The organism is Chryseolinea serpens (genome assembly GCF_900129725.1).
Lineage (GTDB): Bacteria > Bacteroidota > Bacteroidia > Cytophagales > Cyclobacteriaceae > Chryseolinea > Chryseolinea serpens.
In genome coordinates this window covers 1,268,772-1,384,114 of sequence record NZ_FQWQ01000001.1, presented here as the reverse complement: position 1 = coordinate 1,384,114, position 115,343 = coordinate 1,268,772, and the positions used below count along the sequence as shown (strand labels likewise).

General features: G+C 52.8%; 89 protein-coding genes and 1 pseudogene (2 of these 90 cut by a window edge). 44 read left to right on the top strand and 46 right to left on the bottom strand.

The window, feature by feature from the left end:
- Positions 1-2,739, bottom strand: partial view of a chromosome segregation protein SMC gene (gene smc / locus BUB30_RS05425; protein WP_073131769.1) — the 5' portion only. Its footprint begins 798 nt before the window's first position; the window shows 2,739 of its 3,537 coding nt (coding positions 1-2,739); its start codon is at positions 2,737-2,739; the stop codon falls past the left edge of the window.
- Positions 2,740-3,110: 371 nt separating this feature from the next.
- Here smc and BUB30_RS05415 point away from each other — a divergent pair, with 371 nt between their 5' ends.
- The 3 genes from BUB30_RS05415 to BUB30_RS05405 all read left to right on the top strand — a co-directional run bounded on the left by BUB30_RS05415 (position 3,111) and on the right by BUB30_RS05405 (position 15,315).
- Entirely contained in the window at positions 3,111-3,659 is a 549-nt protein-coding gene (locus tag BUB30_RS05415) for a hypothetical protein (RefSeq protein ID WP_073131766.1), read from the top strand.
- Between the two features lie 140 nt (positions 3,660-3,799).
- A complete protein-coding gene (locus tag BUB30_RS05410; RefSeq protein WP_073131765.1) occupies positions 3,800-4,126 on the top strand; it encodes a hypothetical protein in 327 nt (108 codons plus the stop codon).
- Positions 4,126-15,315, top strand: coding sequence for a T9SS type B sorting domain-containing protein (locus BUB30_RS05405; RefSeq protein WP_143164772.1), 11,190 nt, complete (start codon positions 4,126-4,128; stop codon positions 15,313-15,315). Before BUB30_RS05410 ends, BUB30_RS05405 begins: the two co-directional genes overlap by 1 nt.
- On the opposite strand, the gene BUB30_RS05400 is transcribed toward BUB30_RS05405, so the two are convergent.
- Positions 15,312-16,319: an acyl-CoA reductase gene (locus tag BUB30_RS05400; protein WP_073131761.1), complete on the bottom strand. Its 1,008-nt coding sequence runs from the start codon at positions 16,317-16,319 to the stop codon at positions 15,312-15,314. The two genes, BUB30_RS05405 and BUB30_RS05400, sit on opposite strands and share 4 nt — an antisense overlap.
- 87 nt (positions 16,320-16,406) lie before the next feature.
- On the opposite strand from BUB30_RS05400, the gene BUB30_RS05395 reads away from it, so the two are divergent.
- The gene (locus tag BUB30_RS05395; RefSeq protein WP_073134815.1) at positions 16,407-16,766 is read left to right on the top strand and encodes a 4Fe-4S binding protein; all 360 of its coding nucleotides are present in this window, start codon (positions 16,407-16,409) and stop codon (positions 16,764-16,766) included.
- Positions 16,767-16,883: 117 nt separating this feature from the next.
- Here the strand turns inward: BUB30_RS05395 and BUB30_RS05390 are convergent, their stop codons facing one another.
- Positions 16,884-17,792: a DUF58 domain-containing protein gene (locus BUB30_RS05390; protein WP_073131760.1), complete on the bottom strand. Its 909-nt coding sequence runs from the start codon at positions 17,790-17,792 to the stop codon at positions 16,884-16,886.
- 174 nt (positions 17,793-17,966) lie between these two features.
- Between BUB30_RS05390 and BUB30_RS05385 the strand changes: the two genes are divergently transcribed.
- The 3 genes from BUB30_RS05385 to cas6 all read left to right on the top strand — a co-directional run bounded on the left by BUB30_RS05385 (position 17,967) and on the right by cas6 (position 20,582).
- Positions 17,967-18,332: a DUF3276 family protein gene (locus BUB30_RS05385; protein WP_073131758.1), complete on the top strand. Its 366-nt coding sequence runs from the start codon at positions 17,967-17,969 to the stop codon at positions 18,330-18,332.
- A gap of 227 nt (positions 18,333-18,559) precedes the next feature.
- Entirely contained in the window at positions 18,560-19,657 is a 1,098-nt protein-coding gene (gene ychF, locus BUB30_RS05380; protein ID WP_073131754.1) for a redox-regulated ATPase YchF, read from the top strand.
- A 124-nt stretch (positions 19,658-19,781) separates the two neighbouring features.
- A complete protein-coding gene (gene cas6 / locus BUB30_RS05375; RefSeq protein WP_084138091.1) occupies positions 19,782-20,582 on the top strand; it encodes a CRISPR-associated endoribonuclease Cas6 in 801 nt (266 codons plus the stop codon).
- Here the strand turns inward: cas6 and BUB30_RS05370 are convergent.
- Positions 20,579-21,856: a type IX secretion system plug protein gene (locus BUB30_RS05370; protein ID WP_073131751.1), complete on the bottom strand. Its 1,278-nt coding sequence runs from the start codon at positions 21,854-21,856 to the stop codon at positions 20,579-20,581. The genes cas6 and BUB30_RS05370 overlap by 4 nt on opposite strands.
- 79 nt (positions 21,857-21,935) lie before the next feature.
- On the opposite strand from BUB30_RS05370, the gene BUB30_RS05365 reads away from it, so the two are divergent.
- From BUB30_RS05365 to BUB30_RS35880, 5 genes and pseudogenes are all read left to right on the top strand, one after another.
- Positions 21,936-22,493 carry an RNA polymerase sigma factor gene (locus BUB30_RS05365; RefSeq protein WP_073131749.1) on the top strand — a complete coding sequence of 186 codons (558 nt, stop codon included), beginning with the start codon at positions 21,936-21,938 and terminating at the stop codon, positions 22,491-22,493.
- Positions 22,465-24,258 (top strand): outer membrane beta-barrel protein, encoded by a 1,794-nt coding sequence (locus tag BUB30_RS05360; protein ID WP_073131748.1) that lies wholly within the window; start codon positions 22,465-22,467, stop codon positions 24,256-24,258. The genes BUB30_RS05365 and BUB30_RS05360 overlap by 29 nt, the downstream gene beginning before the upstream one ends.
- A gap of 61 nt (positions 24,259-24,319) precedes the next feature.
- Positions 24,320-25,663 carry an LVIVD repeat-containing protein gene (locus BUB30_RS05355; protein WP_073131746.1) on the top strand — a complete coding sequence of 448 codons (1,344 nt, stop codon included), beginning with the start codon at positions 24,320-24,322 and terminating at the stop codon, positions 25,661-25,663.
- Entirely contained in the window at positions 25,653-26,261 is a 609-nt protein-coding gene (locus BUB30_RS05350; RefSeq protein ID WP_073131744.1) for a hypothetical protein, read from the top strand. Before BUB30_RS05355 ends, BUB30_RS05350 begins: the two co-directional genes overlap by 11 nt.
- Before the next feature lie 17 nt (positions 26,262-26,278).
- A pseudogene (locus BUB30_RS35880) lies at positions 26,279-26,362 on the top strand (hypothetical protein); the annotation flags it as partial.
- 158 nt (positions 26,363-26,520) lie between these two features.
- On the opposite strand, the gene BUB30_RS05340 reads toward BUB30_RS35880, so the two are convergent.
- Entirely contained in the window at positions 26,521-28,440 is a 1,920-nt protein-coding gene (locus tag BUB30_RS05340) for an ABC-F family ATP-binding cassette domain-containing protein (protein WP_073131743.1), read from the bottom strand.
- Positions 28,441-28,589: 149 nt separating this feature from the next.
- Between BUB30_RS05340 and BUB30_RS05335 the strand changes: the two genes are divergently transcribed.
- The gene (locus BUB30_RS05335) at positions 28,590-29,762 is read left to right on the top strand and encodes a PQQ-dependent sugar dehydrogenase (protein WP_073134813.1); all 1,173 of its coding nucleotides are present in this window, start codon (positions 28,590-28,592) and stop codon (positions 29,760-29,762) included.
- 116 nt (positions 29,763-29,878) lie between these two features.
- Here BUB30_RS05335 and BUB30_RS05330 read toward each other — a convergent pair whose 3' ends face one another.
- The 4 genes from BUB30_RS05330 to BUB30_RS05315 all read right to left on the bottom strand — a co-directional run bounded on the left by BUB30_RS05330 (position 29,879) and on the right by BUB30_RS05315 (position 32,191).
- Positions 29,879-30,289, bottom strand: a complete 411-nt coding sequence (locus tag BUB30_RS05330) for an META domain-containing protein (RefSeq protein ID WP_073131741.1) — start codon at positions 30,287-30,289, stop codon at positions 29,879-29,881.
- A gap of 102 nt (positions 30,290-30,391) precedes the next feature.
- The gene (locus tag BUB30_RS05325) at positions 30,392-31,150 is read right to left on the bottom strand and encodes a 3-keto-disaccharide hydrolase (RefSeq protein ID WP_073131739.1); all 759 of its coding nucleotides are present in this window, start codon (positions 31,148-31,150) and stop codon (positions 30,392-30,394) included.
- 13 nt (positions 31,151-31,163) lie between these two features.
- On the bottom strand, positions 31,164-31,679 hold the full coding sequence (locus BUB30_RS05320; RefSeq protein ID WP_073131738.1) for a hypothetical protein: 516 nt from the start codon (positions 31,677-31,679) through the stop codon (positions 31,164-31,166).
- On the bottom strand, positions 31,679-32,191 hold the full coding sequence (locus BUB30_RS05315) for a DUF2911 domain-containing protein (RefSeq protein WP_143164771.1): 513 nt from the start codon (positions 32,189-32,191) through the stop codon (positions 31,679-31,681). Before BUB30_RS05315 ends, BUB30_RS05320 begins: the two co-directional genes overlap by 1 nt.
- Positions 32,192-32,313: 122 nt before the next feature.
- Here BUB30_RS05315 and BUB30_RS05310 point away from each other — a divergent pair, with 122 nt between their 5' ends.
- A complete protein-coding gene (locus BUB30_RS05310) occupies positions 32,314-32,796 on the top strand; it encodes a deoxycytidylate deaminase (protein WP_073131735.1) in 483 nt (160 codons plus the stop codon).
- A gap of 230 nt (positions 32,797-33,026) precedes the next feature.
- Here BUB30_RS05310 and BUB30_RS05305 read toward each other — a convergent pair whose 3' ends face one another.
- The 6 genes from BUB30_RS05305 to BUB30_RS05280 all read right to left on the bottom strand — a co-directional run bounded on the left by BUB30_RS05305 (position 33,027) and on the right by BUB30_RS05280 (position 40,642).
- Complete coding sequence (locus BUB30_RS05305; protein WP_084137913.1) at positions 33,027-33,362, bottom strand: hypothetical protein; 336 nt, start codon at positions 33,360-33,362, stop codon at positions 33,027-33,029.
- A gap of 547 nt (positions 33,363-33,909) precedes the next feature.
- The gene (gene murB / locus BUB30_RS05300) at positions 33,910-34,929 is read right to left on the bottom strand and encodes a UDP-N-acetylmuramate dehydrogenase (protein WP_073131733.1); all 1,020 of its coding nucleotides are present in this window, start codon (positions 34,927-34,929) and stop codon (positions 33,910-33,912) included.
- Between the two features lie 99 nt (positions 34,930-35,028).
- Entirely contained in the window at positions 35,029-36,252 is a 1,224-nt protein-coding gene (locus tag BUB30_RS05295) for a hypothetical protein (protein ID WP_143164770.1), read from the bottom strand.
- Between the two features lie 8 nt (positions 36,253-36,260).
- Complete coding sequence (locus tag BUB30_RS05290) at positions 36,261-37,163, bottom strand: porin family protein (protein WP_073131730.1); 903 nt, start codon at positions 37,161-37,163, stop codon at positions 36,261-36,263.
- 21 nt (positions 37,164-37,184) lie between these two features.
- Positions 37,185-38,891, bottom strand: a complete 1,707-nt coding sequence (locus BUB30_RS05285; RefSeq protein WP_073131728.1) for a DUF1501 domain-containing protein — start codon at positions 38,889-38,891, stop codon at positions 37,185-37,187.
- 11 nt (positions 38,892-38,902) lie between these two features.
- Positions 38,903-40,642 (bottom strand): DUF1800 domain-containing protein, encoded by a 1,740-nt coding sequence (locus BUB30_RS05280; protein ID WP_073131726.1) that lies wholly within the window; start codon positions 40,640-40,642, stop codon positions 38,903-38,905.
- A 194-nt stretch (positions 40,643-40,836) separates the two neighbouring features.
- Between BUB30_RS05280 and BUB30_RS05275 the strand changes: the two genes are divergently transcribed.
- The gene (locus tag BUB30_RS05275) at positions 40,837-41,688 is read left to right on the top strand and encodes a hydroxymethylglutaryl-CoA lyase (protein ID WP_073131724.1); all 852 of its coding nucleotides are present in this window, start codon (positions 40,837-40,839) and stop codon (positions 41,686-41,688) included.
- 61 nt (positions 41,689-41,749) lie between these two features.
- Positions 41,750-42,376 (top strand): tetratricopeptide repeat protein, encoded by a 627-nt coding sequence (locus BUB30_RS05270; RefSeq protein WP_073131723.1) that lies wholly within the window; start codon positions 41,750-41,752, stop codon positions 42,374-42,376.
- A 1-nt stretch (position 42,377) separates the two neighbouring features.
- On the opposite strand, the gene dprA is transcribed toward BUB30_RS05270, so the two are convergent.
- The 5 genes from dprA to BUB30_RS05245 form a co-directional block, all read right to left on the bottom strand.
- Positions 42,378-43,487 (bottom strand): DNA-processing protein DprA, encoded by a 1,110-nt coding sequence (dprA, locus tag BUB30_RS05265; protein ID WP_073131721.1) that lies wholly within the window; start codon positions 43,485-43,487, stop codon positions 42,378-42,380.
- 95 nt (positions 43,488-43,582) lie between these two features.
- Complete coding sequence (locus tag BUB30_RS05260; protein WP_073131720.1) at positions 43,583-43,921, bottom strand: MerR family transcriptional regulator; 339 nt, start codon at positions 43,919-43,921, stop codon at positions 43,583-43,585.
- A gap of 1 nt (position 43,922) precedes the next feature.
- Positions 43,923-45,017, bottom strand: a complete 1,095-nt coding sequence (locus tag BUB30_RS05255; RefSeq protein ID WP_073131718.1) for a CapA family protein — start codon at positions 45,015-45,017, stop codon at positions 43,923-43,925.
- Positions 45,018-45,143: 126 nt separating this feature from the next.
- Complete coding sequence (locus tag BUB30_RS05250) at positions 45,144-46,109, bottom strand: M23 family metallopeptidase (RefSeq protein ID WP_073131716.1); 966 nt, start codon at positions 46,107-46,109, stop codon at positions 45,144-45,146.
- Complete coding sequence (locus BUB30_RS05245) at positions 46,109-47,083, bottom strand: M23 family metallopeptidase (protein ID WP_073131714.1); 975 nt, start codon at positions 47,081-47,083, stop codon at positions 46,109-46,111. The genes BUB30_RS05250 and BUB30_RS05245 overlap by 1 nt, the downstream gene beginning before the upstream one ends.
- A gap of 170 nt (positions 47,084-47,253) precedes the next feature.
- On the opposite strand from BUB30_RS05245, the gene alaS reads away from it, so the two are divergent.
- From alaS to BUB30_RS05215, 6 genes are read left to right on the top strand one after another with little or no spacing between them, the layout of a single operon-like run.
- Complete coding sequence (gene alaS, locus BUB30_RS05240) at positions 47,254-50,001, top strand: alanine--tRNA ligase (protein WP_073131712.1); 2,748 nt, start codon at positions 47,254-47,256, stop codon at positions 49,999-50,001.
- Between the two features lie 56 nt (positions 50,002-50,057).
- A complete protein-coding gene (locus BUB30_RS05235) occupies positions 50,058-50,288 on the top strand; it encodes a hypothetical protein (protein WP_073131710.1) in 231 nt (76 codons plus the stop codon).
- 59 nt (positions 50,289-50,347) lie between these two features.
- Positions 50,348-50,737: a hypothetical protein gene (locus tag BUB30_RS05230; protein ID WP_143164769.1), complete on the top strand. Its 390-nt coding sequence runs from the start codon at positions 50,348-50,350 to the stop codon at positions 50,735-50,737.
- Between the two features lie 39 nt (positions 50,738-50,776).
- On the top strand, positions 50,777-52,234 hold the full coding sequence (gene gatB, locus BUB30_RS05225) for an Asp-tRNA(Asn)/Glu-tRNA(Gln) amidotransferase subunit GatB (RefSeq protein WP_073134809.1): 1,458 nt from the start codon (positions 50,777-50,779) through the stop codon (positions 52,232-52,234).
- On the top strand, positions 52,231-53,472 hold the full coding sequence (locus tag BUB30_RS05220; protein WP_084137912.1) for a TlpA disulfide reductase family protein: 1,242 nt from the start codon (positions 52,231-52,233) through the stop codon (positions 53,470-53,472). Before gatB ends, BUB30_RS05220 begins: the two co-directional genes overlap by 4 nt.
- Before the next feature lie 7 nt (positions 53,473-53,479).
- Positions 53,480-54,244: a DUF3298 and DUF4163 domain-containing protein gene (locus BUB30_RS05215; protein WP_073131707.1), complete on the top strand. Its 765-nt coding sequence runs from the start codon at positions 53,480-53,482 to the stop codon at positions 54,242-54,244.
- Positions 54,245-54,269: 25 nt separating this feature from the next.
- On the opposite strand, the gene BUB30_RS05210 is transcribed toward BUB30_RS05215, so the two are convergent.
- Positions 54,270-56,054 carry a M56 family metallopeptidase gene (locus BUB30_RS05210; protein ID WP_073131705.1) on the bottom strand — a complete coding sequence of 595 codons (1,785 nt, stop codon included), beginning with the start codon at positions 56,052-56,054 and terminating at the stop codon, positions 54,270-54,272.
- A gap of 7 nt (positions 56,055-56,061) precedes the next feature.
- Entirely contained in the window at positions 56,062-56,418 is a 357-nt protein-coding gene (locus BUB30_RS05205) for a BlaI/MecI/CopY family transcriptional regulator (RefSeq protein ID WP_073134805.1), read from the bottom strand.
- 189 nt (positions 56,419-56,607) lie between these two features.
- On the opposite strand from BUB30_RS05205, the gene BUB30_RS05200 reads away from it, so the two are divergent.
- Positions 56,608-58,749 (top strand): FUSC family protein, encoded by a 2,142-nt coding sequence (locus tag BUB30_RS05200; RefSeq protein ID WP_073131703.1) that lies wholly within the window; start codon positions 56,608-56,610, stop codon positions 58,747-58,749.
- 24 nt (positions 58,750-58,773) lie between these two features.
- Here the strand turns inward: BUB30_RS05200 and BUB30_RS05195 are convergent, their stop codons facing one another.
- The gene (locus BUB30_RS05195; protein WP_073131701.1) at positions 58,774-60,267 is read right to left on the bottom strand and encodes an FG-GAP-like repeat-containing protein; all 1,494 of its coding nucleotides are present in this window, start codon (positions 60,265-60,267) and stop codon (positions 58,774-58,776) included.
- 13 nt (positions 60,268-60,280) lie between these two features.
- Positions 60,281-60,952 carry a DUF4159 domain-containing protein gene (locus tag BUB30_RS05190; protein ID WP_073131699.1) on the bottom strand — a complete coding sequence of 224 codons (672 nt, stop codon included), beginning with the start codon at positions 60,950-60,952 and terminating at the stop codon, positions 60,281-60,283.
- A gap of 111 nt (positions 60,953-61,063) precedes the next feature.
- Here BUB30_RS05190 and BUB30_RS05185 point away from each other — a divergent pair, with 111 nt between their 5' ends.
- From BUB30_RS05185 to BUB30_RS05155, 7 genes are all read left to right on the top strand, one after another.
- A complete protein-coding gene (locus tag BUB30_RS05185) occupies positions 61,064-61,951 on the top strand; it encodes a hypothetical protein (protein ID WP_073131697.1) in 888 nt (295 codons plus the stop codon).
- 252 nt (positions 61,952-62,203) lie between these two features.
- Complete coding sequence (gene thyA / locus BUB30_RS05180; protein ID WP_073134803.1) at positions 62,204-62,998, top strand: thymidylate synthase; 795 nt, start codon at positions 62,204-62,206, stop codon at positions 62,996-62,998.
- Between the two features lie 89 nt (positions 62,999-63,087).
- Positions 63,088-63,765 carry an L-serine ammonia-lyase, iron-sulfur-dependent subunit beta gene (gene sdaAB, locus BUB30_RS05175; protein ID WP_073131695.1) on the top strand — a complete coding sequence of 226 codons (678 nt, stop codon included), beginning with the start codon at positions 63,088-63,090 and terminating at the stop codon, positions 63,763-63,765.
- 7 nt (positions 63,766-63,772) lie between these two features.
- Positions 63,773-65,245 carry a TolC family protein gene (locus tag BUB30_RS05170; protein WP_073131693.1) on the top strand — a complete coding sequence of 491 codons (1,473 nt, stop codon included), beginning with the start codon at positions 63,773-63,775 and terminating at the stop codon, positions 65,243-65,245.
- A gap of 12 nt (positions 65,246-65,257) precedes the next feature.
- Complete coding sequence (locus BUB30_RS05165) at positions 65,258-66,643, top strand: efflux RND transporter periplasmic adaptor subunit (RefSeq protein WP_073131691.1); 1,386 nt, start codon at positions 65,258-65,260, stop codon at positions 66,641-66,643.
- 73 nt (positions 66,644-66,716) lie between these two features.
- Positions 66,717-67,253, top strand: a complete 537-nt coding sequence (locus BUB30_RS05160) for an inorganic diphosphatase (RefSeq protein ID WP_073131689.1) — start codon at positions 66,717-66,719, stop codon at positions 67,251-67,253.
- Positions 67,250-68,377: a glycosyltransferase family 4 protein gene (locus tag BUB30_RS05155; protein ID WP_073131687.1), complete on the top strand. Its 1,128-nt coding sequence runs from the start codon at positions 67,250-67,252 to the stop codon at positions 68,375-68,377. Before BUB30_RS05160 ends, BUB30_RS05155 begins: the two co-directional genes overlap by 4 nt.
- 52 nt (positions 68,378-68,429) lie before the next feature.
- Here the strand turns inward: BUB30_RS05155 and BUB30_RS05150 are convergent, their stop codons facing one another.
- The 10 genes from BUB30_RS05150 to BUB30_RS05105 form a co-directional block, all read right to left on the bottom strand.
- On the bottom strand, positions 68,430-69,359 hold the full coding sequence (locus BUB30_RS05150; protein ID WP_073131686.1) for a CPBP family intramembrane glutamic endopeptidase: 930 nt from the start codon (positions 69,357-69,359) through the stop codon (positions 68,430-68,432).
- Positions 69,360-69,400: 41 nt separating this feature from the next.
- Entirely contained in the window at positions 69,401-69,970 is a 570-nt protein-coding gene (locus BUB30_RS05145; RefSeq protein ID WP_073131684.1) for a Maf family protein, read from the bottom strand.
- 27 nt (positions 69,971-69,997) lie between these two features.
- A complete protein-coding gene (locus BUB30_RS05140; RefSeq protein WP_073131682.1) occupies positions 69,998-71,299 on the bottom strand; it encodes a DUF1015 domain-containing protein in 1,302 nt (433 codons plus the stop codon).
- Between the two features lie 111 nt (positions 71,300-71,410).
- The gene (locus BUB30_RS05135; RefSeq protein ID WP_084137911.1) at positions 71,411-73,462 is read right to left on the bottom strand and encodes a T9SS type A sorting domain-containing protein; all 2,052 of its coding nucleotides are present in this window, start codon (positions 73,460-73,462) and stop codon (positions 71,411-71,413) included.
- Positions 73,443-74,237 carry a PASTA domain-containing protein gene (locus tag BUB30_RS05130; protein ID WP_073131678.1) on the bottom strand — a complete coding sequence of 265 codons (795 nt, stop codon included), beginning with the start codon at positions 74,235-74,237 and terminating at the stop codon, positions 73,443-73,445. The genes BUB30_RS05135 and BUB30_RS05130 overlap by 20 nt, the downstream gene beginning before the upstream one ends.
- A gap of 56 nt (positions 74,238-74,293) precedes the next feature.
- The gene (locus BUB30_RS05125) at positions 74,294-74,905 is read right to left on the bottom strand and encodes a PASTA domain-containing protein (RefSeq protein ID WP_073131676.1); all 612 of its coding nucleotides are present in this window, start codon (positions 74,903-74,905) and stop codon (positions 74,294-74,296) included.
- A gap of 88 nt (positions 74,906-74,993) precedes the next feature.
- The gene (locus BUB30_RS05120) at positions 74,994-76,079 is read right to left on the bottom strand and encodes a D-alanine--D-alanine ligase family protein (RefSeq protein WP_073131674.1); all 1,086 of its coding nucleotides are present in this window, start codon (positions 76,077-76,079) and stop codon (positions 74,994-74,996) included.
- A gap of 93 nt (positions 76,080-76,172) precedes the next feature.
- Positions 76,173-79,175, bottom strand: coding sequence for a T9SS-dependent choice-of-anchor J family protein (locus BUB30_RS05115; RefSeq protein WP_084137910.1), 3,003 nt, complete (start codon positions 79,173-79,175; stop codon positions 76,173-76,175).
- Between the two features lie 157 nt (positions 79,176-79,332).
- On the bottom strand, positions 79,333-79,593 hold the full coding sequence (locus BUB30_RS05110; RefSeq protein ID WP_073131670.1) for a NifU family protein: 261 nt from the start codon (positions 79,591-79,593) through the stop codon (positions 79,333-79,335).
- A complete protein-coding gene (locus BUB30_RS05105) occupies positions 79,593-80,687 on the bottom strand; it encodes an Mrp/NBP35 family ATP-binding protein (RefSeq protein WP_073131668.1) in 1,095 nt (364 codons plus the stop codon). Before BUB30_RS05105 ends, BUB30_RS05110 begins: the two co-directional genes overlap by 1 nt.
- Positions 80,688-80,835: 148 nt before the next feature.
- Between BUB30_RS05105 and dnaG the strand changes: the two genes are divergently transcribed.
- The 4 genes from dnaG (at position 80,836) to surE (ending at position 85,577) form a co-directional block, all read left to right on the top strand.
- Positions 80,836-82,755 (top strand): DNA primase, encoded by a 1,920-nt coding sequence (gene dnaG / locus BUB30_RS05100; RefSeq protein WP_073131666.1) that lies wholly within the window; start codon positions 80,836-80,838, stop codon positions 82,753-82,755.
- Between the two features lie 77 nt (positions 82,756-82,832).
- Positions 82,833-84,050 carry a bifunctional 3,4-dihydroxy-2-butanone-4-phosphate synthase/GTP cyclohydrolase II gene (locus BUB30_RS05095; protein ID WP_073131664.1) on the top strand — a complete coding sequence of 406 codons (1,218 nt, stop codon included), beginning with the start codon at positions 82,833-82,835 and terminating at the stop codon, positions 84,048-84,050.
- A complete protein-coding gene (locus tag BUB30_RS05090; protein ID WP_143164767.1) occupies positions 84,047-84,763 on the top strand; it encodes a hypothetical protein in 717 nt (238 codons plus the stop codon). The genes BUB30_RS05095 and BUB30_RS05090 overlap by 4 nt, the downstream gene beginning before the upstream one ends.
- A 40-nt stretch (positions 84,764-84,803) precedes the next feature.
- Positions 84,804-85,577 (top strand): 5'/3'-nucleotidase SurE, encoded by a 774-nt coding sequence (gene surE / locus BUB30_RS05085; protein WP_073131660.1) that lies wholly within the window; start codon positions 84,804-84,806, stop codon positions 85,575-85,577.
- Between the two features lie 34 nt (positions 85,578-85,611).
- Here surE and bla read toward each other — a convergent pair whose 3' ends face one another.
- The 3 genes from bla to BUB30_RS05070 all read right to left on the bottom strand — a co-directional run bounded on the left by bla (position 85,612) and on the right by BUB30_RS05070 (position 87,556).
- Positions 85,612-86,466 carry a subclass B3 metallo-beta-lactamase gene (gene bla, locus BUB30_RS05080; RefSeq protein ID WP_073131658.1) on the bottom strand — a complete coding sequence of 285 codons (855 nt, stop codon included), beginning with the start codon at positions 86,464-86,466 and terminating at the stop codon, positions 85,612-85,614.
- A gap of 92 nt (positions 86,467-86,558) precedes the next feature.
- On the bottom strand, positions 86,559-87,014 hold the full coding sequence (locus BUB30_RS05075; protein WP_073131656.1) for an SRPBCC family protein: 456 nt from the start codon (positions 87,012-87,014) through the stop codon (positions 86,559-86,561).
- Positions 87,015-87,082: 68 nt separating this feature from the next.
- Positions 87,083-87,556 (bottom strand): macro domain-containing protein, encoded by a 474-nt coding sequence (locus tag BUB30_RS05070; RefSeq protein WP_073131654.1) that lies wholly within the window; start codon positions 87,554-87,556, stop codon positions 87,083-87,085.
- A gap of 363 nt (positions 87,557-87,919) precedes the next feature.
- On the opposite strand from BUB30_RS05070, the gene BUB30_RS05060 reads away from it, so the two are divergent.
- The 3 genes from BUB30_RS05060 (at position 87,920) to BUB30_RS05050 (ending at position 90,552) form a co-directional block, all read left to right on the top strand.
- A complete protein-coding gene (locus BUB30_RS05060; protein ID WP_073131649.1) occupies positions 87,920-89,572 on the top strand; it encodes a sensor histidine kinase in 1,653 nt (550 codons plus the stop codon).
- 106 nt (positions 89,573-89,678) lie between these two features.
- Positions 89,679-90,353: a cytochrome c biogenesis protein gene (gene ccsA / locus BUB30_RS05055; RefSeq protein WP_073131648.1), complete on the top strand. Its 675-nt coding sequence runs from the start codon at positions 89,679-89,681 to the stop codon at positions 90,351-90,353.
- Positions 90,340-90,552 (top strand): CcmD family protein, encoded by a 213-nt coding sequence (locus BUB30_RS05050; protein WP_073131647.1) that lies wholly within the window; start codon positions 90,340-90,342, stop codon positions 90,550-90,552. The genes ccsA and BUB30_RS05050 overlap by 14 nt, the downstream gene beginning before the upstream one ends.
- Before the next feature lie 161 nt (positions 90,553-90,713).
- On the opposite strand, the gene BUB30_RS05045 is transcribed toward BUB30_RS05050, so the two are convergent.
- The 7 genes from BUB30_RS05045 to BUB30_RS05015 all read right to left on the bottom strand — a co-directional run bounded on the left by BUB30_RS05045 (position 90,714) and on the right by BUB30_RS05015 (position 100,341).
- Complete coding sequence (locus BUB30_RS05045) at positions 90,714-91,895, bottom strand: adenylate/guanylate cyclase domain-containing protein (protein ID WP_073131646.1); 1,182 nt, start codon at positions 91,893-91,895, stop codon at positions 90,714-90,716.
- Positions 91,896-91,930: 35 nt separating this feature from the next.
- On the bottom strand, positions 91,931-92,632 hold the full coding sequence (locus tag BUB30_RS05040) for a hypothetical protein (RefSeq protein WP_073131644.1): 702 nt from the start codon (positions 92,630-92,632) through the stop codon (positions 91,931-91,933).
- Between the two features lie 110 nt (positions 92,633-92,742).
- Positions 92,743-95,874: an efflux RND transporter permease subunit gene (locus BUB30_RS05035; protein ID WP_073131642.1), complete on the bottom strand. Its 3,132-nt coding sequence runs from the start codon at positions 95,872-95,874 to the stop codon at positions 92,743-92,745.
- Positions 95,875-95,910: 36 nt separating this feature from the next.
- On the bottom strand, positions 95,911-96,966 hold the full coding sequence (locus BUB30_RS05030) for an efflux RND transporter periplasmic adaptor subunit (RefSeq protein WP_073131640.1): 1,056 nt from the start codon (positions 96,964-96,966) through the stop codon (positions 95,911-95,913).
- A gap of 44 nt (positions 96,967-97,010) precedes the next feature.
- A complete protein-coding gene (locus BUB30_RS05025) occupies positions 97,011-98,399 on the bottom strand; it encodes a TolC family protein (protein ID WP_084137909.1) in 1,389 nt (462 codons plus the stop codon).
- Between the two features lie 308 nt (positions 98,400-98,707).
- A complete protein-coding gene (locus tag BUB30_RS05020; RefSeq protein ID WP_073131636.1) occupies positions 98,708-99,877 on the bottom strand; it encodes a helix-turn-helix domain-containing protein in 1,170 nt (389 codons plus the stop codon).
- Between the two features lie 125 nt (positions 99,878-100,002).
- A complete protein-coding gene (locus BUB30_RS05015) occupies positions 100,003-100,341 on the bottom strand; it encodes a hypothetical protein (protein ID WP_073131634.1) in 339 nt (112 codons plus the stop codon).
- Between the two features lie 474 nt (positions 100,342-100,815).
- Here BUB30_RS05015 and BUB30_RS05010 point away from each other — a divergent pair, with 474 nt between their 5' ends.
- The 6 genes from BUB30_RS05010 to treY all read left to right on the top strand — a co-directional run bounded on the left by BUB30_RS05010 (position 100,816) and on the right by treY (position 112,989).
- A complete protein-coding gene (locus BUB30_RS05010) occupies positions 100,816-101,694 on the top strand; it encodes an alpha/beta fold hydrolase (RefSeq protein WP_073131632.1) in 879 nt (292 codons plus the stop codon).
- Between the two features lie 271 nt (positions 101,695-101,965).
- The gene (locus tag BUB30_RS05005; protein ID WP_073131630.1) at positions 101,966-103,525 is read left to right on the top strand and encodes a glycosyltransferase family 4 protein; all 1,560 of its coding nucleotides are present in this window, start codon (positions 101,966-101,968) and stop codon (positions 103,523-103,525) included.
- A complete protein-coding gene (locus BUB30_RS05000; RefSeq protein WP_073131628.1) occupies positions 103,509-104,816 on the top strand; it encodes a glycoside hydrolase family 57 protein in 1,308 nt (435 codons plus the stop codon). The genes BUB30_RS05005 and BUB30_RS05000 overlap by 17 nt, the downstream gene beginning before the upstream one ends.
- On the top strand, positions 104,806-106,962 hold the full coding sequence (glgX, locus tag BUB30_RS04995) for a glycogen debranching protein GlgX (RefSeq protein WP_073131626.1): 2,157 nt from the start codon (positions 104,806-104,808) through the stop codon (positions 106,960-106,962). Before BUB30_RS05000 ends, glgX begins: the two co-directional genes overlap by 11 nt.
- The gene (gene treZ / locus BUB30_RS04990) at positions 106,959-108,797 is read left to right on the top strand and encodes a malto-oligosyltrehalose trehalohydrolase (RefSeq protein ID WP_317044192.1); all 1,839 of its coding nucleotides are present in this window, start codon (positions 106,959-106,961) and stop codon (positions 108,795-108,797) included. Before glgX ends, treZ begins: the two co-directional genes overlap by 4 nt.
- Entirely contained in the window at positions 108,790-112,989 is a 4,200-nt protein-coding gene (gene treY, locus BUB30_RS04985) for a malto-oligosyltrehalose synthase (protein WP_073131624.1), read from the top strand. The genes treZ and treY overlap by 8 nt, the downstream gene beginning before the upstream one ends.
- A gap of 42 nt (positions 112,990-113,031) precedes the next feature.
- Here the strand turns inward: treY and BUB30_RS04980 are convergent, their stop codons facing one another.
- Positions 113,032-113,310 (bottom strand): DUF6496 domain-containing protein, encoded by a 279-nt coding sequence (locus tag BUB30_RS04980; protein ID WP_073131622.1) that lies wholly within the window; start codon positions 113,308-113,310, stop codon positions 113,032-113,034.
- A gap of 290 nt (positions 113,311-113,600) precedes the next feature.
- Here BUB30_RS04980 and BUB30_RS04975 point away from each other — a divergent pair, with 290 nt between their 5' ends.
- Positions 113,601-113,819 carry a hypothetical protein gene (locus BUB30_RS04975; protein ID WP_073131620.1) on the top strand — a complete coding sequence of 73 codons (219 nt, stop codon included), beginning with the start codon at positions 113,601-113,603 and terminating at the stop codon, positions 113,817-113,819.
- Positions 113,820-113,841: 22 nt separating this feature from the next.
- On the opposite strand, the gene BUB30_RS04970 is transcribed toward BUB30_RS04975, so the two are convergent.
- A protein-coding gene (locus BUB30_RS04970) for a tetratricopeptide repeat-containing sensor histidine kinase (RefSeq protein WP_073131618.1) crosses the window boundary here: on the bottom strand, positions 113,842-115,343 show its 3' portion. It continues 655 nt past the right edge of the window; 1,502 of the gene's 2,157 nt are visible here — the last part of the coding sequence; its start codon lies off the right edge, out of view; the stop codon is at positions 113,842-113,844.

The following is a 115,343-nucleotide window of genomic DNA, read 5'->3' as shown; positions in this document are numbered from 1 at the left end:
CATCAACGTGGTGTCGATGCTCTGGCGCTGGTGCTGCACTTCGCGAAGTTGTTTGTCAACCTGGTCGATGTAGCCGCGCGATTCGTAATATTCTTTCTCCGCTTCGCTCAAGCCCTTCTCCATGCCTTCTTTCTCTTCGTACATGCCGAGGAGTTCGTCGTCGTTGGATTGGGTGGTCTCGATGATGCGTTTCACCTCGTCTTCATTCTTCTTCAGCTCCTCCGCATTCACATCGATGCGCTGGCTGCTTTGGTCCATCGACTCCTGCTTGAAGCGCGTTTCCTGCTCGATGCTTTTCACGCGGTTCTCCTGCTGGTGATAGAAGATGTTCTGCTCATTGTAGGCAGCCGATTTCTGACTCAGCACCTCGCTGTTCGAGGCCAGGTTGTTGGTGATGGACACCAATTTGTTTTCCTGCTCCTCAAGGTCGTGGAGGGCGCGTTGTGCGCGAGGTTTCAGGTCGTCCAGTTCGCGCAACAGCGTGTCGATCTTTTCCAGGATGTCTTCGCGGCGCAGGTCGGCGCTGTTCAGCATTTGTGCGAACTGCTCGCGCTTGGTGCGCAGGGAAACAAACTCGTCGTTCACCTGGCGGATGCTGCGTTGCACCTCGTCGATCTGCTGGCGGATCTTGTTGTTGCGCAGCTTCTCGAGGTCGGCTTGTTTTTCCAACAGACTGGAGCGGATGTCGTCGAGCTTGGTGGTCAATTCCTTGATCTCCTTCTCGAGCTTCTCCATGTTCTTGGCACGACCGATCTTCTTGCCTTCGAACAAGCCTACGGAACCACCCGAGATACTGAACTTGCGCTTGGTGAGCTTGCCGTTCTTGGTAATGAACGTGTTCTCGTCGGTGGACGGAATATTTTTGGTATCGCCTTCGTAGATGTACACCTTGTCCAGGATGTACGCCATCAGCTTCTTGTACTTCTGATCGTATTCGATGATCTCCGTGGCCGGGAACGCGTTGTCGTAAATGCGCCCGGTAGTGGATTCAAATTTGTCGAACGCATCCAGGATGAAAAAGTGCGCCTTGCCCTTGGCCGCATCGCTCAGGATGTTGATGGCCTCATAGGCTTCCGACTCGTGTTCAACGATGTAGTAGTTCAGGTAAGGCTCCAGGTAATTCTCGATGGCCACACGGTACTCTTCCGAGGTGGTGAGGATGTCGGAGAGGAGGGGAGCGTTCTTGCCTACTTTCTTTTTCAGGAACTTGATGGCCTCGGGGAAACCTTCGAGGTTTTCCACCAGCGATTTGGTGAGGTTGTATTCGTTCTGACGCGCGTCGAGTTTGCGGCCGGTCACGTTCATTTCCTCGCGGATCATGTCGATCGTTTTTTCGATCAGCACCATGCGCTCCTGAACTTCTTCTTCTTCTTTCTTCAGGTTCTCCTGCTCGTTGTTCTTCACGTTCAGTTCTTCCTGCAGGATCTTCAATTTGTTCTCGAACTCCACCAGGCTGGCACTTTGCTGGCTGGTGTCGGTCGCGGTTTTTTCAAGCTCCTGTTTGAGGGAAGAGACCTGTATTTCGCGGATCTCGACATCTTTGTTGATCTGGAAGCTTTCTTCCTGGCGCTCGCGTTGCACGCGGCGGATCGAGTCGGATTGCTGTTGCAATTCCGTGGTGATGTTCTTTTGATTTTCGTAGTCGGCCTTCAGCGATTCCAGTTTGTGGCTGATCTCTTCGAATATGTCTTCGGCCGACTTCTTCTCTGTTTCCAGGCTTTGGATACTGAAGCGGGCGCGCTCGTTGCTCTTGCGATCCTGGTCGATCTGTTCGCGCAAACCGGCGGCACGGTCGTTCAGGTATTTCAGCCGCTCGTTCTTGATCTGTTTCTCGCTCTCGTACTGGCGAATTTTGGCCACGAACTCATTGATGGCCTTTTGACGCGACGAAAGGGTCTTCTCTTTCAGGATCAGTTCTGCCTTTGCCTTTTCGATGACGGCTTCTTTTTCCGAGATTTCGGCGGCCAGGCCGATCTTGCGGTCATTCTCCAGCTCGATCTGTTTGGTGATGTGGTTGAACTTGTCCTTTTGTTTGTTCACCACCACCTTGGCCAGGTGAATGCTTTTTTCCTTGTATTCTTCCTTGATCTTGTAATAGTTCTCGGTCTGTTTGGCCTGTTTTTCAAGGCTTTTCATGTTCTTTTCGATCTCAAACAGGAGGTCTTCCACCCGCTCCAGGTCGGCGTCGGTGTCTTCCAGCTTTTTGAGGGTTTCCTTTTTCCGCTTTTTGAACTTGGAGATCCCGGCGGCTTCTTCGAAAAGCATGCGGCGGCTGTTGTCCTTGTCGTTCAGCAGGTCGTCTACCATGCCCAACTCGATGATGGCGTAGCTGTTGGAAGCCACCCCGGTATCGAGGAAGAGGTTGGTGATGTCCTTGAGGCGGCAAACCACACCGTTGAGCAGATACTCGCTTTCACCCGAGCGGTAGAGGCGGCGGGTGATGGTGATCTGCGCATATTCGGTAGGCAGGATGTTCTTTGTATTGTTGATGGTCAGCGAAACCTCCGCCATCTGCTGGGCTCCGCGCGCGCTGGTGCCATTGAAGATGATGTTTTCCATCTTCTCCGAGCGCAGGGCGCTGGTCTTTTGCTCGCCCAACACCCAACGGATCGAATCCACTACGTTTGACTTGCCACATCCGTTTGGTCCAACAATCCCCGTAATCCCTTCATCAAAATTGATAACGATTTTGTCGGCAAAACTCTTGAAGCCTTTGATCTCCAGTTTCGCTAATTGCATGCTGTTAGTGGTTGTTTTGGTATATCCCGCAGTTGCCTGGAAAACAGTACACGAAGAAAGGATGCTGTGCGAGGTTGAGCGACGCAGAACCGCTGTGTGGCTGCCTTTCCGTTCAAAAGGGGAGGGCAAAGATAAACCGATCCCGCTGGCAATTCAAAATAAAAATTTAGGTGCCGAAAAAGGCTCAAAAAGGCCACTTTTCGATGAAAGAACCTCATTTTTAGCGTTTTTTGAGCCTCCCTGCCCCAACGCTATCCCTAGACTATTCCGGCGATTTTCTTACGCGTCGACGAAGCGACACCACAACGCATAAAACATCAAAAAAGTACCTCTAAATGGGTTTTTCATTTTTTTTCATAAATTTGTTTTCAATGGATAATTTTAAGTTATGGCTTTATGTGATCATAGGGATCGTGTACCTGCTCAGCAGGTTACTGAAGAAACGTCCCGACGAGTCTAAAAGCCAGCCTATGCCGCCTCCCAAACCAGCCCCGCGCGCCACACCACAGGCCCCGGCCAGCACGCCCCAGAAGTCGCTGACCTTCGAGGAGTTGTTGCAGGAAATTGCCACCCAGAAACAACAGAAACCAGTCCCCAGCCAACCGCGTCCGGTGGCTAAATATACTCCCCAGCAACGGGTAGACGACGAGGCCGAAGACCTCGAAGATGTGAACTATGATTACCGCCAGCACGACAAGGTGTATGAGACGTACGAAGAGGCGAAGCGGCAGGCGTTCAACCGGCCTTCACTGGAGGAGACCATGCGGGTAGAAGATACCGTTGTGAAATTCGGTAAGTTTAAAGCATTCGAACAAGCGACAGAACGCGATCTGATGGCAGAGTATCTGAAAGAATTTCAGGATCCGGAAGGGTTTAGAAAGGCCTTTGTGATGAGTGAGATACTCCAGCGCAAATTCTAGTTTGTTTGACTAAATGTTACATGCATTAGAGAACATAAATTTTTTTGACTGATTTGTAGCACGCGGATATATTTTTTTACACGGGTTACAATATTTTTTTAAAGGTTATTCATTATGTACCATGCCGTAAGTAAGCCTGTATGAATGTAACAATTCTATTCTTCCTCACCCTTTTTACCGGTGTGAACGCAAATCCTCCTGTCAATCCCTCAGCAGATTGCTCACGGCTGGAGGTATCCTACACTACCCAAACGGTCGGCGACCAAGTGAACATCGACGTGCGGGCGTCCGGCGGCGAGGAGCCGTACTTCTATTTCTTTCTGGACAAGAAAAACAATCCGCTGACCTGGGATTTCAAAAAAAGCAATCACTCGGCCGACAAAAGTAATTTACCGAAGCTGATCCGGGTGGTCGATTCCAAGGGCTGCACCAAAACAATTGACTTCAACGAAAGCGCCAACAGATAATGGATAGAATTCTACTACCTAAATTAGGTCGCTCCCTCATCGCTTCCGTTGCGCTCGTCTTCGGCTTGGCCACGGCGAGTTGGGCCCAAGCGGTTTCGTATACCTTTGGAACGCTGTCGGTCGACATCACCATCTCCAATTCATGCTCAACACCCCCTACGGGAAACGGATTTATCACCTTTAAGATAAACTCTACCGAAGGCGGTGTGAATGCTTCGTTGGCCATCCTCGGCCCGGTGAACCTCTTCCCTGCACAAAACATTCCGGCTGGCGGAACCTTCGTGTTCAATCCACCGAAGAACCTGCCACCAGGAACCTACCGGTGGATTCTCGGCGATGGTACCAATACGATCGGTTCACTGGCCGACCCCGGAACCTATCCCGACCTCGTGGTCAGGGATTTCTCCACGGCACCCCTCGGCATCACCAAAGACATTGAAGCGAACAATACATCGTGCGTGGCCCAAAACGGTCAGGTCCAAGCAACCATTACCGGTGGTTCGAAGAACTTTGGCTTCGGCTCCTATACGTATTCGTGGAGTAGCTCGAACGGAACGCCCACCGCGAGCGGAACCACCGCAGGCGCAGCGCCTTTGAACCTGGCGACATTGCTCGGCCTCGGGGGCTTACGCGGCGGTACCTATACCTTAATGGTCCAGGATAAATTTTCAGCTTGTTCGACGACGCAAGTCTTCACGATCACCGATCCATCGCCAACCGTATTCACCGTCACGACCGCTTCGCCGCTAAATGTGTGCGCAGGCGACAACATCACCATTACCCTGAACAACTCGGAAGCCGGGGTAACCTATGAGATCTTAAAGAACGTGGCCTCGCTGCCAACACCCATCACCTTCCCGGGCACCGGCTCAGGACCGTTTGTGATGACCTTCCCGGCGACGCAATTCACCAGCGGCAATAACATTTCCGTGCTGGCCTCCAATGGCTTTTGTACCCCGGTGTTGATGACCAACACGGTGACCTTGAACATCAACCCGTTGCCCACGGCAACCGTTAGTGGGGGAGGGACCGTTTGTGCAGGAACTCCGGCACCCAATGTGGTCTTTACCTTTACAGGAACTGCACCCTTTACATTTACCTACACGGATGGAACAACACCGGTCACGGTGACCAACCACCCGACGACGACCTACACGATCACCAACCCTACGGCCGGAACCTATTCGGTGACAGCCCTTACGGATGCAAAATCGTGCGGAGCCACCAGTCTCGGAGGTTCAGCAGCGGTGGTTATAAACCCTTTGCCGACGGCTACCATTTCGGGCGGCGGTACGGTTTGTACCGGCGATCCGCTTCCGAATGTGACGTTTACTTTTACCGGCACGGCGCCGTTCACCTTCACGTATAACAATGGTGGCGCACCCATCACGGTAACGAATCACCCGACGAACACTTTCACGATCACCAACGCCGCGGCAGGAACGTATACCATCACGGCATTGACCGACAGCAAGACTTGCGTGGCCACCAGTCTGGGCACACCGGTTGCTGTTGTGGTAAGGACACGCCCCACCGCTACCGTATCGGGCGGCGGCACGGTCTGCGCCGGAAATCCGGTGCCCAACATCGTATTCACGTTCACCGGCACAGCGCCGTTTACCTTTACGTATACAGACGGAACAACACCCGTCACCGTAAACAATCACCCGACCACAACCTTCACCATCAACAATCCTCCCGCAGGTACATACAGCATCACATCATTGACGGATGCCAGCACATGTAATGCTACCAGCTTAGGCGGATCGGTTGCATCGGTGATAAATCCTTTGCCGACCGCGACGATCTCGGGCGGCGGAACGATCTGCTCCGGAAGCCCGCTCCCGAACGTGACGTTCACGTTCACCGGCACGGCACCGTTCACCTTCACGTATAATAATGGAGGCGCGCCGATCACGGTAACGAATCATCCTACGAACACTTTCACAATCACCAACGCTGCTGCTGGAACCTATACCATCACGGCGTTGACCGACAGCAAGACCTGCGTGGCCACTAGCTTGGGCACACCGGTAAGTGTTATTGTCAGAACGAGACCTACGGCAACGGTATCGGGTGGCGGCACGGTCTGCGCCGGAAATCCAGTACCCAACATTGTATTCACGTTCACGGGCACCGCTCCGTTTACCTTTACGTATACCGACGGAACAACACCGGTCACGGTAAACAACCACCCGACCACAACCTTCACCATCAACAATCCTCCCGCAGGCACATACAGCGTCACATCATTGACGGATGCCAGCACATGTAATGCGACCAGCTTAGGCGGATCGGCTGTATCGGTTATAAATCCCTTGCCTACTGCAACGATCTCGGGCGGCGGAACGATCTGCTCCGGAAGCCCGCTGCCGAACGTAGTCTTTACATTCACCGGCACGGCACCGTTCACCTTCACGTATAATAATGGAGGTGCACCGATCACGGTAACGAATCACCCGACCAATACCTTTACGATCAACAACGCGGCAGCAGGTACCTATACCATCACCGCATTGACCGATAGCAAAACCTGCGTGGCCACTAGTTTGGGCACACCGGTAAGCGTCATTGTCAATACAAGACCGACGGCCGTTGTTTCCGGAGGCGGCACGATTTGCGCGGGGGGAACATTGCCGAACGTGACCTTCACGTTCACGGGCACTGCGCCGTTTACCTTTACGTACACCGATGGCACCACTCCTGTGACGGTGAACAATCACCCGAGCACGACCTTCACCATCACCAATGCACCGGCAGGTACCTACAGCGTCACGTCATTGACGGATGCCAGCACATGTAACGCGACCAGTTTGGGCGGCTCAGTGGCCGTTGTGGTGAATCCCTTGCCGACAGCGACCATCTCTGGTGGTGGCACCGTTTGTACAGGAAGCCCGCTGCCGAACGTAGTCTTTACGTTCACCGGCACGGCACCGTTCACCTTCACGTATAATAATGGAGGTGCACCGATCACGGTAACGAATCACCCGACCAATACCTTTACGATCAACAACGCGGCAGCAGGTACCTATACCATCACCGCATTGACCGATAGCAAAACCTGCGTGGCCACCAGTTTGGGCACACCGGTAAGCGTCATTGTCAATACAAGACCGACGGCCGTTGTTTCCGGAGGCGGCACGATTTGCGCGGGGGGAACATTGCCGAACGTGACCTTCACGTTCACGGGCACTGCGCCGTTTACCTTTACGTACACCGATGGTACCACACCTGTGACGGTGAACAATCACCCGAGCACGACCTTCACCATCACCAATGCACCGGCAGGTACCTACAGCGTCACGTCATTGACGGACGCCAGTACATGTAACGCGACCAGCCTTGGCGGATCCGTGGCGGTAGTAGTGAACCCGCTGCCGACAGCGACCATTTCTGGTGGTGGCACCGTTTGTACAGGAAGCCCGCTGCCGAATGTAGTCTTTACGTTCACCGGCACAGCGCCATACACCTTCACGTATAATAATGGAGGCGCGCCGATCACGGTGACCAATCACCCTTCGAACACATTCACCATCACCAATGCGGCAGCAGGTACGTATACCATTACCGCATTAACCGATAGCAAAACTTGTGTGGCCACCAGCTTGGGCACACCGGTAAGCGTTATTGTCAATACGAGACCGACCGCTGTGGTTTCCGGTGGCGGCACGATTTGCGCCGGGGGAACATTGCCGAACGTGACCTTCACGTTCACGGGCACTGCGCCGTTTACCTTTACGTATACCGATGGTACCACACCTGTGACGGTGAACAATCACCCGAGCACAACCTTCACCATCACCAACGCGCCTGCAGGCACTTATAGCGTGACCGCACTGACAGACGCAGGCACCTGTAGCGCGACCAGCTTAGGCGGCTCAGTAGCCGTTGTGGTGAATCCCTTGCCGACTGCAACCATCACCGGTGGCGGCACGGTTTGTACGGGAAACCCGCTGCCGAATGTAGTCTTTACATTCACCGGCACTGCGCCGTATACCTTCACGTATAATAATGGAGGCGCGCCGATCACGGTGACCAATCACCCTTCGAATACATTCACCATCACCAACGCGGCCGTAGGCACTTACACCATCACCGCGTTGACGGATAGCAAAACCTGCGTGGCCACCAGTCTTGGCACACCGGTAAGCGTTATTGTCAACACGCGGCCGACTGCTGCCGTCTCCGGCGGTGGAACGATTTGCGCCGGGGGAACATTGCCGAACGTGACCTTCACGTTCACGGGCACCGCGCCGTTTACGTTCACCTACACCGATGGCACAACTCCTGTGACGGTGACCAATCACCCGAGCACGACCTTCACCATCACCAATGCTCCGGCCGGCACCTATAGCGTCACGGCATTGACCGATGCAGGTACTTGCAGCGCGACCAGCTTGGGCGGATCCGTAGCCGTAGTAGTGAAACCCGTACCGACCGCAGCCATTTCAGGAGGCGGTGCAATCTGTACGGGCAGTCCACTGCCCAATGTGATCTTTACCTTTACAGGCACTGCGCCCTTTACGTTCACGTATACCGATGGCGTTACACCGATCACGGTGACCAACCATCCTTCAACGACCTTCACCATCAACAATGCCCCGGCCGGTACGTATAGCGTCACTGCGCTGACCGACGCCGGAGGTTGCCCTGCGACAAGCCTTGGCACACCGGTAAACGTGATTGTCAATCCAAGACCTACGGCAGTTGTTTCCGGTGGTGGCACGATCTGCGCAGGATCACCATTGCCGAATGTGGTCTTTACCTTCACGGGTACGGCTCCCTTTACCTTCACCTACACCGACGGCACAACCCCGGTGACGGTGACCAACCACCCGAGCACAACCTTCACCATCACCAATGCCGCTGCGGGAACCTATAGCGTTACCGCGCTGACAGACAACACGACGTGTACAGCCACGAGCTTTGGCGGTTCGGTAGCGGTGGTTGTGAACCCGCTGCCCACGGCTTCCATTTCAGGAGGCGGTGCGGTCTGCTCTGGCTCGCCAGTGACCCTGACCTTTACATTACCTACGCCAGGTACGTTTAACATTGTATACACCGACGGTACAACCAACTTCCCGCTGAACGGCATCAGCAACGGCGCGACAGTAGTTGTCAACCCCGCGGTCAGCACGACCTACACCCTGGTGAGCGCAACCAACCCGGCCACCACCTGTTCTGTAACGGCACCGAGCGCAAACCTGACCGGCAGCGCCGTAGTGAACGTTGGCACATTGCCGACGGCCGACATCAGCGGCACAGCCACCATTTGCGCAGGCACCAGCACAGCCCTTACGTTCACCCTCCCGGCAGCCGGAACCTTTAATGTGGTGTATACCGACGGCGTAACAAACTTCAACGCCAACGGCATCAGCAACGGGGCAACCGTGAACGTAAGTCCGGCGACCACGACTACCTATACGATTGTCAGCGTAACCAATACGGTCACATCGTGTAGTGTAACGGCGCCGAATGCAGCCATCACTGGCTCTGCTGTGATCACTGTAAATCCGCGACCCACAGCAACCATCACCGGCGGTGGCACGGTTTGCTCCGGATCAACTTTGCCGGACGTGACGTTCACGTTCACCGGCACGGCACCATTCACCTTTACTTACAACGACGGTACAACACCCATAACCGTAACGAACCATCCGAGCACAACCTTCACGTTAACCGGGGCAGCAGCCGGCACCTATACGATCACGGCATTATTCGACGCGACAACCTGTACGGCCACGAGCCTGGGAACACCCGTCACGGTCGTGACCAAGCCGGCACCTACGGTGGCGGTATCGGGCGGTGGAAGCATCTGCTCAGGAGGTACACTTCCAGATGTTACGTTCACATTCGGCGGCACGGCGCCGTTCAATTTTACGTATACCGATGGCACCACGCCGATCAGCGTGTCTAACCATCCTTCGACAACGTTCACCATCACCGGTGCAGCTGCCGGAACATACCAGGTGACGGCACTCACGGACGCCACGGGATGCGCGGCCACCAATCTGGCCTCAAGCGTTTCGGTGATCGTCAACTCGGCGCCGAGTGTAGTGATTAGCGGAGGCGGCACGGTTTGCGCGGGCGCTACATTGCCCGATGTTACATTCACCTTCACGGGCACGGCACCGTTCACCTTTACGTACACCGATGGCACTACACCGGTCACGATAAACAATCATCCGAGCACTACCTTCACGATCACCACCGCACCACAAGGAAACTATTCCGTTACGGCCCTGACCGACGCTGGGGCTTGTCCGGGCGCAAGCCTGGGCACACCGGTAGCCGTAGTAGTGAATGCTTTGCCCACGGCAGTGGTTGGCGGCGGCGGAACAGTCTGTGCCGGAAGCACAATGCCTGACGTCACCTTTACTTTCACGGGAACAGCTCCGTTCAACTTCACCTATACGGATGGAACAACCCCCGTCTCGGTCAGCAATCACCCCGGCACAACCTTTACCATCACGGCGGCTGCAGTAGGCACGTATCAGGTAACGGCATTGACGGATGCCAATAGCTGTGCGGCCACATCGCTCGGAGGTTCAGTCTCCGTCGTTGTAAATCCCGCAGCGACGGCAGATGCCGGCGTTCCACAGATCATTTGTGCCGGTAGCACCGTAACACTGGCCGGAACGTTCGGCGGCGCAGCCACCACAGCAACGTGGAGTGGCGGCAGCGGATCGTTTAATCCGAATGCCAACGACCTCAATGCGATTTATACACCTTCTTTGCCGGAGGCTACGGCAGGGTCAGTAACCCTGACCCTCACCACGGACGACCCGGATGGGGCCGGCCCTTGTTTGGCGGCTACCGACAATGTAGTCATCACCATCAGCTCGGGTGCCACGGTAGATGCCGGTCCGGTCCAAACCATTTGCGCCGGCAATAGCGCCACACTGGCAGGAACATTCTCGGGTGCCTCTGGCATCACGTGGACAACCGCAGGGGATGGAACGTTCAACAACGCAAACCTCACGAATGCAGTCTACACTCCCGGCGCCAACGATATCGCGGCAGGCACCGTATCGCTCACCATCACAACAGGTGGACCTTGCGCAGCGGCTGCTGACAATGTGATCATCACCATCAACCCCGCCGCCACAGTAGATGCAGGCACACCTCAAATCACTTGCGCTGCGACTGCGATAACCCTGGCTGGAAGCTTTACCGGATCGGCTACTGGTTTGAAATGGACCACGGCCGGCGACGGTACCTTTAGCGATGACACCGATCCAAGCTCAACCTATACGCCCGGCGTCAACGACGTTGCCGCTGGTTCTGTGGTGTTGACGGCTACGGCTACCGGAACGTGTACCGGTGTGACCGACAACGTGACCATCACCATTAACCCGCTTGCTACAGTAGACGCTGGCTCACCGCAAAATATTTGCGGTGCACAGTCAGTGACCTTGGGCGGCGTAATAGGAGGCTCAGCAACGTCGGCTACCTGGACGGGTGGTACGGGTACCTTTAACCCGAACGCAAATGCCCTGAACGCGATCTATACTCCGAGTGCTGCGGAGAGAACAGCTGGAACCGTGACACTCACACTGACCACCAACAATCCTGCAGGACCTTGTCCCGCTGCGTCAGACAACGTGACCATCACGATCGGTCCTATTCCGGGTGACCAGGTTACGTTTGGCAATGACACCTGGATCGGCTATGTGTATGACGATTCGTCAAACCCCGTGCCTCCGGTCACCAATGTAGATTTTGCTTCTGCGAAGTACAGAGGCTTTATTGGCCCCAATGAAATAATTGCTCTGAGTTTTGCATCACCGGCCTACAACCTGGCCACCGATGCATTCAATATGGACCTGTCAAGCATCAATGACCTTACGGGCCCGAACCTCTGCGGAAACTTCCTGGATGAGTTCAGTATCCGTTTCAAGATGCAGAAAGTCTTCACCGCCGGAACCTATACCTTCACGGTAGGGGGCGACGACGGTGTGAGACTGTTGATCGACAACGTCGTTGTAGCAGGGGCATTCAGTACACACTCCTATACTCAATACACCGGAACAGTTTGTCTCACGGCAGGCTCACACGACCTCGTGATCGAGTACTTTGAACACCAAGTCATTTCCCACGTCTCGTTCGACTATGGCCCGGCAGCGCCTCCCAGTGTGACCAGCGCCTCCGTATCGGTGTGTTTGAACACGCCTACAGCCCCTACGTTATCGGCCTCTTCCACCGATCCGACGGTAACAGGCTTTAACTGGTATAGCGACGCTGCCCTGACAAACCTGGTAGGAACCGGCGCCAACTTCACCCCGACACTGGGCACAAACCCTGGCGAGTTGAATGTAACGGTGGTGGGAACGACGTCTTATTATGTAGCCGCTCAGTATGCTTGTGGCCAGGGCGCACCCGCCACAGTGGCCGTGAACGTTGTGAACGGCGCCACATTGGCCTACAACAACACTTCGATTTGTGAGGCAAACGGTGCGGTAGATTTAACAACATTTGTTACGCCTACGCCGACAGGAGGCACGTTCACTTTCTCCGGTCAGCCCGGCATTACGGGAAATATGTTTGATCCCACTGGATTGAGTGGTCCCGTTGCCATCACAGTAAACTATGCGATCGGAGCCTGCTCGGCCCCGCAAGGCACATTGACATTGAACGTGACCAACACGTCGAACATTACCGTGCCCGCAGCCGCCATGGCGATTTGTCAAGGCAACGGGGTGATCGATCTGAACACGTTGGTAAGCGGACTGCCCGCAGGTGGTGACTTTGTCTTTGCTGGTTCCACCGGCATCACCGGCGACAACTTCGATCCTACAGGTCTCACCGGTAACCAGGTGATCACCGTCAACTATTCACTCTCAGGTTCGTGCGTAGCCGCTCAAAAACAATTCACCATCAACGTATCGCCGAATGCGACGCTCACGACAAACAACCTCGTGGTATGTCCCGGCGGTGGAACGGTGGATCTGTTGACCTTGGTGAATGGAACACCGGCAGGAGGAACCTTCACGTTCACCGGAACGGGTGTTTCGGGAAGCACCTTCGATCCTTCCGGCTCGGCCGGAACAACGGTGACCATCACGGTACAATACACCTCAACGGGCTGCGGTCCGGTTTCCGGAGCGATCTCCATCCAGGTGAAAGCCGCTAACGACGTCACCTGCGGAGGAACCGGATCCGATTGTGCCAACTTCAGCGCGATCATCCCGACCATCACCACACAACCTACGTGTAGCGACCGCGATGCCGGTGAGGTGTCGTTCAATATCCAGCGGGCAAACGGCACGCCGACCACGTTCCGCGTGATCTGGGTCTACAAAGGTGTGACACCGCCGACCACGCAAACCAAGTTCACAAACGGAACCGTGCTCTTCAGCGATCTCAAGTCAGGTCTGTATACCTATACCGTTATTGACGAAGGCAATGGCAAATCGTGCGGTCCTGTTGATTTCTTCCTGGATCTGAAAACACAGGTACACATCCTCGACAAAGAAGTGCTCAGCAACGTCAGCTGCTTCGGCGGAACCGACGGGAACGTGAGACTCACCGTGGATGGATCACTGACCGGACAGTACTGGTATAAATATGTGTATAAGGGACAAGAGTCCAGTGCGCAGACGTTCACACCAGGCGCCCCGCTGCCCGACGGACTTCCTGCAGATGACACCGATTATATTATCCTGAAAGTAGATGACAACATCAACTTCACCTGCCCCGATACGGCCATGGTGAGGATCAAAAATCTCTTCCCGAAGGTCAACATGACCGTCAGCACAACCGATGTAACAACGTGTAACGGCAGCGACGGTGTGATAAACGTAACCGGCATCAGCGGTGGAAATACAACCTCCGGCGCTCTGAAGATTCGGTTGAGAAGATTGACCAGCGCGTTTGGAGATACGGAAGTTTTGTTTGACTACGAAGACGTCGCGTCCGGCACAAAATCCTATTCGGATCTTGGCAAAGGCGACTACTTTGTCGACATCATAGACAACGGCGACTGCGTGACCACGTACCCGAGCGCGATCCAGATCAAAGCTCCTGGATTGAGCCTGACCATCCCGGCCCTTGCCGTGACCAACGCCGATTGTTCAAACGGCGGCAAGAGTGGATCGATCTTATTTAAGATCTCGGCACCGGATGGTATTTACAAAGTGGCCATCAGTGCAGACCCGCTCAACGTGCCTGCCGATGATCAGTTTGTGGACTACAACACCCTGGTGTTGCCCAACGTGAAATTCGATCAACTGCCCCGGGGCGGCTACTACTTCTACGTGAAGTCCAGCACAAGCCCTTGCCCTACGCGCACGGATAATCCCGTCGCGGTGGATGGCCCGTATCAGATTGGTGATTTCGAGATCATACCGAGTTGCTCAACGCCGGACATCACCATCGCCAACATCAGCGGCGAGCCAGGCAAGCCTATGGTGATCCAGGTTTATGACAATGCCGATCCGTTCTTCCAGATCGACGAACTCGCCGTAAGCGCCAACGCCACGACAGCAACGTTCCACTATACCCCGACGGAGCACTCGTTCCTGACCGGATATGGAAATACATACCGCTTCGTCATCGTTCAGGAGCAAACCAGTTGCACGATCACCTCGGCCGACAAGCTGCAGGTTATCAATCAACGACTGGATCTCACGGTAACGTCGAAACCTTCGTTCCCTAATCCGAAACGGACCGGTAGCATAGTAATTGACAACATCTTTGGAGGAACGCCTTTCCATTCTGCCGACAATCAACTGTACTATAGCGTCACGATAACCGACGAAAATGGAGCCACGGTCATCGACGCGCAGCCGGTGACATTGAACCCGCAGAAGAAGTTTTCACAATCGTTCGACTACTTGTCGCCGGGCATCTACACGATCACCGTAGAGGATGATTCACAGTGTAATCCTAAGATTGTGCAGATCCAGATCGACCTCGATCCCAGTGTCTATGTTCCCAACATCTTCACCCCGAACGATGACGCCGTCAACGATCAGTTTGAAGTGTTGAACTTGCCGGCCGGTGGCAAACACACGCTGATCATCAGCAACCGCTGGGGCAACGAAGTGTTCAAGTCGACCGACTATCACGAAGGAAATTTCTGGGATGCGAAAGAAGCATCCGATGGTATCTACTTCTACCGCCTGCAATTGGATGGCGGCGCAACCTACACCGGATGGGTGGAAGTGTTGAGAGGCGCGAAGCCTTAAGGAAGCGCGATCAGAAACTGTAACGTATCAATTTGGTCAGCATAGTCTCCGACTTCCGGAAACTGTGACTGACCAAATTTTATTTTAGCCTCTTTCGAATCGCCCACGACACACTGGATCTTGTCTTTTGATTGTTCCAGCATCAACCGAAGCGCGGCAACGCTTTCGTAGTATTCATAGTAAACAACGGAGATAGGGGAGACCAGCTTTTGATTTTCCTGAAGGATAACCGAACCGTTGTCGAGGAACGATGTCTGCGAAACCAGCAACACGGACTTCTGGTAGTCGTAGTTGTTGGCGTATTTATGGTGATTGACGATCTCGCGAAAAGATTCCCACGGTCGCAGTACGTTCGCGAGCGGATAGCCGGCAGGCACGAACAGTTTCGAGACGTTGCGACATCCCAAACCAAAATAACTGAACACATCGATGCCTAGTCGATTGACATCCTCGTCCGACTCCGTGCCGTCCAGCACCGCCACCGAGGTCCGGTTCTTGCGGATGATGTGCGGGTATTTGCTAAAGTAATATTCAAAATAGCGCGAAGCATTGTCGCTGCCCGTGGCGATGATCGCATCAAACCCCTTCAACTGCTCGCCGAATGCGATCCGCTCAGCAAACCGCGGCTCGATCTCAACAAGTCTGTCCACGACAAATTGGATGAGCGCGCTGTCTTTCGAGCTGCGTTTGATGAGGATGGAATGACCGGCGATGAGTACACACAAAAAATCGTGAAAGCCTACTAAAGGGATGTTGCCCGCCATCACCACGGCGATCTTTTTGGAAACCACTGGTTCCAGGTCGTAGACGGATGTCCACTGGCGAAGGCTTTCCGGGGTCAGAAATTTAGCCACTCCACTAACGGCCATTCGTACCGAATCCTCGGTAAACCACGAATTCTCATTCCGGGTTTTCCACGCTAACGATTGAAGCGCATCGTCACCCATTTCCCGCAGCATTCGGCCCAATTCGCCAAAGGCATTTAATCTTTCCTCAACTTTCATATGTAGTAAACTTTTGCGGCGACGAGTCCGTTTTAAGAAATGTTTGGTGTACTTTTGTATGATAAACGGGTCAAAAATAGAAAAAGCATGGCAATAATGATTACGGACGAATGCATCAACTGCGGTGCATGTGAGCCGGAATGCCCCAACACAGCTATCTATGAAGGCGGCCGGGAATGGAACTGGGCCGGGGGCACAAAGTTGGAAACAGTAGAATTGGAAGACGGTACGGCGATCGATGCAAAAACTGCACAAGCCCCGGTTTCCGATGAATTTTATTATATCGTTTCGGGAAAGTGTACCGAATGTTCGGGCTTTCACGAAGAACCTCAATGCGCAGCCGTTTGCCCGGTAGATTGCTGCGTGCCCGATCCGGACATGGTGGAGGCCAAGGAAGAGTTGCTCGCCAAAAAGGCCTGGTTACACCAGGAAGTAGAACAAGAATAATTTCTGAGATCTGAATAATCTTCGAAGGCGCTTGTCAAGACGGCAAGGCTATAGAAGAAGGCGCAAGAGCTGAGCGAAAGCTTCGATCTTGCGCCTTTTATTTTTTTGTCGGATGGCTCAACGCATTTTTTCCCGCTTGATCAGATAGGTCTGCAAAATGGTGTTGTAGTCGCTCTGCACGTCCGCTTCGATGAAGTCGATCTTGTATTGATTGCAACGCATTTTCAGCGCGTTGTAAAATCGCGTAGCCTCTGTTTTATAATTCAGCTTTACCTCACCCGGGTTCAGCTTCAGCTTATCGCCGCTTTCGAGGTCGATAAATTCCATCGGACGGTCTTCGAAATTGAAGTGTAGTTCCGTCTGGTTGTCCATCACGTGAAAGACGATCACTTCGTGCTTGTTGTGCTTGAGGTGCTGCAGGGCTTTGAAGAGGTCGTCGGTGTCTTCGGCGCTGTCGAACATATCGCTGAAGATTACCACCAGGGAGCGCTTGTGGATCTTCTCCGCCAGCTCGTGTAGTACGCCGGCCACGTTGCTTTTTTGCAGCTGCTTTACCGGCGTTTCATCGATGTCGTTGAGCAAGCCCAGCATCTTGGTGAGGTGGGTAGCCGACGACTTCACGGGCGTCAGGGTCTTGATGGTGTCGGAAAACAGGCACAATCCCACAGCATCCCTTTGCCGGTGCAGCAGGTAGCTCAGGGCCGCCGCCGCGTACTTGGCAAACCGGATCTTGGCCTTGGTAGCCACCGGGTAAAGCATGGAAGAAGAGGTGTCGATGGCTATAAGACACCGCAAATTGGTCTCTTCCTCATATCTTTTCGTAAAAAGTTTGTCCGTCCGGGCATAAACTTTCCAGTCCAGATGGCGAGTGCTCTCCCCCTCGTTGTAGAGCCTGTGCTCGGCAAATTCCACGGAAAAGCCGTGGTAGGGGGACTTGTGGAGCCCGGTAATGAATCCCTCAACTAGTTGACGGGCAAGCAATTCCAGGCTTGCATGCTGCTTTACGTCTTGCTGATCTATCTTCACAATCGTTTTAAAAAGCTGTTTTTACATTCCTGCCCTATTGTACGTTAACGGTCAAATGGATGGTTAAACGCACAAAACCGATTTAAAATATTAAATCGGTTGTTTGCAATGATTTTTCAAAATACTACCTTAGACTAAACCAAACATAAATCTAACCCTAAAAACTGAAGGATTGTGGAAGAAAATAAGACAAACGGCAGGGATGAAATTTACTCAACGAAAGTAAAAGCCGGTAAGAGAACTTACTTTTTCGATGTTAAGGCCACCCGTTCGAACGATTACTACCTGACCATCACAGAAAGTAAGAAGCGTTTCAAGGAAGATGGATTTACGTATGAGAAGCACAAGATTTTCTTGTATAAAGAAGACTTCAATAAATTCGTAGAGGCATTGAACAACACGGTAAACCATGTGAAGCACGAACTGATGCCCAATGTGGACTTCACCCAGTTCGATCACGTGCACGAACGCGAAGAGGCCGAAGCCGAGACCACCACGGCAAAAACACCCGGCCTGGACACAGAACTCAAGTGGGACTAAAACCTTTCTGAATGACACATACCTACCTAATCTAAATCCATAGGAGCCCCTGAGCAATCGGGGGCTTCTTTGTTTTTGGGCCTTTCTGCAACATTCCTGGCCGGGATCCCTCTTTTCCGCATTTTGAGCCCACTGGCAGGCCGTTAGGATTTAATCGGGCCCGGGGTGTCCCGGTATGCGTCAGGCGGTTATATTTGCGGCCTGAAATTTATCGAAACAGACTTTTTATGGGACTTCAGTGCGGAATAGTAGGATTGCCAAACGTTGGAAAATCGACCCTGTTCAATTCCATTTCCAACAATAAGGCGGAAGCCGCCAACTTTCCGTTCTGCACGATAGAGCCCAACGTAGGCATTATCAGCGTGCCGGACCCCCGGCTCAAGATCCTGGAAGGGCTGGTGAACCCCCAGCGCGTGCTACCCACTACCATCGAGTTTGTGGACATTGCCGGCCTGGTGAAGGGTGCCAGCAAAGGGGAGGGGCTGGGCAACCAGTTCCTGGCCAACATCCGCGAGGTGAATGCCATCGTGCACGTGATCCGCTGTTTCGAAAACGACAATATCGTCCACGTTGACGGCCGCGTCGATCCCGTTTCCGACAAGGAGATCATCGACACCGAGCTGCAACTGAAAGACCTGGAGTCGATCGACAAGAAAATCAACCGCGTTGAACGCGCTGCCAAAAGCGGCGATGTGAAAATGAAGAAAGAGCTGACCGTTCTCCAGCAATACAGGGAAACCTTGCTTGCCGGCAAGAACGCCCGGGCCCTCCAGGTGAGCGAGGAAGATAAAGTTGCCGTCGCCGACCTGCAATTATTGACCGCCAAGCCCGTTATCTATGTGGCCAACGTGGAGGAGGACTCCATTCATACCGGCAACAAACATGTCGATGCGCTGAAAGCCCACGTCCAACACGAAAATGCCGAGGTGGTCGTAATCAGTGCTGCAATCGAAGCACAGATAGCCGAGTTGGAGAGCCAGGAAGACCGCGAAGTATTCCTCCAGGAGTATGGCCTGACCGAATCCGGCCTCAATAAGCTCATCCGCGCCTCGTACCATTTATTGGATCTTATCACTTATTTCACCGCCGGCGAAAAAGAAGTGCGGGCCTGGACCATCCAAAAGGGCTGGAAGGCCCCCCAGGCAGCGGGAGTGATCCACACCGACTTTGAAAAGGGCTTTATCCGCGCGGAAGTCATTAAATTGGCTGATTATCAGAAATATAAGACCGAACAGGCCTGTAAGGAGGCCGGTAAAATGTCCGTTGAAGGCAAGGAATACGTGGTAGAGGATGGTGACATAATGCACTTCCGGTTCAACGTGTAAAGTTTTCCCTCAAAATTCATTAGAACCTTTCTGTTTTTTTCTTAGTTTTATAAACTGCTCATATTCAGTATTAAGCAGGCTTTTTGCTACGGTAATTTTTTAACCCCATTTAACTTTTTTGGGTTTGAGAACCAGAATTATTTTTTCGCTGAAAAACAGGGGTGCTTACGTTCCATTTCACCATCAATACTTGCTGGCGCAAGTGATCAAAGGGCTGCTCATATTCGGGCCCGAGAAAAGCTATGTGGAATTCAACCAGTATAACTTTTCCGGACTGAAAGGTCAGACCAAAGTAAGCCGCAAAGGTCTTCATTATTTTTCCGCCAAGGTCACGCTCGTGTTCGCCTGTTCCGACAAGGCGTTTATGGACTATTTCCTGGCCCGCCTTTTTGAACAAAAGGAAGTCATCGTCGGCAACATGCACCTGGTGCCCGAATCGGTAGAAGAGGAGGAGCCCGTAACGATCACCGACGAATCGCGCTTTCTCTGTATTTCACCCATCGTAGTGATCCCGGCCACCTTCAACGACGAGAGCGGCAAGAAATTCGTATCGCCCGAAAGCGACGAGTTCTCCGATCTGCTCTACGACGCCACGCTTTCGCGGATGGAAGCCACCGGCAAGTACACGGCCGAACAACTGGCCTCATTCTATAAATTCCAGATCGTAGCCGACCACGACTACATCCAGCGTATCCAGGCCTCACATAAGAAATTTGCGCGTATTTATCCGTTATACGACAACGACGTCAAGTTCGAGGTGCGTGGCTACACGTTCCCGTTCACGCTATACGCCGCCAAGGAAGTGCAGCAGTTCATCTATGAAAATGGATTGGGCTACTTCACGCACAAAGGCTTCGGCATGCTGGACGTGGCCAACAACGACTCCATCCACCGTGCGCCCCAGCACGACATGAACTACGCCTAGCGCGGGTTCTTATCCAACCGTATATAACCGATCAACAGGTCCGCACGGGGCTGGAAGGGTCTGTAATACACCAGGATCTCGTAATAATTCTCCGTTTCAAAATGACTGCCCTCAAAATAGTAGGGGGGCAGGGTAGATGATTTCACGAGGTATTGATAGTCGTACCAGCCTTGCTTTAACAAAACGCGGGCTGAATATTGGCTCTTGGCCGAGTCGTAATGCATCTTGTTCTCCTGGTTCAGGTTCCAGTAGTTGAAGGCACCCGTCACGTACACGTCGCCGCTCACGGGCGGGCTGGACAACGAGAAATTCACATTCACATAGTTGGAATAGGCCAGCTCCTTGTTGTAGTCCAGATTGTCGATGTTGTAGCCACCGTCGAGATCGTTGTATTGCGCGTAGGATTCGCCGTTGCGGCTTTTGTCTTTGGCGACGAAGGCGTCGAAAGGCTTTTGCTTTTTGTCCACATAGGCGACGTTCCGGCCCGGATAGTTGAGCGAGCGCAGGTCAAAAAAACGGAACTCGTTGCCGCCCCGGAACATTTTAGACTCGTCGAAGAAGCGGTATTCCAGTTCTTTTTCAATGTCATGAACGAAACTGGGCTTGATGTCGCTGGCCATATTGTCCCACCGCTGGTTCTGGCGGATGTTCACATGCACGTCGATCAGCGGGTTGTTGATGTCGAGATTTTGATAGCTGATGCTGAAATTGAGCTGCTGGTTCAGGTTGGCCACGGTGCCCGGACCCAGCAGGTTGCCGTTGCTGGTGAAGCTCACCTGCGAATCAAACACCATGAAACGCTTGCTCAACACGATGTCGCCCTTATCACTCCCGCGGTAGACGACAGCCACATAGTTGCCGGGGATCTTCACCCCGGGCAGGCCTACCCAGTAGTGTACAAAGGGAATGTGGGTATCGACCGAGAACTCGGAGTTATTGATGGGAAACTCGTTGTAGGTTTCTAGAAAATCCAGGTCCTGCAGGTCGGATTTGGTCCAGTCGTGGTTGCAGTGGACAAATTTTACATAGTAGGTGTCGCGCTCGGGGCGCAGGTCGTCGAATTGAAGCAGCAGGTTCCATTGTCCGAGGGCCGTCACCGCGGGTGCGGCGGGGGCGCCGGTAGGGCCCAACTGGATGGTTTTGATCTGGGGTTCGTAGGCAAAGTCCAACAGCCTCAGTACTTTAGTATTACCGGTGGAATTCGACGAACTTTGTGAGATGGGTGTGCAGGCCGTCAGGCTGGCACACAGCAGGAAAAGATAGCTATACTTCATTGGCGTTAAAGATAACCATTTCCAACTTTTCCGTTAATGCGGGTGTCTAATGTGTAAAATGGCGGAATTATAAGGGTACATGCTCAGCGAACAAGAACTCATTGAGGGATGTCGCAAAGGCAACAGGGCTTTCCAAAAAGCTTTGTATGACCGCTATTGCCGAAAAATGCTGGTAGTATGCCTCCGTTATTCGAAAACAACCGCCGAAGCGGAAGACATCTTGCAGGAGGGGTTTGTAAAAGTATTTCAGGGCATAAAGGACTTCCGCCAGGAAGCAAAACTGGAGACCTGGATCACGCGCATTATGGTGAACACAGCCCTAAATGTTCAGCGCAAAAAACTATACCTCTATCCGATGGTGGACGTGGCGGAGATCAACCTGCCCGAAGAAGAAATGAGCATTTCCGGGATCCACTTTACCCAGTTGCTGGAGATGATCCAAGCCCTGCCGCAGGGATGCCAGATCGTGTTCAACCTCTTTGCCATCGAGGGCTACAGCCATAAAGAAATAGCAGAGTCATTGGGGATATCGGAGGGAACATCGAAGTCGCAGTTTGCGCGGGCGAAGAGCCTGTTGCAGGCTAAGTTATTAAAGGAATCAACGTACTATGAACGATATGGAGAGGCGAAAATTTGAGGATGCCGTGAAAGACGCATTTTCGGGAGCCGAGGCGAGTCCGACCGAAACGGTATGGACGAACATCGAGCTGGACCTGGAACGCGCTGAGGGCGACAAGATGCGCCGCAGGATCGTCTTCTATAAACTGGTGGCAGCCGCCTCGGTTGCTTTTGCTATGTGTATGGCAGGTCTTGGCTATTACACCGTAACGAAGAATGAATCCGGAGCAGGGGACAATGCTTTGTCCGTCAACAGCACACAAGGGCCTTTGGGCACAGAAGAAACGCTTTCCTCAAATGAAACTATAAGTAAATCGGTTGAAATACCTGATAATCAAAATAATATATCTGAATTAGACGATAAAAACGGAAATGGTTCGCTGACTTCGACCGAAGAGAGTAACGCTTCATTTACACCGGAAACGTCGCGCGATGGCGATGTATTGATCGCTCAAGCAAAAAGGAATACTTCCACAAAAAACGGAACAGGGACGCATCAGGCGTCGGTTAAGTCACAGATAATCAACGATAAAGAGCAGATAACATCCGAATCGGTTCAACCTGTACAGCCCACGTTGGCAAGTGCAGAAGCATCTCAAAAGGCAAATCATGGGGTGGCAGATTCCAAAACCGGGTTGACGGATACTAAGGCGAATGCCTCCAAAATCACAGGAGAAAGTACTGTCTCTTCGGATAAATCTTCATCTTTGGCTTTAGTTAAATCAACTCAAACATCTGATTATAAGGATTTAACGAACGATAAACCGACCTCCGAAAAAAACGCAAACAGCGACGCTTTTGCCCAGCAGAGCCAGCCGTTGGTTGCCTCGGAGGAGGAATGGGATGGTTACAAGCCGTTTGTGTTTACGGCGCGGAACCTGCCGCCATTCTATAAAATGAATTCTCCCAAGCTCAAACTCCCGGGTGATCAAATTGATCCAGGTGAACGGCTCTTGGCTGAGCTGGCGCTTAAAGAGAAGGCCTACGCGGATGAGGACAAGAAGGAAAAGCAACAGACGTCGGAGAAGTTGTGGACATCGGTGGGCTTTGCTGCTGGCGGGTTTAACTCGCTCAATAGCAGTGTTTCACCTACTACCTCTGCAAGCTTAGCTGCATTCAATAGCCCGGCCTCCAATGGCAACAATGTGGCCGATAAGCAGGCCAAGGCATCGGGTGTTTCCTATTCCGTCGGTGTGAGCATGGGAGCAAAACTTTCGAAACGGTGGCTGATCCAAGGTGGTGTGAACTACCTGACACAGTCCTCTAACTACACCGCTAACAGCGTGGTGGCTTCCGACAATTTTCAGTCGCTCAAGGCAGAGTCCATCAATGCTTCGTATGGCGACATCACCCAACAATCGCAGTCGGCAGATGCAAACGCCAGAAATAAGAGTGCACCGACCTTCCCGTATTCGGTGAACAACAACGTCCAGTTTATGAGTGTGCCGGTGCAGGCGGGCTACCTGGTGATCAACCGGAAATTCGGACTGCAGCTGAACGCAGGATTGTCGACGGATTTGTTCCTCCAGAATACAATAACTCCCGAGGGTGGCAGTTTAGATAAGACAACCCAGGGAAGAGGGGACGATTCGCCGTATCGGTCGGTGAATTTTAGCGGTCTAATGGGAACAGAATTGAGTTACAAATTCGGACATCGTTATAGGCTTGCTTTGAACCCGGGATTGCGTTATCCCATCAACTCCGTATACAAGTCCGACATCGGTATTCAATCCACTCCGCTCACCTTTGATGTGGGCCTTCGGTTCCGCTACATTTTTCGCTAGCCTGTCCAACCTTTTAACGGATGGTTGTGTCTAACACGTAAACCCAAAAACCCACCGTTATATGGATACACTAGAGAACAGACTGCAGCGACGGATACATGTATCTCTGTATGCCTTGCTTTTTTTGACGGTACTCTTAGGGATCAGCGTTCTGCTGGAAGGCTGCTCCGACAAATGTCAACTGACCAGCGAGTATGCCTATTACGAGCCGGTCTACACTCCGATAGCCGAGCTGCGCAACAGCGTCCAGGTAGAGGCCCCGAAGGCGCTGGAAGCCGTAGGAAAGATCTACTACAAAGGAGAGACCCTGTTTGTGAATGAACCCGGCAACGGCATCCACATCATCAACAACGCCGACCCGGCCCACCCCGTGGCGCAGAAGTTTTTGAGCGTGCCCGGCAGCTACGAACTGGCGGTAAAGGGCAACACGCTCTATACGGACAGTTATGTGGACCTGGTGGCCTTCGACATCCGCGACCTGAACAACATTCATGAGATCGCCCGACTGGAAAATGTCTTCACAAACGTGGGCTCCCTCGGTTTCACCGTTAATGAGAACGGCGTGGTGACCGACTGGGAGAAAAAGAAAATGGTGAATTTATCCGAACCCGACTGTGAAACGGTTTTGCAGCCCTGGGGTGGAGTATATTTTGATCGCGGTATCGCGTTGTCGAGCGCTGCCGCGTCGAACTTTAATGCAAAGGCCGCCATCACTCCGGGGACCGGCTCTGGCCCTGGAGTGGGCGGTTCTTTGAACCGGTTCGCCCTCAACGCAGGCCACCTCTATCTGTTGGACGGCCCTGATATGCAAGTGGTTGACGTGACCACGGAAACCAGTCCCATGGCCAAATCGCGGGTGAACGTAGCCTGGGGAATAGAAACCATTTTTCCATACGACAAGAATATTTTTGTGGGGTCCACAGCGGGCATGCATATCTTCGACATCTCTTCGCCCGAGGCCCCGGTGAAGGTGAGCACCTATGAGCACATCCGGAGCTGCGACCCGGTGGTAGTGGACGGCCAGTATGCTTACGTCACCCTCCGTTCGGGAACGACCTGTCAAGGCTTCACCAACCAGTTGGAGGTGATCGACATTAAAAACCTTGCCTCGCCCCAGATCCTGAAGGTCTATCCCTTTACGAATCCCCATGGCCTCGGCATTGACAACACCACCTTGTTTATCTGCGACGGAGACGACGGCCTCAAAGCCTTCGACGCTTCGGACATAAACGCCATCGACAAGCACCTCCTGGCCCATTACAAAGACATCAATGCCATCGATGTTATTCCTTTCGACGATGTGCTGATGATGATCGGCACGGACGGCATCTATCAATATGACTATTCTGATGCTTCCAAGATCACGTTGCTCAGTCATATAGATATCGTCCCGCATGTCGACTAAACCTCGTCTTTTCTTTTTCCTGTTTTTACTTCTGACCTGCCAGGCGTTTGCGCAGACCGACAGCGTCGGGCATGCCGGCGGAAAGATCCGGTACTGGAACAATTTCCTTTTGGGAGGTCTTCGGGGAGACCACAAAGAAGTGTTTTTTTCATTTGCTACCACCCATGGCATTCGCCTGGGACGCCTGGCGGTGGGGTTGGGGGCGGGCTTGGATGCCTATGGCGATTGGAAAGTGATCCCGATGTTTGCCAGCGCGTCGTTTGATTTTGCCCGGATAAAGAACGATGCCCTTTTTATCCAAATGAACGGCGGCTATGGCCGTGCCGTCTATACGGGTGAGGATAGAATGGGTGTACCGGCCGGGATCGAAAATGGTGGTGGGAAGATGTTCAATCCCATGTTGGGCTACCGGATCAAAGCCGACCGGTTCCGGATCTATGTTGCCTTGGGCTATAAATTCCAGCGGAATAAATACACCTACGACTATAACTTTCCGGAAGTCTTTGCGCCCGATGGCACTCCATACGAATATCCAAAGTATTCCGTTTTGGAGGACATGCAACGTTTTGTTGTGCAAATGGGCTTTGGCTGGCACTAGCGCCTGCCGGGATTTTTGTGACGGGTAGGCTAACCGGTTGTCTTCTTTTTTCCGTGGACTCCATCCCGGCCATTCTCTCTATTTCCAACGACCCATTTATTGTCTTCACGTCTAACGTGTTCGCTATACTCGGGCTGGTCTCCCTGAATTTCGTGGCGGCCGGTGGTAAAATATTTTGTTTACCTCAAGTATGGGCTGTTGGCCATTCTGGCGTCGGTTGTGGTGCGGAAAAAGGAGGGAGGGCCGAAATCGGATCTGCCTACGGCGCACTGATCTGGTCGATCTCTTCGGCCAGGGCTTCCCACTTTTTATTGGCTTGTGCCAGGTCTTCCTGCACCTTTTTGAAATCGGCCTGGGTGCTCTTCAATTTCTCCACGTTGCTGAACACCTCAGGGGTGGCCAGGGCTTGCTCGATGGATGCCTTGCGGCCTTCCAGTTGGGTGACGAGGTCTTCGGCTTTTTTCAAATCCTTCTCCAACATTTTCAGCTTGGCGTCCACAGAAGGCGTGTGGGTTTGCTTGGGTTTGGGTTCGTCGGCTTTCTTTTGGGCTTTGGGAGGCTCGACCTTCTTCAAACCACTGGCTTCATTTTTCTTGCGCCAATATTCGTATTCGTCGTAGGTTCCGGGATATTCCTTGATCTGTTTGTCTTCGATATACCAGATCTTGTTGGCGATCTGCGAAACAAAGTGACGGTTGTGCGACACGACCACAAAGCTGCCCAGGTATTGTTGCAGCGCCTGGATCAGGATGTTTTCGGAGATAAAATCCAAGTGGTTGGTGGGTTCGTCCAGCAACAGGAAGTTGGCTTCGGAAATAAGTGTCTTGGCCAGGGCTACACGCGATTTCTCTCCCCCCGACAATACCTTGATTTTTTTGAAGACATCTTCATCCGAAAAAAGAAAACATCCCAACACACCGCGCAGTTCTTGCTCGGATTTGCCGGAGCCCGCCTGCTTCAGCTCTTCCAGGATCTCGTTTTCCAGGTGGAGCGATTCCAATTGGTGCTGGGCAAAGAACGCCTGGATGACATTGAAGCCCATGATGCGTTCGCCATCGACAGGCTCGGTATTCGAGAGGATGCGCAGCAGGGTTGACTTTCCTTTTCCATTGGCGCCGATCAATGCGATCTTGTCGCCCCGTTCGATGGAGATGGAGGTATGTTTCAATATTTCCAGCGGGCCGTAGGCCTTGGACACATCTTTCAGGGTGACGATGAAGCGGCCGGGCTGCTGGTTGAATTTGAATTTAAAGTTTACGGCGGCCGTGTCGTCCACCACTTCCTCGACCAGGTCCATTCGTTCCAGCGCTTTTACGCGCGACTGCACCTGGCGTGCTTTGGTGGCCTTGGAGCGGAAGCGTTCGATGAAGCGTTCGGTTTGTTTTATTTTTTGTTGTTGATTCTCGTAGGCGCCTTGCTGGATCTCCTGGCGAAGCTCTTTTTCTTCCAGGTAGAAGCTGTAGTTGCCTTCGTAGGTGATGAGCTGTTGTTGCGTGACGTCCACGATCTTGCTCACCACGTTGTCGATGAAGGTTCTGTCGTGCGAAACGATCATGACGGCGCCTTCATAGCTTCGCAGATAGTTTTCCACCCATTCGATGGAGGGAAGATCCAAGTGGTTGGTGGGCTCATCGAGCATGAGCAGCGACGGCTTTTCCAGGAGCAGTTTGGAGAGCATGACGCGCATCCGCCAGCCGCCGGAAAATTGTTTCAGGGGGCGGTGGAGGTCGGCGGTGGCAAAGCCGATCCCTTCCAGCACTTCTTCTGCTTTGGATTGGATGGTATAGCCGTCGAGGTGGTCGTATTTTTCCTGGAGCTTGGAGAGCTTTTCTACCAGGGCGTCGGAGTATTCGGTTTCGAGGGTTTTGATGACATGTTCCATTTCCCGTTCGATGTCCACCACCTCTTTGAAGGCGCCCATGGCCACCGTGAGGATAGAGTCTTCAGTTTGATAGGAGAGCAGGTCCTGGTTGAGGAACCCGATGGTGCAGTCGCCACTTTTGCTCACGGAGCCCGCATCCAGCTTGAGTTCGCCGTTGATGATCTTCAGCAGCGTGGATTTCCCCCGGCCGTTGAGTCCGATGAGGCCGATCTTGTCCTTGGGTTTGATGAACATGCTGGCGTTCTCATACAGGGCACGGCCGCCGATAAAATACGAAATGTTGGAAACTGAGATCATGGCGCAAAAATAATCAAGGATTGCCAGGATTCTGGCTCCTTCGATTTTTAAAACTTACAACACAGGTCCAGCCTAAACCATTCATAAAAGGAGGGTGTTTAATGACACCGGAAAGCTCTAAATTTCAACTTTCACCCGAAAAAAAACCTATGATAACCCTGAAAACCATTCCTGCCGCCCTGTTGGTCGTTATGCTGGCCTGTGGCAACTCCACGGAAGTGAGACCACCCGAATCCAAGGCCGACGCCAGCGCACCGGCCCTGACCGGCTACGCGGCCACCTTGCCCCTGGACAAAGTAAAGCTCCCTGCCGGTTTCAAGATCGACGTGTATGCCGAAGTGGAGGATGCCCGTTCGCTGGCCATAAGCCCCTCGGGGGTGGTCTACGTGGGCAATAGAAATAAAGACAAGGTATACGCCCTTAAGGACACCGACGGCGACTTCAAGGCCGACAAGAAGTGGGTGCTGGCCAGCGGTCTGAACATGCCCAACGGTGTGGCCTTCCGCGACGGCGACCTCTATATTGCTGAAGTGAGCCGCATCACCAAGCTCCCAGCCATCGAATCCAAGCTCGACAATCCGCCCGCACCGGTCGTGATCAAAGACGACTATCCCAAAGAGACCCATCACGGTTGGAAATACATCGCGTTTGGCCCCGATGGCAAGCTGTATGTGCCCGTGGGCGCCCCCTGCAACATCTGTGAATCGAAGGACGAGATCTTTGCCAGCATTACGCGTCTCAACAAGGATGGCTCGGGTCGCGAGATCTTTGCGCAAGGGGTGCGCAATAGCGTGGGCTTCACCTGGCACCCGGTCACCAAAGAGCTGTGGTTCACCGACAACGGCCGCGATATGCTGGGCGATGATGTGCCCTCGTGCGAGCTCAACCTGGCGGCAAAACCGGGGATGCATTTCGGGTATCCGTATTGTCATGAAGGCGGTATAAAGGATCCGGAGTTTGGCGACAAGCGACCTTGTTCGGAATTTACGGCGCCTGCCGATAAGCTCGGGCCGCACGTGGCTCCGCTGGGGTTGAAGTTCTATACCGGTACTATGTTTCCGGCATCCTATAAAAATCAGTTGATCGTTGCCGAGCATGGCTCGTGGAATCGCAGCAAGAAGAGCGGGTACAACCTGAGCTTGGTGAAGTTGAATGGCAATAAGGTTACCGGCCACGAAGTTTTTGCCAGCGGTTGGATGGATGACGCCACGCAAAAAGTGTGGGGGCGGCCGGTGGATGTTCTTTTGCTGCCGGATGGATCGATGCTGGTTTCGGATGACCAGGCGAACGTGATCTATCGGATATCGTATAAGAAAGGTTAACGTCTCACCTTCGCTAAAGCTTCGGCGAACAAAGAAGAAACAAAGAGCGCAACGTCATCGCAAAAAAAATCTCAGCGATGACGTTGCGCTCTTTGCGTCTCGGCGGTTCAATATAATTACTTCATTGCCTGAAACTCTGCCAGTGACGTTTCACCTTCGTACAATTCCAATGTATTACCATCGATCTTATAGGAGGCGGCGTGTGTCAATGCGTAGGTATAAAAATCTTCTATCTCCATCTGCTCCTTCCCGCACATCATGCGCGTGGATGCCGTGTTGAAAGTGATCTTTTCACCTGAAAGGGTGTAGCTGCCGGTAATGGTATTGCATCCGGCAAAGCCTTGTACTTTTTTATCGCTCAACAGGAAGTAGACATCCTTGCCATTGTCGGGTGTGATGACCGGGACACCGTTCATCTCCGCCAATTTCCAGCGGGTATTTTCCAATGTCGTCGCGGTAGTGGTCTTAGAGGATTTGCATTGGAAGAGGGCGAGGGATGCCAGCGCGAGAATGAGGAGTTTTTTCATGGCAGAAAAATGTCGGTCTATGTAAAGTTAAAACTTTACACGAGATAACAACCCGGGCTGGCCGAATGTTGCAAAGCACCGGCCAACCCAGGTCAAAGGAGATTATAGTTCGCGGATCCAGATGTTCCGGTAGGCCACCGGGTTGCCGTGGTCTTGCAGACGGATGGAGCCGGTTTCATAAGGTTTGTATACAGGCCAGCCGATGTATTCTGTCGGTCCCCAGATGGCTACGTGATTGAGCGACAGCACGCCGTTGTGTACGACGGTAACATAAGCGGGAAGCAATACACGGCCGTCTTTGTCGAAACGGGGTGCCGTAAAATATATATCATAGTATTGCCACTCGCCCGGTTTTTTGCAGGCGTTGGCCATCGGGATGTGCTGCTTGTAGATGGCGCTGGCCTGGCCGTTTGCATAGGTCTTGTTGTTGTAGTTGTCGAGCACCTGTACTTCATAACGTTCCTGCAGGAAGATGCCGCTGTTGCCGCGGCCCTGGCTGGTTTGTTCCGGCTTTACTTCGGCGGGGGAATGCCATTCGACATGCAATTGAAAGTCGCCGAATTCTTTTTTCGTTTTGATGTCTTTGCCGCCGGGCAGCACGGTGAAGGCGCCATCCTTTACAGGCCACTTGGCCGCGCCACCGTCGATGCTCACCCAGTTGTCGAGATTCTTTCCGTCGAAGAGCACGAGGGCATCGGAGGGAGCGTCATTGGGCTTGTCGCCGGGGGTAACGATCTTGGGTTGAGGTTCCCATACTTCGGACGATTCCGGCGTGGCCTTTGGATTGGGTTGGGCAAATGCGGCTCCAACCCCCAAGGTTAAAGCGGCGATGATCAATGCGGGTTTATGGATCCTGGTCATAGGGTTTATAGAGTTAAAAATCATTTGCAATGTCGTCTACCTTTTTGTCCTTGTCGGCTTTCATCATTTTGTGGAGACCATAGGAAATGTAGAGCATCTCCAGTTTGTGTTTGCCGGCGGCGTGAAACTTGAGGATCATCTTGTCGGATTTCCAGAAGTAGGTTTCATTCTTTATGTCGTAGTCGGCTTTGCCATAGAGCGACTCCAAGGCTTTCATGAGGCGGGGATCTTTGTCGGCGAGTACGCGGATTTCGTAGACCATATCCTTGTAGGTCTTCAATTCTATTTTTTCCACGTTCACTTCGCCGATCTTCTCATACAAAGGATTGATCACTTCATAGAGCCTGGCGGGGAATTCGTCTTTCTCTTTGAATTCTTTGATGAGTTTAGAACCCGTCACCGAATCGATGGGGGCGTTTAGATGGATGTCTTTGAATCCGTTTCGTTTGTCAAGCTCCAGTGTATCCTGGCCCAGGCAGGGGGCAGCGACAACGAAAAATAGAAAGGCAGTAACTACGCGTATGTTCATCAATTTATAAACTTAACAGGAATGGAAAGTTTAATCCTATCCCAGAGTATCAAAAGGTCGGCCACGTCGTTTCGCTGGTCAAATTGCAGGGTGAATGGTTCGTAAATGGCGCCGGTAGTGGTTTGAACGGGGATGTCGAAACGGAGCACATCGAGCCGGTAATTATAGTTATAGGCGCCCCACAAACCCAGCTCGCTGTTGATGATGATGGTCCATTTATCTTTTTGAGGGATGGCGAACATGGAGTAGGTACCGGCTTTGAGCAGGAAGCCGTTGAGCGAAATATTTTTTGTCGCGGTGATCTCCGTTGCTTCATTGGCCCCCAGGCGCCACACCTGACCATAGGGCACGAGGCTTCCAAAGATCTCACGTCCCCGTTTCAGGGGCTGCGAATAGGTGATCTTGATGTAGGCGTCCTTATATTTTACCGTGGTCACGGCCATGGGACTGGGCCGGGGCTTGGCGGCTTCCTGCGCCCGGGTGGTGACCAGGGCCAGGAGGGATAGGAACATGGCGGAAATTAGAAGTCGTTTACCCCACATAGCGTTTTAAAGATAGTAATTTAGACTACAACCTTGTGTTCCTTTGCATAAACCATGCTGAATTCTGATTTTGTAAAAACTTATTTTCAACTATGACGCGCCCCGCATTCGACGATATATATATGGAGTTGGCCGTGAACCTGGCCAAGCGTTCCCACTGCATCAAGCGGCACGTAGGGGCCGTGCTCACCAAAGATACGCGCATCATCTCCATCGGCTACAATGGCCCGCCCTCCGGCACCCACAACTGCGACGAACAATGGCCCGAGACCGGCTGCCCCCGCGATTCGAAGGGGGGATGCTCATTGGCCATACACGCCGAACAAAATGCCATTCTCTATGCCGTCAAAAACAAAACGTCGGTGGAAGGGGCCACGCTCTATATCACGTTGTCGCCATGCCTGGCTTGCTCCCGTATCATTTTTTCGATGGGCATCCGGCGGGTGATCTACCTGCGGTCGTATGCTGAATATAAAGGAATACCCACGGATGAGGGAGTAGACTTTTTAAAGCGGTTCGGTGTGCAAGTCGATCGGTATCAGGGACAACTGTCGAACGTTACGCATATGATTTAGGGTGAGGCGATTGGGGTGACGGTGATCGTTCAGTGGACAAACTAAAAAAGGGATTACAAAGGGAGAGATTTTGTTGGTGGGACACCAACATACGTGATGTGGCATTCTTTTGAATCGCTTGGTAAGTTTTAAGATTGGGGCGAGTGATTTAGGTTGTTGGGGAGTGCCAACAAAAAAGGAGGGTGATCGGGTGAGGTTTGTTGGTGATGAACGCCAACAAAGGGTGCGGCTTACCGGCTCTTCAATGCTTTTTCGAGATCGCCTGTAAGTTTGGCGGTAACGCCTTTGGTCTTCTTGGCTTTCTCGGTGTTGAAGACGGCCAGGGCGCGGTCGGCCATTTCGTAGAGACCTGCAGGATTTTTATCGGCCTTATAACTTCCCAGACACCATTCGAGATCGGCCTGAAGTTGTGTGTCGATGCCGAGTTCCTTCAACTTGCTCAAGGCTTCTTCACAAACTTTGTCGATGGCGACGCCGGCTTTGGGTGCGGCGGCCTTCGGTTTGGCAGGAGTGGAAGCTTTCTTTGCGGGCGTCTTCGCCGGAGTTTTAGCGGGTGTTTTTGCCATGACCAGTTGGGTTAAAGTGTTTTGATGTGAGTAAGTTACGTGCGTTCGCCGGGGAAGACAAGCAGTTGATTTATAAATTTTACGCAACCGAATGAATACGCGGCGAGTTCAAGCAAAAGTTTAACACCCGGCCTGCATCGCGACAGATTTCAAGCAACCATGGAATTAAAAAGACGACGATCGGGGAAGATGTGCGGGCGGATGACAGCGGGCGTGACCAGATGTTGATGGCCCGTTGATGGCGACAAGACTGTTATAAAAAACGAAAGGGAAGTAAATCTAATTTACTTCCCTTCGCAAAGTTTCCTTAGGCCTTGCCTAATTACTTCTTCTTCTTAGCAGCTTTCTTAGCAGTTTTCTTGGCTGCTTTTTTAGCTGTTTTCTTCGCTGTTTTTGCCATAGCGTTTTAATTTTTTTGTTAAACGATACGAAAAGTTATAACAAAATATTTACACACAAAAATTTTTTGCGAAAAATTTTTTCTGAGCGAGATTTTTTTTCATGTGCAAGTGATGCATGATCGATCGGATTTTGATCCCTTCATCGCTCATAAAACATTCACTTCGGGTTGAAGAATGATGTCGAATTTTTCTTTCACACTGCCTTGAATGTCCATGGCGAGTTGCCATATTTTTTCGCCTTCACCACCTCCATAGTTCACCAACACCAGGGGTTGAAGCGGATGAACACCGATGGCTCCGAATGTTTTTCCTTTCCATCCACATTGCTCGATCAACCATGCTGCAGGAATTTTTACAAGGCTATCGGTCGATGGAAAAGATGGGAGCGAAGGATAACGCTTCTTCAGAAAATCGTGTAAATCAGCGTGTATTGAAGGATTTTTAAAAAAACTTCCGGCATTTCCAACGCGCGCGGGGTCCGGTAATTTGCTTTGACGAATGTGGATAACTGCATCGCTAATGTTTTTTACCGACAACTTTTCGCGTCCCATTTGCTTCAACGTTTCTTCGATCGCGCCATAGCTGATGTTGAACGCGTGATTTTTTTTGGTGAGGGTTAAAGTAATACTTGAGATTAAAAACTTGTCCTTTGCTTCATGCTTGAAGATGCTTTCGCGATACCCGAAACGGCATGCTTCGTTGCTCATCGAAGTCACCGTTCCACTGCCGATTTCCACCCCTTCGACGGTCAAAATATTTTTTTTTATTTCTACCCCGTAAGCCCCGATATTTTGCATCGGAGCGGCTCCGACGGTGCCCGGAATGAGGGAAAGGTTCTCCACGCCACCCCAATCCTGCGCCACACAATGCATGACGAAAGCATGCCAGTTTTCGCCCGCGCCGACTTTCAACGTCACCGTATCGTCGTCTTCCTGAACGACCTCCTTGCCTTGAAGTTCTACCTTCACGACCAGTCCATCGTAATCTTTAGTGAGTAAAATATTGCTGCCGCCACCTAAAAAGATGTGCTTCTCTTTCCGGAAGAGATCGGAAGCGATCAACGCCTGTGCGTCGGCGATGGACCGGATCGCCGTAAAATATTTTGCCCTGGCCTTGATCCCAAAGGTGTTATAGGGGAGTAACTCTATGTTTTCCTGGACATTCATACGCAAAAAATTCACCGGCAAGGTATAAAAAAGTAATTACCCCGGGATATAGGTTGGTCCTTTACCCCGGGGTAATGCCCGTGATGGCGAAGAGGGATGCTACTTGCTGAGCTGTCCGTTCAACTCGTCTTTGGAAATTTTAAAGATGCAGATCCGGGGGAATCGTCCCGCCAGATAGGTGGTGCCACACACTGCCAGACCGCCGTCGGATGTTTGGATGAGGCTGGAGATCTCATAAGGATTGGAAAATCCCAGGTAGCGGCTGCTGATAAACGTTCCGGTTTCCTGTTCATAGAAGTACAGACCGATCTGCTTCGACTTTGTGTTGCTGGCATAGACCAACGCATTCTTCGTGTCGGTCTTGGCTTGCAGGATCTTCACCGGAGCGTCGGGCACCAGTTCGGGAAGCGTGAATCCACCGAAGTCAGAACTCGCCGGGTCGCCACCGGGAATGTCTTTGCCGGGTAAGAAATAATTATTGCCATAGCTGAACCGCGACAAGGCAAACTTGTTGGCCCCCAGGTAGGAGACACCGCTCAGGCCGCCTTTATCGCTCTGTCCCTGAGCTACATTTGACGGATCGTCTGATGCAGCGTCGGTGAACACGAGGGAAAACGTGTAGTTATAGAATCCATTAAAATAGTACACGCCATTGGCCATGACGCCCGCCTCAAACGGCCATTGTCTTCCGGTACGGAGGTAATGTTCGATGACATATTTTTCAGTGATGATCTCGTCGTCGGAGCCTACGCCAATGTCGTAGCCTTTCGACTTCAGGATGCCGCCGTCTGTATTCAGGACAGAGATGACCGACAGCTTATCGTTGTTATTGTAACTGAGCAATATAAAGTTGTTGTTGGCAAACGATGCTGCCGCCGGATACGTAAGGTCCCCTTGCACAGGCGTGACGCTCACGGCTTCCAGCAACGCATCCACATTGGCGATCTGAGCCTGGAGGGTCTGAGCATCCATGCAAAAGAAATAATACTTCGTTTGGTATTCCATGAGCTTGCCGACGGGATAAACGCCGGTGGAGGCAGGAACTTCGATCTCTTTTACAAATTTTCCGTACTGATCGGCTTTCAACAGATAGATGCCGGCAAAATCGGAGTTCTCACTCAGACGTCGGCCGCCGAGCACGATGTACCCGCCATCAGGAGTCTCGCGCATGTCAATGGGGAAGTAGGACGCGTCGAACTTGCTGTTGTCAAAGATCGAGGCGAAATTTTGCTGATCGAATGAGGGGTTTGATTTTTCCGAACATCCGGACAAGAGCGATACGCCCAATACAAACAGCAGCAGCGAATAGTATTTTTTTAGCATGACAGAAATCATTTTTTATCTAATGTTTTAAAACCACTGGAGAGGAAACGCAACGGGAACAGACATCCCAGGGTAACGGCCACGTTGTCCAGGGTCAGGTCGTCCATTGCATCGCCCACGCCCGATAGCCGGTCGCTGCTGTACCGGTTCTTGGTGGAAGAGATGTTGCTCATGCCATATTTATAGGATACATCGAAGTTCAGACGCACGTTATTGCCCAGGTTATAGTTCAATCCGACGCCCCCCAGAAGACCCCAATGCGATTTGGCAAACAGATCTTTCGAGCCTACGATGATCGGTTCATTTTTGAATTCGTTGGCCCCCCCGCTGGCCTGATCCACACCACTCACGGTGACAATGGTGGTGGCATCCAACAACAGTGCGGAGTAGATACCCAGTTGCACGTAGGGGCGCAGACGGCCGTGGAGGAAATCGTATTTTACCAGCAAGGGCAGAACGGCATAACTTAGTTTCTGTTCTTGGTGATAGTTTAACGTCACGTTGTGTTCGGGGATGGTATCCATCCAGTTGAATTGATTGCTGTACTCAAACCGGCTACGCTGATAGGTAGGCTGGAAGCTGATCAGGAATCCTTTAAAGTAGAACGATACCTCGAGGGTGGCTTGTGAGCCCATCAGGCTGAAATTTTTGTAGGTCTTGCCGATGCTGGACGCATCATAATTGGTGGGAGAGACCACGGCATAGGTTTTGTCTACCGACACCTTCGACAAGTTGGGACCGGCCTTGAAGCCGAGCCACCATTGCTTCTCTAAAAATTTGTCGTCTTCTTTTGCCTTCTTGTTGTAGGCGGCCGATTTTCGTTTTTTATCGGAACCGGATCGTTTTTTTTCCTGGGCGTTGACGGTAGCGGCTATAAGAAAACATAGCAGCACCAGGTAGCGTCGTTTCATCACGGGTAAGGGTCTTAGGTTTTATTTTATGATCACTAGTTTCTTGGACTCTTTATAAGATCCGGTCTTGAACTGATAAATATAGTGGCCGGTCGGCAAACCGGTGAGCTCCACATCAATTTTATGCTCACCCGGTTCATATACGCCATTCACCATGGCCTTCACCACTTTTCCCTGGTTGTCCATCAGGTCCACATTCACCTGGTTGGTGTTGTTCAATGTAAACGACAGGGACGTTTTGTCCTTGGCGGGATTCGGGTAGCATTCGCCCAGTGAGAAACGGCTGCTGATAAATCCTTCCGTGCCGGTGATGATCTGCTGTGCCAGCGGTAATGCCTGGAAGGTCACACCATCTGTCGTTCCGGTGGAGGTCATCAGGCCGGGGAAGATCTCGTTGAGACGGGTGTCGTCCACCAGCATCCAGTCTTTCATGATGTTCCCATAGACGAGCCGGTAGTCGTATTGCATGTCGACGTTGCCTTTCGACAGGTCCGGCACCTTGCCGACCACCCCAGGCTGGACGCCGCGACCAAAAATAAACAGCGGCCCACCGGTGCCGTGGTCGGTGCCATAGCTGCCGTTGGACTGGATGCGTCGTCCGAATTCTGATGTGGTGACGCTTAGCACCCGCTCTTCCATGCCGCGCGAGCGCAGGTCTTGCTGGAACGCGCTCATGGCCGTTGAGATGTGATACATCAATGCGGCGTGACCGCCCATGGTGGTATCGTATTTTTCAACCTGGTCGGCGTGCGTATCGAAACCGCCTACTTTCACCAGGAATACTTTAGTTTGGCATCCGCCTGCGAGCAATTGGGCAACCAACCTTAATTGTTCCGACAGCGGGTTTTTCAAACTTCCTTTTGGCGCATTGAAAGGGTAGTTTTCCGGATAGGTCACGGAAGTTTTGCCCCCCGCCTCATACACTTCGGCCAAACGCTGTGCATAGTCCTTGGATTTATCTTCCAGGCTCAGGATCCAGTCCAATTCTTTATAATAGGGAGAGCCTTGCAAATATTCGGGAGGCAAACCGCGGGGATCCACTTCTTCGTCGATGAAGCCCTCCAGTTCGCCTACCAGTTTCGCGAATGCTTCAGGGCTGCTGATCGAGATGGAGGTGGGGATGTTTCCCTGCTGGTGGAAAATGAGCGACACGTCGTTACCCATTTCGATGGCCAATGGGTCTTTCATTTCGGCATTGGGAAAATCTTGCGGATATTTCTTGGGAGCAAATTCTCCCTCCAAATAACGTCCAACCCAACCGGATTGGTAGTAGTCATCGGCAGAACCGCCCATGAACCAGATGTCGCGGCCCCGGAAGTGGGAGCCGTTGTTGTTCTTGTAGGATACGCCTTGCACGAAGGTAACGCGTCCTTGGTCATACAAGCCTTTCATCGCCAACATGTCGGGGTGAAGCCCTACTTGAGCGTCTGACGGCAACGTGCTGTCCAGGGGAATGTATTTGCGTAAACTGTTTTTTGCAGGGATGGCGATGTTGGCGCGGCGGGTGTGGTACTCGTCGTATTTTTCAACGGGGATAAGGCAATTCAATCCGTCATTGCCGCCGGCTAATTGAAGAATGATCAGCACGCGGTCGTTGCCGCTGGCCGCTGCCATGCGCGCCAAAGAGCTGCCTTCGCCCAACACACGCAGGGGAACGCCTCCGATCGCGAAGGGTATGCTCATCGCCAACGGAAGCTTCTTTAAAAAGTCTCTTCTCGATTTGTTCATGTCTTTTGTCTTTAGGCAAGTTGATATTCGGGCGACTGCAGCATGCTGTTGAACAGGTATTCCAACTGGTCGCGCAAATCGGGCTCGTTGGCGTTCCAGCGTGTGGTCCAATAGGCTTCGTCAAAAGTTTGCAGGAAGCGTTCCTTGAAATAGTTGAGACGCTTGGCGGTCAGGCCGGAAGTATCATCGGCTGCATCGTCGAAAGTTAAATTGTCTGTCACCGGGAGCAGGTACTTGGCCAGTTCCATGGTGAGCAGTCGTGCATCGGCGGCGATGGCGTCCGGGATGTTGTTCTTTACAAAATCATAGACGTTCACCTTGAACATGCCTTGTTCCATGGTGGTGATCAGCGTGCGGATGAAGTTGTAACGGTTGGCCAACGTGTTCGGCGTGATCCACCAGCGGTGATAGATGGGAAATTGGAAATAGGATTCGTATCCGGCAATATCCGAAGGCTCATAGAATTTCATGGCCTGCGTCGTCACCTGCGTTTCGATCTCGCCGGTGGCCGCATAAAAGTCAGTCGTGGAAACGGTGATGCCGGGTACGGTAATGTCGAAGAAACGCAAGGTAGGGATGATCAGGTCGATGGGCGACTTGATGATGCCTCCGAAGTTGTCGTCGGTTACCGTGCCTGCCGTGGCTTCATAAAAGTGTTGGCTGCGCAACAAGTTCTCGATGACGGGTTGCAGTTTAAAGCCGCCGGCGGCAAACGTATTGGCCATTTCGGCAATGATCGCGCCGTCGATGACGATGCTTTCTTCGGGCGTATGCGGTGCATACACAAAGAAGCGGTAGATCTTCCAGCAAATGTTCTTCGCCGTTTGGGGGCTGGAATAGATCAGATCGATCCACTGACTGATTTCGTCCAGGGCGCTTGCTTCCGTGGGATTGCCGCCGTTCAGCAACGCAGGGTTGGGTTGGACGGTGGCATTTCCAAAATGCACGCTGAATTGTTTTGTGGTGTTGTCGTGCGACGAGGCATTGGTGGGCGAGCCTTTCACTTTGCCCCGGGGCAGGTTGGTGTCCGGATCGAGGTTGGCAAAGTCTTCGTCCACATCCCAGCCTGACAACACTCTGGCTGCGGCCTTCACATCGTCTTCCTTATAAACACCGTAGTCGCCTTGCTCGGTCGTTGGCGGCAGGGTGCCTTCGAGACCGCGGCCGATGGAGTAAAGCTCCAGCAATTCGCGGGCGTAGTTTTCGTTTTCGCTTCCCTTCACGTTCAGGTTGCCGTCCAACACGCGCAACATGGCGTTGTCGACGCTGATCTTCACGGTAAGGTTTTTGAAATTGATAGCGGGGTTACTATTCAAGGCGTCCAGGGCAAACGTTCGGAACAACTGGTTCTGGTAATAGATCGAACGGCTGTTGCTCACCTTCGACATGATGGTGGTGAAATGCGTGTGCAGAAAGTGCACCATCTTTTCACGGGCGCTATAGGCGAGTGAGATCCCCGAGGGCACGCCGGCACTGATCATCTGGCCGATGATCCATTTCCGGAGGAAACTGTCGAGGTCCATGCTGTTGGCATCGGTCACCGGCGTCAGCACCCATACCTGACCCGTTTTGGGGTCGATGGGTAGGGCAGGGTCGGGTAGTGATTGCCGGAAGAGGGAAGTGATGGCTTGTGCAGGGGTCAATGCGGCAAAGACATCGATCTGCTGTTTGGTCGCCCCGAACGTTGCCCGTCGTAACAGATGGGCGGCTCGTTTAATACCCAGGGCGCCGCTAAATTCCGGTAGAGGCATAGTGTTAGTGGTAGAGTGGTTTCAATAGACGGTTAATCTTTCTTTTCTTGTAAAACTATAAAAATCGGGGACGAAGCGCATTAGCCTCCGTTGGTTGTAAATATTCGCCTTTCATTGCGAGTTACCGGCTTTCGGTTGTATGTTTAATCCGGCTTTTTTCCTTCCCCGCTTCCCTAAAAAAATCATAATCGCCTATGAAACTGATCGAATGTCCGCGCGATGCCATGCAAGGCCTGTCCACATTCATACCCACAATGTTGAAAGTTAATTATATTAACCAGTTGCTGAAAGTAGGCTTCGACACAATCGATGCGGGAAGCTTTGTATCGCCAAAAGCGATCCCTCAACTGCACGATACGGCCGACGTATTGAACCGGCTGGATTGGGATGGAGGGGCCTCCAAACTGTTGGTCATCGTCGCCAATACCCGGGGAGCGGAAGACGCGGCAACCTTTGAACGCATTACTTACCTGGGCTTCCCGTTGTCTATGTCCGAAACGTTTCAGCAACGCAACACTAACAAGTCCATTGCCGAAGCCTTACAAACTTTGGAGGCGATCAAGAACATATGCCTGCGGTCGGGGAAAAAATTGGTGACCTACATCAGCATGGGTTTTGGAAATCCTTATGGCGATCCGTATGACGCCGACGGCGTCGCGCAATTTGTGGACCGGTTGATGGTCCTCGGCTCCGATGTCACGTCCCTGGCCGATACGATTGGCGTGTCTACGCCGGCCGCGATCCGGTCCTTGTTCACCACGCTATCGGCGCGCCATCCGCAAGCCGAAATCGGTGTTCATCTTCACTCCACGCCGCAAGCGGCCCGCGAAAAGATCGCAGCCGCCTATGAGGCGGGTTGCCGCCGTTTCGATGGCGCCATCAAAGGCTTTGGCGGATGCCCCATGGCCAACGACGACCTGGTGGGCAACCTGGCCACCGAAACCATCCTGGCCTTTTTGGAAGAAAAGGGCGTGGCCACCGGCATTGATCCAACCCAATTCAACGCCGCATGGAAAATGGCGGACGAAATATTCCCAAAGCATTGAAAATATTACTTCTCGCCGGAGGCCTGACCTTTATCTGTTAACTTTGTTTAAATTCGATATTATGAAGCGTCCCGGTTTTATTCTTTTTGGCTTGTTGCTTTTTTCGATCTTGTCCCATGCACAAAATGCCAAGGACCTCACCCAAAGAGGCCGTGAACTTTATGAAAAACACGAGTTCATGGAATCGCTGCTGAACCTGAACAAGGCCCTCGATATCGACCCCAACTATGCACCGGCATACTTCATCCGCGGCAATATCAAAGACAACTTCGATGATCGCCACGGTGCCATGAAGGACTACAACACCGCCATCGAAAAGAATCCGAAATTTGCCGACGCTTTCTTTGCCCGTGGCAATGTGAAGATGAAGCTCCAGGATTACTACGGCGCCATTGCCGATTTCACATCGGCCATCACCATCAACGAAAACTACATCGAGGCCTACTTCAACCGCGGCAAAGCCAAACAGTTTTTGCAAGCCTATGAAGATGCGATCAACGACTGTTCCAAGATCATCCAGATCAATCCCAAGAACGTGGATGCTTACTATATGCGGGGTATCCTGCGCATCGAGTTCGGCGACATGAAAAACGGCTGTCTCGACCTGAGCAAAGCCGGCGAACTGGGCGATTTGAAAGCCTACGAGGTGATCAAAGAAAAATGCAACCAGAAGGACCAGGGACAATAAGCTATCCCACCAACAACTTGTAGACTTTCCCGGGAAGGGCCGCTACAATGTTCTTCAATTCCAACCCCAATAAAATAGACGCCAGTTTGCCGATTGGCAAGGCTGTCCGCCAACTGATCTCGTCGATGGTGAGTTGGTGGTTGTTTTCCAGGAGCCGCTTCAATACTTCCTGCTCGTCGGCGTCATAGTCCCCGAGGTCGAATTGTATTCTCTTTTTCAGGGGCTTCACACCGGCGCTCCAGTTCATATGATACTCCAGGTCTTTCACGTGGGTGATCAGGTTTGCCTTGTTGGATTTGATCAGGACGTTGCATCCCTCCGAAAAACTTTGGCCCACATTCCCCGGAAAAGCAAATACATCTTTGTTATAACTATTAGCGATTTCGGCCGTGATGAGCGCCCCGCCTTTTTCGGCCGCTTCCACGACAATGAGCGCGTCTGAAAGTCCGGCGATGATGCGGTTGCGGGCAGGAAAATTATGCGCGTCGGGCCGGGTGCCAAAAGGATTTTCGGTGATGAGACCGCCCTTGACTTCCATGCGCCGGGCCGTTTCAATATGAAGCGAAGGGTAGATCACATCAATGCCACTGCCCATGACCCCCACGGTGGGTAGATTGTTTTTCAACGCCTGCCGGTGTGCGTGAATGTCGATGCCATAGGCCAGCCCGCTCACGATGAGGGGTGTGTGAGGCACCAGGGCTGTCACCAGGTCATCCACGCATTGTTTGCCATAGGGTGTGGCCCTTCGGGTGCCGATGATGCCCACCGTTTTGGGGATCTCAAAATCGATGTTGCCACGGGCATAGAGCAACGAGGGTGCATCGTTGATCTGCTTTAGCCTTGATGGATAATTTTTGTCGGTGAAAAAAATGAGTTGCACGTTTTCTTTTTCAGCGCGAACCATCTCGGCTTCCGCGAGCTTGAAGGGATGACCATAGAGGATGCTCTCGGCCGTGACCATGCCCACGCCGGGGATTTTCAAGAGTTTACCACGGGGTGTGCGGAACACTTTTTCAGCGGAGCCACAATAGCTGATCAACTGGCGGACCAGGTGATTTCCGATGCCGGGAATAAAGTGAAGGGCGAGCAATGACAGCCTGTTCTGATCCATGCGGGTAAAAAAATAAGGGAGGATCGAACAAAAGACGGGCGAAGGGTTTTCTTCGCTTGTTTACGACATCGTGATGAAAGAATGAAAGGAAACGATCAATGCAATTTCTCGCGGAGCTCCACCAGGAAGCTGCGAACTTTTTTCAGTGAGTCCATAAACTCCATTTTGTCGCGCACGGCCTGGGTGTCGTTGCGCAGCATCTCTTTGGCACCTTGCAGGGTAAAGCCTTTTTCTTTTACGAGGTGGTAGATCGTCCGGACATGATCAATGTCCTCCTTGGTGAACTGACGATTTCCTTTGCGGTTCTTCTTCGGCTTAATGAGGTCAAACTCCGATTCCCAAAAACGAATGAGTGAGGGAGCCACGCTAAACATTTCTGCAACTTCTCCAATGGAGTAGTAAAGTTTCTCGATTTCCTTTTCCTTATACGCCATGTTATTGAGCAAGGTAAGTAATTAAACCATTCTCGGCAATCTGAATTTTTGATTCCGGGAAATCTTTTTTTGTAAGCTCCTGTATCCTCTTAATTACCTGATTTTGAGGATCAACTTTCACGCCGCCGCCATAAGTTTGATAGGTGGGTGTGATTTTACCCTTGTAAAACTTGCCATGTGCATCGGTATAAAGCTTGATAATGGGGGCGAGGCCATTCACCCCCGATACGCTAATGCCCCGGTAGGTACAAAAGTTACCCATGCTATAGGCAATGAACCGCTCATTATACACCTCAACGGCACGCGTAACATGCGGTCCGTGTCCAAACACCACATCGGCGCCAGCGTCGATCAGGATATGCGAGAACTTATAGACGTCGCCGCGGTCCTCGCCGTGGAAGAGCTCGTGGGTACGGGGCACATTTTGATATTGCGCACCCTCAGCGCCCCCGTGAAATGATACAATCACGATGTCGCAGATCGAATCCAGGTGGGCCACCAATTGTTTGGCGCCTTCCAGGTCGTTCAGGTTCACACAGCCGCTGTTGGGAGCGAAAGCCACGAGGCCGTAGGTGAGGCTGTCTTTGGTGAGCAACACGTATTTCTGAACCACTTGCCCGGCATGTTTGATGTCTTCTGCGTTCAGGGTTTTCATGGTGCTTTGACGGCCTGTTTCGCCAAAATCACCGGCGTGGTTGTTGGCCAGGCTCATCATATCGAACCCGGCGCTCTTCAAATTCTTTACAAACCGGACGGGCGTCCGGAAGACATAACACACTTTGGGATCGCGACAGGTTTTTGGGGTTCCGCCGGTGTCGAGCAGCGTGCCTTCCAGGTTGCCGAAGGTGACATCGGCATCGTTCAGGTATGGCTCCACGTCTTTCATGAGGAACGCACCGTCATCTGGCGGAAGCATGCTTTCCGGGTAGTTTGTGCCCATCATGATGTCGCCCACGCCGACCAGCGTCACGGTGTCTTTCACCACACGGGGTGCGGGTGGTTTGGCCGCAGTGCTATCCACCACCGTGCTGTCAACCACCTGGGCGGTTAGTGCAGTGGAGATCGAAATGAAAATGAACAGGAATAAGGGGCGCATGCGAAAGGGATTTGTAGAACGGAATACAAAGAAACGGAGATTTCATAAAGCTACAAGCAAAAAACGAAAGGAAGCCTCCTGGTTCGTTCAAGAGGCTCATGGACTGTGCATTATTTTATTCGGAAATCAATCCAGCACTTTGGCGTCGGTGCTGCCGGCTTCAATGAGGCGTTCGTACTCTTTGTTGTTCAGATCGCGCTGGAAGAAATTGATGGGATTCACGTGCTGGCCTTTGAACAGCACTTCATAATGCAAATGATCCGAAACCGACGTTCCGGTGTTGCCCACATAGCCGATCACATGGCCGCGCTTCACCACGTCGCCCTCCTTCACAGCGAAGCGGGAGAGATGGGCATAGCGGGTTTCATAGTCGTGCTCGTGGTTGAGGTAGATCACATTGCCATAGGAACTGGAGTAGTGGGCCATGATCACTTTTCCATCGCCCGTGGCGTATACAGGCGTGCCGTTGGCAGCCGAAAAGTCAAGCCCCTTGTGTTCCATGTAGCGATGGTAGATGGGGTGAAAACGCGCCCCATAACTCATGTGTAGCCGTTCCAGTTGTTTGTTGTTGATCGGCTGGATGGCAGGGCGCGATGCCCACATTTCTATGCGTTCGGTGAGAATGGAGTTGAGTTCTTTATAGGATTGCACCTCCACGTCGACTTTACTTCTCAGTTTTTCCAGGATGGCGTAGTCGGAGATCACCGTGGGATAATCCTTCAATCCTTCGGTGCTGAATTTTTCACTACCCCCTACACCGCCTTCGCGGATCTCGGGTGCCAGCGGGCTGGAGTCGAGGATGACGCGATAGTTCTTGTCGTCGCGTTCTACCAGCGTATTCAAGTCGGCGGTGGCCGCCTGAATGCGGTCTTCCAGGATTTGCCACTCTACTTTTAAAGTGATGTTCTTCTTTTTCAGCAACTGTTCTTCCAGTGAATCGAAGTTGCGCGTGTAGCCAAAATAAAAGAGTCCACCCAGGAGGAACGACAATCCGATGAAGATAGCGGCTTGATCTTGCAGCGCTTTTCCTCTCAGATACCAGGGCTCGTATTTACAGGTCTTCGGATTGTATCGGTATTTAACTTTTCCCATTAGTCCAGTGACTGGTTTTGTTTGGAACTTAGTTTCAGCAACTTCATGTGTTGCTCGCTCGACAATCCTTCCATCAGGTAACGTGCAGGGTCAACGGGTTCGCCCTCACGGATCACTTCGTAGTGAAGGTGTGGCGCGGTGGAACCGCCGCTGCTGCCTACGGTGCCGATCACGGTGCCCTTCGAAACGTTTTGTCCGCGCTGCACCTTGATCTCTTCCAAGTGTGCATAACGGGTCACGAAGCCGTGGCCGTGGTCTACGTCAATGTAGTTGCCATAGCCCGCTTGCAGCGTAGTCCGGCTGACCGTGATCACTTTGCCATTCGCGGTGACCGACACTTCCGTGCCGCGCGCAGCTGCAAAGTCAACACCGGGATGTTTATAGTTGCCTTTGTGAAAAGGATTGATGCGTTCGCCAAAGCCCGACACCAACAGATCCAATTGTGTGTTTGCCACGGGTTGCGTGGAGGGTATGGAACCCATGATGTCGAACTGGTCTTTGGTGATGTGGGTGGTGTTGCCAAAAAAGGCATTGCTTTTAGCAGAGGTTTTTTGCAGCGCTTCCGACTTGGACTTCAGGATTTCCATCATGTCCTTGAAACCAGCGGCGTCGGCGAGGAGAATTTTTTCTTTGGTGAGGGTAGAGGCGGAGGTTTCCGATTGGGGCAGGTCGCTGTTGAATACCTTGGTGTAGAGCGCCTTATCGTCTTCTTTCAGGCTCACCAGCGTGGCTTCCACGGTGGTCAGTTGTTCTTCGAGCACGGGTTTGTGTTTTTCAAGCACCTGATTCTCCGCTCGGAGTATTCTTTCAGTCTCTGTTTCGATGAACGAGTCGTGGGCGAAGATCATGGCCCCGCAAAACAGGAGCCCGAGTGTAACCAATCCGGCGACATACCACAAAATCTCCTTCACATCCCAGCGGGCGCGTTCGTATTGGCAGGTTTTCGGATTGTAGTGGTACTTGAAGTTCGACATCAGGTCCGGGAAAACATTAAGCGTTTAAAGGTGATCCAAGCCATAAAAAAATCCCCGATACCTGCTTATTCTCCGTCATATGCGCTTAATTTTGTGGCTTGCCGTATTTTTTTGCGGGCTAAGATAGTAAAAATCGTAACGTTCAAAATTTTTAAACCACACAACAGGTAATGGACTCGGGTTCGATCAGACGTAAGTTTTTAGATTTTTTTGCCTCAAAAGGCCACACTATCGTCCCTTCTGCACCTCTGGTGCTGAAAAACGACCCTACCTTGCTTTTCACCAACTCTGGTATGGTGCAATTCAAGGACTTTTTTCTCGGGAACGCGATTTCGAAGAGCCCGCGCATTGCCGACACCCAGAAGTGCCTGAGAGTGAGCGGAAAACACAACGACCTGGAAGAGGTGGGGATCGATACCTACCACCACACCATGTTCGAAATGCTGGGAAACTGGTCTTTTGGCGACTATTTTAAAAAAGAAGCCATCGAATGGGCCTGGGAACTGTTGACAGTGGAATACAAACTGCCCAAAGACCGGCTCTACGTGAGCGTGTTTGGCGGCGACAAAGACGATAACCTGGCCTTCGACCAGGAGGCATTCGACCTCTGGAAGTCGTTCGTGAGCGAAGACCGCATCATCCAAGGCAGTAAAAAGGATAATTTTTGGGAGATGGCCGATCTCGGGCCTTGTGGACCCTGTTCGGAAATCCACGTCGATTTGCGATCGGATGCCGAAAGAAAAGCCGTGCCCGGCCGGGAGTTGGTCAACAACGACCATCCCCAGGTCATTGAAATATGGAATCTTGTGTTCATGGAATTCGAGCGCTATTGGAATCCCCAAAAGGGAGGCAGCGGCGAAATGTTGAAATTCGACCTCGACTATAAAGGAGCCGACAAGAAAGCCGCCCGCGAAAAGCTGCGCTCCAACCTAACCCTGCTCAAGCCCCTTCCCAACAAGAACGTGGATACGGGTATGGGCTTCGAACGGTTGTGTCGTGCCATCAACTTGGTGAGCTCGAACTACGACACCGATGTTTTTACACCGCTCATCCGTTTCATCTCCGAACAATCGAACATTGCCTACCAGGACACAACGTATCTGACCAACCCACGTCAGGGCAGCAGTGAGAAAACGGATATCGCCATGCGGGTCATCGCCGATCACATTCGCGCGGTGTCGTTTGCCATTGCCGATGGGCAGCTTCCTTCCAACACCGGTGCCGGCTATGTGATCCGCCGCATCCTGAGAAGAGCCGTGCGCTATGGATATTCGTTCTTGAATTTTAAGGAGCCTTTCCTCTATTCGCTGCTACCCGTGTTATCGAATCAATTGAAAGACGTGTTCACGGAATTGGAGGCGCAAAAAGACTATGTCAGCAAAGTGATCTTTGAAGAAGAGAACGCGTTCCTGAGAACACTCGATAAAGGATTGAAACGCATTGAGAGCCTCGAAGGGGAACTTGCGAACAAGACCCTGACCGGCGAACAAGCCTTCGAACTGTACGATACTTTCGGATTCCCGCTCGACCTCACGTCGTTGATCGCACGGGAGAGAGGTTTTTCTGTTGACGAAGATGGCTTCAAGGTAGAGATGGCGAAACAGAAGAGCCGCTCCAAAGCCGACGCTGCAAAAGAGACCGGTGATTGGGTATTGGTAGGCGACGATCAGAAACCCGAGTTCATTGGCTATGACCACCTGGAATCGGAAGTGAACGTGGTGAAGTATCGCAAGATGAAGCAGAAGAATAAAGAGCTTTTTCAATTGGTATTTGACCGCACCCCATTCTATGCTGAAAGTGGCGGACAGGAAGGTGACACGGGATACATCGAAAGCGCGAACGAGAAAATTTTTATTACCGATACAAAAAAAGAAAACGAGCTCATCGTCCATTTTGCCGACAAGCTGCCGGTGAACATGGAGGCTACTTTTCATGCCGTGGTCGACCGTCATAAACGACAGTTGAGCATGGACAACCACTCGGCTACACACTTACTGCACGCCGCGCTGCGCCAGGTGTTGGGCAAGCACGTGGAGCAAAAGGGTTCGTTGGTAAACGACAAAATCCTCCGCTTCGACTTTTCGCACTTTACCGCCATGACACCGGAAGAAATTCGCAAGGTGGAGGACATCGTGAACCGGAAAGTGAGGGAGGACATCGTGCTGGACGAAAGAAGAAACGTGCCCATCGAACAAGCCAAAACCCTGGGGGCCATGGCCTTGTTTGGCGAAAAATATGGTGACTTTGTCCGGGTCATTACCTTTGATCCGAAATTTTCGGTAGAGCTTTGTGGCGGTACGCACGTGTCGTCCACAGGTCAGATCGGGTTGTTCAAGATCGTGTCCGAAAGTTCGGTAGCGGCAGGGGTTCGCCGGATCGAAGCCATCACCGCCGAGGAGGCCGAGCGTTTTGTACGGGAGTCGGTGGATATCCTCGACCAGGTGAAAAGCCTTTTGAAAAATCCGAAGGACCTCATTGCCACGACAAAGAATCTCCTGGACGAAAAGCATGCCCTGGAGAAAAAGCTGGAGGTGTATCAGCAGGAACAGGCCAACCAGTTGAAAGATAAATTGGCGTTGAAAGCCGTAAAGCAAAATGGTTATCACCTCATCCTTGAAAAGGTCTCCGTTCCCACAGCCGATGTGTTGAAAAACATCGCCTATGGCTTGCGCAACCAATTCGACGATCTCTTGTTGGTGTTGGCGGCCGATGTGGATGGCAAACCGCAGGTGGCGGTGATGATCGGCGAGAAGCTGGCTCAGACCAACACTTACCATGCCGGCAACCTCGTGAAGGAATTGGCCAAGGAAATCGACGGCGGTGGGGGAGGTCAACCCTTTTTCGCGACAGCCGGTGGAAAGAACTTAAGCGGATTGGATGCCGTTACTGAAAAAGCACGTAAATTGATAATGAAATAAGACCCTGTTTTTGATACTTGATTTGATCCTCGTTATGCATAGCACATTAAACCTAAATGATAAACGTTATGGAAAACCAGGCGAGGATAGAAGAATTGCTAACAGAGTTACTGAAAAAATTTGAACTGCCCACGAACGAAAGGGATTTGCTGACCACGCGAATCGGCTACTTCGGTACCCGGCTCGATGGACTGACAAAAAAAGTGGACGGTGTCATAACAACGCTAGCGATATTGGCGACCCGGATTGATGAACTCAGCAGCCGGGTCGAAGAGTTAAGAGAGTAGAACCAAGATTTTTGATCCTCATAAAATAACAAGTTGTAAATTTTAAAACTATGTATGTTATGGAGAATCAATCGAGGATTGAAGAATTGCTGGCGGAGTCGCTCAGGAAGTCGGATCGTATTTCGGATCAGATTGAGGGGTTAAACAAGCGTATTGATCATTTGACTGAACGTGTTGACCATTTGACTGAACGTGTTGATTATTTGACGGAACGCGTGGATCATTTGACCGGACAAGTGGACGGGCTGGTCGACAGAATGGATCGCGTTGAGGCTGAGATCGGAAACTTGAAATTGGATGTTAGCGATCTTAAATCTGACGTCAAGGACCTAAATGGGGAAGTGATCAAGCTAAACCTGGTGTCGGCTGAAAATTCACGAGCGCTCATGAAATTGGCAGATAATGCCGAAAGGATCGACCGGTTAGAGAAGGCTGTATTTAAGAAATGAAATGCCAGGCTATAAAGCTTGGATGGTAAAAGAGAAGACATGGATAAGTCAATCAGAGATAAGTATATCGCCGTGATCGGCCTCGAGGTACACGCGCAGTTGCTGACCAAAAGTAAAATCTACAACAGCGACTCGGCAGAATACGGAAGCTTGCCAAACACAAACGTGGGGGTCGTTACCTTGGCACACCCCGGCACCTTGCCGCGGCTGAACAAGACCGTGGTAGAGTATGCCATCAAAATGGGGTTGGCCTGCCACTCCACCATCACGCGATTCAACATCTTCGACCGGAAGAACTATTTCTATCCCGATCTTCCCAAAGGCTATCAGATCACACAAGATCGTACCCCCATTTGCGTGGGCGGCTATGTGACGATCAATACAAAAGAAGGAGAGCGCAACATCGAGCTCCACCGCATCCACATCGAAGAGGATGCCGGCAAGTCCATGCACTTGGCCCTGGAGACCGATACGCTGGTGGATTTTAACCGCGCAGGTGTTCCCCTCATCGAGATCGTGACTCAACCCGACATTAAAACCTCCGACGAGGCTTACGCTTATCTCACGGAAGTCCGCAAACTGGTCCGTTACCTCGACATTTGCGACGGCAACATGGAAGAAGGCTCACTGCGTTGTGACGCCAACATTTCCGTCATGCGGGTGGGGGCAAAAGAGTTCGGAAAGAAAGTGGAGGTAAAGAACATGAACTCCATCCGCAACGTGCAGCGCGCCATCGATCACGAGATCGAACGCCAGATCATTGAAACCGAAAAAGGCAACGTCATCTTCTCGGAGACCCGCACGTTCGATGCCAGCAATGGACTCACGTATAGCATGCGTACGAAAGAAGAGCTGAACGACTATCGCTACTTCCCCGATCCCGACCTCAGCCCGCTCAAAGTTTCGGAAGAATGGCTGGCCAAGATCAAGGCCTCGATGCCCCAACTTCCCCGCGATCTGTACAACAAATACACAAAGGAATTCCACCTCTCCGAATACGATGCCCAGGTGTTGACCGATTCAAAAGACGTGGCGCTCTATTTCGAGGAGGTGTGCAAGCTCACCAAGAACTATAAGGCCGCATCCAACTGGGTGATGGGCCCGGTGAAATCGTATTTGAACGAGCTTACCCTGTCTGCGGATGAATTCCCCATTCCGCCACACGTGCTGGTAGAGCTTATGAACCTGGTGGACGATAATACGATCAGCTTCTCTATAGCCTCACAACGGGTTTTCCCCGAACTATTTAAAAATCCGAACAAGGGGGCGCTGCAGGTGGCACAACAATTGAATGTGATCCAGGACAGCAACCAGGATGCTATACTCCCCATCATCGACGAAGTGATCAAAGAATTTCCGCTGAAGGTGGAAGAATATAAGAAAGGCAAAAAAAACATCGTCAGCATGTTCATGGGCGAGGTGATGAAGCGCAGTAAGGGAAAGGCCGACCCGAAAGTGGCCAATGCATTGATAACTAAAAAACTGGAAGAGGTATGACAACGACCCCCAACGCGATGGACCCCATCGCCGAAAATAAAAACCACCCCGTAAAAAAGGGTGCATCGAACCTCCCGCGGTTGAAGCGGTCGGCATTCTTTTTTCTGCTCTTTGCGATTTCACTCTCCTGCTCGTTCTCTTCGAAGCAGAATGCTGAAGCAAATGCTGTCGCTGGCGACACGTGGACGGTGACCGTGAGCGGTAAGGTGGGCTTCCCCCAGACCGGCCAGATCGTGATCCAGGAAATGAAGAACGGCGGTGGCTGGCAGGATACCATCCAGTTGAAGAGCAACTATACATTCTCCAAAAAGGTACCCCTGTCGCAACCGGGCTATTACAAGATCAGCTTCTATGGCCAGCAATCCATCGACCTGATCCTCTATAAAAGCAATGTCGAAGTGAACGTGGATGGTAATGACCCGAACGGGTTTGCCGAAGTGAAAGGTTCGCCCGAGATCGAGGTGATCCGCAAGACCCAAGGCATCCTGCGCAGTGGCGAATCGTCGCCGGAGATTGCCAAACTGAATGGCGACTTCCAGGTTGCCGTACAGGCGCACGATGAAAAGAAAATGGCGGCCCTCCAGGACACGTATATGCAGCTCATTAAAAAGAGCCGCGACCAGGTGGCCGAACTGCTGCGCAACGAACCGCCCTCTTTGGGCGTGATCAATTTGCTGCAAGGTGGAACGGTGCTCGACAAAGATCAATACTTTGATGTCTATCTCGACGTGGCCAACAAACTGAAAAAAGAATGGCCCAACTACGACCACGCCAAGGCGTTCGTCACCTTGGTGAATACCATGAAGACCATCGCCATTGGTCAACCCGCGCCCGAAATAGCGCTTCCGGATACTACTGGCCAGGTGGTGAAGTTGTCGTCCATGAAAGGTAAATATGTGCTGGTGGATTTCTGGGCAAAATGGTGCGGCCCCTGCCGCCAGGAGAACCCCAACGTGGTACGGGTCTATAACAAGTTTAAAGACAAAGGCTTCACTGTGTTTGGCGTGTCTTTGGACCGCCGCAAAGAAGATTGGATGCGGGCCATCGGAGAAGACAACCTCACCTGGACGCATGTGTCGGATTTGAAATACTGGCAGTCGGAAGCGGCCAAGACTTACAACATCACCGGCATTCCTTTCTCGGTGCTGCTGGATCCCAAGGGCGTGATCATCGCCAAGAATTTGCGCGGACCGGCGTTGGAGAGAAAACTGAACGAAATATTCAACACTCCGAAGTAGGATTAGGATGAGGCACCTTGTTCCCGCCGTCGCGCTTGCCCTCATCGCGGTGGCGTGTACAAAAAAGGGAGAGAAAACGGGGCGTGTCATCACGTTCCAGAATAAGACTTTTCGGGTGGAGTCGCCGGGAGGGTGCAAGACCGACTCGCTGCAATGCGCTTTTTACGAAGTGACCTACCCCGTCTTTACGGGACTGGACACCGCCGTAGCGATCCAACTCAAGCGGGACATCGACGGCACAGTGAGCATGGGCAACCCCGAGGCTGAGGGAAAGGCCATGGAGCAGATCGGTGCAGAGTTTGTCCAGGATTATGAAGATTTCCGAAAGGAATCGCCCGATGTGCCGGGGGGATGGTACTACAAGGGCCATGTGACCGTAGAGACATTGATCGATACTTTGTTGAGCCTGTCCGTCCATGAAGAATATTATGCAGGTGCTGCACATGGCAGCTACGGCGTTTACTACATCAATGTGAATCCCCGGACAGGTGCGGAGTTCACACTAAGCCATCTCCTTCGCCACGGCTACCAGGAGGCGTTACTTAAAGCAGGCGAGAAAGCATTTCGTCACGTGCGCAGCTTGGCCGACACCGCCTCACTAAACGCCAACTATTTTGAATTCGCCGACGACAAGTTTCAGTTGAACCAGAACTACGGTTTTAAGAAAGAGGGGATCGTATTTTATTACAACAATTACGAGATCGCAGCCTTTGCCACGGGCCCTACAGAAATATTAATTCCCTACGAAGAAATAAAGGACTGGTTGAAGTAGACAACCAGTCCTTTTCATGTGATCATCAGAATGAAACAAGCTCCGTTTTAAATCCAACAAACGAAACGGCAAGCTGCCCCGAGGAGACTACTTCCAGGCTGAAATTTCCCTGGCTGTCACTCAAGGTGCCGATTGTAGTGCCCATGACAACAATATTGGTGCCCCGCAGCGGATTTCCGGAAGCATCGGTAACCGTTCCCTTAACAACGCTTTTGCCTTGTTCCTGGACGAGTTTGGTCGACACTTTGAGAGGCTGATCGATGGGCTCGATTTGAGCGGCGTCCTTTGGTATATCTCGCGATACCCGGAATGCGACCGGCAGCACAAATTGTTGACGCACGGCCATGCCATTTTGTTTGCCCGGGTTCCAGGCGGGAAGCATCTGTGCCACGCGAAGCGCCTCTTTGTCAATCACAGGATCCACACCTTTTTTTAGCTCGAAGTCCGATAGCGAACCGTCTTTGTTGACCACGAACGAGATGAATACCGTTCCTTCAATCCCCTTCTTCGCGGCTTCGGCCGGATACTGCAAATTGGAAGAAATGGTCCGGGCGACGACTTCCAGTCCGCCGACCGGGGTAGCTGACTCTTCCACGACGGTATAGATATCGCCATTCTTGGAGTTCTCGCTGATCTGTTCAAATCCGGGCTTGTACTCCACGATCACAAAATTTCTCACAGGCTGGGAAGGTGGGGCAGTGGGCTTCATGACATTTAGAGAGGCGATGGTTTTGTCGCCACTGCGCATCAGTTCTTCCATCACCGGTTTCATGCTTTCCAGTTTGGCCTGCCCGGCGTCGTCCAGTTCGATGATGACAAACTTGGCATTGGGTTTCTCTTTTTGCAATTGATCAAACCTGTCCTGAACCTCTTTGGGGACCTCCAGGGCCACGGTTGATAACTTGGCTATATCAGTGGCTTCGCTGATGACCTGGTCTTGACAGGCCACCATGAAGAAGAAGCCGGCCAGGATCAGTGCAACGGCCGCTACTTTCCACACACGCATTTTCTTTTTGATGGATTTCATCATGATAATTCGTTTTAAGGTGAGTGAATGATTAAAATGATTGGCGAGTTTGAAGTCGGCCGACATCAAGGCAACCTTCGCCAGGAGGTTGCAATATTGGTTCACATCATGATTTTCCACAGCCTCGGCATCGGCCTGGTATTCATGAAGATTGATAAACATCTTTTTATAGAGCAGGAGGAGGGGGTTGAACCAGAAAACGATCCGCAGCCCTTCGAGCAGCAACACATCAACGGAATGAAAATGGTCCGCGTGCACGCTTTCGTGGCGGATGATCAACGCCTTGTCTTCCGCCGTGAGTTCACCGGCATGCCCGATGAAGATGTGGTGGAAAAATGAAAAGGAGGGAAACGCTTCCGGCAGTTCAACAATCCGGTATTTACCAGATTTAGGATTGACATTGGCACGCCGGATATATCGCACCAACTGCCAGCCTTGCACGATCAGCCGCAAGGCAAAGAACACCATACCCGCTAGGTAGACCCAGAAAAGGATCAGCCAAAAATTCAGCGGCGTCACTTCAGTGCTCGCTCGCGGAAGTCCGTCGGTGACCACAATTTCCGGGAGCCAATACGTGGGGATCAATTGGCTGATGGAAGGAATGGCACCCTGCTCGTCGCCGATCTTCAACAGGGGAAACAAGACCGATACGATCAAACTGACCAGCAGATACTTTCGCTTAAAGGAGAAATCGGTTTCCCCGTTCAACAGTAAAATATAGAGGAGCAGGAAGAGTAGCAACCCGAAGTTGGCTTCCAGCAGGTAGTTGATGTAGCCGCTCATGACGTGGTTATTTATTTTTTAATTCATGGAGGATCTTTTCAATCTCCTTGGCATCGAGTTTATTTTCCTTCGCGAAGAAGGACACGAGGTTTTGAAACGATCCGTTGAAATAGCCCTTGAGCAGATTGTTCAAATAGAACTTGGTGTATTTCTCTTTGGTGATCAGCGGAAAGTATTCATGCGTTTTCCCATACGCCTTGTGGTCGACAAAGCCCTTCGTTTCCAGGATGCGCACGATCGTGGAGATGGTGTTGTAGGCGGGCTTGGGTTCCGGCATCTCTTCTACGATGTCTTTCACAAACCCTTTTTCGAGTTTCCACAAAATCTGCATCACCTGATCCTCGGCTTTGGTCAGTTCCTTGATATCTTTCATTGACTATGTATTTAGGTATAAAACTAAAGTCTTAGTTGTGAAATTGCAAAGGTTCGCAGAAATATTTTTTCGTTGCCCGATAAGGCCATTCCGGCGCGTAGACCGCCGCCCAACCTAATTCAACCCAACACGGCCGTGCGGTCTTCGCAAAAGATTTCTTTCTTGTATTTTTAAGGGGACATGCTCAACGGCAACGACTATTTAAAGGAAGTACAGAAGTTCACCACCAGCCAATACTGGAGCACCGGCGTGCGCATCACGGCCGGGGTAATGGTGCCCACACTGATCTTTGCCGAAAACGATTGGCTGATCGCCGGCCTGCCCTTTCTGTGGGGCGCCCTTTTCGCCAGCCTCACCGACGCCCCGGGGCCGATCCACCACCGGCGCAACGGCCTGTTGGCATCCACGGCCCTGAACGCGTTCACAGCACTGGTCACGCTGTTGCTGCGCGAGCATCAGGCACTGTTGCTAATAGAGGTGACGGTGCTTGGCTTTCTCTATTCGCTGTTGGGAGTCTATGGCGCCCGCGCCGGAGCTGTAGGGACGCTGGCCTTGATCATTCTATTATTGAACCTCGTGCCGGGCCACGTGCCGCAGGACAGCTTCTTTGTGGCTGCCCTGATCGCCGCAGGCGGTATCTGGTACACACTGTTCAGTTTGTTGCTCTACCGGCTGCGGCCCTACCGACTGGCCGAGCAAGCCATTGGAGAAATGCTCATCGCCGTGGCCGACTTCATCCGTGCCCGCGGCGCGCTCTATAAAGATGGCGCCGACGTTCGCCGCAGCTTCACGTTGGTGATGGAAGAACAGATCAAGGTGATGAAGAGCCAGGACCAGACCCGCGAACTGCTCTTCAAGACCCGCCAGTTTGTGATGGACGCCAGCCCGAAAAGCCGCAGCCTCATGATGATCTTTCTCGATGCCGTGGATCTTTTCGAGCATTCGATCTCATCGTACCAGGACTATGGTGAGCTTCACAAAAATCTCGATGGCACCGGGCTGCTCAACAAGTTCTATGGCGCTATCCTGCAAGTGGCCGCCGCCATGGAGTACATCGGCATCACCATTCAGCGAGGCGCCACGGTGCGGCGCGAGCTTGACCTGGTTTCTATTACGGGCACGCTGCAGGATGCCCTGCGCGAATACCAGCAAAGCACCGTCGACCCGCAGGTACAGACCAGCCTGCATGCGCTGGAGAAAACACTTTTCAACATTCAAAATATTGTGAACCGCCTGCACCGGCTGGTCATGTACACACGCCTGCAAGTAGAGATCAACAAGACGGACACGGGAAAAGAAAGCGACAGGGCCATCGTGGGACACCCCATCGACTGGCAAACATTTCGCGAGAACCTGACGCTGCAATCCAACGACTTCCGCCATGCGGTGCGGCTCACGCTAGCCATCCTGGTGGGATTCAGTGTGTCCGCCTTTTTGTCGTTGCAACATACCTACTGGGTTTTGTTAACGATCGTCACCATTCTAAAACCGGTGTACACCGTGTCGCGGAAGCGCAACGCGCAGCGCCTGTTGGGGACATTGGGCGGCGCGATCGTGGCGACGGGTATCCTCTTCGTGATCCGGGGCAACACGGCGTTGCTGGTCATTATGATCCTTTGCATGCTGGTGAGCTACAGTTTGCTCCGGCTCAATTATTTTGGGTTTGTGTTGTTCCTCACCATTTATATCGTGATCACGTTTCACTTCCTCTATCCCGTTGACCTCAATACGCTGGTAAAGGAGCGGATGTTGGATACGGTGATCGGGTCCGTCATCGCGGCCATCGCCTCGCGCTATGTTTTGCCCACGTGGGGGCGACAGGAAATTGATAAGAACATGCGCGAAATGCTGTTGGCCAACGAGGCTTTCTTCACCGCCACCTGGCAATTTCTTTTGAACCCCACCTCTTCACGCAGTGCCTACAAGACCGCGCGACAAGAAGCCTTGGTGAACCTCACCAACTTGTCCGACAATTTCCAACGCATCCTGGCCGAACCCAAAACGCTGGACCAGTCCACGCACATCCACCAGTTTGTCATCGCCAACCATATGCTTACGGGTCACATCACTTCGCTGGCAACCGACAAGGCCTTCAATGTCACGGTGAACCGGCAGGAATTGGAAGGGCTAGCGCGTGCTATTGAGAGCGAGTTGGAGCATGCGGCGCGGCTTTCGGAGAAAAAAAATAAATACGATCTTGAAGTGGAGGCCGTGGCGCATAATCCGGTGATGGCTAACCAAGCCTTGAACCCACTCTCCATTATCTATTCGCTGGTGCGCGATATCCGGCAGATCACCGAGAAGGTGAACCGGGAGAACTAATACGAGAGGATTTTCCTCCGTTTATCAATGCAGTTTATTTCGGAGAAGAAGAACCCAGGTGTCGCGTTTCATCCATTGGGCCACCAGGTCGTTGGGAATGGTGGCGGGGAAATCCAGGGCGCCCATCACCACATCGTCGTCGCGATCGTGGTCGAGGTCTGCTATTTCAATGGTGATCCAGCGGCCTTGTGCGGCCAGGCGGGTGACGGAAGGTTTAAAGTCATGACCCGTGTTTTCAAAGTAAACAAAGCTTTGTTCCGGGTGGTGTTGATAGTCGGCAAAGAAGGCGGTGGCCACAATGTCGAGGTCACCGTCTTTGTCGAAGTCGGCGGCTTTGGCCTGGCATGCGCCGTTAAGCGGGTAGAACCAGGATTCTGTGAAACGGTTCGAGCCGTCGTTTAAAAAGATTCGCAGCCCATGATAGGGTTTGAGCGTCACGGAGTAGTCGGCGTTGTCGCCGTTGGCATAGAGGATGTCCATTTTGCCGTCGTGGTTGAAATCCACTACGTCGAAGTAACTCGATCCATACACGGGAGGAAAGCGCAGCAGCGTGATGATGCGAAACCGGAAATTGCCCTGGTTCAGCAGTAGGATGATCCGCTCGTCGCCTTGTGTCATGAGGGCCATCACATCGGGGAGGCCGTTGTTGTCGAAGTCGCGCACCACCACTTTGCGGGCGCCGGGCACATTTTGAAGAATGTGGCGTTTATATTTTCCGCTGTCCAGCGTCTCATAGACGTTTAGCGAGCCGGTATAATTTCCAAAGGAGCAGATCACGAAATCTTTTCTCGCATCCTGGTTCATGTCCACGTGTTCGAGGTAGACGGGCCGTTGCAGGGAATCGATGAGGGTGGTGAAGGTTTGCGTTCCTTCATGCCACTGAGCAACCGAACCCAGCGCCTGGTCATTGGGGTCCATGATGCCCATCTGTACAAGGAGGGGATCTTCTTTTCCAGACAACAACAATTGTGACGGCGGGCTGCTGAGCGGGTGAGAAGCCTTCCATTGAAACTTCGTGTCGAACTCGTGCAACACGGCGCGCCGGTCGCTGATGAAGATGCGATCCTTCACGGTGTCCACCTTCACCATGGTGGTGGTGGGGTGGCCGTTGATGGCAAGGGAAAAAGTGGCCGCATCAAACTGCTGCAACGTATCGGCTATGACCGGAGAGGGTGCGTTGAGCGAATCCGGGGCCATGCGTTGGAAATAATTTTGGATGGACTTCCATTCCTCTTCAGACACCATCGCCGATGCGGGTAGGGAAGGCAGTACATACGGTCGATCGGCCTCCGGGATCTCCACCATCTTTCCAAAATCAACCCCCATGCGCAGGGCCATCTGTGGCAAGACCGTTTCGGCCCACACGTGTTTGGGTAGGAGGGAAGGTTCGGGAAACAGATGACAGCTGCCACAATATTGTCGCGCCAATTGTTCCTCGTGTTGGTTTTGGTTGGTGCACGAAAGGGTGGTGATCCAAACCACGGCTGCGGCCAGGAGTAAGCGGGTGGTGGACTTCACGGGTGGCGCACTTTTACATCGAGTGGGTAAAGCAATAGCTGAGGATGTTGGCCCCCATGCGCAAGGCCTGCGTTCGCTTTTCTTCGGGGTCGTTGTGGATGCGTTGATCTTCCCAGCCGTTGCCCAGGTCGCATTCATAGGAATAGAAAACGACGAGCCGTCCTTCATAGATCAGGCCAAAGCCCTGGGCGGGTTTGCCGTCGTGCTCGTGGATCTTCGGCAGGCCTTTTGGGAAATCGAATTTCTGATGATAGATGGGGTGGTCGAATGGCAGCTCGATGAGCTCCAGTTCGGGGAACACTTTTTTCAATTCCAGGCGTATGAATTTGTCGAGTCCGTAGTTGTCGTCGATGTGCAGGAAGCCTCCTGCCGTAAGGTACTTGCGCAGGTTGGCGGCTTCGGCATCCGAGAACACCACGTTGCCGTGGCCGGTCATGTAGATGTAGGGATAAAGAAAAATATCGCGGCTGCCCACTTCGACATCGTCTTCTTCAGGGTCGAGCAGGGTACCGATCTCGGTATTGGAAAACTTGATCAGATTGGGTAATGCCGTCTTGTTCGCATACCAGTCGCCACCCCCGTTGTATTTTAGTTTGGCCACTTTCATGCGCAATTGGGCCTGAACGCCAAAAGTGCCCAGGGAAACAAGAAACAGGAGCGCAAATCTTACACGGGTTGTTACCATGGCGTGGTTTTAATGATCCAAAGGTGGAAAAAAATTTACTTTGTCCTTAAACCTTTATACAAAAGGCCGGTCTAAGCCGTCGAATTTAAATCAGAAACCACCAATTACCTTATGAAAACCAATAATCGATTTGGAAAAATTGCGTCGATGTCCCTTTTGGGGATGTTTGCTTTCGTTTTTTCCTGTAAGGATGAAGACAAGCTCACGGTTGCCGACACGCAGGACATTACGGAGGAAGCCGTCACCGATTCGTACTACCAGGATATGGACGACATGGCGGGTGTGTCGGTTAGCACGCCTTCCGATGGCCAGTATTCCGGTGGACGCACGGAGACTACATATACCATCACGGTGGATGATGACCGTCTGGATTGCGCCGGTGTAGTGATCACCGTTACACCCGCCGCCGGCTCCACAGCCGACGTGCCCAAAGGCGTGCTCACTGTTGATTTTGGAACCACTGCCTGCGCCGATAACAAAGGCAATGTTCGTACTGGCAAGCTGATCTTTACTTATAACGGCCGTCGTTTCCAACCCGGCTCTACCATCGTGACCACCACCGACAATTATACCATCAACGGTGTGAAACTGGAAGGTGTCAGAACCCTTACCAACGTATCGGGCAGCACCTCGGAGGCGCCCAAATTCAATGCGGTGCTCTCCAACGGCAAAGCCACGTTCATAGCCGACGGCACGGTGGCCGAACGCGAATCCAACATCACCTGGCAATGGGTTAGAGCGGCCAATCCCCTGGAAGATTACCTGTTGATCGATCAATCCAGCACGGCCAGCGGCAAGACCCGCGGCGGAAGAACTTACGCCGTTTCTTTGTCGAAAGCCCTGAAATACAAGCGCTTCTGTGGCATTGCCGTAGAAGGCATCAAGAAATACCTCATCGACGGCAGCAAGGAGGTCACCATTGATTATGGTGATGGCAATTGCGATAAATCCGTGGTGATCACCGTCAACGGTGTTACCCGGAGCTTGACCGTGAACTGATCAGAAACGAGTTTTTTCTAATCCAGTCATAATTAAAAGGGCCGTCTCAAATTTGAGGCGGCCTTTTTTGTTGGGCAATTTTCCCCATGTAAAATGCGAGTGACTGTTTGTTGTAGAGCGAGCCCGGCCGCCATTCTCCGAAGGTCAACGGCATAAGCCAATTCTTCAAAAAACACTTTATTTTCGACGCCGCTTCTTATTGGCCGCCGCGACCAGATGCATTACCTTGCACCCGGAAAACCCCATATCCCGATGAAGCCCTACCTCGCCCTCATGAACGATATCCTCCAGAACGGCGCGCGCAAAACCGACCGCACCGGCACCGGTACGCTTTCGGTCTTTGGACGGCAACTTCGGTTCGACCTTTCGGAGGGCTTTCCGTTGGTGACCACAAAAAAACTACACCTGCGCTCGATCATTTATGAGCTGCTGTGGTTCCTGAACGGCGACACCAACATTAAATACCTGAAAGACAATGGTGTGAGCATCTGGGACGAATGGGCCGACGCCAACGGCGAACTGGGCCCTGTCTACGGCCACCAATGGCGCAGCTGGCCCGCCCCCGACGGCCGCCATATCGACCAGATCACGCAGGTGATCGAACAGATAAAAGCCAAACCCGATTCGCGCCGCCACATCGTGACCGCCTGGAATCCCTCCGAGGTGGACAAGATGGCCCTGCCGCCTTGCCATGCGTTGTTTCAATTCTATGTAGCCGACGGCAAGCTGTCGTGCCAGCTCTATCAACGCAGTGCGGATTATTTCCTTGGCGTGCCCTTCAACATTGCTTCCTATGCGTTGCTGACCTATATGTTCGCCCAGCAATGCGACCTGGCCCCCGGCGACTTCGTGTGGACCGGTGGCGACGTTCACCTCTATAGCAACCACCTCGAGCAGGCCCAACTCCAGCTTTCGCGGGAGCCCTATGCGCTGCCGCAATTGAAGATCAAGCGCAAGCCGGCGTCGATCTTTGATTACCAGTTCGAGGATTTCGAGATCGTGAATTACCAGGCGCATCCCTCCATAAAGGCACCCATTGCCGTCTGATTTCGGCGTCCGCATCTTTTTGTACTCCGCAACTGATTTGTTGTAACTATTTCATCTTTTTGGCGACAGATTGCGTATTCTAACCCAGTATGGCGGAGAAAAGTAGTGTTTTTGATATGATCGGACCCGTAATGATCGGTCCTTCCAGTTCCCATACAGCGGGTGTGGTGCGCATTGCCCGCGCCGCCGTGAAGCTGCTGGGCGGGATCCCCGACACGGCCGACATCACCTTTTATAATTCCTTTGCCCGTACCTACGAAGGGCACGGCAGCGACCGCGCCATCATCGCCGGTTTGCTGGATTTCAAAACCGACGACACCCGCATCAAGGATGCCTTAGACATCGCCAAGACGCAAGGGCTTACCTATCATTTCAAATCGGTAGGAAACGCGTCGACGATGCACCCCAACACCATCAAACTGAATATCAAAAAAGGAGATCAGTCCCTGGAAGTGGTGGGGGAGAGCCGGGGGGGAGGGCTCATCAACATCGCCGAAGTGAACGGCTTCAAGGCCGACTTCAGCGCCAACCTGCACACCCTCATCATCACCGCCGCCGACGTCAAAGGCAGTGTGGCCTTCATCGCGGATGTGCTGGCCCATGACGATTGCAACATTGCCACCATGTCGGTTTCCCGCAAGGGAAAGAACGACCTGGCCGGCCTGGTCATCGAAATGGATTCCGGACTCAAGGATGTAACATTAGCGTACTTAAGGAGTCTTAGCTGGGTAAAACAAATTATTTATATACCGGATATTGATCGCTGATAGCAACATGAAAAGAACCGTACTAGCATTTTTGATTCTCATGGCCGGTAGTGCCACCACCTGGGCTCAAATCGACACCCTGAAACAGGAAGCCCAGGCTGTGCCCGCCGGCGCGAAATGGTCCCTGAAGCAGTGCATAGACTATGCGTTGTCCAACAACCTGGCCGTGCAACGCAGTGCCTACAACGTGGAGAGCAGCGAGGTGGATTTGCGCCAATCGAAATATTCGCGACTGCCTACACTGAATGGTAGCGCTTCCTATGGCTATAGCTGGGGTCGCGGTCTTGACCCCGTAAGCAACCAGTTCGTGTCGCAGGAGATCAAGTCTTCCAACCTGTCGACCAACTCGTCACTGCTGCTTTTCAATAGTTTTCGGGTCAACAACCAGATCAAACAATATCAAAATGCTTATGCGGGTTCTGCCGAGGACCTGGCCAAGGCAAAGAACGACCTGATCCTGAACGTGGCGAATATTTTTATCAACGTCGTCTTCAACAAGGAATTGGTAAACAACGCCCGCTTTCAATTGGAATCCAGTCAACACCAATTGGAGCGAACCACCAAGCAAGTGGCCGCCGGCGCGCTCCCCAAATCGGAGCAACTGAACCTTGATGCACAGGTCGCAACAAACGAAGTGACCTTGATCCAGCAGGAAAATGCGCTGGCGTTATCGATCCTGCGTCTAAAACAAGCGTTGCGCATTCCCGCCACGCAAGACCTGGATGTGGAAATTCCCAACCTGACGCCCGAAGAATTGGTGATCGATCAAAGCCGCGACGAAATTTACAGTGTGGCACGCCAAACTATGCCGGAGGTACGCGCCGCGGAGTTCAAGATTCAAAGCTCACAGTATGCGGTAAGGGCCGCTCGCGGAAACCTGTATCCGAGATTGAGCTTGAACGGTGGTATGAACACCAACTATTCTAGCACGCAGGAAGCGCAGTTTTATCCCGATAACACCTTTCGCTATGGCACCAACCCCGTAGGCTATGTGAACAAGGATACGGGCATGCCTGTGTATACGGTGTCGCCGAATGGTGAATACCGCAAGACCTATGGCGTGGGCAATCAATTCCAAGACAATATTTACAAGACACTCGGATTACAGTTGACCATCCCCATCCTGAACGGCTTCACTTCCCGCGCGGCCGTGCAACGTTCGATCGTGCAGAACCAACAGGCCAAGATCAATGCGCAGGAAATCGAACAAACGCTCCGTCAGAATGTAGAGACGGCCTATAACGATGCCATCTCGTCGTCAAAGACCTACAACTCATCGCTGCGCCAGGTAGCGGCCCGGACGGAAGCCTTCCGGATGATGGAGCAACGTTATTCCGCGGGAGCGGCAACCTCTTTCGAATACCAGATCGCCCAGAACAATTTGTTCCAGGCACAAACCGATCTGTCGCGGGCGAAATATGATTTTATTTTCAAGAAGAAAGTCCTCGACTTCTACCAAGGCAAACCACTCGAATATTAATAAAACCACGCAATGGCACAGCAAAAACGCAAGTCAAACAAAATGATTTATTGGCTCATCGGGGCCGTCGTATTCCTGATAATTTTTTTATTCGCCGCCAAATCGATGGGTTGGATCGGCAAGCCGAAGGAGATAGAAGTTGAATTGGCAAAGGCCAAGCGTGTGACGATCGTGGAAAAAGTGAGCGCCTCCGGTACTGTACAACCCGTAACGGAAGTGAAGATCGCCCCGGAAGTTTCGGGTGAGATCATCGACCTGCTCATCGAAGAAGGCGACTCTGTCGTGAAAGGTAACACCCTGGTACGCATTCGCCCCGACATTTTGGCGAGCCAACTGCAACGTGCCGAAGCCGGTCTGGGCCAGCAAAGTGCTAACCTGGAGCAATCCAAGTCCAACCTGCTGCGTTCGCAAGCCACGTTGATCCGTGCAGAGGCGGAATATAAACGCAATGAAAAACTTTTCAATGAAAAGGTGATCTCCGATGTAGACTGGCAATTGGCCAAGCAAAACTATGAGGTCGCCAAGAACGACGTTGCTGCGGCAGAACAAGCCGTGGAGGCTTCCCGTTCGGGAACCCGTAGCACGCAGGCATCATTGAATGAAGCAAAAGAAAATCTCCGGAAGACCTCGGTAGTAGCGCCCATGAGCGGCGTGGTATCCAAGCTCATCGTCAAAAACGGCGAACGCGTGGTGGGAACGGCAACGATGGCCGGAACGGAGATGTTGCGCATCGCCGACCTTCGCAAAATGGAAGTCCGCGTGAATGTGAACGAGAACGACATCGTGCGCGTGCACCTGGGCGACACCGCGGTGATCGATGTGGATGCCTATAACAACCAGAAGAAAGAATTTAAAGGTGTGGTGACCCTCATCGCCAACACGGCAAAAGACAAAGTGTCGACGGATGCCATCACCGAGTTTGAGGTGCGTATCCTCATCCTCAGTTCATCCTACGAGGACCTGGTAAAGGCCGGCAACAAGTTCCCTTTCCGCCCCGGCATGACGGCCAGCGTCGACATCCAGACCAGCACCAAGACCAACGTATTGTCGGTTCCCCTGGCCGCAGTGACCACCCGAAACCCGGATGAGATGAAGGACGGTGGAGACAAACCCCAGGACGGTCCCCCCAACAACAATGAGCGCCAGGTGGTGAACGACCAGAAGAAGGAAAAGAAAAAGGAGGATAAGACCGTGATCTTTGTGAACGACAAAGGCGTAGCGAAAATGGTAGAGGTGAAGACCGGCATCAGCGATTACGACAACATCGAGATCCTGTCGGGTGTGGCCGACAGCACGGAAGTGATCACCGGGCCCTTCCTGGCCGTATCCAAACGGTTGAAGGAGGGTGAAAAGGTGCGGAAGATGGAGAAGAAAGAGCCCGAGAAAAAAGACAAGTAATTGCCCCAGACAAGGCCCCCCGGTAATGATCGGGGGGCTTTTTTATTTATTTTTACGGGCAAAACGAACTCTTATGGTAAAGCACCCGTGGCACGAAGTATCGATTGGCGACAATCCGCCGGAACATGTAAACGGCATCATTGAAATTCCGAAAGGCTCGCGCGCCAAATACGAGATCGACAAAGACAGCGGTCTCATCAAGCTGGATCGCGTGCTCTACGCCTCCATGTACTATCCCCTCAACTACGGCTTCATCCCCCAAACGCTGGGCGAAGACCACGATCCCCTCGACATTGTGGTGCTCACACAGGTAACGGTGGTGCCCCGCTGTCTCATCCCTTCCAAAGTGATCGGCGTGATGCGCATGATCGACCGCGGCGAGGCCGACGACAAGATCATTGCCGTGGCCGAACAGGATGTGAGTGTGAGCCACATCAATGACGTGGATCAGCTTCCGGAATATTTCCGCATGGAGTTGAAACACTTCTTCGAAAACTATAAGACGCTGGAAAACAAAAAGGTGGTGGTAGACGAATTCGATTCGAAAGCCAAAGCCATGGAGATCATCCAGCAGAGCATCGAACTCTATCAAAAGACCTATCGCAAGTGAACATAGGCTTCGACGCCAAGCGGCTGTTCAACAATTTCACCGGGCTGGGAAACTACAGCCGCTTCGTGGTGAACGCCCTTTGCGATTTCGAGCCGGAGCATCACTATCTTCTTTATTCGCCAAAGGTCAGGAACCATCCTGAGGTGACGCCTATTGTCGAACGGCCACAGGTGCAGGTGATCACGCCGCCGCCATTGTATACGTTCTTCAAAGCCACCAGTCTCTGGCGCACCTGGGGCATTGCAAATGAACCGACAACAAAAAAGCTGGATGTGTTTCATGGCCTGAGCCAGGAGCTGCCGGCAAACCTTCCACCGTCGGTGAAGAAGATCGTTACGGTTCATGATCTTATTTTTCTTCGCTTTCCAAAATTGTACAACCGCATCGATGTGGCCATCTACAAGGCCAAGATGAAAGCGGCCTGTAAACAAGCCGATACGGTGGTGGCCATCAGTCAGCAGACCGCCGAGGACCTCGATGATTTTCTACAGGTGCCCGTGTCAAAGATCACGGTGGTGTATCAGGGTTGTCACCCACAATTCAAACAAACGGTCTCCCCGGACGCGATCGATGCGATCAAAAACAAATACAAACTTCCCCAGCATTATATTTTGAATGTGGGGACCATAGAAACGCGGAAGAACGTGATGTTGATCGTGCAGGCGCTGGCCTTGTTGTCGCCAGACACGCGGTTGCCCCTGGTGGTTGTAGGAAAGGAAACAGCCTATAAAAAACAAGTGGTGGAAGAGGCGGAGCGATTGGGTGTAGCGGATTCCATCATCTTTTTACACCAGGTTCCCTTTCATGAATTTCCGGCTTTGTACCAGGGTGCGGAGGTGTTTGTGTACCCTTCGCGGTTTGAGGGGTTTGGTATTCCGCTCGTGGAGGCCATCGAGTCCGGTATCCCGGTCATCACTTCCGTGGACTCGTGTTTCAGCGAAGCGGCAGGACCGGGTTCGTTGTACATCGATCCAACGAACCGCGAAGAGCTGGCCTTCCAGCTGAGCCGGGTGGTGGTGGACAAGACGTTGCGGCATCAAATGATCGTGGAAGGAAAAAAATTTACAACGCAATTCAATCCGGAAATTATCGCGCGGAACATCATGGCGCTTTACGTGGCGTGATGCTTTTCAACATCACCGGGATGGGAAGCCTGCGATGAAATGCCACCCTACATTACAGGGATTTTTGAATAAACGCCACCAACTCCATCGACCAGGCGATGCCCATGTGGACGATGACACCACCCCAGATGCTACGCGTTTCGAACGCCACCACCCCGAGAATATAGCCACCGAAAATCGAACTGATCGCTTCCTCCGCGGGCTTGCCAAAGTGCAGATAGCAATAGGCCACCGCCATGGCCAGCACGGCCTGCCGTCCCAATACCGCGATCATGCCAATGACCAGGAAGCCGCGGAACAAAAGTTCGACATTGATAAAGTCCATGCCGTATACCGCTTCATACGCGGCCACCGTCACCCACTCGGGCACTCCGAGCACGGTATAGGCCTGGGTGACTTTGTACATGGGGTATTGCTGTAGAAAGGCGTCATTGAAAGAGGCCCCGATGATGAGGGGCAACATCAGCAACAACAATTGAAAATAAGGACGCGTGTCAAATTGATGCGGCCGCAACCCGTAATAGTAATTTTCATTGTTGTCGTAGTAACGATGGAAGGCGAGAAGGGGCAGCATCACAAAAAATAGCCCGACAAGATTGGTCAGCACTTTATAGGCCCAATACTGGATCTGCACGCTGAACGATGCATTGATTGCCTCGTGTAGAAAGGGTTGGCTTCCATCCAAACTCAGCAACCCGATCGCCAGCAGACTGCGGATCCAGAAGTCACGCTTTTTAAAAAACGTATTTTCCTTCCGTGTGAAATGCAGGATCAGCAATGCCGAAAAATAGGCGAAGCCATAGAACAGGAAATACGCAAAAAACTTGGGGAATCCTTTTAGCGGATCGAGGTACGTGTCCTCGAAATCAAACAGGTAGTTCACTAACACCGAGGCGACGAGGAACAGGAAGATGAGCCCATACGCCCGCGCGTTGAAATCCTCTTTCACATGATGCACCAGAAATTTCCAGATCTTCTTCATGCGAAAGACTTAAAATAAAAAGGGAAAATCGAGGCTGTGCATTACCAGTGCCGGAGGTATTGATAGACTTTATGGATCGGCAGTCCCATCACGTTGAAATAGGAACCTATTATTTTTTGAATGGCCACCATCCCAATCCAGTCCTGGGCACCATAGGCGCCGGCTTTGTCATAGGGTTTGTGGTGGTCGACATAATATTCGATCTCTTGTGGCGTGAGCGTTTGGAAAGTAACTTCTGTGGTTTCGTCAAAGCTCTCTTCTTTTTCTTTCGAGATAATGCAAACCCCGGTCATCACGCGGTGGGTTCTTCCCGACAGGGCGGTGAGCATGCGAATGGCTTCGGCGCGGTCTTCGGGTTTATTGATGATAGTGTTGTCGAGGATCACTACCGTATCGGCCGCCAGGATGATCTCGTCTTTCATGTTCAGGCGGAAAAACTCGGCTTTCTTCTCGGCCAGGTAGCGGGCCACTTGCTCCACGGGCAAGGTGTCGGGGAAGGTTTCGTCTACATCCGGCTTCTCGGTGGTGAAGGTAAAGCCGGATTCTTTCATCAGGTATTGTCGCCGGGGCGAGCTTGACGCCAGCACGAGTTTGCGGGTGAAAGGGTTCATGATCGGGTTAATTTCTCTTCAATATAATCAGAACGGCCCATAAACAGGCAGTTCAAATTCTCCTGGCCGGATGGAAGTGAATAAAAATCCGCCCACCACTTTGGGATAAAAGTAGGTGGACTTCTGGGGCATGGTGTAACCGCTGTGGCAAACCTCCTTCACCTCTTCTATGGAAACCTCATTGGTAATGATGGCCATATCCGCTTCGCCCTTCACCACGCGCTTGAGGCAATCGGGGAAGCTCCGGTCAAAGTCGATATATTCCGATGCGCGTTGCTCTCTGCCGGGAATGCCCAGCACCTTTTCGATGATGAAATAGTGCATCACGGTGAGGTCGAGCGTTTTGATCGGGTCGGGGAACGGCCACGTCATGGTAGCGAGCGCTTCGGGGCGGAGCCGCACCTTGTAAGCACTGTCGCGGAACAGCAATCCGAAGGCATGCGGCTTGCCCATGATAAGTTCGTCGAGGCTGCAGGGGTCGTCGGCGGGCGTGACAACAAAATATTTTTCCAGCTTTCGCATGATTTCCGCTTCATCGAAACCCGGCAGGCCGGTGATGACGCGGTGTGTGGGCAGGATGCGCAGGTCGCCGGCCTCGGTGTTGGTGAAGTACATGAGGTGGAAGTTGTAGCCTTCGTTCCCCTGGTGATGCGGGTTCGCCGCCATCTGTTTGTGTTTATAGATCAGCGATCCCTCATAGCGATGATGACCGTCCGCTAAAATGATGGTCTTGCTGGCCATTATGTCCATGAACCGGCGGATGATGGCACCGTCGTGGATCACGGCCATCACATCGCGCACCCCTTGATAGTCCTCTGTTTCATAGAGGGGGAAAAGGATGGCTTCGTCCATGTATTTCTCCAGGGTAAAATCCGGGTCGGTAAACAGGCCGTGCGTGGGATTGACGTGGAATTCTGTTTTCTCCAACAGCTCGATGCGGTCATTCACGGCCTTCGGGATGGTGTTCTCGTGGCGCAGGATCACATTATCCTCCCAGTCGTAGGTGCGGATGTGTGCGATAAAACCTTTGCGGCAATATTCTTTTGGAGAGCCGGCAAGCTTGAAGTATTGGTAGTAGACATAGATCGCCGGGAGCTTGTCTTGTAACAGCACATGTTGGGTTTTCCAGGCCTTGAGCAACGCCGCGGCACGATCGGAGGCGTTAGGGGGTTCGGGTACGGACAAGTGGATGCTGTTGAGCGGGTTTTGGTAGAGCCCTTTACGCTGCTTTTCCGACACCACATCAAACAACGGCGAGGTTAACGTATCGATTGGGGGAGTGACTTCGGGGTTATAGCGCCAGGGGCGAATGGGGATGATCTCGGCCATGTATACAAGTGTTCCGTTTCCTTAAAACGCTAAGATATTACTTTCGCCAGAACTTGTATGTTCGATGGATGAGGATGCCTTGCCGCCAGGAATTCGCCGAAGGGCAAAGGGTTATCGCACCATGATCTTGCGTGTGATGACCGTGCCACCCTGTTGGATCTTCAGGATGTACAACCCGGACGCCGTGCTTACCACGATCTTCTGGCGGTCGCCGCTGGGTTGCGCAATATGCGGCACCGTCTGGCCGGTGATGGTCAGCACGGTGAGTTTATCGTACCGTCCCTGAATATAAAACTCGCCGCTATTGGGATTGGGATAGACGCTGAACGCGTCCAAAGCTTCCGGAACCCCTACTTTCACGTCGCCGTTGCCGAATACGGGGCGGATCATCAGGGAACCATCGATGTCGCCCGGGGCCCAGGAACCGCCGGTGTTCACCGAGATCTTGTCGCCGTGGCTGCTGCTCATGTCGAGCCCTATTTTCAGTGTGCCGCCCACGGGCGCCTTCCAGCCAATGTGGAATTTCTTATCCACCAGGAAAGGCTCGACAATACGCACGCGTTGAAAGACATTCAGTCCTTTGCGCTGAATGGTGACGGCGGGGAGGGTATATAAAATCTGTCCGGGCAAGCCATCGGTGTCGCTGTACACAAAGAAGTCAACGGTGAGGTTGCTGGTCAGGCCGTAGTCGGGCACATACAGGTCGATGCCGATCAACGTATCGGGATCATCCGTCACCATTTCATACTGAAATGCGGCGCGGTTGCCGGCTTGGGTGAGGCCGGCGGCATACTCGGCCACGCCGTCGTCGTACGCATAGTAGTCTTTCATGAAATACTGTACGGTCAGCGTATCATTCAAACGGAAATCGATGGGGATAAAATTTGGGGTGTAGTCATCAGCGTAAGTGCCATTTTTCTTGAACGTGTCGCCCGTCAGTAACCGTATATTGAGCTTTACCCGGACCGAATCCGCGCCCGGATCGAACTGAGTTGGATCAGCTCCGTCCGGAAGATATTTTACGGTGACGGTTCTCCGCTCCAACGGTCCGATCACGTCGTTGTTATCCACCCAGTTGATCGGGGCTTGTTCGGCTGGGGTGCTAGTGATATTGGCAGTTCCATCCACATAGTTGATGAAGGTGTTTTGGGTCTCGAAACTAACCGTGGTAAAACCTGGAGCATGATCGTCGGGATAATATTCCAATAGGTTGACTATATCAAATTTCGGCGCCTGAATGGTATTAACTAGCTTGAAATGGTCGTAAGGTATAGCCCTATAGTTGCCAAGGAGGCTGGTGGGCTGGCTGGCAATGGGACGGTCGGGAAATGAAGTGTCGTTCTCGTTGCGGCCTTTGTTGAGGTAAACATAGTCGAGGTTCCAGGTGTCGTACGGTCCCGACAAGCGGCCGTAGTTCCGGAAGCGAAATTGGAAATCGTCGTGAAAGAATTCGTCACCGTCCACTTTCACCAGCGTGTCATAGAAGACGGTGGCCTGCATGCTGGAGGTGGGGTAGATGGTCATGGCGGGCTTCCAGACGCCTGCGTTGTTCTTGAATTCCACCGCCAGGTAGTCGGTCGCATCCGGGCGTTCGCCATTGCCGGCCACCTGGAAAAAGAAACTGAGATAGACGGTGCTGCGTTCCCCGACCGCCACGCTGGGTTCACCCAACTTGATGGGCTGCGACACGAGGCTGTCGCGCAACCCGTTGTTGATGACCACTTCGGAGTACTTCACGTGTTTGCCATCCAACCCGTCGAAAGTCGCGACATTGATGGACGGGGGATTGATGGCCATCCCATTGTTGACCCACACGGTCATGTTGTAGGTGCTGTCGTTCACCACGTTCTGCCACAGCGAGTCCAACGCGACGTTGGACAGGGTGTCGTTTGGATCATCGAGCGTTGTAAAGGAAAAATCATCAAAGAAAGGGAGCGTCAGCGGCTCCGCGACCTGCGGGCGTGCCGTGGCATTGGGTCGGTGTTTTTTTGTGGATGCGTTTGTTGTCTTTGGCAAGGGAAAGGTTTGCCATTGGGCCTGCGCGACGGGTTCAAAGAGCACCATCAGCGCAGCGCATACCAGGATGGTCTTTAAACATAAAGACCATCGCCCGCCAGGGAGACTTGTGATTATTTTTAGTGTTTCAATTCTCACCGTTTTCATCGGGTATTTCGGTCCCAAGTTGGCCTATCCACACATCAACGACGTCACCCACCTTTACCTTTTCATTGACGTCGGGTTTTTGTTTCAGGACCACCCCGGTGCCCCCGGTTGTATCGCCCACAACAAAGATACTTCCCAGGCTCAGGTTGGACCCCAGAATGAGGAATTTGGCATCTTCCAGGTCTCTGCCCAGCATATCGGGCACCTCGAAGGCGTTGTTTCCGCCATCCATGACAACGAGATCGATGGTCGATCCCTTGGGAACGCGTTCGCCCGCCGTTACGGTGTGGCCCTTGTATTTCATTTCTTTCACGACGTTGAAGGGGCCCGCCACCAGCTCGATCCGTCCCCGCTTCAGTTCATTGCTGCGCAGCACGGCGTCGGCATTCACGACCGATCCGTCCACGAGGGTGGGCACGGGAACGGTGGGAGGGTCGATGCGATTCACGGAAATAAGGATCTTCCGGTCTTCCTTCACCTTGGCGCCCGCCGGCGGATATTGTCGCAGGACGGTGAGCGGCGGATATTCCGACGAGTAGGACGAGTCGTTCACTTCATAGCGGAGATTGCGCTTCACCAAAAAATCCTCCAGCTGGCTGATCTGCATACCTTCCACATCGGGAACGGTGATGCTCATGCCGTGATTGGTGCTGCTGGGCAGGTAGGCATAAAAATACAGGATGGCAATCAGCAACAGTGCCGCGAAGGCCAGCAGCAGGTGGATCAGCATGCCGCCCAGAGTGTCGCGTTTGAATTTGAGGATGTCGAATTTCATGTTCTTCTATATGCGGCTGCCACAACGCTGTCGATGGGCATCCGGAGGTTTAGTCGTTATTTCATTTCTCTTACTTCGGATGCTGCTGAGTCCGGCGCTTCCTGCGACGTGCCTTTGCCATCCGTAACCACCAGGTCAACGGTGGAGCCCATCGGTATGCGTTCCCCTACAGCGAGGGTGCGACCTTCGCATTTCATTTCAATGACTACAGGGAAGAGTCCCGGTACATAGATGATCCTTCCGCGCTTCAGTTGATTGCTGCGCAGTATTGCTTCAGCATGCACGACCGAACCATCGATCGCGTTGGGTACCGTGACGAGGGGAGGAGAGACGCGATTCACAGAAATAAGGATCTCCCGGCCCACCTTCACCTTGGCGCCGGCGGCCGGATATTGATCCAGGACCGTATGGGCGGGATACTTCGATGAGAAAGCAGAATCCTGCAACCCATAGCGAAGCGTTCTCTCCCCGAGAAAGTCGTCGAGCTCGCCGACGCTTTTGCCTTCCAATTCAGGCACGGTCATGGTCCGGTCGTGATTGGTAGCGGCAGGCAAATAGGCATAAAAAAACAAGAGGGCGATCACCACAAGCGCCGAGCACGCCAACAACAGCTGAAGAAGCATGCCGCCCAACGTATCGCGTTTGTATTTCAGGAAATCGAATCTCATATTTCTCTATATCCCGCTGCGGCGACAAAAGTAGACGGCATCCGGGGGTTTTAATGTTTAGGGTATCCGCACTATACAAATATACACTTCAGAATTTGAGCGACGACTGAAAATCGCGCTCGATGCGTTTGCCCCGGTCGTAACGCTCCTGGGCCAGGGTGAGCAGCTTGGTGATCAGTTCGGCAAAGCTCACGCCGCGCTCTTTCCACATCATGGGATACATGCTGGAATTGGTAAAACCGGGGATGGTGTTGATCTCGTTGATGTAGATATTTCCTTTTTTATCCAGGAACAGATCGATGCGCGAAAAGTCTTTGCAGTGCAAGGCCTCGTAGGCTTTCACCGAGGCTTTCCGGATCTTTTCGGCAATGCTCTTTGGCAATTTGGCGGGCACGTCGATGCGCACGGCATCGGGGTCCACATATTTGGCATCGAAGGTATAGAACTCGTAGTTTTTGCTGATCACAATCTCACCGGGCTGCGAAGCTTCCGGCGGGTTGTTGCCCAATACGGCGCATTCAATTTCGCGTCCGGTGATGTATTGTTCGGCCAACATCTCGTCGTCGTATTTAAAGGCTTCTTCCACGGCAGCAGCAAAATCCTTTTTCGATTTCACCTTGGCCACCCCCACAGACGAGCCGAGACTGGCGGCCTTCACCATGAAGGGGAGTCCCAGTTTTTTCGACAACGCGGTGAAGCTGATCTTATCTTTTTCGTCGTAGCGGAACGTGACAAAGTCTGTCACCGGCAAACCGGCTTCGCGCATGAGGCGCTTGGCTACGATCTTGTTCATGGACAGGGATGAGCCCAGCACGCCGGTACCCACCATGGGAAGGTCCATCGCTTTGATCAGGCCTTGGATGCTGCCGTCTTCACCGTCGGTACCGTGCAGCACCGGGAACAGGACGTCGACGGAAAACTTTTCTCCGCTTTTTTCCAGCAGGAATGTGGGCTTGCCCGCATTGAGCGAAAGCCCAAGCGTTTGTCCTTTCTGGATGTCTTTGCTCACGCCTTCGGTGAGAAACCACTGGCCGCTTTTGCTGATGCCGATGGGCAGGGGTTCGAATTTGGATTTGTCGAGGAACTCAAAAATGTTGCGGGCCGAATTGACCGATACGGCGTGCTCCACGGAGCGGCCGCCATAGAGGATGGCTACTTTCTTCTTTTTTGGCATGAAGGCGAGGTTTTCAATGCCGAAAGATAGTGAATTATAGAGGAAGGAACGCGTGCCGTTGAGCGAAGAAAAGCGTCGGTGAGAGCGAAATTTCTAGTTGATGACGATGAGCTTCTTCAAATGCGTCTCCGATCCCGACGTCACCCGCACCAGGTAAACACCCGTGGCCACGGAAGAAAGCGAGAGGGGATAGGTTTGGTTGAGCACATCCGGCAGGGTCTGCGAGACCAGGGTCTTGCCCATGGTGTCCACCACTTCCAACTCTACCGGTCCTTTTTGCGAGATGTTGAAGGTGATGTTGGTGTTGCCGCCGGCCGCTGGATTGGGATAGACCGTGAAGGGCTCCGTGGCCTTGATGTGCGTTTCGGAGACGAAGAATTCGATGTTGTCCAGGTACAGGTTGTTGCCGTTGCCGTTGGTCACCACAAAGGCAATGCGCACTTCGGGCTCGCCGGCCAGGGTGGTCAGCACGGTGGTCTTTGACGTCCAGTCCGAAGAAGTGGTGGGCTTCCAGCCGGAAGTGGTGGCGCGGCCGTTGGCCAACGCGGCGCTGTTGGCCGTGAACAGGGTGTCCTGGTAAGTATTGCCGCAGTCGCGGGAAGCCAGGATGCGCAGCACGTCGTTCTTGGTACTGTTCGCAGAATAGGAAACGTCAAATGAAAGACTCGCTTCTGTGGCGTCGCTAAAGTCGAGCACGGGGCTCGCCAGCCATGCCTCATCGTTGGCCACCGTGTTGTCGAAGGCATTGAAGTAGATGGCCTTGTTTCCAGTCAGGTCGAAGGGACGCCAGATCATGCCGTCCGTGGGATTCACACTGGTCCACTGGGGTGTGAACGTTCCCTCGAAATTCTGACGCAGGGGAATAAAGTCCGTCGATTTGTTGACGACGGTTTTTATATCCAGGGCGTTGTCGGCGGTGTTGAAATCCTGTTGCCCGTTCGGTTCGGAAACTTCGAAGTGGATGGTGTTTTCTCCATCGGCCAGGGGCAACGAGTTTAAGGTAATGTCTTTGGTCGTGCCGCCGTCGATCGACAGGCCGGTGATCACCTGCGTGTAGGCATGGTCGTTGACGGTGCTGGTCACTTTCAGGGAATTGATCAGCGTGCCCGAGTTCTTCACGCGCAACACCGGGACCGCTCCTTCCAGGCAGGTGACGGGATAAGGGGAAATCACTTTTTGTAACGTGGCGTCATGCACCGGCGTGGTGGTGAGCGACACGTTATCGATGTACAGGTTGTTGCCCCAGTCGTTCACCCCTACAAAAGCGATCTGCAGGTTTTGCTGGCCCACGTAGCTGCTCAGGTCGATCTGTTCGGTGCGCCATTGGTCGGCCGTGGGCACGAAGGCGTTGCCCGTGCTGGTCGTGGTCGAGAGCGTAGCGCCCGACTTATCATAGACGACGGTGCCTTGTGTGATGTCTGCGCTGCAGTTGGTCAGCACCACGACCTTGAGGCCGTCGTTGCTGGATTGAAAGCGTGCATAGGCTACGTCAAATTTGAGCAGGGCCGCGGGGGCGGTGATGAGACTGAAGGTTGGGGTCAGGAGGGGATCGATTTCGCCCAGGTTGTCTTCATAGTTGAAGAAGTCCATCTCCATGGCTTTGTTCGAGCCGTTCGCCGGCGTGGAGGCCAATGCCCACGTCACCTTCTGATCGGGGTTCAGGATCTTCCAGGTGCTGGGTACGGTGTTGAATTGTTCCAGGAAAGGCAGCGCGATGCTGTAGGGCACTTCCACCACTTGTTGTCCATTGTTGTTGTTGGCCTGGCCATCGGTGGTACCGTTGGTTTGCAGCACATCGAAGGTGACGAGGCTGGAGCCAACCGGGAAAATGAGCGACGAGAAACTCACGGTCGTGCTCTGCAACGCGGTCAGCGCCGGGGCAAAGGTAAAATCTTTTGTTTCGACCGCGCCACCGTTCTGGCTGATCCGGATGCGGGCCGATGAAATGTTGTTGGAGCCATAGTTCCGTACCTCGATCGTGGGCAGCACAGGCGTGCTGCATTCTCCCGACAAGGGGGCGAGCACGGTCTTTATGCCCAGGTCGTTCAGGACGGGTGCGGGATCGTTCAGGCCGTGCGAGGTGAGCAGGCTCAGGCGGCGCGGGCTGTTCTCGATCACGGTGGTCATGCGGGCCACCTGGCCTTGGGTGAACAGGTTCATGCACACGTCGTTGGTATAGTCCATGTAGTTTTGGAACATGGCGTCTACACTACACGTTACGTGCGGCTGCGAGGGGCAACCGCTGGTGCTGCCGGCTTGGTTCGGGGTGTCGTCCACGTAGTCGGTGCCGCTGCAGTCGGTGCCGTCGTCGCCCCAGATGTGGCGCAGGCCAAAGAAGTGGCCGATCTCGTGGGTGGCCGAGCGGCCTTTGGCAAAGTTGGCCAGCAGGTTGAAACTGCCATAGTCATTGGAACCAAAGGCATCATACGCGATCACTACGCCGTCGGTCAGCCGGTTGGTAGAAGAATTTTCGAGACCGTCGAGATCCGACACGGGAAACTGCGAGTAGCCCAAGAGGGAGGTGAGGTCGCATACCCAAATGTTGAGATAATCTTCGGCCGGCCAATAGCTCAGCGCTTTCAGTTCATAGTTGTCGTTGATGGTCCACGAGGTCTTGGTGCCCTTCACGCGGTTGATGCCTGTGGTAGCCAATCCTTCGGGATCTTGCTTCGCCAAAACGAACTGCACGTTAAAGCTGGCGGCCACCGGCTGGAATTCGCCCGGCGTTTGAGACGCATCGGCGTTGAGGCGTTGATAGTCTTTGTTGAGCACGTCGATCTGTGAAAGGATCTGGGCGTCGGGGATGTTGCGGCCCGCGCCGAGCGCTTCGCCGTAGTGGATCACGTGTACCACGACGGGCACGGTGTAGGTGATGGTCTGGTCGCGCTGCGTGCTTTGGGTGCGGGCCCGGGCACTGATCTTTTGTTGCAGCCACTTTTCAAACTGCGGGTTGTTTTCGAGCTTCAGTTTGTCGCTCAGCAGTTTGTTGTTGTATTCTACGGTGCCGCAGCGTTCCTGCGAAAATGCGGTCCAGGAGACCACGACGAGGAGGCATTGAAGCAATGCAATTTTGAAATAAGAGGAGTCAATCCGCACAAAGATCCTGGTTAAATACCTGCATCATTAATCTTTCAAATATAGTAAAGAGTAACCCTTTTGTAACAGCGTAACGCTGCCCGGGCAGAAAGTAATATGTATGCGTAGACCAATGCCGGAAAGAAATTGATCATTGGCGGGGAAATGACGACAACGCCTAATGGTTTACCGGGGTAAGGTTGATCACCTCGATGGCTTTTATCTCGGGAACGTCGCGCTTGATGGCTGCTTCCACACCGGCTTTGAAGGTCATGGTAGACATGCTGCAATTGCCGCAGGCACCCACAAACTCCAACTGCACCACATGGTCGTCCGAGACATGACTGACCTTCACGTTACCACCGTCGGCCTTGAGATAGGGACGGATGGAATCGAGTGAAGATTCAATTTTCTGGGTAAGTTCTTCTATCGTGCTCATCAGACTTTCAGTTCAACGCGTTGCGTTTGTGTAAAGTTAGCATTTCTTATGGCAATTTGACGCGCCAATGTTTTGGCCAGGTCTTTAAATACATCGGCGGTAAGGCCTTCCTTCAACACGGCCGGGAGCCCACTGTCGCCGCTTTCGCGGACGCTCTGCACCAGGGGCACCTGGCCCAACAGGGGAACATTGTATTTGTCGGCGAGGTTCTGTCCGCCGCCTTTTCCGAAGATATAATACTTGTTATCCGGCAATTCTTCCGGGGTGAAGTAGGCCATATTTTCAATAACACCCAGAATGGGCACATTGATCTGCTGCTGACGGAACATGGACATGCCCTTGTTGGCGTCGGCGAGGGCTACTTTTTGGGGCGTAGTCACGATCACGGCGCCGGTCACGGGCACGGTTTGTACCAGGGTGAGGTGAATGTCGCTGGTGCCGGGAGGGAGGTCGATGAGGAGGTAGTCCAATTCGCCCCAATCGGCGTCGCTAAAGAACTGTTTCAGGGCGGCGCTGGCCATGGGACCGCGCCACACCACCGCGCTGTCGGGTGGGGTGAGGAAGCCGATGGAGATCAGTTTCACGCCATATTGCTCGATGGGAATGATGATATTCTTCCCATTTACCTGTTTCACAGAGGGTTGCTCAAACTCGCAATTGAACATCACCGGGATGGAGGGGCCGGAAATATCGGCGTCGATCAACCCCACTTTGGCTCCGGATTGCGCCAGTGCCACGGCCAGGTTGGTCGTTACGGTCGATTTGCCGACGCCGCCTTTGCCGGAGGCGATGGCAATGATATTTTTCACACCCGGCAGCAGGGGAGCGTTGTCGCGCAGGGTCGTCACCGAGCTGGTCATCTTGATGTCGATGGCCACCTTGTCGCCCACCACCTTGTCGACGGCGTCCTCGCAATCCTGGCGGATTTTCTCTTTGAGGGGGCATGCCGGGGTGGTTAAAACCACCGTAAAGCTCACTTTCTCAGGGCTTACGGTCACGTCCTTGATCATGCCCAGGGTCACCAGGTCTTTCTTGAAATCGGGGTCTTCTACTGTGGAAAGGGCTTTGAGAATGTCGGCTTGGGTAAAACTCATCTAATTCCGTCGTGTTAAAGTGGCCGCAAGTTAGCGGTAAACTGTTAATGGTTAAAAGTTATTCGCGTATTATCCGAACCCCTATCTTTGACGCAAAGTTTGAGGAGAAGGCCTTATTTTTTTACTTCCCCGCAAGCAACGATAAAAGGTGATTTCCCGCGAAACCATAGACGACGTAAAAAACCGTGTCGACATTGTCGATGTGATCGGCGATTTTGTGACGCTCAAGCGTTCCGGCCAGAACTACAAGGCCCTCAGCCCGTTCACGAACGAAAAAACCGCGTCTTTCTACGTGGTTCCCTCCAAGGGGATTTTCAAGGATTTCAGCAGTGGCAAAGGCGGCGACGGCATCACTTTCGTGATGGAACACGAGGGGATGAACTATATGGAGGCCATCCGCTATCTCGCCAAGAAATACGGTGTCGAGATCAAGGAAGAGGCCCAGTCGCAGGAATATGCCCTCCAGGCCACCGAGCGCGACAGTCTCTATATCGTGATGAATTATGCCAAGGAGCACTACAAACAGCGCCTGCTCCACACCGAGGAGGGTAACGGCATCGGTCTCAGCTATTTCCGCGAACGCGGGTTCAACGACCGCACGATCGAGAAATTCGAATTGGGCTATGCCATCAACGCCTGGGACGATTTCAACAAACGGGCACTGCAAGAGGGCTATCGCGAAGAGATGCTGGACAAAGCCGGTCTCATCATCAAACGCGACGACGGCCGTTTCTATGACCGCTTTCGCGGAAGGGTAATTTTCCCGGTACACAACCTGGCCGGAAAGGTGATCGCCTTCGGAGCGCGCATCCTCACCAAAGAAAAAGATCAGCCCAAATACATCAACTCTCCCGAAACGGAGATCTACCACAAGAGCCAGGTACTCTATGGCATGTTCCAGGCCAAGAACGCCATCCGCCGCGAAGACTCCTGCTATCTGGTAGAGGGCTACACGGACGTGATCTCCATGCACCTGGCGGATGTCGACAACGTGGTGGCCTCGTCGGGTACGGCGCTGACGGAAGAACAGATCAAACTCATCCGCCGCTTCACCGAAAATGTGACGGTGCTCTTCGATGGCGATGCTGCCGGCGTGAAGGCGGCGTTGCGCGGGATCGACCTGATCCTGAAAGGCGGTCTGAACGTGCGCGTGCTGCTCTTCCCCGACAACGAAGACCCCGACAGCTTCTCGCGCAAGATGGGAAGCACGGCGTTCAAGCAATACCTGAAAGATCACACGCAGGACTTCATCTCCTTCAAGATCGACCTTCACGCCAAAGAAGCGGGTCAAGATCCCATCAAGAAAGCCGAGGCCATCCGTGATATCGTCACCACCATTTCGCTGATCCCGGACCCGATCAAACGGTCGGTCTACATCCAGGAGACCAGCCAGCTCCTGCGTATGTCGGAGACGGTATTGCTGTCGGAGATGAACAAGATCGTGATCGGCGAGCGGCGAAAGAAAGACCAGGACCGCGGCCGCGAAGTGCAGGAGCCGCCTCCGGATTTCATGAACGAGCCGCCGGTGACGGAAACGAAAACCGACGAAAACACGATGGTGCAGTTGCAGGAACGCGAGTCGATCCGCTTGCTCCTGAACTACGCCGAAACGCACTATGACGAACAGCGACTCGTCGACTTCATGCTCGCCGAATTGGACGATGTCGAGTTTACCGATCCCATACTCAAAGAAATATACCAAGGCTTCAAGGACGGCGCCGAACGGGGAGAAGTGGTAGACACGATGTATTTTATGGAACATGGCAGCGCTGCCGTTAAAGGAGTCGTGGCCGAACTCACCACGCCCCGCTACGAAGCCAGCAAGCACTGGCCGGAAAAAAACATCTTCTTTCCACACGAGAGGGAATTGCTTCACGACCTGGCCTATACGAACGTGTTGCGTCTGAAATTCAGAGTGATCCAGAAGCTGGTCGAAGATAATAAAGCGGAATGGCGGAAGGCTACCACCGAAGAAGAGCAGGAAAAGCACTTCACCATTCACGAACAACTAAAAGGTGCGGAGAAAGAACTGGCTGTCATTCTCGGTATCGTGGTGAACAAAGGGTAGCCAGGAACATACAAAAGAACTTTTTTGTTACTATGCTGACCCACAGGAGGCGGCTTAAACGAGAGGAAATAACGACTATGAGTGCTATAAAACTGAATACCATTGACGAGGCCATCGAAGATATTGAGAACGGTAAAGTGATCATTGTGGTCGACGACGAGGACCGCGAAAACGAAGGCGACTTCATCTGCGCCGCCGAGTGCATCACCCCCGAGATCGTGAATTTTATGGCCACCCACGGCCGCGGCCTTATCTGCACCCCGTTGGTGGAGGACCGTTGCGACGAACTGGGTCTGCACATGATGGTGGGCACCAACACCGCCGTTTATGAGACCGCCTTCACGGTGTCGGTTGACCTGATCGGTCACGGCTGCACCACTGGCATTTCTGCCCACGACCGCGCCAAAACGATCCGGGCGCTCGTAGACCCCGAAACCAAGCCCGAAGAACTTGGGCGTCCGGGTCACATTTTTCCCTTGAAAGCAAAACGCGGCGGTGTGCTGCGCCGCTCCGGCCACACGGAGGCCGCTATCGACTTTGCGCGCCTGGCCGGGTTCAAACCTGCCGGTGTGCTGGTGGAAATCATGAACGAAGACGGCACCATGGCCCGCCTGCCCGACCTGGTAAAGGTGGCCGAACGATTCAAGCTGAAGCTGGTGACCATTAAGGACCTGATCGAATACAGGATCAAAAAAGAAACCCTGATCAAACGCGAGATCGAGGTGGACATGCCCACGGAACACGGCCACTTTAACCTGGTGGCTTTTGACCAGCTCAATACCAACGAAGTCCATTTAGCGTTAGTAAAGGGAACCTGGGAAAAAGACGAACCCGTGCTGGTGCGCGTGCACTCCTCGTGCGTGACGGGCGACATCTTCGGATCGTGCCGTTGCGATTGCGGACCGCAGTTGCACAAAGCCATGGAAATGGTGGACCGCGAAGGAAAAGGCGTGGTGCTCTACATGAAACAGGAGGGAAGAGGCATCGGATTGTTGAACAAACTCAGGGCCTACAAACTGCAGGAACAGGGCCTCGACACCGTGGAAGCCAACCTGCAACTGGGTTTTGATATGGACGAGCGCGACTATGGCGTGGGAGCACAAATAATTCGTAACTTGGGTATAACAAAGATCCGACTCATCACCAACAACCCCAAGAAGCGTGTAGGGCTGATGGGCTACGGATTGGAGATCGTTGACAATGTGCCCATCGAGATTGTGCCCAATCCACACAACGAAAAATATTTATTGACGAAACGCGATAAGCTGGGTCATACCATTTTAAAGCATACATGAGATTGGTTTCATTAGTTGGCATGCGCAAAGAAGAGAGAGGTCTTTCGCCACGGATGGCGGGAGGACTTTTAATATTGTTGACCCTGCTGAGCACGGGCACCGCCCATGCCCAGTTCCCTTCCGAGCTTTGGCACGAAGGAAAGATCGTGTTGGTGGAAGGCGACACCTTGCGCGGCCTGGTGAAATACGACCTCCCCCAAAACCTGGTGCAATACTCGATGGCCGACAAACGCATCGAAGCCTTCAGCGCCCGCAAAGTATTGTTCTTCGAGATCTTCGACGCGTCGGTGCGCCGCTACCGGCAGTTCTTTGCTTTGCCGTATGTGGGTGGCAACTCGGGGGCCGACTATAAGACACCCGTGTTTTTCGAACTGCTCGCCGAAGGTGCGCTTACCTTGCTATCGCGCGAAGGGCTGGAGACCAGAATGTATAGCGGGTCGCCCTATTATAGCGGCTATTATCCTTACTCCTATGGAGGTGGCGTCTACAACCCCAACCGGTTGGGCAACACCATCACCGTGCTGGTGTACACGTATTACTTACTGGACGAGAATGGCAACATCACCGAATTCACCGGCAACAAGGCCGACCTGTTGCAACTGATGGGACGGAAATCGGAAGAGGTCGAAAAATACATGAAAGCCAACAAGCTGCGGTATGAAGATCGCTCCGATTTTGTTAGAATTGTGGCCTATTACAACTCGCTGATGTAGGCGGGCATTTTTTTAAGGCAACAACACACAACCCTCACCCATGAAGCCCCTGATCCTGGTATCCAACGACGACGGCATTACCTCCAAAGGCATCCTCACCCTCATCAACGTTATGAAAACCCTTGGCGACGTGATCGTGGTGGCACCCGACGGTCCCCAATCCGGTATGGGTCACGCCATTACAGTGGGGGAGACGTTGCGGCTGGAAGAGAATTTTATCTTCGAGGGCGTGAAGGCCTACGAATGCTCCGGCACGCCGGCCGATTGTGTGAAGATGGCCCGCCACTTTGTGTTGAAAGACCAGCGCCAACCCGACGTCGTGGTGAGTGGCGTGAACCACGGGAGCAACACTTCTATCAGCGTACTTTATTCCGGCACCATGTCGGCTGCTATTGAGGGTGCCATTGAAGGAACTCCTGCCATTGGTTTCTCCCTCTGTGACTTCTCGCACGATGCCGACTTCTCGCATGCCGAGGAATACATTCGCAAAATAACCAAGCAAGTGCTCGACAAGGGTTTGCCCAAAGGCATCGCCCTCAACGTCAACTTTCCCCCTAAGCGCAACGAGGCCATCAAAGGCATCCGCCTCTGCCGCCAGGCCAACGCCAAGTGGGTGGAAGAATTCGACGAGCGCTACGATCCCAATGGCCGCCGCTACTTTTGGATGGCCGGCAACTTTGTGAACTTCGACAAAGGCGAAGACAACGATGAGTGGGCGATCGCCAATAACTATGTTTCCATAGTACCCTGCCAGTTCGATCTCACGGCACACCAGGCGTTGCCGGTGTTGAATGAGATGTGGGAGATTCTTTAGAACGATACTTCCGAATGGCTTCGCACGGGTTCCTTTACTTTTGGCTTTTCAGCCGGTCCAAGTAGGCTTGCTTCTGGGTATCGATCGCGTCGTCGTATTGTGATCGAATGCTAAAAATTGTCGGATTGTAGACATCGCCGGGCTTGCGGTTCTCGTGCAGACCGAACTGACTGGCATGCGAGGCCACCCAAAGGTCGAACTGAACTTTCTTCATCGCTTCGAACGTATATTTATAATCCTTACCCACCTCGGGATAATTCGGCATGCCCCGAAGCTGGGTTTGAAGAAGGATGGTGGGGATATTGGCGATCAATACTCTCCAGGTGCAATCTTTGTCCTTTGCATCAAAGAGGAAGCTAGTCGACCCCTTGGTATGCCCGGGGTGATGCAAGGCTACGATTTTCATTTCGCCTAACCGTACCGTATCGCCGTCGCGTAGCAATCGGTCGGCTTTGACGGGAGCGAAGGTGGTTCCTTTATCACCGCCCATGGCAAAGTCGGATTTGCCTCCATCAGCCAGCACCTGGGCATCGTTTTTGTGGATCATCATTTGTGCCCCGGTCATTTTTTTTATCTCCGCCATACCGGCCACGTGGTCGAAGTGCGCCTGGGTGGTCAGGAGTATTTTTATGTTGAAAAAATCAAACCCTAAAGCCTCCACATTTGCGCGGATCATGGGTACTGAACCCTCCAATCCCGTATTGATGAGTATGTTCCCTTCTGGGGTTGTAATGAGGTAACAAGCCAGATCGTACGTGCCGACATAATACAAATTCCCGGCAATCCGGAAAGGTTCGTAGGGTTCTGACCAAGTGGCTTGTCCAAAGGATCTGGACGCGACAGACAAAAGTAGGAAGAGCAGGATGGAATGAAGAGAGACTTTGCGCATGACAAAAAACTGTTAAGGAATAAAAGTAGGAAGACGCATTTAATTTACCGTATACGATGCGCTAAAATGTTTTTTTGTGACGACCGGTCATCCTAACGAACCGGGAGGGTTTCGATGCGCCCATCTTGTAAGGTTACCTTGCCGGTTTCCAGCAGGGCCTTCAGCTTTTGCAGATTCTCCATCACGGCCGGTTGGATTTTCTTTTTTGCAAACCAGCCCACCACCCGAGGTATTTTCACCTGCCAGGCATCTTCCACTTTGGTGTGGTCACCTTGCGCAATGAGGGTGAAGCGCATCATCAGATACCGTTCGGGCGGCAACGTTTCGATCGCCACGACCTTTGGAAAGTCAAAGGTAATGATCTTGAAGTCCTGCGCGTCGGTCTTGCGCACCTGGTGAAAGACAGTACCCTTGGTGATGGGGCCATCGGTGATCTTGCTTACTTTAAGAACGTAATAATTCCACATCGACAAGTTTGCAAAGTCTGACAAGAAGTTGAACACCTCTTCGATGGGTCTGTTGATGACGATCTCGTTGTAGATCTCCATGGGTGCTGGCTTGTATTTTTTTAGTGGTCACGGGATGAATGAAATTTTTTCCGCCCGCACAAATCGTTTCAAGGCTTGAAATCATAAACCGTCGTGGGAACGCCGGTCGAAATCAGTTCTTGGTTTATGATCGGTTCAATGTTTTCCCATTTGCCGCCGGCCAGCCCGCAACCGATCCTGGGCATGTGAACGGAAGCGTTCTTCTCGCGGGCAAATGCGCTGACCTTTGCCAGTCCTTTTTGGATAGCCGGATATCGCACCGGCACATTTCCTTCCGCGTCTTTCTTGACATCGCGTTGCCCGATCACGTTGGCCACCCAGACGTCCTCTTCAACTTGCACAAACTGTACTTCACCCAAAGCAAAGTCGAGCTTGCTTTTAAACCACTTCCGGTATTCTTCTTCGGGTGCTTTCCACCGTTGCGTGATGGCCATAACAAAACCTTTGCCCCAACCCCCGATATCATTGCAGACATGGACTATAATTTTGTCCCCGTTTTCGGTTGGTGCCGTGGCGTCGCCTTCTGTATATCGTATATTCATTTTCGAAATGTTGCAGTTAAACTAATACTTTTATAGATATTTTTCAGAAAGGGATCTTTTACCAACGCAAATCTTGTGTCCGACGGCCTGGTTGATACTGGCGAGGTGCGTTTCCGCCGTCATGGTGATTTGATAGCTCAAAAGGAATTGCTATCTTAAGAAGATCAAATCGCTTGATTTTCTTTTTCAACCAGAGCAAAACTGGGACAGTTTACTTCGAAATTGGGGCCGTTTTTCAGCACGAAATGTTTAGAGAAGCCAGGATGGAGCAGACGCGGGTATGGATTGATGTACGGCAATCCGACCAGCACATAGGGTATTGAAGCATCCGAAATAGATGTTACACCGTCAGATCGCGAAAACATGACAACCTTTATTCCAAAAAGTTGGGTAAATCTGGCGACCGCCAGTATCATTTTGTTGGTTATTCTGAACATATTCATCACCCGCCGTAACAATAAAATAATTGAGGCGAACAAATTGCTTCAGCAGCAGACGGAACAGATCAAGGTGACGGTATCGCAGTTTGCCATCATCATCATTCACAACCTGGACCTGGGGTTGCGCGGCTATGCCCTGTTTGGAAAGGATAAATATTTGTTCCCGATGAAGTTCGCGCTGCGCGACAAAGACTCACTTTTCTATTCCGTGCGCAGGCTCCTGGAGGAACAAAAATTTCCGTTGGAGGAATACGACCGGTTTGAGGATTCCACCGAAGCCTATGCCACCCAATGTGTGCGGATGAAGATCTTGTTCGACGAAAATCAGAAGGAAGAATTTAACCGGTTGGCCGATTTGGATAATGGCTATAAACTATGGCTTCAATACGACCGGCTTTCGCAGTCGATCAACCGGTTCGAGAACACCATCAATGCGCAGGCGCAGGAGAAATACAGTGCCGCGCTCAGCAGCAATTATACGATCCAACTTATTCTGTTGCTGATCTGTGTGCCCACGCTGATCTTCACGGCGTTTCACACCAACCGGGAATTCAGAACGCAAGTGAAGCTTCGTGAACTGGAAGGCGAAAAGGTGTCCTTCCTGGCCCGGCAAAATGATGTGCTTGAGAAACTTGTGGCTACCCGCACACACGAAATACACCAGCAGAACATCGCCCTACAGCACAGCCAGGGCGAGATTGAAGCACAAAACGAAGAACTGAAGTCGCAACAGGAAGAGATCTCTTCACAACGCGATCTGCTGGCGCGACAGAATAAAAAACTAAACCAGGCGAAGGAGATCATCCTGCGTCAAAACAGAGAGATCCGGGCAACGAACGAATCGCTGGAAGAAGACATCAAGGAACGCACGAAAGTGCTGGTGGAATATAACCAGCAACTGGAGCAATTTGCCTTTATCGCCGCCCATAACCTGAGGGCACCTGCCGCGCGCATCCTGGGACTGGGCAAGGTGCTCGAGCTTTCGGAAGATAACAAGGACGAGGAACGGGCGATCATCAGAAGACTGATCTCATCGACGGCGGAAATGGATACGGTGATCAAGGATTTGAATGTTATCCTGGAGATCAAAAGCAACAACAGCAACTACTTCACGTCCGTCAATCTATACGATGAGTTGACGTTGGTGCGCTCCAACCTTTCCAAGGAGATCGTTGAGACCAATGCCAGCATCCGGGCGTCGTTTGATGCGGCCCCCATTATTTTATCGGTGAAGCCATACGTCGACAGCATCCTCTTTAACCTGATCAGCAATGCCATTAAATACAGGAATCCGGACAAGGTGCCCGTCATCGACCTGAAGACCGAACCTGCCGGAGATTTTATCTGTCTCACGGTGTCCGACAATGGATTGGGATTCGACGTCGACCAACAGCGGCAGAACATCTTCACGCTCTATAAACGCTTCCACTTTCATGTGGAGGGAAAAGGAATGGGATTGTACCTGGTGAAAACCCAGGTGACCGCCCTTGGCGGCAGGATTGAGGTGGACAGTGAGGTAAACGAGGGCACCACGTTTCGGGTGTATTTCAAACGGCGACAATTCAACTCCACGTAACCAATCCACTTTATTTTCTTTACAGGAGTGGCATCCGGATGCCCTCGTCTTCCCCTATATTTGGACACGTTTTTCAACGCATTGTTCCAACGATGAAGCATCGCCTATGAAGAAAGATCGCCTGGAGTGGTGGAAAGTTCTCACCATTATACTTTTATATTATACCGTCATCGGTGGGTTCCTGTTGCCCGTGCCACGGTTGCCGATCCTGAATGAAAGCATCCGCCTTTTTTATTTCCATTTCCCGATGTGGTGTGCCATGTTATTGCTCTTCATAGTCTCGGTGGTGTCGGCGGTCAAATATTTGAGAAGCGGCGACATCGCGGCCGACGACTACGCCGCCGAGTCGGCCAAGGTTGGGTTGTTCTTTGGCATACTGGGTTTGGCCACGGGCAGCCTATGGGCAAAAGCCACGTGGGGAACATTCTGGACAAACGATCCCAAGTTGAACGGCACCGCGATCGCCCTGATGATCTACCTGGCCTATTTTGTCTTGCGCGGCTCCTTGCAGGATGAAGTGCAGCGCGGGAGGTTGAGCAGCGTCTACAACATCTTCGCGTTCGCCATCCTCATCCCCCTCATCTTCATTCTTCCCCGGCTGACCGATTCTCTCCATCCCGGCAATGGCGGAAACCCCGGCTTTCGGCTGTTCGACACATCCCACGATCTTAAACTGGTGCTCTACACCGCCATTCTCGCGTTTTGCCTGCTGGGCTGGTGGCTTACGACCTTATTACTCCGCATAAAAACCTATAACCGCCTTCGCGATGAAATACAGTAAACTGATCTTCTTTCTGGCCCTCATCCTCTCGAGCTACAAATCCTATTGCCAGACCAACGCCCCCGTGGAAATGGCAGACACCCTTCGCAGCAATGGAAAGATCTACACGGTCGTGATCGGACTCGTGGTCATTTTGACGGGAGTGGTTTTATTTCTGCTTCGTGTGGATAAGAAGGTGAGGGACTTGGGGAAGAAGTAGTCGCAGTCAATCCGAACTTTGTTTACAATGCGATGATGATCCTTGGGCCCCCGGCCAGGGATAGCAGCGGAAAGCCCGAAGTGCGTCGGCCCGCGCGCGGCCGGACTTGTAGCGGATAGCCCGGCCCGAGGCCTCCGAGGGGGCCGCCTCCGATGGCGAACCTACAATATTCCATTCAACCAAAATAAGAACGGCGCCACCTTCGTTTTCGAAGGCGTAACCTTCTGAACGCTTTTTCTCAAAAACTTCACATCTGCGCCAGGTGGCTTGCTAACCCCATACAACCGCACCTTCCGATCCTTTCCCCGCAACAAGTGCTCACCCATATCCACATAACCACAAGGCAACGTCACCTGCTCCAAAACCTCTGCCGACACCAACAGGTCCCGTCCCAGCACATTGCACTTGCCCTGTATGCGGGAGGCCGTGTTGATGGCGTCGCCGTGAAAGGCAAGAGTTTTGTGGGTTATGCCCACCGGCGTGCGTACGACTTTGCCGTAGTGAATGCCAGCTTTGAATTGTGGAACAAGTCCATAATGTTTCCGGTAGTAGCCGGCGCGTTGCAAGAGATGATCGCGGAAGTAGAAAAAGTGCTGAAGGGCATATAGGAAGTTGACGGGTGAAGTTTTCCAGGTGAACACCGCTTCGTCGCCGATGTATTGATAGATCTCGGCTGCGGTTTGTTTGGCGGCCTTGGTCATGTCGGCAAAGCAATCCTGGATGAGGGCGCTGTATTTTGCGGGCCCCAATGTTTCGGCGTGTGTAGTCGATCCTTTCATGTCGAGGAACATGAAGATGCGTTCTTCTTCCACACCTTTGGCCTGGGGTGAGAGGATGTGGAGCAGGTCGCTTGTTTGTATCCACGCTGCGGCTAGTTTTGAAAGCTGCAATAAGAAAGTGATCAGCAGTATGTATACAGCCATCACCAGCAGGTTGGTATGCATCAGTGAAAGCGATAAGATTTTCACCCCCGACGTCTTTCCCAGCAGCAAGGGCACCAGCACCGAAGTGAGTGCCAGGCCCAAGCAGAGGTTGGCGAGGCCTTTGACGAGCACGCGCCGGACAAACCCCGGACGCCTGAGCCACGCATCAAAACGCACATCAAGCCAACTGAAGATCAACCCGTCGATCACCCCCGAGAAGGCGACGACCAAAAACAAGTTGCCATGATCGACCTCCGGCGTTAACAGGCGCAACAAAGGTGCCGCTGTTCCATCGGCAGCGGTCGTATACAGCGCGGTGCCCAGGCCCCAAAGTTTGATGGCGACAAACAGTACCTTGGCAAAACACCAGGTAACGGTGTGGATCACAATCCACTTTCGATTTTCATTCCAGAAGCGCATGAGGGTCTTTTTTAAATCGTTGAATTAGGATGAGATCATGCCGCGGAACGGTCTGAGTAAGCATGGCCCACATCGTTGTTCGCCGGTGTCAGACATTGGTCCGGGTGTGCCCATTCAAATCCCATCCAGGCCTGAGCGAATGCTACGCCCCCGAGTAGGGTGAGGGAAGCGAGGTTGCTGTGATAGTCGAATACATAAATTGAAACGAGTCCGATGACCAGGGCCAGCACAAAGCCGGCGATCATGATCCATAAGGGACGCTTCGAAATGATGCCTTGCTTGTTCAGCCCGATCGTCAGCAGCCCTGTGCCGATGAAGAAGGGCAGGAGTAGTGGGATGAGAAATATCAGACCGCCGGTTTGCATGAACGCCATCACGCGCACGACGTCCTCTTGAATGTGTACGGTGTTGTCGGTCATGTAATAGGCCAGCAAGTGAAAGAATGCGTCGACACACCATCCCATGGCGCCGATATTCAGCAACACGATGCCGGCGAGGGTCATTTTTTTGTGGGGAAGAAAATGCTGCGACACCAGGCAAAGGGCAACCGAGAAGAGTAGGGACGAAACGATTTGTGCGATCACCGAATTCAGCACGCCGTTGCGCGCCGCCTTCACGATCTGCAGAATGTGCGCCGCGTCGGTGGTGCCGGGATCGGGCATGAAAAACCAGCCTAGCCAAAAGGTGATGGCGGCCATCATGAGCAGGAAGCCTGCGGTTCGAATAGATTCGTTCATGGTCTTGATCTTGATCTTTTAGAAGGTATGTTATTTATAAAATGACCATCCTGAATTAAGGCGTTGATGCTTTTAACCAGGATGATCATGGTTTTTGAAATGGCTTTATGTCAAAGTATGGTTACAGACGATGCCAACTCGGGTTCTGCAACCGGCTGGGCCGGTTTGGTGAACCGGGCTTTCACCCGGTCTACCAGATAATACATCATGGGCACAATGAAGACGGTGAGCATCAGCGAAGAGAGCAGACCGCCGATCATTACGATAGCCAAACCGTTCTTCCACTCCGACCCGGCCCCTTCGGCGAGGGCGATGGGCAGCATGCCGATCACCATGGCGATGGTGGTCATCAGGATGGGACGCAACCGCGCCTGACCGGCATCGATGAGCGCGTCGAACGTGCTGCGGCCTTCCTGTTTGCGTTGGTTGGTGAAGTCCACCAACAGGATGCCGTTCTTCAACACCAGACCGATCAGCATGATGATGCCCAGCATCGTGAAGATGCTCAGCGTGCTCATCGCGAGGTTCAAGGCAATGAGGGCGCCGATCAGCGCGACAGGTACGGAGAACAACACCACGAAGGGATAGACAAAGCTGTCGTAGAGCAATACCATCACGAGATATACCAGCAAGATGGCGGTGGCCAAGGCCAGTCCCAGTGCTTTGAACGAGTCCACCTGGCGTTCAACATCGCCCGTCCATTTCATTTCCACCGAAGACGGCAGGGGATGAGCGGCCACGGCAGCGTTGATGTTTTCGGCCAGTGTTCCGGACGTGATGCCGAGCACGTTGCTTTTCAGCGTCACCGATGTGCGCCGGTTTTTTCTCTCCAGCATGGACGGCCCGCTGCTCTGCTTCACGGTGGCAAATTGCGTGAGGGCGATCTGTTCGCCTTTGCTGTTCACGAAACCGATGCTCTCCACGTCGGTGGGATTGCTGCGGTCGAATTCATCGAGGCGCACGTTGATGTCGTACTCGTTATTGCCTTCGCGGTACTTGGCGTCGGTGTTGCCGGCGTAGGCATTTTGGAGCGATGCGCCCACCTGACCAACACTCAGCCCAAGCCGGGCCATCTTTTCACGGTCCAGTTCGATGGTCAGTTCCGGGCTGCCGTCTTCCACGCTCACCGACACGTCGTTCGCACCGGGAATGCTTTTGATGCGTTGCTCCAGTTGTTTGGTAGCCTTCATCAACTCGACCTTGTCCTCGCTGTTCAGCACGATCTGAATCGGCTCTTCCGATTTGGTGATACCAATGACGGTGGAGTTTACTTTCAATCCTTCGTACGTTGCTTCCAATGCTTTGCGAACACGGAGCATAAAGGCAGCCGTGGTCTCATTCCGTTTCTTGGCATCGACCAAACCCACGGTGATCTCCGTTTTGTTCTCGCTGCCCACGGTAGACATCACACCCGATGTACTTGCACCTCCCACATTGGCCAGCACGGTTTCCACGCCGGGTTGTGCCAATAAATAGTTTTCGATGGCGCGTGAACGGATGTTGTTTTCCGTGAGGGCCGTGCGTTTGTCAAATTCAAATTTCAGCAGCAGCTTGCCACGGTCACCCGACGCCACCATTTCTTGCCCGAGGATGCCCAGGCTCATGATGTAGGCCGTTGCGCCAAAGGCGGCAAGAATGGCGAGCCCGGTGATGAGCTTGTGCCGCAGGGTCCATTTCAATTGATGTGTATAGCCGTTGATGACGCGGGTCACGATCGACTCAAAGCCCAGCAATACTTTGTGAAACACATTGTTGGGGTTGAGGTGCGTCACCTTGCCAAAGCGCGAAGCCAACCAGGGTGTCAACGTGTAGCAAACGAAGAGACTCATCAACGTGGACACGACGATGGTGACCGAATACTGGCGCAACACATCGCCGATCACGGTGTTGATCAACGCAATGGGAAGGAACACCACCACATCCACCATCGTGATGGCCATGGCCGAGAACCCGATTTCCTTACGGCCGTCGAGTGTGGCCTGAACGCGGTCCTTGCCCATGTGCAGGTGGCGGTGAATGTTTTCGAGCACCACGATCGAGTCGTCGACCAGGATGCCGATCACCAGCGACATGGCCAGCAAGGTCATCAGATTGAGGGAATAACCAAACAGGTACATGGCGATGAACGTCGAGAGCAGCGAAGCCGGGATGGCCACGAGCACGATCAGTGAGTCGCGAAGGCTGTGAAGGAAAAGCAACATGACAGCGGCTACCAGTATGACTGCGATCACCAGGTCGTGTGTCACCGCGTCGGCGGCTTCGAGCGTAAACTCGGAGGTGTCGTCGGCAATGATGATTTTGACACCTTGTGCCGCATACTTCTTTTCAATCGAGGCGATCTTGGCGTGAACTTCTTCACTGATCTTCACGGCGTTGGCATCGGTTTGTTTTTTGAGGCTGATGGCAATGCCTTCCTGTCCGTTGAAGCGGCTCACCGATTCCTGCTCGCGTGTGCCATCCAATACATCGGCCACGTCGGCCACCCGCACGGGGCTGCCGGCACGTGTGGCGACGATCAGGTTTTCGATCTGCGTCATCGAACTGAATTTTCCGGCGAGGCGCACGGTGATCTGGTCGTCGCGTCCTTTGATCTTTCCGGTGGGAAAATCAAGGTTGGCGTTGTTCACCGCGTCGGTCACTTGCGACAGGGCCAGGCCGTAGTGAGCCAGTTTATCTTTGTCCACTTTCACCTGGATCTCGCGCTTCTGTCCACCGAGCAACCGGGTTTCGCCGATGCCTTCAATTTGTTGGATCAGGGGCAGGATCTCGTTTTCCACTAAGTCGTAAGAGGCTTCGGCACTCATGTCGGCCACCACCATCAGGTCCATGATCGGTTGATCGCTTGGCGACACACGTGAGATGGAAGGCGACTCGGCGTCGTCGGGCAGATCGTTCAGGATGTTGTTCAGCTTGCGCTGGGCTTCTTCTTGTTTGGCTTCCGTGTCGGTGCCGACACTAAATTCAACGACAATGACGGAGACCCCTTCGAAAGATTGTGACAAGACGCTTTTCACGCGGTCGAGTCCGGAGACGGCATCTTCCACTTTCCGCGTCACCGACTGCTCCACTTCAGAGGGCGCAGCGCCGGGATAGGGTGTGGTGATCACCAGCGTCGGCACTTCCATGGGAGGCAAGAGCTCATAACGCAACGTGGTATAGCAATAGAAGCCGCCGAGCATGAGGATCGTGAAGATGACGATGATCACCGACGGTCTTTTGATGGATATTTCTGTTAAGTTCATATGGAAATGAAAATGAGTTGGTCTTTGGTGATTACTTTATTTTACAATTTCAACTGGCGAACCGTTGCTCAGGTTGATGTGACCGCTGGCGACTACAACGTCCCCGGCTTCGAGGCCTTCCACAACTTCAATAGACGTGTCATTGGCGTTACCGGTGCGGATGGAACGAAGCGAAGCCCTGCCATCGTGGATCACAAACACGTGGGGATCTTTGGCAGAGCCCAACAGGGACGTCCGGGAGATCACCAGCGATTCGTCTTTCATGCCTTTGTTGAGTAGGGCTGTTCCATACATGCCGGCTTTCAGCAACGACGCAGGGTCAGTGTTCTTTAGCAAAATGCGGACGCTGTAGTTGTGCGCATTGTCGCCACGGTCGGCCACCTGGTCGGTCTTTCCCCACAGCGTTTTGCCGGGATAGAGATCGGTCTCAATCGCGATGGAATCGCCTTCGTGAAAAAGGAAGATCTCTTTTTCAGGCACGGAGATCTCGAGCTTCAATTGCGAGAGGTCGGTGATGCGGGCCACGGCTCCGCTACCCACAACCGAACCGGGCTCTACATCACGCAAGGTCATAGTGCCGGTGAAGGGCGCGATGATGCTGCTCCATTCGATTTGCTTGGCCAGCTGTTTCACTTGTGCCTGGGCATTGATGAGCGTCAAGCGCAGGTTGTCCAGTTGCAGGTTGCTCACGCCGCCACTTTGGGACGCGCCCTCATAGCGTTCCAGGTTTCGCTTGGCGTTTTGATAAGTAGCCGCGGCGGAGCTGTATTGTGCCTGAAGAAGGTCGTCGTCGATTTGCACCAGCCGGGAACCGGTCACTACGTGATCGCCTTCGTCAAAATAGACGGCTTCTACTTCGCCATGTACCTGGGGTACCAGCATTACTTCGCGAAAGGCTGCAAAGGTGCCGGTATACGTAAAGGTCTTATGTAAGCTTTTTACGACGGCGGTGTCGGCCTGGACCAGCACTTTTTTGTTGGCGTCGGGTCGGTAAACGTTTTCTTCTACCGTGCGTTTGTTGTTTTTCAATTTGAACGCTACCGACACAAAGAGCACGGCGATCAAACTGGCAATGATGATTTTTGTTTTCATGATGGTTTTTTTTCTTGTTGGTTTTACTTTTTTAATGATCGGGTTTATGGTTTTGCGATCAATGTCCCGTTGGCCTTTTTCAGCGAGAGCTCTGCAAGTTTGAGGTTTAGCAAGGCAGTGCTGTAGTTGGTCCGGGCATTGGTCAAATCGTTTTGGGCGTTGAGCAGATCGGTGAGCGTCGTGATGCCGCTTTCATACTCACCGCTGGCGCTTGCGAATAATTTCTCCGCCAGGTCCAGGCTCTTCTTATTGCTGTCCCAAAGTGTTTTGTTCGAACGGTATGTGCTCAGGGCATCCTCCAATTCTTTGTCTGCATTGGCGCGCATCATGGCGAGCGTGTTGATGTTGCGTTGTATGGTCATTTCTTTTTGGCGGATCTGGTTTTGCTTGCGGAAGCCATCAAACACGGGCACCTTCAACGTGAGGGCGAAATAGCTGCTGCGCACCCAATCGTGGTGAATGGGAGTGAAGGGGCCGAACGCGTTGTTGTAGCCGGTGAAGCCGTATGAAAAAGTGTTGGTCAGTGTTGGCAGATAACCAGCCGCAATATTTTTCTTTTCAAACTGCGCCACCTTGATCTGGGCCTGTTGAAACTTCAGGTCGGGGCGCTGCGACAGGTCGGTTGTTTCCGGCATGGCGAGCAGCGCGGCATAGTCGAACGACTGCACGGCCAGGGAGTCGTTCACGTCCATGTCCATAAGATTTTTCAAGGCCGTCATGTTCTTGCTCAGCAGGAGTTTCTGGTTCTCATATTGATTGCGCAGGTTTTCCAGGTTGATGAGCATGCGGTTGTGGGCGTTGGGCGATACCAGTTCGTTGTCCTTCAACACGGCGTTGATTTGGGTGGCGTGTTCGAGGTTGGCGAGGTTGGTGGCGAGGCGCACGAGGTTGTCGTTCAGCACCTGGATGCTGTAGTAGGTGGCGGTCACATTGTAGATCACATTTTCGCGCACGACGTGGTCTTGCAGATGCGTGGCATCTTGTGCGGCCTGGGCGGTCTTCACACCAGTCCGGACCGATTGGTTGAACAGCGACTGGCTGAGCTGGAGGTTGGCTGACGAAGTTTGGCGCATGTTCAGGCTCAGCTTGGTGTATTCACCTTCGGGGCCGCCAAACGCGGAAGCTGGCGCATACTGAGCAGGCAAGTCCTTATAGTAGAGCGATTGCCCGGCGAGGTCCACGGTGGGTAGCAGGCCGCTCTTCAATTCTTTGACGCGAAAGGCGGATGCGTCCATGTCGAGCTGGCTGTTTTTTAGTTGTTGGTTGTTTCTCAGGACTGCGTCGATACAGTCTTCCAGGGAGAAGGTTTGCGCGGCCAGGTCTGGGCATAAAAGGAGCGAGACCAGGAGGAGGAAGAGGGAAATGGTTTTTGTCATGAGCATTGGTTTTTGAATGATGCCGGGGTTTACGCCCATGGAAAGCGGTTCGGACATGCGATTGGGTTCGGATTGGGGAATCCGAACCTGGTTTAGGTGCGGATTTGGGAGTTCGGTCGTGCTGGGTTGGGGGTGGTGGCCCCCGGTGGGAAATAGGTGTCCTTGGGAAGGGGTTGGCGGAAAATAGTTAGGTGGTGGCTTTAGGTAACCCGCTAAAGCGGGTTGAGTTGGGATGGTCGCCTTCCCCGGGTCCGTGCCACTCCGATGATCGGAGCGGACGGACCCGGGGGTATGATGGGGAGCCTTACAGGCTCCAATCCCGTTGTGCGTTCTTAATAATGCAATTGTTGTGGATCTCTTCGGGGTTAGGCGGCGACCGTTTGCGTTTGGTGTTGCTCTTTGAATTCGGTGGGGGTGAGGCCGGTGAATTTTTTGAAGACGGTGTTGAAGGTGGTTTTGGAGTTGAAGCCGGAGTCGAGGGCGATGGCCATGACTTTTAGGTTTCGGTTTTTGGGGTCAAGGAGGAGGCGCTGGGCCTCGGCCACGCGGCAGCCGTTCACCAGGTCGTAGAAGGTTTTCTGGAGGCCTTCGTTGATGGCTTGCGAAACCTGGTAGGCGGGGGTGTTCAGTTGGTCGGCGAGATCCTGGAGGGTGAGTTCGGCCTGGAGGTATAACTTCCCATTGTCCATGAGGCCCTGGATGCGAGCAACGATGTCGTCTTTTCGCTCAGGGTTTAGGGTGCTCTTTTGATTGCGGGCTTCGGTCTCCTCGACAATGTGAATCTCTTCCAGAACTTCCTCACGGCTGACCTTTGGTCTTGCTTGCCACAATGTAGGCTGGGTCATGCCTTTGAACGTGACGGCATATAAATAGGGCGTGACGATGGCGGTGTTGATGAGAATGATCAGCTTGAAGTACTCCGGAAATTTCAGGATCATAAAATAAAAAAAGATCATCCAGATCGTGAGCACGAGGAAACCGTTGATGAGCCACCGCATCCATGCCAGGTCGATGCGGCTGGTTTCCGAATACAAATGTTGAATAGATCGTTGATACGACGATAATGCCCTTCCTGCAAAATAGATATAGACCAACATTTGGATCAGGCGGAGATACACCCGCGCCATTGGCCAGGGGCTGTGGATCACTTCCGGCGGCACTTGTTTCGATGGGGGATATAGCGGAGCAATCTTCACCACGATGTAGGCCTCTATGGCGACAGCGATCAGGAACAAAATGAAGTGCGGCCAGGCTTTGCGAAACGTGATTTGCTCGCGAAAACTGCAAACGTAGAGGTATAAAAAGGGCGCCACTAACAAGAGCACCGGCGCCAGGTAGAGCACGCGCTGCCAGGAATAGAAATGTTGCACCAGCGGAGCAAACATGGGGACGGTCAACGACAGGATATACCCCACCAGGTAAATGTTCACCGACCGGTCGCCGCGTGGATTAAAAAAAATAAGCGCCGCCAGAAAGAAAGCCTGTACGATTCCCGCGCTGACAACGAACAACAACATGTTTTCGGTGACGGTCATAGCAGGGAGGGGGGTTGCGGCTTATAAAGATAAGAAATTCCAGCCTTCCGGTATTTCCCCCAACATGCACACGATAAAATAAAAAGGACCTCCTATTTCAATAGAAGGTCCTGCACAATGATCAACTAATCCGGAATGGGCCGGCCGTTAGCATCAAAGTGGAAGGTCTTGGTTTTATCACCGTCCTTTATTTCGACAATGTATCCATCGTAGTTCCCCAAGCGATAGAAGGTGCCGTTCTCCCAACCCTTATACCGGTAACCCTGAAGCTTCGAGCGCAAACTGGCGGGAATGTCCTCGGTCTGGATCTGCACCATCTCCATCGCATAATTGTTAGACGGCTCCGACAGCGCAGCCACACCCTGACGTTCCCCCTTCATCGAAGTACTATCTTGCTCCTGAGCGTACATACCCGCCACACCCAAAAACAAAACACCAGCGAATAGTAATATGAATTTTTTCATACGCTTGATTTTAGTTTGACATACTGATTTAAGTCTTGACGATTTTTTACACCAAAAACTTTAACCCGTCATCATCAATCCCTAATCCCCGCGCTCTGCCTCACCCTGACTACTGGTTCCCGGCTTTTGGCTTCTGGCTCCTGAGAAAAAGGAACCCGGCGACGAATTCGAATTCAAAAAGCGTACCCGGGCGTGTACTGGAACGGGACGAGTGTTTTTCGAAATAATGGGTTAGATTGGGGTGGTCCGATGGGAATATTTATGTACAGCGCCTGCCCATCAGGGTAAATCTTTCCACACGCTGGCTTCGGATGGGAACTGGAAAGAAGGCATCGACCGGAAAGTCAAACGGGCAGATGTGCATTTCCTCCCGGCATAACATCGGCAAGACATGGACGTTTTATCAGCGGGCTTTGCCGGGCTTAAACGTGTCCCCGCCGGTCCTTTAGGATTTTAAAAACAGAAACAAAAAAGATGAACCTCACACACCCCTCTTCCTCCGTCTTTATCAACCACCAGGTGCTGGTCGACGGCCTCTCCATTCATGTGGTCGAAGCCGGCAAACCCGAACGACCCGCCATCCTTTTCCTGCATGGCTTTCCCGAAAACTGGTCTGCTTTCGAGCAGGTCATGGCGCTGCTCTATCGCGACTTTCGTGTGGTGGCCATCGACCTGCCGGGGGTGGGCACCACGGGCGGTATTTCCTCGACCACCAAACTGGCGATTGCCAAACTCGTGAAACGCCTGGTCGACAACCTCCGCCTGAACCAGTTGACTTTGGTTGGTCATGATGCGGGGGGAATGGTCACCTACGCCTACCTGCATGCCTTCCCCAACACGTTGGAAAATGCCATCATCCTGAACACCGCCATCCCGGGGATCGATCCCTGGGAGGAAGTGAAGCGCAACCCGAACATCTGGCACTTTTCCTTTCACAACGTACCCGAACTGCCGGAGATGCTGGTGGGCGGCAAAGAGCGGATCTATTTCGAATTCTTTTTCAATGCCATCAGCGCACACTCCGAGAAGATCAACAAACGCGCGCGTTCTATCTATGCCGATGCTTATGCCAAGCCCGAGTCGTTAAAGACGGCTTTCAATTGGTATCGCTCTTTCGCACAAGATGAAAGGGACAACCGCGAGAGCCGGTCCACCATCATCGAAACCCCCGTGCTCTACATCCGCGGCGACAAGGAGTATGGCGACATCAACACCTACCTGAAGGGGTTCCGCGAAGCCGGCCTCACCAACATCGAAGGCAAAGTGATCGAAGACTGCGGTCACTTTTCGCCGGATGAACAACCTGAGAAACTGGCCGAGGCCATTCGGGAATTGTTGAAAGTAAAAGTTTAACCTGCGCTCAGATAGGCGCAAAGTTTGTGGGAAACGGTTTGGGGAGATTTTGTAACAACCCGTGGAGGAATTATCCCCAAGCCATTTTCCATCGGCTTAACACAGGCGTAACACCGGACTACTTCATTCCGGGAGTAACTGGATTCAGGCGCTTTAGAGCCGTTTAATTTCCCTGACGTACTCATTCTTCTTTACTCAGGTCATCGCCATAATCATGGCACATTTTTTTCCTTTTCCAGTGTAAGGTTATAGGTAAAAAGGAAACGCACAAATGAAGGTATTGATGTTTGGCTGGGAGTTTCCCCCGCATATTTCCGGGGGCCTGGGAACGGCTTGCTATGGCTTGACGCAGTCGTTGCGGCAGCATGACGTCGAAATTCTGCTGGTGATACCCAAACTTCACGGCGATGAGCCCGAGATGAAATTCGATCTCATCGATGCCAGCCACGTAACGCTTCAAAACAAGAACGGACGCATCGCCCCTCCGGCTATTGCTGAGGCGCCCCTTGCCGATGGTCCCGTGAAGCGCCCTGCGGTGGTGGCCGCGAAGCCCGCTGAGTTTGTCGTCAGTGGACCGGAAGCCCATCTCCGGCGGCCGGTGTATACGACGGTTTACACGACGCAGGAAACAGAAGATCTTACCACCATCGAGATCCCATCGTATCTCTCACCCTATGTCAGCCCTGCCATGAACGTCCTGCCAAAATCAATGACCGTTTCAACAAAGCGGTGGAAACAGACGGCGGTGGAAATGGATAAAAAAGTGGAAAGAAAGATGGAGCCGAAGAACGAAGACACGTATAAGGATATTGATAAGGCTAGTGACTATGTTAACGTTGATCCTCATCATGCTGATCCGGACACTGTGGCGCAACTTCCCGAAGAAGGATCATATTTCTATGCCTTCTCGGGGAAGTATGGTCCCGATCTCCTCGAAGAAACAAAACACTATGCGGAGGTAGCCGCCGAAGTCGCGCGCCGCAACACCTTCGACGTTATTCACGTGCACGATTGGATGACCTTTCCTGCGGGGTTGGCGGCGAAGGAAGCCAGTGGCAAGCCCCTGGTGGTTCATGTGCATTCCACCGAATTCGACCGCTCGGGCGAAATTCCCCATGCGCCCGTATTTGAAATCGAGAAAGCAGGCTTTGAAGGCGCCGACAGTATTGTGGCGGTGAGCGGCTGGACAAAACGCATCGTTGAGTCGCGTTACCACATCGCGCCGTCCAAAGTGAAAGTAGCCTACAACGGCGTGATGCCCCGCGAGATCACGCCGCTCGTACACGGTCATCCGTTCGGTCCTCACGTGGTCACCTTCCTGGGAAGACTTACCTACCAAAAAGGTCCGCTCTACTTTGTGAAGGCTGCCTACCAGGTGCTCGAAAAATTTCCCGATGCTCACTTCATTGTCGCGGGCTCCGGCGACATGCTTCCCCAGGTCATCGAAGAGGTGGCCCACCTGCGCATCTCCACCCGCTTTCATTTCACCGGTTTTTTAAAAGGCGACAACGTAGAAAAAGTATGGTCGATGACGAAGGTATATGTGATGCCTTCCGTCTCCGAACCCTTTGGCATCACTCCGTTAGAAGCGATCCAGGCCGGCATTCCGGTGATCGTGTCGAATCAATCGGGTGTGTCGGAGGTGATGTCGCACGTCATCAAAGTAGACTTCTGGAATACACATGCCCTGGCCAACGCCATTTGCAACGTGCTGGCCCACGAGAGCCTGTCCGCAACCCTGCGCGAAAACAGCAAGGATGAAATTCAACACATCACCTGGAGTAAAGCCGCAAAGAAAATTAAAACCATCTACCATGAGCTCACAACCTAATCCAACGCCCAAACCCATGGTGTTATATTTCCAGGCGCATCAGCCCTGGAGACTTCGTCCGTTTCATTTTTTTGAGATCGGAACGCAAGGCGATGGGTTCGACAACGCCCAGAACGAAGCCATCGTGCGTCGCATCACTCGCCAGTGCTACCTGCCGGCCAACAAGATCGTGTTGGATCTCATTAAAAAATTTCCACAGCTAAAGATCACTTTCTCTATTTCCGGCACGTTGCTCGACCAACTGAAACAATATTGTCCCGACGGGCTCGCCAGCTTCAAGGCATTGGCCGAAACCGGCGCGGTGGAGTTCCTGGCCGAAACGGATTTTCATTCGCTGGCCAGCCTGCTTCCCGGAACGGAGTTTGAAGAACAAGTGCTCGACCACGTGGCCCGCTTGCAGGAATACCTCGGCGTGCGTCCCTTGGTCTTTCGCAACACGGAATTGATCTACAACAACGACATGGCAAAGAAGGTCCATGCGCTCGGGTTCAACGGCATGTTCCTCGATGGCATCGATGCCGTGCTACAAGGCAGAAGCCCCAATCATCTATACGAACATCCCGAAGAAAAAGGAATGAAGCTGTTCCCGCGTAATTATTTTCTCAGCGACGACATCGCGTTTCGCTATCACGAGTTTGGCAAAAAGCTGACCGTGGGAAAATTCATGGCGCGGCTCAAGAGCATACCCCAAGAGGATCAACTGATCACCCTCGGGCTGGACTACGAAACGTTTGGCGAACACCACAAAGCGGAGAGTGGCATTCTCAATTTTCTTCATGACCTGCTGGTGTGTTTCGCCAAAGACAAGCACCACAAATTGGTGACGCCATCCGAAGCCATTCAGCAAATCCAGGATACGCCGGCGCTCCACGTGCCCGATACGATTTCTTGGGCCGATGCAGAACGCGATCTGTCGGCCTGGCTGGGCAACGACATGCAGCAGGATGCCTTTGAGACCATGGCCCACCTGGAAGGACGCATCAAAACCCTGAACGACCCCAACCTCACCGACCGCTGGCGCAGGCTGATGACCAGCGATCATTTCTATTACATGTCGACGAAGCGGAACAGCGATGGCAACGTGCACGCTTACTTCAGTCCATACGCATCACCCTACGAAGCCTTTATGAACTACATGAATGTGTTGCAGGATTTTCTTCATACCGTGAAGGAAAAAGAAAAAGAGATGGCCACGCTGCCGGAAAAAGGAGCCTTGAAAGCAGAGGCGGAACGACGCGAGATGCACACGCCCATCTGGGCCATGAAATTAGAAAACAGCTATGAGAAGTAGGATAGAGACGATCGAGAAAAGAAAGCTGGACGTGTACCCGGGTTTGGCCTACCCCATAGGCGCCACCTGGGATGGAGAAGGCGTGAACTTTGCGTTGTACGCAGAAAACGCTACCGCCGTTGAACTGTGTCTTTTCGATTCTCCCCGTGATGAAAAAGAAGTTATAAAAATAAAAATACAGGAGCGGTCGCACCAGATCTGGCACGCCTACATTCCCGGGCTGCAACCCGGACAACTCTATGCCTATCGTGTGCATGGTCCCTATGAGCCTCAGAACGGCCATCGCTTTAACGCCAACAAATTGTTGATCGATCCCTATGCAAAGGCCATTGCCGGCAAGATCGAATGGGACGATGCCCTGTTTGGCTACATCGTGAACGACGAGGCAGCTGACTTGTCATTTAGCGAAGTGGATAGTGCACCCTTTCTCCCCAAGTGTGTCGTGAGCGACACGCGCTTTGATTGGGAAGATGACAAGCGACCCAACATACCCTACCACGAGAGCATCATCTACGAAATGCATGTGCGGGGCTTCACCAAACTTCACCCGAACATTCCGGACGACATCCGGGGGACCTTTGCAGGCCTGGCCCATCCGGTGACGATCGAATACCTGAAGAAGCTCGGCATCACGGCTATCGAATTGATGCCGGTACACCATTTCATTGCTGACCGTCATTTAGTAGAACAAGGGTTGACAAACTATTGGGGCTACAATACCATCGGGTTCTTTGCCCCGGAAGTGCGCTATTCGGCGAGTGGCGTGCTGTGTGAACAAGTGATCGAGTTCAAGGAGATGGTGAAGGCGCTTCACCAGGCAAACATCGAAGTGATCCTGGATGTGGTCTACAACCACACGGCAGAGGGCAATTTCATGGGACCGACGCTTTCGTTCCGGGGTATCGACAACGCCAGCTATTATCGTCTATCCGAAGACAAACGCTTTTACTTCGACTATACCGGCACCGGCAACACGCTCAATGCGAATCTTCCCAACGTGTTGCGCCTGATGATGGACAGCCTGCGCTACTGGATCCTGGAGATGCATGTCGATGGGTTCCGCTTCGACCTGGCGTCGGCACTGGCGCGCGAGTTGCACGAAGTGAACAAGCTCAGTGCATTCTTTGATATCATCCACCAGGACCCCGTCATCTCCCAGGTGAAGCTCATTGCCGAACCGTGGGACATTGGTGAAGGCGGCTACCAGGTCGGCAAGTTCCCGCCGGGTTGGGCGGAGTGGAACGGGAAATACCGCGACTGCATCCGCGACTATTGGCGTGGTGCCGACAGCATGTTGGGGGAATTCGCCCAGCGTTTTACGGGCAGCCCCGACCTCTACGAAGGTGACTATCGCAGCCCGACGGCCAGCGTCAATTTTATTACCGCGCACGACGGCTTCACGTTGCACGATCTCGTATCGTACAACGAAAAACACAACGCAGCCAACGGAGAAGACAACAACGACGGAGAATCGTACAACCGCTCCTGGAACTGTGGTGAAGAAGGCGCCACCGACGACCCTGACATCATCGCCCTGCGCAACCGCCAGAAACGCAACCTGCTGACCACGCTCTTTCTTTCACAAGGTGTGCCGATGCTGCTGGCCGGCGACGAACTCGGCCGCACACAACAGGGCAACAACAACGCATATTGCCAGGACAACGAGATCTCGTGGATCAACTGGGCCGATGCTGATCACGCCTTGTTGAAGTTCACGAAAAAACTCATCGCCCTGCGCAAAAAGCATCCCGTGCTTTGCCGGAGGGGGTGGTTCCAGGGCCGTCCCATAAAAGGCGTAGGGGTGGAGGACGTCGCTTGGTTTTTACCCGAAGGAACGGAGATGACGGAAGAACATTGGAGTCATGATTTTGCCAAGTCGCTGGGCGTATTTCTAAGTGGTCACGGCATCCACACGCCCGGCCCAAAAGGAGAAGCCGTGCTGGACGATAGTTTTTATATCATGTTCAATGCGCATCACGAACCACTGGATTATGTTTTGCCCCCGCCAAAATATGCGCTCCAGTGGACGCAGCTTCTCAATACAGCCACCGGCCAGATCGGTGAAGGTCCCGCCTACGATCCCCAAGGCACAGTGACGGTGGAAGGACGATCGATAGTACTTCTTCACCATCCCCTCGACACATGATGCAAGCAGTCGCTATAGACCACCGCCGGCTTGGCGTGAATTTCACCGGTGAAGGCACCGCCACCGTAAGGTTGTGGGCGCCCAAGCTGGAAGCAGTACACATCCGGTTCCGGGACCAAACGCTCCCGCTTCTTCCTGAAGCGCACGGCTACTGGACCTTGACCATCCCAAACCTGCAACCAGGCGACGACTACGAATTCATCACCCCCAACGGCAAGGCTATCCCGGACCCGGCGTCCCTCTGTCAGCCGCAGGGTGTGCACGGTCCGTCGCGGGCGGTGGACCTCGCTGCCTTTGTGTGGACGGATCACAAGTGGGTGAACCCAAGCCAGGACGATTACATTTTTTACGAGCTCCACGTCGGGACCTTTTCACCGCAAGGAGATTTTCAAGGGGTTATCGATAAACTCTCACACCTCAAAGCATTGGGCATTACCGCCATCGAGCTGATGCCCGTGGCACAATTTCCGGGCTTGCGCAACTGGGGCTATGACGGCGTGTTTCCCTATGCGGTGCATGCGGCCTATGGCGGACCACGAGGGTTGCAAGAACTGGTGAATCAGTGTCATGCACAGGGCATCGCCGTCGTGCTGGATGTGGTTTACAATCATCTCGGACCGGAGGGGAACTACTTCAAGGAATTCGGCCCCTATTTTACATCGAAATACAAAACGCCCTGGGGCGATGCGATCAACTTCGACGACGCCCATAGCGATGAGGTCCGTCGTTTTTTTATAGAGAATGTGCTGATGTGGTTTCGCGACTTTCACATCGATGCCCTGCGGCTCGACGCCGTACACGCCATCAAAGATCTCAGCCCCATTCATATTTTGAAAGCGATCCGGCAGGAAGTCGACGCGTTCATCCAAAATCATTGGTGCATGCACTACTTGTTTGTGGAACTGGACCTGAACGATACGCGCTACCTCGACCCGCTCAAACGGGGAGGCTACGGCATGGATGCCCAATGGGCAGACGAATTTCACCACGCTCTGCGCGTCACAGCCGGGCAGGAGCGAAGCGGTTACTATAGCGATTTTCATGGCGTGGGTCACCTGGCCAAAGCGTATCGCGATGCTTATGTATACGATGGTCAATATTCAGAACACCGCCTCAAATGCTTTGGCATTCCTGCGACACACCAGGCGGGCAACAAGTTTATTGTCTTCTCGCAAAATCACGACCAGGTGGGCAATCGCATGCTGGGCGAACGCACGAGTGCACTGGTGAGCTTTAGCATGCTGAAGGTGATGGCCGGCGCGACCATCCTAAGCCCGTTCCTGCCGCTGCTGTTTATGGGAGAAGAGTATGGCGAAAAAAATCCCTTCCAATATTTTGTGCACCATGGCGATCCACAGCTCATCGACGCCGTGCGCCGGGGACGTCGCGAAGAGTTTGCTGCCTTTCACGATGCAGGTGAGGCACCTGACCCGCAAAGTGAATCAACTTTTAGGAACAGCAAACTCCAGTGGGAACTCCAGCAAGCGGACGACCACCGAGCGTTGTTCCAATACTACCAGGCCCTGATCGCATTGCGCAAGAAACATCCCGCCTTGCGTCACCTGGACCGCCATGCGCTGGAAGTTTTCTTTGAGGAAGACGGGGATATCCTGGTGCTTCACCGGTGGCATCACGCGGATCATGCGTGGTGTGCCATGAATTTTTCAAACCGGGCACAGCGCGTCGCCCTGGCCAACGATCAACCCTTGCAAAACGTGCTGGACTCTGGCAATGCGCATTGGAATGGAAAAGAAACTTCACCGGGAATGTTGCAGGCCAGCAGCTTTATCCTGCCCCCCGAATCCCTGGTCGTATACACTGGAAAATATGACTAACCCCGCCGTCACGTACCGCATACAATTTCACAAGGATTTCACCTTCCGGCAGTTGGAGGCGATCATACCCTACCTCGTGTCGCTGGGCGTGGGAGCCGTATATGCCTCGCCCATTTTTGAATCGGTGCCGGGAAGTTTGCATGGCTACGATGGCGCGAATCCCCACCGCATCAATCCGGAGATCGGCACAGAAGACGACCTCTACCGAACCTGCCGGAAGCTGAGGGAATGCGGCATTGGCTGGATACAAGACATCGTACCCAACCACATGGCCTTTCATCCGTGCAACCTCTGGCTGATGGACGTGCTGGAGAAAGGACGGTATTCCGTTTATGCAAACTTCTTTGACCTGGCGTGGGCGGGCGATCTTTTTCACGGCCGCATCATGGTGCCCGTGCTGGGCGCTCCCCGCGAGGACGTGTTGTTCAACAAGGAACTGCAAGTGACCTATTGGCAGCAGCGGTTTGTGATCAAATTTCACGACCATCATTATCCCTTGCATCCCCGGTCGTACGCCCTCATTTTGAACGACAACCAACCTCCGCAGGCGATCCAACAATGGAAACAGCAGATCGCCGAGTTACATACCATCGACCACGCCGTGCCCTATTCCCTCCGTTGGCACGAGCTGCTGCTGCAACTGGACTCCCTGATGCAAAACACAGAGGTGAACACCTACATCCAAACCTGTCTCGAACAAGCGAACGGCGACGGTCTGGCACTGAAGCGAATATTGGACGAACAAACCTATGCGCTGACGCCCTGGCAGGTGACAGATCGCCGCATCACCTTCCGCCGCTTTTTTACGGTCAACGAATTGATCGGGCTCAATATGCAGGACGAGAAAGTGTTCGACCACTATCACCTCCTCATCAAAAAATTCGTGGTCGACGGTGTGTTCCAGGGCCTGCGCATCGATCACGTCGACGGACTCTTTGATCCGCCGCAATACATCGAGCGCCTGCGCAAACTGGTGGGTGACGACGTGTTGATCTATGTGGAGAAAATTTTGGAAGCCGATGAAACACTCCCTTCCTGGCCGATACAGGGAACTACCGGCTACGAATACATGGCTTGGGTCAATCAGCTGATGACCTATGCCCCGGCCGAAAAGAAATTCTCAAACCTCTATGAACACATCCTGAAGAGCGATACGTCCATCGACGTAGAGATCCATGCCAAGAAAGCGCACATCCTGAACACCCACATGCAGGGTGAACTGGACAACCTGTATCACCTGTTCCTCGAACTGAACCTCGTCGATAAGAAGCTGCTAACACCGTCTGCCGTGGCAACGATCAAGCCCTCCCTGGCGGCGTTTCTGGTGCATTGTCCGGTATACCGCTATTATGGCAACGCGTTTCCATTGGGAGCAGAGGAGGTGCAAAAGGTGAGATGCATCTTGACCGAAATTCGCGAACGATCGCCGGCGCTTGGCGATGGCGTTACGGTTCTCGAGCAGGCCTTGTTGTTTCCAGTACCTGCCGACGATGAGACCCACGCGCAACGGGCAGCCCAATTCTACAAACGCATCATGCAGTTCACCGGACCGCTCATGGCGAAAGGATTTGAAGACACCTTGTTCTACACCTACAACCGCTTTATCGGCCACAACGAAGTGGGCGATTCACCTGCCCGGTTTGGCATGTCGCCCGATGCGTTTCACGCCCGCATGGCGCACCGCCAGCAGCAATGGCCCCTCAGCCTCAATGCCACGTCCACTCACGACACGAAACGGGGCGAAGACGCACGGGCCCGCCTCAACGCCATCACGAGTCTTGCCGAAGCCTGGGCCGACACCGTGACCGAATGGTTTGCATTGACAGACCCTTTGAAAGAAGATGGTATGCCCGATGCCAACGACACGTACTTCATCTTTCAAACGCTGGCCGGTGCTTACCCGCTTTCGCAAAGCGACAAATTTGCCGGCAGGCTGGAGACCTATTGTGTGAAAGTCCTGCGCGAGGGGAAACTGAACTCCACCTGGTCCGAACCCAACGAAGCCTATGAGGCGGCCACAGTGAAATTCATCAAGGCACTGGCCACCCTAAGCTCGCCCTTTGGCCTGGCCTTGAAAAAATACCTGGCCACCGTTACGGACGGGGGCCTCATCAACTCCCTCGCACAAGTCGTCTTGAAGTTCACCACCCCGGGCGTGCCCGACATCTACCAGGGCTGCGAAGGCTGGGACTTCAGCCTCGTGGATCCGGACAACCGCCAGTCCATCGACTTCACAAAGCACGAGGCTTCCCTGCACCAAAGCCTCGCGACAACCGAAGGCCACCGGCTGCGTTCGCTCTGGCAAACACGCGACAACGGCTACATCAAGCAATGGCTCATCGCCACCCTCTGCAACATCCGCTGGCAGGAGGCAGCCCTGTTTGCCGAAGGCGACTACATCCCTCTGCCGTTGACCGGCGATCACCACCAACACGCCCTGGCCTTTGCGCGCAAGCGGGGACGCGACTGGATCGTGACCGTCATACCCTTGCACACCGCCTTGCTGGCGCATCGCCAAGACGTGGATCTTCTTTTCATCGATTGGGGAAACACGGCCGTGGTGTTGCCCGCCGAGATGCCGTCAGATTGGGTTAGTCTGTTAACGCCGGGCAAGGGCCGGCATGCGGGAAAAATACAGGTGTCGGAGATCTTTGCCTCGTTCCCCCTGGCGGTGCTGACCCTGAAGGATCAGACCGGTGACCGTGGCGCCGGCGTGCTCTTGCACATCAGTTCCTTGCCCTCGCCGTTTGCTGTGGGCGACCTGGGGCCCGGCGCGTATGCCTTTGTTGATTTTTTAAAAAAGAGTGGTCAAACCTACTGGCAAATGTTACCGCTCAACCCAACCCATGGGTCAAGCGCGCATTCGCCCTATAGCGCCTTTTCTAGTATGGCGGGCAATCCCCTGTTCATCAGCCCCGAGTTGTTGATGGAGGATGGGCTCTTGCCGCCGGAGATCTTGCAAACCCATCGGACACGCCCGAACGAGAGTGTTGACTACCGAAGAGCCGAAAATCAAAAAGACGAATTGCTCGACGCGGCCTGGATCGCCTTTCAAAAAAAAAATGATGGTCCCGCCCGGGAGGCATTTCAGGCGTTCATCGAAAAGGAAGATCACTGGCTTCACGATTTTGCCCTCTATGTCATCCTGACAACCCTGCATCAACGATCGTGGCGGGAATGGCCGGACGATTTGAAGCACCGGGATCCGGTGGCGTTGGAAAAAAATGCAAAGCGATACGCCACGGAGATCCTGAAAATAAAATGGCAACAATTCACCTTTCACCGGCAGTGGCACCGGCTGAAAAAATATGGCAACGATGCAGGCATAAAGCTTTTTGGCGACTTGCCTTTTTATGTCGTCTACGATTCGGCAGACGTGTGGAGTCAACCGGAAATTTTTTGTCTCGACGAAAACAGGGCGCCACGTTTTGTTGGCGGCGTGCCCCCCGATTATTTTAATGATCGGGGCCAACTCTGGGGCATGCCGGTATTTGATTGGGAGACGCTCCGGACCACGGGCTATGCATGGTGGAAACGCCGTCTTAGAAAGAACATCGAACGGTTCGACCTGGTGCGCCTCGATCACTTCCGCGCGTTTGCAGGCTTCTGGCAAGTGGCCGCCGGGGCAACGGATGCGGTGGAGGGTCGCTGGGAGAAAGGACCGGGCAAGGATTTTTTTCGGGCGATGGAGCAGGACCTGGGTGAAAGCCCCTTTGTGGCCGAAGACCTTGGAGAGATCACACCCGATGTGTTTGCCCTGCGCGATGCTTTTGCTTTCCCGGGCATGAAGGTATTGCAGTTCGCTTTTGGACCCGACATGCCGCGCTCGCTCTATGCCCCGCACAACTACGACACGAACTTTGTGGTCTACACCGGCACGCACGACAACAACACCACCCGCGGATGGTTTTCGAAGGAGATCGGAGACAAGGACCGGGACCGCATCAGGAGCTATTCCAACCTGACTGTGACGGACGAAAATATTTCTAAAATATTTATACGCCTGGCCTATGCTTCGGTGGCACGCATCGCGATGGTGCCGCTGCAAGACATCCTGGGCTTGGATGAGACCGCCCGCATGAACACTCCTGGCGCTGCAACCGCCAACTGGATGTGGCGGATGATAAAATTGCCGGGCAAGGAAACGGAGAAAGAACTCCGCGCGCTTGCCAGGCTCTTCAACAGGATATAGATTGTGCAGCGAATAAACCCGTTGTGATTTTCGTTGAGATCATCAAGACTTGCGTGCCGTTTTTCGCATACTTCTTTTTGCCGTTTTTCTCGCGCGCTTTTTCGCCGGACGGCCCGTTCGTTTCGCAGTGGTCCTGGATGGTTTTGCTGCTTTTTTAGGAACCTTGGCGCCGGCCTTGCGTGCTTCGGACAGACCGATGGCGATGGCTTGTTTACGGCTCGTTACCTTTTTTCCACTGCGCCCACTTCTTAGCTCCCCCGTCTTGCGCTCATGCATGGCGCGCTCCACCTTGCGCTGAGCTTTCTTTCCATATTTTGCCATGAGTTATTGTGTTTGATTTTGATAAGGGTGTGAAAAAAGAATGCCAGTCCCTTGCAAAGAGCAATTCAATGGCAAACATTACCTCGCTTTTTCAACGCCGGGGTATTTTGTAGTGTTCAGAACAGACGCCGGTGATCTGTCCGTAGAGTGGAATTTTTTTCACGTATCAGAAGGAATCTCTACACCTGCATTGGTTATGCTCTCCCTTGAGTCTGCTGAAGCAGCTTTGCCGGTCCACCATTCCTGTATGATTTTTGAATGACCAGAGATAGTCAAACGATGAAACCATCATGAAAAAAATAAATCTCTTGGTGACGCTGACACAGTATCCCGAAAACATCACACCCAAAATGCTTGCCGGCGACGTCACGGAATGGATAATGGATAGCAACTTTTTCGTGTTCCCCTATGCCAGTCCCATGTACCGTCCAAACCTGAAGCAGCTCAAACGATATCATTATCTGCGACGGGTGGAGGTGTTTTATGCGGTGTTGACCAGCAACAACTGAGGCGTCGATGATTGACGCCCTGCTATTTTGACTCTTTCCCCACGCTGCCATTCACAGGCAGGTAGGTGATAAATTCGGCACCCTTGCCATCTTCACTCACCACGTGCAAGGAGCCTTTGTGGTTGTTGATTATTCCTAAGCTTATCGACAAGCCAAGACCAGTGCCTTTGCCGACTTCTTTTGTCGTGAAAAAAGGATCCATGATTTTCCGTTGCAGGCTAGGGGGGACGCCGGGACCATTGTCGGAGATACTGATTTTAATAACATCACCGTGTTGTGCCGTAGAAATAATCAGATTCCGCGGCCCCTCGACCGTACTCATAGCATAAACGGCATTGTCGATGATATTCAGAAAAACCTGGCTCAACTGTACCGCACTGGCCAAGACCGGAGGCAAGGTCTTGTAATTTTTGATGACGTGGATATTACTTTCTTTTAGCTTGCTGTTGAGAATGGTGAGCGCGGCTTCCAGTGTTTCGTGCACATCGATCATTTCCATGCCGCGCGTTTGAGGCGACGAGAAAAAGAGCAGGTTCATGATGATCTTATTCGTCCGCTGCACACCATTGCCAATGGTGGTGAGAATGTCACGGATATTTTCTTCTGCTTCGTTAAAATTCTTTTGCAATGCCGCGGGATTGGCGGCGGCTTTGTGCAGATCGTCTATTTCGCTGGTCAGCGCTTCAACACCGCCTGAGATAAAATTGAGGGGATTGTTGATCTCATGGGCAATGCCTGCCGTGAGCACCCCCAGCGAAACCATTTTTTCGGACTGCACGAGATGCTCCTGGGCTATTTTTAGATTTTCGATCGACTGTGTCAATTCCTTCTGATGCCGTTCGATCACTTCATTTTTGGCCATGAGCGCGCGATGCGATGACTTCTTGTTTTGGTAGGCGGCATAAATAATGACCAACAAGACGATGAAGGTAACGATGGACGCAATCAGCACGTTGCGTTGGAATTTGCTGCGGGCCACTTCGAGGGCAAAGATTTCGTTCCGGGCCTTTAACAAGTTTATTTCCGCATCCCTCCATTCCATTTCCTGCCGGATCGCATCGCGTTCGAAGTTGGCCTTTTCCTTTCCCACAAAAAGTGAATCGCGTATGGCGTTGAGTTTTTGCAAGGCGAATACAGCGTTTTTATATTTTCCCTCCGCATTGGAAAGATCGGCGCTGGCTTGCCAGTAGTAGAGCCTCACGTTGTCGTCTATGCTGTGGGGTAAGAGGATTTTTGCCGAATCGAGATAGACCTTGGCTTCGGGGTAGCGCTTCATCAGGGTCAGCACACGGGCCACGGTCGCGGCCGTATGGCAAGCGTCGGAGAGCTGGTGGTAGTTCATCGCTGCCCGGTATCCGAACTTGATTTGTTCCAGGGCTTCCGGATAGCGCTTTAACTTGATATAGAGGTTTGCTTTACTCCACCGGATAATGCCAAGCCATACCGGACTGTGAAAGTCGATGGCCAACTGCTCTGCTTTGTTGTACCATTCGAGCGATGCGTCGAGACTATTGGTATAGACGT

Bases quoted from the DNA above. Each gene is read 5' to 3' on its own strand.
- BUB30_RS05415 (WP_073131766.1), top strand. From the start codon at position 3,111: ATGGATAATTTTAAGTTATGGCTTTATGTGATCATAGGGATCGTGTAC.
- BUB30_RS05410 (WP_073131765.1), top strand. From the start codon at position 3,800: ATGAATGTAACAATTCTATTCTTCCTCACCCTTTTTACCGGTGTGAAC.
- BUB30_RS05405 (WP_143164772.1), top strand. From the start codon at position 4,126: ATGGATAGAATTCTACTACCTAAATTAGGTCGCTCCCTCATCGCTTCC.
- BUB30_RS05400 (WP_073131761.1), bottom strand. From the start codon at position 16,319: ATGAAAGTTGAGGAAAGATTAAATGCCTTTGGCGAATTGGGCCGAATG.
- BUB30_RS05395 (WP_073134815.1), top strand. From the start codon at position 16,407: ATGGCAATAATGATTACGGACGAATGCATCAACTGCGGTGCATGTGAG.
- ychF (WP_073131754.1), top strand. From the start codon at position 18,560: ATGGGACTTCAGTGCGGAATAGTAGGATTGCCAAACGTTGGAAAATCG.
- BUB30_RS05370 (WP_073131751.1), bottom strand. From the start codon at position 21,856: ATGAAGTATAGCTATCTTTTCCTGCTGTGTGCCAGCCTGACGGCCTGC.
- BUB30_RS05365 (WP_073131749.1), top strand. From the start codon at position 21,936: ATGCTCAGCGAACAAGAACTCATTGAGGGATGTCGCAAAGGCAACAGG.
- BUB30_RS05360 (WP_073131748.1), top strand. From the start codon at position 22,465: ATGAACGATATGGAGAGGCGAAAATTTGAGGATGCCGTGAAAGACGCA.
- BUB30_RS05355 (WP_073131746.1), top strand. From the start codon at position 24,320: ATGGATACACTAGAGAACAGACTGCAGCGACGGATACATGTATCTCTG.
- BUB30_RS05350 (WP_073131744.1), top strand. From the start codon at position 25,653: ATGTCGACTAAACCTCGTCTTTTCTTTTTCCTGTTTTTACTTCTGACC.
- BUB30_RS05340 (WP_073131743.1), bottom strand. From the start codon at position 28,440: ATGATCTCAGTTTCCAACATTTCGTATTTTATCGGCGGCCGTGCCCTG.
- BUB30_RS05335 (WP_073134813.1), top strand. From the start codon at position 28,590: ATGATAACCCTGAAAACCATTCCTGCCGCCCTGTTGGTCGTTATGCTG.
- BUB30_RS05330 (WP_073131741.1), bottom strand. From the start codon at position 30,289: ATGAAAAAACTCCTCATTCTCGCGCTGGCATCCCTCGCCCTCTTCCAA.
- BUB30_RS05325 (WP_073131739.1), bottom strand. From the start codon at position 31,150: ATGACCAGGATCCATAAACCCGCATTGATCATCGCCGCTTTAACCTTG.
- BUB30_RS05320 (WP_073131738.1), bottom strand. From the start codon at position 31,679: ATGAACATACGCGTAGTTACTGCCTTTCTATTTTTCGTTGTCGCTGCC.
- BUB30_RS05315 (WP_143164771.1), bottom strand. From the start codon at position 32,191: ATGTTCCTATCCCTCCTGGCCCTGGTCACCACCCGGGCGCAGGAAGCC.
- BUB30_RS05310 (WP_073131735.1), top strand. From the start codon at position 32,314: ATGACGCGCCCCGCATTCGACGATATATATATGGAGTTGGCCGTGAAC.
- BUB30_RS05305 (WP_084137913.1), bottom strand. From the start codon at position 33,362: ATGGCAAAAACACCCGCTAAAACTCCGGCGAAGACGCCCGCAAAGAAA.
- murB (WP_073131733.1), bottom strand. From the start codon at position 34,929: ATGAATGTCCAGGAAAACATAGAGTTACTCCCCTATAACACCTTTGGG.
- BUB30_RS05295 (WP_143164770.1), bottom strand. From the start codon at position 36,252: ATGCTAAAAAAATACTATTCGCTGCTGCTGTTTGTATTGGGCGTATCG.
- BUB30_RS05290 (WP_073131730.1), bottom strand. From the start codon at position 37,163: ATGAAACGACGCTACCTGGTGCTGCTATGTTTTCTTATAGCCGCTACC.
- BUB30_RS05285 (WP_073131728.1), bottom strand. From the start codon at position 38,891: ATGAACAAATCGAGAAGAGACTTTTTAAAGAAGCTTCCGTTGGCGATG.
- BUB30_RS05280 (WP_073131726.1), bottom strand. From the start codon at position 40,642: ATGCCTCTACCGGAATTTAGCGGCGCCCTGGGTATTAAACGAGCCGCC.
- BUB30_RS05275 (WP_073131724.1), top strand. From the start codon at position 40,837: ATGAAACTGATCGAATGTCCGCGCGATGCCATGCAAGGCCTGTCCACA.
- BUB30_RS05270 (WP_073131723.1), top strand. From the start codon at position 41,750: ATGAAGCGTCCCGGTTTTATTCTTTTTGGCTTGTTGCTTTTTTCGATC.
- dprA (WP_073131721.1), bottom strand. From the start codon at position 43,487: ATGGATCAGAACAGGCTGTCATTGCTCGCCCTTCACTTTATTCCCGGC.
- BUB30_RS05260 (WP_073131720.1), bottom strand. From the start codon at position 43,921: ATGGCGTATAAGGAAAAGGAAATCGAGAAACTTTACTACTCCATTGGA.
- BUB30_RS05255 (WP_073131718.1), bottom strand. From the start codon at position 45,017: ATGCGCCCCTTATTCCTGTTCATTTTCATTTCGATCTCCACTGCACTA.
- BUB30_RS05250 (WP_073131716.1), bottom strand. From the start codon at position 46,109: ATGGGAAAAGTTAAATACCGATACAATCCGAAGACCTGTAAATACGAG.
- BUB30_RS05245 (WP_073131714.1), bottom strand. From the start codon at position 47,083: ATGTCGAACTTCAAGTACCACTACAATCCGAAAACCTGCCAATACGAA.
- alaS (WP_073131712.1), top strand. From the start codon at position 47,254: ATGGACTCGGGTTCGATCAGACGTAAGTTTTTAGATTTTTTTGCCTCA.
- BUB30_RS05235 (WP_073131710.1), top strand. From the start codon at position 50,058: ATGATAAACGTTATGGAAAACCAGGCGAGGATAGAAGAATTGCTAACA.
- BUB30_RS05230 (WP_143164769.1), top strand. From the start codon at position 50,348: ATGGAGAATCAATCGAGGATTGAAGAATTGCTGGCGGAGTCGCTCAGG.
- gatB (WP_073134809.1), top strand. From the start codon at position 50,777: ATGGATAAGTCAATCAGAGATAAGTATATCGCCGTGATCGGCCTCGAG.
- BUB30_RS05220 (WP_084137912.1), top strand. From the start codon at position 52,231: ATGACAACGACCCCCAACGCGATGGACCCCATCGCCGAAAATAAAAAC.
- BUB30_RS05215 (WP_073131707.1), top strand. From the start codon at position 53,480: ATGAGGCACCTTGTTCCCGCCGTCGCGCTTGCCCTCATCGCGGTGGCG.
- BUB30_RS05210 (WP_073131705.1), bottom strand. From the start codon at position 56,054: ATGAGCGGCTACATCAACTACCTGCTGGAAGCCAACTTCGGGTTGCTA.
- BUB30_RS05200 (WP_073131703.1), top strand. From the start codon at position 56,608: ATGCTCAACGGCAACGACTATTTAAAGGAAGTACAGAAGTTCACCACC.
- BUB30_RS05190 (WP_073131699.1), bottom strand. From the start codon at position 60,952: ATGGTAACAACCCGTGTAAGATTTGCGCTCCTGTTTCTTGTTTCCCTG.
- BUB30_RS05185 (WP_073131697.1), top strand. From the start codon at position 61,064: ATGAAAACCAATAATCGATTTGGAAAAATTGCGTCGATGTCCCTTTTG.
- thyA (WP_073134803.1), top strand. From the start codon at position 62,204: ATGAAGCCCTACCTCGCCCTCATGAACGATATCCTCCAGAACGGCGCG.
- sdaAB (WP_073131695.1), top strand. From the start codon at position 63,088: ATGGCGGAGAAAAGTAGTGTTTTTGATATGATCGGACCCGTAATGATC.
- BUB30_RS05170 (WP_073131693.1), top strand. From the start codon at position 63,773: ATGAAAAGAACCGTACTAGCATTTTTGATTCTCATGGCCGGTAGTGCC.
- BUB30_RS05165 (WP_073131691.1), top strand. From the start codon at position 65,258: ATGGCACAGCAAAAACGCAAGTCAAACAAAATGATTTATTGGCTCATC.
- BUB30_RS05160 (WP_073131689.1), top strand. From the start codon at position 66,717: ATGGTAAAGCACCCGTGGCACGAAGTATCGATTGGCGACAATCCGCCG.
- BUB30_RS05150 (WP_073131686.1), bottom strand. From the start codon at position 69,359: ATGAAGAAGATCTGGAAATTTCTGGTGCATCATGTGAAAGAGGATTTC.
- BUB30_RS05145 (WP_073131684.1), bottom strand. From the start codon at position 69,970: ATGAACCCTTTCACCCGCAAACTCGTGCTGGCGTCAAGCTCGCCCCGG.
- BUB30_RS05140 (WP_073131682.1), bottom strand. From the start codon at position 71,299: ATGGCCGAGATCATCCCCATTCGCCCCTGGCGCTATAACCCCGAAGTC.
- BUB30_RS05135 (WP_084137911.1), bottom strand. From the start codon at position 73,462: ATGAAAACGGTGAGAATTGAAACACTAAAAATAATCACAAGTCTCCCT.
- BUB30_RS05130 (WP_073131678.1), bottom strand. From the start codon at position 74,237: ATGAAATTCGACATCCTCAAATTCAAACGCGACACTCTGGGCGGCATG.
- BUB30_RS05125 (WP_073131676.1), bottom strand. From the start codon at position 74,905: ATGAGATTCGATTTCCTGAAATACAAACGCGATACGTTGGGCGGCATG.
- BUB30_RS05120 (WP_073131674.1), bottom strand. From the start codon at position 76,079: ATGCCAAAAAAGAAGAAAGTAGCCATCCTCTATGGCGGCCGCTCCGTG.
- BUB30_RS05110 (WP_073131670.1), bottom strand. From the start codon at position 79,593: ATGAGCACGATAGAAGAACTTACCCAGAAAATTGAATCTTCACTCGAT.
- BUB30_RS05105 (WP_073131668.1), bottom strand. From the start codon at position 80,687: ATGAGTTTTACCCAAGCCGACATTCTCAAAGCCCTTTCCACAGTAGAA.
- BUB30_RS05095 (WP_073131664.1), top strand. From the start codon at position 82,833: ATGAGTGCTATAAAACTGAATACCATTGACGAGGCCATCGAAGATATT.
- BUB30_RS05090 (WP_143164767.1), top strand. From the start codon at position 84,047: ATGAGATTGGTTTCATTAGTTGGCATGCGCAAAGAAGAGAGAGGTCTT.
- surE (WP_073131660.1), top strand. From the start codon at position 84,804: ATGAAGCCCCTGATCCTGGTATCCAACGACGACGGCATTACCTCCAAA.
- bla (WP_073131658.1), bottom strand. From the start codon at position 86,466: ATGCGCAAAGTCTCTCTTCATTCCATCCTGCTCTTCCTACTTTTGTCT.
- BUB30_RS05075 (WP_073131656.1), bottom strand. From the start codon at position 87,014: ATGGAGATCTACAACGAGATCGTCATCAACAGACCCATCGAAGAGGTG.
- BUB30_RS05070 (WP_073131654.1), bottom strand. From the start codon at position 87,556: ATGAATATACGATATACAGAAGGCGACGCCACGGCACCAACCGAAAAC.
- BUB30_RS05060 (WP_073131649.1), top strand. From the start codon at position 87,920: ATGACAACCTTTATTCCAAAAAGTTGGGTAAATCTGGCGACCGCCAGT.
- ccsA (WP_073131648.1), top strand. From the start codon at position 89,679: ATGAAGAAAGATCGCCTGGAGTGGTGGAAAGTTCTCACCATTATACTT.
- BUB30_RS05050 (WP_073131647.1), top strand. From the start codon at position 90,340: ATGAAATACAGTAAACTGATCTTCTTTCTGGCCCTCATCCTCTCGAGC.
- BUB30_RS05045 (WP_073131646.1), bottom strand. From the start codon at position 91,895: ATGCGCTTCTGGAATGAAAATCGAAAGTGGATTGTGATCCACACCGTT.
- BUB30_RS05040 (WP_073131644.1), bottom strand. From the start codon at position 92,632: ATGAACGAATCTATTCGAACCGCAGGCTTCCTGCTCATGATGGCCGCC.
- BUB30_RS05035 (WP_073131642.1), bottom strand. From the start codon at position 95,874: ATGAACTTAACAGAAATATCCATCAAAAGACCGTCGGTGATCATCGTC.
- BUB30_RS05030 (WP_073131640.1), bottom strand. From the start codon at position 96,966: ATGAAAACAAAAATCATCATTGCCAGTTTGATCGCCGTGCTCTTTGTG.
- BUB30_RS05025 (WP_084137909.1), bottom strand. From the start codon at position 98,399: ATGTCCGAACCGCTTTCCATGGGCGTAAACCCCGGCATCATTCAAAAA.
- BUB30_RS05020 (WP_073131636.1), bottom strand. From the start codon at position 99,877: ATGACCGTCACCGAAAACATGTTGTTGTTCGTTGTCAGCGCGGGAATC.
- BUB30_RS05015 (WP_073131634.1), bottom strand. From the start codon at position 100,341: ATGAAAAAATTCATATTACTATTCGCTGGTGTTTTGTTTTTGGGTGTG.
- BUB30_RS05010 (WP_073131632.1), top strand. From the start codon at position 100,816: ATGAACCTCACACACCCCTCTTCCTCCGTCTTTATCAACCACCAGGTG.
- BUB30_RS05005 (WP_073131630.1), top strand. From the start codon at position 101,966: ATGAAGGTATTGATGTTTGGCTGGGAGTTTCCCCCGCATATTTCCGGG.
- BUB30_RS05000 (WP_073131628.1), top strand. From the start codon at position 103,509: ATGAGCTCACAACCTAATCCAACGCCCAAACCCATGGTGTTATATTTC.
- glgX (WP_073131626.1), top strand. From the start codon at position 104,806: ATGAGAAGTAGGATAGAGACGATCGAGAAAAGAAAGCTGGACGTGTAC.
- treZ (WP_317044192.1), top strand. From the start codon at position 106,959: ATGATGCAAGCAGTCGCTATAGACCACCGCCGGCTTGGCGTGAATTTC.
- treY (WP_073131624.1), top strand. From the start codon at position 108,790: ATGACTAACCCCGCCGTCACGTACCGCATACAATTTCACAAGGATTTC.
- BUB30_RS04980 (WP_073131622.1), bottom strand. From the start codon at position 113,310: ATGGCAAAATATGGAAAGAAAGCTCAGCGCAAGGTGGAGCGCGCCATG.
- BUB30_RS04975 (WP_073131620.1), top strand. From the start codon at position 113,601: ATGAAAAAAATAAATCTCTTGGTGACGCTGACACAGTATCCCGAAAAC.